We start from the raw sequence: 115343 nt of genomic DNA, 5'->3' as shown, positions 1-115343 counted from the left end.
CCGAAGCACAGTTTGAAAATACCCTGAAACTGGTAGAAGATATAGGCTTTGATATGTTGAATACAGCAGCATATTCGCCGCGTCCGGGGACACCAGCCGCTTTGTGGGACAATCAACTGAGTGAAGAAATTAAAAGCGATCGCCTGCAACGACTCAATCATCTGGGAAACTTGAAAGTAGCAGAGCGATCGCAACGTTACTTTGGACGCATTGAAGAAGTTTTAGTAGAAGACCAAAATCCTAAAGATTCAACCCAGGTAATGGGACGCACTGGCGGTAATCGTTTGACCTTTTTTAGCGGTAACATCAAAGAACTCAAAGGGCAGTTGGTGAAGGTAAAAATTACCGAAGTCCGACCTTTTAGTTTGACGGGTGAACCAGTTGAAGTGAGGCAAACTGTTTTGCAGTAAGAACCATTTAAAGATTACACCCCTGACTTATGATGAAGTTACCGCAAACGATTCCAGTTCTTCTTTTTGGGGCTAGCTTGGCTGTAATTTCCCCTCAACATTGTGCTGCTTTCACTGTTCAACAAATAGCTATTCTTGCTCAAGCATCAAGCGATTTGCCAATGGTCAAATCGGCTGGGGGGGACTGTCCCCCGATATGGATGTGCCTTGGTCGAAAGCCGTAAGAATTGTTGACCCTTTTGAAGGGGAGTTTCTTGGGGTTTTCGACCGCAATTCTTTAGGTGGCTATTTGTACCGTGAAGGTTCAAAGCAAGTTATTAGTTTGTGGACTCCTTCGAGCATTCGAGTACTCGTAACAGTAAATTCGGGTCAAGCAATGTCTTCTTTTTACACCGCCGATCGTGTGTATCCCAGACCTGACTATCTTAGATTTGTCACGACTAAAAAAGTCGATAAATTTTTGCTTAAGGTTAGAGAAAAAATTTTTCAATTAGACGGTTCAACCGGCACATTTGCTGTCAATAAAGAATTAGCTGCTGCTTTGAAAAATGCTCCAGATGAGAACTTAGATATCAGACTAGTTTTGGAAGGAGGTCAAACTGTTGATAGCGAAATTGGTAAAGGGACGGTAAAAGCTTGGCGAATTATTTATTAAGCGATCGCATTTTTCAGCCAAGTATTTTCTATCTTTAATAAAGGAAAAATCTCTCCGTTATCATCAAAAGTTGCTCGATCAAATTTATTTACAGATTTAATAAGAACGAACATTGTTAGAAGTAAGCCTAATTAATTCTTCAACATTGTTGGAGATTGTATTGCAAATAGTATTTAAAGGCAAGTCATTAGGATCGAACCCAAAAGGTTCTTCGATTTCTGAGCCAATTTGTTCAATACTTAATAATGTAAAACTTACAAAAGCCATTACTATACCAGTCCACCAATTTAAAAAGCTTACAATTTCCAAAGGCAATATAAGACAAAAAATTAATAACAGTTGTCTGAGTTTAATAGTATATATCAAAGGCAGCGGCGTTTTTAAAATGCGTTCGCAACCACCTAAAATATCGACTAAATCATCTACACAATTATGTAGAGTCGTTAATTGATAGACATTTAGACAATTCCGGTCATGCTGGTACTGCAAGTAATCTCCTATCCAATAAGCAATTTGTAGTGGAGGATGATCGCTATGTTGGAGGTGTAAATATTGTTTTTCAGACATTAATGATGCCAACTGAGTATCTAAAGGCACCGATCTTAGATGTAACTTCATTGCAACTGCAAAAGCAGCTACTAACCGAAGCATTGCTTCTTTTTCTAATTTATCCTGTGGTGTCTTCTCTTTAACTATTATCGCAATTCCCCGAGTTAAGTTACGCGATGTATTAACTAAAGCTCCCCATAGTTGACGACCTTCCCAAAATCTATCATGGGCTGTATTCGTCCGAAAGACTAATAGTAATGTAAAGCCAATATTAAAGCTTAAAACAGCATTGGTAAGAATATTACTGGAATCTGAAAATGCTATTGGTAATCCTAAATGAGCTAAAAATGAGATGAAAGTACCATATATAGTACAAAAAATTACCCAAGGAAGAATGATAGAGATAATTGACCTTTCAAGCCGAATAGTTACTTGAAGCCAGTTCAGTTTTTCGCCTTTGTAAAGATGATACTTTTCTTTTAAAGAGTTTTTAGAATTATTTTGAAAATAGTTAGGTTGTTTCATGTTGTTAAGGTTTCAGAATTACATCAATTAGCAAACTAACTTTTTTAGCTCAATATATCTTGTTTAAGCAAGATGTAGGTTTCCATATAGTCACCGTAATGGAACTATAATAAACATAAATTATAGTTGTAACATTGAAATTTATTTCTGTGAACCATCTTTAGATAGGGAAATTCAATATTGTCTTCCAATTCTTCACCACAAACCTGATTTTCTGCTTATATTGATTAAACGTTGTAATATTTCACTGATTTATGAGATAATTAGACAAAATTTCCAGTTATTTACAGTAAATATTTACTTTTTATCATCAGCAGACCGATGCCTACAACAGACTACGCCTAAAAATTTGGGTTAATAACAGTGTAGTGAATGCGTAACTATCAAGCTACAAAAGGAGATAAATCCAATGAAATTTGATATTAAGCCAGGGAGTTACCCAATTTTAGATGTCCGTTTTGAGAAAAAGCAGTATTGGGAGAAGGGTTATGCAAATACTTTTTAAAAGGACAGAACTATGTCATTACTATATGATTTAGTCGAAACTTATTTGAATAAAGATTTAGCAACAGTATTTACACAAGTTGGCATTGAAAGTATCAAAATTACCGAAATCAATCGGCAAATTCTCAAAAAAGTATCCTTGCTCAATAGTTACTAGAGTCTGCTGAAGGTAAAAGCGATCTTGCTATCAATAAGGCTAATAATATTAAAACTATTAAGGCGCGATCGCATGAGCTAGGCTAGGCAATCTTAACAGTGCCGACAGAAATAGAGAACTATTTGACGCAATCGAGTTATTTCAATCAATTATTTCTGGTAACAGTATTGTTAATGGCGATCGATGAGTTTAATCTTTAAACTCTCCTCAACCAGATAGTGAGTTAAAAAATTTATAGTTTCTGTCCTGCATAAATCGATCGCACTTCGCCATTACGTCGGACGACTGCTTCGCCATTACTGACATCTACTAGTGTCCAACCGCTTGAGCCGATACTTTCACCCATATTGATGCGGCGAGTCACGCCATCAATTTTAAACAAAGCGGCAGATTTGTTGCCCAACTCTAGCAATCCCTCTAAGGTATTACTCGGAGCAACTGCGATCGCAGTTGCCGGATATACTTGTTCTTGAGTAATAGTTGGTTCTGACTCTGGTGCGAGTGCAGCACGCAATGGAACTACTGGTAATGCAGGCAGAGGTTTGGGTGTTTGGCGCACGGTAATGGGTGCAGTTTTGGCTGCCACCGGCTTGAGTTCGGCTCGTACAGCCGCAGCTAACATATTGACAGTTACAGGCTTGGCAGCTTGTCGCACTGTATTCAGGGCAGTTTTCACAACATTAGGTTGAGATACCCGTAACGCACTGGCAACTTGTGGTAAAAGTGTGGGAGTCCCCGGAATGGCTGGAAGGGCATAGCGCATTGGTGACGGCGCTTGATAAACGGGGACATAGATACGCTCAACAACGCTTCCAGAACGATTGGGGGCTGGTGGTGTATTATTAGCTAGAAGTGGAAGTGCTGGTAGATTACCAGTTGCTTGCTCGCGACCAAGGGCTATTTGGTTAGTATTTGCCTGACTGGAAAATCCTGGACTGAAAGATTTTTGATTGCTTTTTGCTCCTTGCTTATCTATAACAGCCAGCGATTGGAGCATATAGTCAACTAACTCTGCCTCAATTTCTGTTTTTACGGGCAACCGTGACTGCGATTGCGGCAATAGAAGCGCCGACTCAGGCAATTTATTATTTAAAAGATATACGACTCCAGACTGCACCAAGTAAATCGTGCTAGCGATCGCCACGCCTAAAGTTGTTCCGATAATCAGCAGCTTGCCCAAAACCGAACTAGTTTTTTGACGCTTTCTACTAACTGGTTTAACAGTAGAGGTGTCAAATACAACGGTACTCAATTGCTTGTGCCGATCTTGAGCAACTGACTGTACTCCTTGATTCCAAGTAATCTGTGGTATCATAACTGTTTGCAGAGGCACATATTCTGGAGGCGATTGGCGTTGAGCTTGGGCGGAAACTCCAGCAACAAAGTGGCTCGATCTGTTCTGACTACTGTGCCTAACAGTTTGAGAAGGCAGATTACCACTAGCATCCAGAATGTAGTCGATATCGGCAAAGAGTTCATCCATTAGGCCATCAGCATAGTTTTCTATCGACCAAGGCTCGTTGGTGATTAAGTCTTCTGATGGTTCTGGTACTATGAGACGGGTGCTGGCTTCTTGTAACATAGACGTTCTGGGTTGTTGCTTGGACGAGGAAACGCCACCCCTACTGACTTGAAAGTGCTGAGTGCTGAGTGCTGAGTGCTGAGTAAAAATACCAGTTCCCAGTTTCCAGTCCCCAGTTCCTCTTTCATACTTGGTGGTGATACTTGTTTCATTGAGACTGCCTGGAAATTAGGATTATCAGAGGAGGCAAGTAGAGGGCAGTTATTACTGAAGTAAATAAGTATGAATAAAAACTTCAGCTTTGGGTAATTACCCGGTCTAAAAATCAGAATTGTATTAAGACGTGTTGAGCGAGATACAAAGCTTGGAGCCGCTTTGCCTCCGATCTTGCGCCTATCCTATGCAGTTGTGCTTGGGTTACTCCTGCCTGGTTGTTGAGCGTAGTCGAAACACTGCCTCCTGAATAATGAAACATCCAATCCCCCATCTGATTCAGATAAGTTGATTGAGTGTTGGTATTAAACTCAACTTTCATCTGGGGATTGTTGATGATGCCACTACTAATCTTGATGTCATCTATCATACCAATCTCTCTCCCTACTACTATACTCAGTCTTTATCAAGCTTGTGTTAAGCTAACGCTGGAAACTCTGACTGGCTCTTGGTTCTACGCAATTCTAGATATAATAATAAGGCGTTAATATCCGCTGGGTTTACACCACCTATACGTGCAGCTTGACCAAGGGTAAGTGGTTTTATGTGAGTCAGCTTTTCCCGTGCCTCTTTAGAAAGAGTATCAATTGTTGTGTAGTCTAAATCTCTAGGTAACTGGCGGTGAGCTTGGCGGGCAATTTGGTCAATTTGATTTTGTTGCCTAGCGAGATAACCAGAATATTTGATGTCAATTTCTGCGCCTTCTTTCTCGGCCCGGTTGAGGTTAGGGTTTCCCAGTCCGAACCTGTCGAGGTCAACGTAATGTAATCCTGGACGCCGCAACAAGTCATTGAGGGTAATCGAACCTTTAATTGCTTGTTGCGTATCAGATGCGATCGCTATTCCAATTTCATCATGTTCTTTAACTCGTATGGCTTGCAATCTTTGTTTTTCTGTGGTGATATTACCCTGTTTTTGAGTAAATATATCCCAGCGGCGATCGTCAATTAAACCAATCTCCCTTCCCAAGGGTGTCAGACGTTGGTCGGCATTGTCAGAACGCAATAGCAATCGGTACTCTGACCGACTTGTAAGCATCCGGTAAGGTTCCCGTAGGTCTTTTGTACACAGGTCATCAACTAGCGTCCCAATGTAACTTTGCTCGCGGGCAAAGACAACCATTTCTTGAGAGCGAACAAATCGAGCGGCATTAATTCCTGCCACCAGCCCTTGAGCAGCAGCTTCTTCATAACCTGTGGTGCCGTTAATCTGCCCAGCACAAAACAGTCCGGCAATCTTTTTAGTCATCAGTGTGGGGTAACACTGAGTTGCTGGTAAATAGTCATATTCCACTGCATAGGCGGGACGCAGCATCACACATTTTTCCAAACCAGGGAGAGTCCGCAACATTTGCAGTTGCAAATTTTCTGGCAACCCTGTAGAAAACCCTTGAATATAAAGTTCGGGTATATCCCTTCCTTCTGGTTCAATAAAGATTTGGTGGCTTTCTTTGTCGGCAAAGCGGACAATCTTATCTTCGATACTGGGACAATAGCGCGGCCCTTTGGCTTCCACCCAACCGCCATAAACTGGCGACAGGTGCAAATTTTCTTGAATCAGGCGATGGGTTTCGGGGGTTGTGCGGGTGATGTAGCAAGGCATTTGTTCTCGTTCTACCCACACATTCGGGTCAAAGCTAAACCAGCGCACATCTTCATCTCCAGGCTGGATGAGCATTTTACTGTAATCTACCGATCGCTTATCTACCCGCGCTGGAGTTCCAGTTTTAAGTCTGCCGGTTTCAAATCCCAGGCGATTTAGGGTTTGTGTCAATCCTTCAGCCGCAAATTCCCCAGCGCGTCCGGCTGGCATTGATTTGTTTCCAACCCAAATTTTGCCTCCCAGGAAGGTGCCGGTTGTCAAGATGACTGCTTTACATTGGAACCCGACACCAAAATATGTTTCAACCCCAATGACTTCATCATTAGCGCCCAGCACCAAATCTGTTGCCATACTTTCGCGGATTGTCAAGTTTTCTTGATTCTCAACAACATTTTTCATCACTGCTGCATATTCGCGCTTGTCCGTCTGGGCGCGTAATGCCCAAACAGCAGGCCCCCGTGAAGAGTTGAGGATACGTTTTTGCAAGTAGGTGCGGTCTGCTAGTTTACCAATTTCTCCGCCGAGTGCATCTACCTCATGAGTCAACTGAGATTTAGCTGGACCACCTACTGCTGGGTTACAAGGTTGCCAAGCGATTTTATCCAAGTTGAGCGTCAATAGCAGGGTACGACAACCGAGGCGTGCAGAGGCAAGAGCTGCTTCGCAACCGGAGTGACCTGCACCGACGACTATGACATCAAAAGCGTCTTGGAATTCAACGGAATTGTGCATGGTCATACTTACAGGATCGGCAAGCTTAGAGTTCTTTTCAATTTTAACTGTTCCAGTGGTTTCATGGATGTAACTTTCTAATAAAAAAGTTATCAAACTTACTAGTACTCACTTAAAGGCAGGATTTCATTTTTTAACTTTAGAGAAAGTAAAAAATATCATTTTTTAAAATTTGTGACAACATTCCGGTTTGGCGATCGCAGTTATTGTTCAAAGCGTTAACCCAGCACCAATTAATTTATCACTGGTATATATTAGATATTTTCTCGAATTTGGATTATCCGATAGTTCAATGCCGATAAACTATCTGTGATTTTAAGTTATCAATAATCAATGCCGCCTAAAAAATATCAATTATATTCTTGAATCACTAAGTAATTATTGAGAATGAAACTTACCCTCAAAAATCAAAGAAATATTAATAGGTTTATTAGAAAGACAAGTTTCATCAGTATCGTTATATTGATGATTTTTGTATTAGTAGCTAGCAATGAGATTACCCACCACAAAGTTGCTATAACTGCTCAACCATTACAAGAATGCTTGATTAATAATTCATTACCTTGTATAGATACCTATAAAAATACAAGATCGGAACCATTTATTCCCGATCCCAAATTAGATGCTAAACAGCGTTTTTTATCTGCGATCGCTAGAAAATTAGCCACAATTCCCCAGCCCGGTACTTATGAATATACTTTGCTGCGAAGCTATGGTGCAGTATTCGTAAATCCCGATGTTGGGATTAAACTACCGCCAAAAGATATTTTTGCTAATGAACAAGAAACCCAAGAGTTTCAAGCTACTTTAACAATGGGTCATGTTGATGGCACTAACGACTGTTATTTACAAAAATCGGCGGCTGATGCTTTAAATAAAGCGCGAGTCCAACAACAAATTCCGCTAAAATCTGGTTATGGCTCTGGTGATTGCACTCGCACTTTCAACACGAATTTAAGATTTTGGCACAAGTATGCTAACGATCGAGTTTTAGCAAAAGTTCAACAAGGTAAAGAAACAAAAATTCTCGGTTTAGTTGCACCTCCCGGAACTTCACAACATCTCTGGGGATTAGCCATTGATTTACGCGTAGGTAGTAAAGAACAGAGAAAAGCTCTTAATCAAAATGGTTGGTTTCAAACTGTAGAAAATGATACTCCCCATTGGACTTATGTGGGTTTATCTGAAGATAATTTACCTTTGTTTGGGTTTAAAAAACAAGCTATTAGAGGCATTACTTATTGGATTACGCCGCTTTGATTGTTCAATAGCATGAAAACTTGGGAATACTAAACTTAAATGTGTATTGTCACGGATTTAGCTATGCCAAATGAAGCTGCTAACCAGGAGCAAGACTTGCTAATTGATTTATTAAGAGCGACTTATCAAAATCAGGAACTATATCCAATTCTGCAACATAACTTAAGTAAACTCAACGATAATTTAGCTTTAAAGCTGCGAAAATGGGTAAGCGATCGCTTTGCTAAAGAACCTGCCATTGCTATTAATTTAGCTAGAGTTATTATCAAACTGAGTACCATTATTCAAGAGTTTGAACAAGGGAACATTGCTAGTAATTTAGAAATTGCTATCGCAGGTTATGAAACCGTTTTACAAGTGTGTACCCGTGAAGCTTTTCCCAAAGAATGGGATATCGTTCAGCAAGCTTTAATAACAGCTTATCAACAACGCCAGTATATTCTCTCCAGAACCATTGGTGAACTGCGAGAGCAGACTGTCCAAACTCAAAGTCAGATTAATACATTAACTGAGCAGTTACAAGAAGAATTACAACAAGCAAAATTACAAGTTAATGACTTAACAACAACAATTACGGAGTTAAAACAGGAAACGAATAGTTCAGAGTCAGCGCCAGAAATAACGTCTTTAATCGCTGAGTTAAAAGAGTTAAAGCAGCGTCAGATTCGTGTAGAGCAGTTTACTTCCAAGGTTCATGCTTCACCTAATATTGGGCAGTTCAATACAGCTATTTTTTATGATATTGAAAATCTCACAATGGGTAGAAGCAACCCTAACCTAAATTTTTCTCTGAAACAAATTCAAACAAACCTAGAAAATACTAACCTAGTTAATAAAATTGCTATCCAATGTGCTTATGCTGACTGGAGTGATTCTCGATTAAGGCTACTCAAGAATGAAATTCAAGAACTTGGCATCGAAGCAATTCAAATTTTTGATTACAGCCATAAACGGAATGCAGCAGATATGCAACTAGCCATTGATGTTATGGAATTAGCCCAGAGTCGTCCTACGTTGCAAGTTTTCGTTATTGTATCAGGCGATGGTGCATTTGCCGCTTTAGCTAAAAAGCTCCATGAGTATGGAAAAACTGTAATTGGATGTGCTTACGAAGGACAAATTAATCGTATTCTCAAGTCTGTTTGCGATTGCTTTATACCTATACCTGCTCCCCAGGTAAAAATAGAGGATATTTCAACTAATGAAGTAACTAGCGAAAGTTTATTAAATGATAATATTTTAATAGCAACTAATAAAGTTTTGCAAGATTTAAAGCAGAATATCGAGCAATTAAATCAGCTTCAAGAAGGTGGTATTGATCTGAATCAGATTTACCACATATTGAAAGATAATATTCCCAATTTTGACCAAAAAAGAAAACAGCATGGTTACAAATTGGCAAAATTTTTAAAAAAAGTCATTGAAGGAACAGATATTTGTCTATCGAGTGATAATAATAAATTAATTTTGAGAGAAACGTTAACTTTAGGCTCTAATGGCTCATCAAATAGAACTTTAAATGGTGGTACCCCTTATTTAAGGACTAGAGTGCTTACTACAAACTCCGTCACCTAATTCTGAATTTTGACGACTGACGTATGTATTCTGTTTTGATAAATTTCAAAATAAAAATCCAGTTAATCTTTACAAAAAGTACAGGTAATTTGGCAAATAAAACTTTTTTATCTTTAGCTCCGTTCTTCAACTCTTCTAAAAGTACTTTTTACAAAAGTTGAAGAAAGAGTATGCTATTGACGACTGTTATTCATTAACAATCGTAAAGCCTTCATAATCAACGACTCCACTTACAGCATTTGGTAAATTAACGTTACCAAGTAAGGTGGCAGTTGCAAAGCCAGCGCCATTAGTATTTGTGGCACTACCTATACCTAGACCCGATCCAATACTGCACGCTTTGTGGATTTTTAACTCGGAATTGGATTTAGGGAAAAGGTTACTGGGTTTAGGTTAAAGGTTTTTCCTTTCCGCTTCCCCTTTTCCCCAAAACCCGACAAGTATTGAGACCCGATCTGTAGCAGCAAAGATCAATATCACAAAAAAGCAAGCCGATGAAGTCATTCATCGGGTGCAATCAACAAGGCTGGTATGCAAGACCAAGACAGTACGGACTTAATCGTGTGGCTTTGAGTGCCGAACAAGTGATTGCGTTGTTGGGAGTTAGAGCGACAGTAGCGGCTTAGTTGCTAAAGGTAGAAAGGGCGATTACTTCCCAAGACAAAAGCAATCGCCTCCAAAATCTAATCGCTTAAGAAGTACCAATCATGACACAAAGTACAGCAAGTAACCTCTTACTTCAAGTAGATGAGTGTCAAGAGAAAATTTTCCTACTTGCTACAGATGTGAATGCAGAGGTGTAAGAAATCCCTAGTACTGCAAGTGAGAAAGGCGTAGGCGTAGCCCGCCTTCGGCATCGCAGTCCAAGAGAAAAGCAATCGCCGCTCAACCGAAATTTAGACAATCGAAATCATCATGTCAAAAAAGCGGGGGCATTATTGATATCATGTCCGGGTAATCACTTATGATTACCGGATCTGTGCAAAAATCCCAAAAGTCTCTTTCCCCCAGCAAGAACTGCCCTCTAAATAATAAGTCTTCAACCGGACATGATATGACTGCGGGTTATGCCGCGATCGCTAACAGAAGAAATTCTGTCCAGCTTGGAATTGTTATGTTTTGAAGCTTAAAGCTATAGAATTTTTACGTTTTTTTCTATTCTCCATGACCTCAATTAAGACTTAAATGATAGCGATCGCACCTCAATTAAAATAAAACTATGAAAATCCCTGAATTATTACTTGATTCCATGCTCCCCTGCACCAACGAACTGACACGACTCAAAGCAGTGTATCAATTTCAGGGTTTGGATGCTCTACCCAATCGGGCATTAGATGACTTAACAGCACTGGCAGCCGATCTGTGCGAAACTCCAATGGCACTGGTGAGTTTTATCGGAGCCGATCGCCAGTTGGTTAAATCTAAAATAGGAATCACATTAACAGAAAGTCGCCGAGACCTCGCGTTTTGTAACTACACCATTCGCCAGTCAGATATATTTGTGATTCCAGATACCCTGGCCGATCCCCGCTTTGCCACCAATCCCTTCGTTATAAATGCTCCTAATATCCGGTTTTATGCCGGAGTCCCCCTGGTAATCACTGGCGGTTGTGTCTTGGGTACACTCTGCGTCATGGACATTGAACCGCGCGATCTGAATCAGAAACAACGGAAAGGATTGCAGACACTCAGCCACCAAGTAATAGCGCAATTGGAGCTAAAGCGCAACACCACGAAACTGCGTCAAACGATCCCGGAAATCAAACAACTAAAACAGCAATTGATTACCCAGGAATTGGTTGGTCAACAAGATTCAATTCTGTTTAACCTGGCAAATCAAATTCGTAATTCTCTGGATCTGGACACGATTTTACAAACGGCAGTGAATGAGATTCATGCTCTGTTGCAAGTCGATCGCTGTGACTTTGTGTGGTGTCTGCCTAACAAAGATCGGTTCAAGTTTATGGTGACTCACGAAGCGACGAACCCAGAGATTCAGATGGCGTTGGGTGAACTTTCCTTAGGGCCAGGCTCCGTTCTGGCAGAAACTATCTTAAATCTAAATATGCTAAGGATTGAGGATGTTTCTACTACCTCAGAAGCACTCACTCCAGAGGATCGCGCCCTGCTGCATCAACTGGCAGTAACCTCGGTGCTGTTGCTGCCACTGAGAACCCATTCTGGTCAATTGGGTGCTATTGTTTGCCATCACTGTCGCGGTTCGCGCCAATGGACTGATAGTGAAGTCCGGTTACTCAAAGCTGTTACCGATCAAGTAGCGATCGCTCTCGATCAAGCAGAACTGCTTGCCCAAACACGAGCAACCGCCTTGGCAGCTCAAACTCAAGCCACCTATCTGGGGAACGCCCTGAGCCAGTTACAGCAAACCCAAATGCAACTGGTACAGCAAGAGAAGATGTCGAGCCTGGGACAATTGGTGGCCGGAGTTGCCCACGAAATCAACAACCCGGTCAACTTTATTAACGGTAATATTGCTTATGCAAGCGACTATGTTCGGAATTTGCTGGAACTATTGCATCTTTATCAGGCAACCTATCCCAATGGAACTGATGCTATTCAGGAAAAGATAGAGTTCATCGATCTTGATTTCTTGATGCAAGATTTGCCTAATCTATTGTCGTCGATGCAAATGGGTGGAGAACGAATTCGGCAAATTGTCCTATCTCTGCGCAACTTCTCGCGCTTGGATGAAGCCGAGATGAAACCTGTGGATATCCATGAAGGGATTGACAACACGTTGTTAATTTTGAAGAGTCGGTTGAAATTAACTAGTGCCAAGTTTGAGATTCAGGTGATTAAAGCATACGACAATTTACCGCCTGTTGATTGTTATGCGGGGCAATTGAATCAAGTATTTATGAATCTTTTGGGTAACGCGATCGATGCCTTAGATGAAACGCCTAATCCGATCGTTACCATTCAAACAGAACTCATTAGTAGAGAATCGGGTAGTTCCGATCTATCCCAATTCTCCCACGCAGATAGTGTAGTGATTCGGATTCGAGATAACGGTTCTGGGATGACAGAAACAACCCTGCAAAAACTGTTCAATCCATTCTTCACGACCAAACCCATCGGCAAGGGAACCGGGCTGGGACTGTCTATCAGCTATCAAATTGTGGTTGAAAAACATGGCGGCATTTTAAAATGCTCCTCAGAACTGGGGAAAGGCAGCGAGTTCTTGATTCAAATTCCGGTTGAGCCTCTGGTTAAAAGTACTTGAAGTGTGTATAAAATTATCAAAATATCAATTGTTCAAGTCTGACTTTGGGAATGCTAGGGTCAGGAGGCAGGAGGTCGAACGCAAGAGCGTGTCGTAGACAAGGCAGTTCTTGCTTGAGGAACCCACCCCTACTCATAGTGGGATCGATCTTGGACGCTTTATACAACGCGTCAGCACGTCTGGGTATAATTCTTTGTTTAAACTGGGCTTTAAACCCTGCAACTTTAGTTTTAATTGATACTCCTAACTCCTGCCTCCAGCAAGACTGCCTTTTTGTAAACGCCAACGATGATTGACTCATCGACTTGTAAACTATGTCAAATGGTACGACAAGCTCACCGATTGTTCTCGCGCTTGATGATAGCCCTGTGATTCATCAAATGATTAAACGAGCGTTAGAACCGGGCTATCAAGTAATAACAGTCGCTAACGCGGTTGATGCTCTGTCGATCATTTATCATCAACGGATTTCAGTCTTGCTATTGGATGTGCAGATGCCGGATGTAAACGGGTTGGAATTTTGCCGCACGGTGCGGAGTCTGCCCCAGTTTCAGCATTTGCCCGTGATTATGGTGACTTCTCAAGATTCCCCCTTCGACCGGGTGAAGGGTCATCTGGCGGGTGCAACAGAATATTTGATCAAACCTTTTGATGCTGAACAATTGCGAGAAGCTGTACGACAATTTATTGACTCCTGATGTGCTTGTTCGACTATCGTTACAAACGCACAGAATATGCAGTGCGAGGGATTGCGGAATACTGGATTATTGACCCGGAAAAGCAACAAATAACGCTGTGCTTATGGGTGAATGGGCAATATGAAGACACGATTTATACGGGTAACACCCCCTTAGCATCGACGATCGTTCCTGGTTTTAAGTTGAGTGCTGCTCAAATTCTGGCATTTGGACAAAATTAGCCCCTTGGATAAGATGCGTTGCACGTTATAGCTACACCTAACCCAATACGGTTCGGATAAGCATTTTGAACTCAAAATAGGGTTTGGGGAAAAGGGAAATGGGTTTGCGGTTAAAGGTTTTTTATTCCCCTTTCCCCTTTAACCGAACCGTATTGACACCTAACCCCGCCGATATAGCGGTCGCCAGGTAGGTTAGGACATAAACTGAATATAGAACCAAGACACCAAGAGACTTTCAACCCTGTCCTCTGTCACCTGTTCCCTGTCCCCTGCTATAACTGGAAATTCGATTCAATAGCATGGGAGCAATTTCGCCGATCGCCAAAATATGTTGGGCGGCTCCCAGAGCGATCGCTTCTTTGGGCATCCCGAAGACAACGCAGGTTTGTTCATCCTGGGCAATGGTAGTACCTCCGGCTTGAGCGATCGCTTGTAATCCATCTGCACCATCCCGCCCCATACCAGTAAGCAAAATACCAACCGCCGATCGCGGGTAGCAGATGGCAACGGCTTGAAACAAAGCTGTCACCGAGGGACGATGCCCGGAAACAGGAGGGGTGCTGACGGTGGTTAATCGCCCTTGAGTATCGAGTTGCAGGTGTTGTCGTTCGGGAGCGAAGTAGACAGTACCCGGTTTGGGAAATTCTCCCGGTTGGGCGATCGTCACGCGCAGGAAACATTCTGCTGCTAGCCAATCTACCAGTCCTTGCAGAAATCCTTCGCTGATATGTTGGACGCACAGAATGGGTACGGGAAAGTTGGCAGGCAGTTGTTTGAGAATCGCGTACAATGCCTGGGGACCGCCTGTGGAAGCTCCGATCGCCACGACTTTGGGCAGGGACGGCAAATTACGAATGGGGAACTGCAAGTTACTGACAGGTTTTAGGCTGAATGGTTCTGGCTTTTTGGGACTAACAAGATGCATTCTGCGTTCTACCGTCGCACGGGAAGTGTGGCGGGTAAAGACTGTAACCCCTGCCAGAACTTTGATCCGGTTAATTAATTCGTGCTTGACTTGTTCGTAGTCTGAAAGTGAGTCAATGTTGGGTTTGGGAAAAACATCCAAAGCACCCGCTTGCAGCAGTTTAAAAACATTGCGGGAATCTTCTTGAGTGTTGACAGAGGTGCTGATTACCAGAATGGGACGGGGATAGTCTGCCATAATCCGGCGGGTGAGTTCCAGTCCATCCATTTTGGGCATGTGTAAATCGGTGCAGATTACCTGGGGCTGTGCGGCTGGAATTCGCTCCAATGCTTCCACGCCATTGCGAGCAGTTCCCACCACATCCACTTCCAGGGAACTCGCCAGAATCCGCTTGAGGATGGTTAAGGCGACGAGCGAATCCTCCACCAGAAAGACGCGAATCGGGGCAGAGTTTTTCATGAATTGACAGTAAGTTGAGATTTTATAGCAGGAGGCAGGAGGCAGTGTTTCGACTACGCTCAACAACCAGGCAGAAGGCAAGAGGTAAAACTATTACTATTCCTAGCATTCACGTTTTCAAAATGTCCTAACCTATGTGACTACAGCTATACGAGAAAATTCTTCTTCATTCATCCAAAAACCTCTACACTAAGCGTTTGAGGGCTGACAGCAAGGCTTCTTGATTAAAGCTGCCTTTGATAATGTAAGCATTGGCTCCGGCTTCCGCACCCCGACGTTTATCTTCATCGCTGGCAAGGGAAGTCACCAGGATAATTGGAAGTTCGCTATATTCTTGATATTGGCGGATTTTGGCAGTTAACCCCAAACCATCGAGATTTGGCATTTGCACATCGCTAACAACGGCATCAACGGTGTGCGATCGCAGCTTGTTCAATCCATCCAAACCATCCACAGCAGTAATTACTTGATAACCTGCGGTTTCTAAAATTCGTTTTTCTTGCGTGCGTGTGGCAATAGAATCTTCGACTAATAAGACGGTTGGTTTTGTGGGTGCAACTTGACGAGTTTGGGTAGAAGAAATGGACTGCGATCGCGATCGGGCTGACTTCACCAAATCCTGGGGATTCAGCACCATACACACATCTCCAGTGCCTAAAATTGTTGCTCCCGAAACATTGCGGACTCGTTTAAGTAACTGACTTTGGGGTTTAATCACTACATCTTGCTCATCTACTAAGGCATCTACCACTACACCCAGTTGTGCTTGCCCAACCTGAAGAATAATACAGGAAAGTGCTGTTTCTTGAGTTAACCCAGATGGCATCGGGGGCAGTTCTAATAAATCGGCCAACTGCACAATCGAAATGGGTTGGCTATCCCGAATTATTGTGTCCCGTCCCTCCAAGGGAAAAATCTCTTCTGATTTGATTAAGCAAGCGGTTTGCACAAACTCGACTGGGATGGCGTATGGCATTTGGTTCACTTGCACAATCAAGACATGGGCAGTTGCCAAGGTGATACCGAGATTGACGCGCAGCGTACATCCCTGTCCAGGAAACGATTCTACCTGAATCGTACCTTTCAATTTCTCGACATTGGTTTGCACCACATCCAGCCCCACACCCCGCCCTGATACTTCTGTCACCAGGGGGGCTGTTGAAAACCCCGGTGCGAAGATCAACGCCTGGATCTGGCTGGGAGTCATTGCTGCCGATTCTTCCTCCCCACAAATGCCCCGTTTCACCGCTATTTGTTTGATTTTATCCAAGTCAAGCCCCCGGCCATCATCACTGATTTCCAGCACAATGTTAGTGGGAGTCTGGTAAGCCCTGAGCCGAATCGTTGCCGTTATTGGTTTTCCTAGCCGTTCCCGTTCTTGTGGTGGCTCAATCCCATGATCGATCGCATTCCGCAGGATGTGCATTAGCGGATCTTTCATTTCTTCCAACAGGCGTTTGTCGGCAAGGGTGTCTTTGCCTTCTGCGATCAACTCCACCAATTTTCCCTGCTGCTGCGCCAGATCGCGCACCATCCGAGGGAAGAGGTTGAAAATCGTTGCAAAGGGCAGCAATCGCAGGGTACGAATACCTTCTTCTAAATCGCCACTTAGTTGTTCCAGTCGGGTTGTGTCTTCTGAAAGGGAACTCTGCAAGGTTTTCACCAAATGACCCCAATTGCTCTAATCGTTTTTCCGAGTGATGATGAAAAGTTTCTAGACGTTGCAGGGCGACATCACCTTGTTGCTCTCGGCTGAAGGCAAACCGATTAGTGAATAAATCTCGATTCCATTCTTCCCACAAATTGGCGATCGCCTCAATTTCTCCCAGCCGATGAGCTATCCGAATTTTAGTGACAGTTAACTCCCCTGCTTGCGTCATCAACGTATCCAGGTGGCGAGTGCCAACGCGAATGGTTTCGATGCGGTAGCTATTGGTGGGGGATTTTGGATTTTCGACTTCGGCTTCGTTCTGTCGAACGATTTTGGATACTTCGACTTCGCTCAGTACAAGTTTTGGATTTTGGATTGCTCCGTTTTCCTTTAGCTCTCGATCCTTATCGAAAGTATTGTTTTGTACTGTATTTATGAATTCAATACTGTTGACTTCTGGTTCCTGACTTGGATTATTTTCCCTTTTCCCTGGTTGCGCTCCCATCAATTCGGCCAGAACAGAAAAGGTATCAACCTTGGCAGGTTCTCCGGTGACGGCTTCATGAACGAGTTTGCGGATAGCAGCGATCGCATGAGCGAGGCGTTCATAAGGTGAATCTGTTGTACCCTTGCCCAATGAGGATGCAGGATTTTCTTGTTGCTTGAGTTGAGTCAAAACATGCTCAATTTGATGTGCCAGAGTGCCTATATCTTTGATTCCCAGCATATTGGCATCGCCTTTGAGAGAATGCGCCTCTCGCATCAAGGCTTCCAGGACAGCCAGATCGTCGGGATGGTTTTCCAAATCCAGCAATCCATCATCCAGGTTTTGCAGGTGTTCTTCGCTGGCTACTTTAAAAACGTCTCTCAGTTCTTCATCATCGATCGTCATAGTTTTAAGTAATTAGAGGTTGAGCCAATACGGTTCTGACTTTTCCCGTTATCTTTTCGTGGAGGTTTTGAGGCAGGAGGCAGAGGGCAGGAGGCAGGAGGAAATAACAAAGTGTTTTTAATATGTAAAAACTTTTGATAAATCATCAATTTAGCCTCCTGCCCCCTGCCTTTCAACTCCTGCCTCCTCCTACATTCAGTTTCTTCATATAGCATTAGGCTCTCTTAGAGAACTAGATACGCAGCTAATTATAGGTAAAGAGGTAAAATTAGCTACTCCTGAGTTATTTGACCCAGTTTTAGAAGAAGTAGATAGGATGCAAGGAATTTTAGTCTCTACTATTCAAAAGTTAAAGTCTTAATTTCCCCTCCTGCCTCCTGCCTCCTGCCTCCTGCCTCCTGCCTCCTGCCTCTCTCTGTGCAAGGGTTTTCGGACTTAACGAGAAAAGTCAACTAAATGGTTGCCTTGAGTGCTTGCGCTGACTCGTTTAGTTGTTGAGTACCAGAGCGGATCTGGCTAATGCCACTGGCAGTTTCACGCGCAGCAATATTTAGGTCATTCATGGCAGAGACAATTTGCTGAATGGCGATCGCTTGCTGGTTGATATTGAGTGAAATCTGTTGACTGTTGATGACAATGTTATTCACTGCACCTTCTACACCAGCAAAAGATTCTGACGTTTCCTGGGCAATTCGCGTCCCTTCTTCTACAGTTTTAGTGCCTTCATGGGTGACAACGACAGTGATGCTGATGGCAGATTGAATATCGCCTACCAAGGTGCTAATCTTTTCGGTTGATTTTTTGCTCTGGTCTGCTAATTTGCGAATTTCAGCAGCGACAACGGCAAAGCCTTTCCCATGCTCCCCTGCCCGGACTGCTTCTACAGCCGCATTTAACGCCAGCATATTAGTCTGACTTGCCAACTCGCCTACCAAACCAGAGATACTGCCAATCTGCTTGGTTTGTTCATTTAAACGTGCGATCTGGTCGGCGATCGCTGCGACTTTCTGCTGTAGGGTTTCCATGCCCTTGAGAGTACGTTTTACAGCTTCAGCACCGTTACCTGCAAGGGTCAATGCCTGCCGTGCGCCTGCTACCGCCGATTCTGCCTGTTCGGCTGACTGCTGCGATGAGGCTCCCAATTCATCAATGGTGATAGTGGTTTGATTGACAGAAGTTGCCTGCCGAGTCGCAGTCCGTTCTTGTTGCTCAACCGCAGCGGCGATTTCATTGGTGGAGGCAGCCATTGTTTGAACAATTTGAGCAATTTTGCCTGTCAACGGTTTAGCAATTTTGTTGCTCAGAAAAAATCCTAGTAAGATTGCCCCCACAGGCCCAGCAATAATACCAGTAATCACCCAACCTGTGGTCAAACGGGTATCGTCACTGGCGGCTTTATTTGCATCTTCAGCAGTATCCTGATTAATTTTGATCAGTTGCAACAATAAGTTAGTTGCAGCTGCAAAGGAAACATCATTTTTGACAATCGCATTTTGTCTGAGTTTTGTCAGTCGATCGGCAGCAGCGATCGCCACCTTCATTTCTGGAGAATTTTCTTGCTTCTGGCTGGTCAATTCCAACTGTCTGGCAGTGGGATTTACAACACCTAACTGGGCAAAATCCTGGTAAGCCTGAAGATAGGTAGCATGATCCTGCTTCCACACTTGCCACTGTTGCTTAAACGTCTGATAGAGTTTGTCCTCGTCGGGGCCGCGGGGCGTGGTTTCATATTCCTCAAGTCCTGCGTCAATCTGCTTCCAGGCTGCCTGCATTCGATTTAACTCAGACTGTTTGGCTGCTGCGGGTAATTCGGGGTTGAGAATCGCTCGTTCTGCCGACTGGATCTGGGTCTGCCCTTCATTAACTCTCCACAATCCGTCGATGCTGGGGAGGCTGTTATTACTGAGGGTGTCGATATGGCTGCTTAATTGATGAGTACCCCGCCAGCCGAAAAACCCAACGACCAAAACAACACCGCCCATCAGCAAAAACGATCCCATCAATCGTCCATGCAGAGACATATTTTTTAACATAGCTGTAACTCCAATACATTTTTAGACAACGGCTTTTAGTTCTTGGGCGGCATCATTCAGTCGTTGGGTACCAGCTTTAATTTGACTAATACCAGAGGCAGTTTCCCTAGCAGTAATATTAAGCGAGTTCATAGTTTCTACCACTTGTTGCACTGCGATCGCCTGTTGATTGGAAGTAAGGGAAATTTGTTGACCATTTAGCGCGATCGTTTTGATGGCATCCACAATTTTTTCTACGGTTTTTGTGCCTTCATCTGTCACCATAACGGTGGAATTGGTCGATTTTTGAATGTCTAAAACCAGTACATTAATTTTTTCAGCCGATCGCTTACTTTGGTCTGCCAGTTTGCGAATTTCGGCAGCAACAACCGCAAAGCCTTTGCCATGTTCCCCGGCTCGCACGGCTTCTACTGCCGCGTTGAGCGCCAGCATATTAGTTTGACTTGCTAAGTCACTAACCAGGGTGGAGATCGTGCCGATTTGATTGGTTTGTTCGCTTAGATGGAGAATTTGGGTGGCAATATCGCCTACTTTCTCGCGTAGACTCGATTGGCTCAACTGACCCTCTTGAGTGCGACCGTCTACCAGCAACAACACCTGCCGCGCCCCTGCGGCTGAGGCTTCTGCTTGTTCGGCAGACTGGCGCGAGGAAGCCGCCAATTCATCCATTGTCGTCGTGGTTTGGTTGACAGAAGTGGCTTGTTGGATAGTAGCGCGTTCTTGCTGCTCGATCGTCGTGGCAATTTCGGTTGTAGAAGTTGCGATCGCGCTGGCAGAGGCGTTCATCTGGCGGGAAGTGCGGCTAATGACCCAGATGCCAATCAAAACAGATACCACCAGAGAGAGTCCACTAGCTAACATCACCGTCAACTTAAGGGCATTGAGCGCTTCTTGTTGCTCTTTAGCGGCAATTGCAAAAGTCTGATCTTCTCGCTGCTGCATTTCTTCAATCATGTCTACGACATCCTGCCCTTGATTGCGGAAATTTCCTTGACTCCAGCTTTCCACGGCTTCTTTGACTTTGCCCCGATCCACCTTTTCAATCAGGTTATTGTCAAAAGCAATCTGTTTATTCAGCAGTTCCTCTAGTTTGCTTAAAGACTGTCGTTCCTCTTGCGATCGGGCAAGTGTTATCAGTTTTGCTAGAAATTCCTTAGAATCCTTTTGAGTCTTTTGGTAGCTCTCAAGCGATTGCTGATTTTTTTCTAACAAATAGCTTCGATTTGCCTTAGAACTACTTTGCACGCTAACAGAAAGATCGTCGAGTATTGAGTTAATGTCATAAGAAGACAATAAATTTTCTGACCGTTGGTTCACCGTGTTGATATTGACGATCGTCATTCCGGCAGAAATTAACAATGCCAGCACGGGAACTGCATATCCGCCAATAATCCAGTATCTTAGTCTCCAGTTTCGTTTGCTTTCCATCTTGCGATCTCCTGTAAGTAAATAAGTTCGAGAATTTCCAGATATTGATAAGGGGAAAGGGGAAAGGGGAAAGGGGGCAGGGGGCAGGGAGCAGGGAGCAGGGAGCAGGGGGCAGGGAGCAGGGAGCAGGGAGCAGGGGGAAGGGAAAAGAAAAGCTTTTAACCCAAACCCAGTAACTTTTCCCAAAGCCCAATTTCAAGTTAAAAATACTTAACTAAACAGTATTGCGGTATACACACGAATCTCTTAATCTGCACCTTTGTTACATCGAGCAGCACCTTTGTTGCATTGACCAGCACCTTTGTTACATCGACCTGCATCTTTGTTGCATCGACCTGCACCTTTGTTGCATTGACCTGCATCTTTGTTACATCGACCTGCACCTTTGTTGCATTGACCAGCACCTTTGTTGCATTGACCAGCACCTTTGTTACATCGACCTGCACCTTTGTTACATCGACCTGCCCCCTGCCCCCTTCCCTCCCCTGATTACACAACACTCTGTAGCTTATAAGCTGCATCATTGAGTTGGTGAGTGCTAAGGCGAGTTTGACTGATGCCGATGGCTGTCTCTCTAGCAGAGCTATTGAGTGCATTCATTGCTTGTAAAATTTGCTGAACCGCAATGGATTGCTGGCTAGCGTTTAGCGAGATTTGCTGAATATTCAACACCATCCGGTTGACGGCATCGGTGACATTGATAAAGACCTCCACCGTCTGCTTAGTTATTGCCGCGCCCTGTTGAGCGGTTTTTGTACTTTCATCTGTCATCACAACGGTTGAGTTGATGGCGGATTGAATGTCATTCACCAGCACATTAATTTTTTCAGCCGATCGCTTACTCCGATCTGCCAGTTTGCGAATTTCGGCGGCGACGATTGCAAAGCCCTTGCCCTGTTCCCCCGCCCGGACTGCTTCTACTGCCGCATTTAGCGCTAGCATATTGGTTTGATTTGCTAGGTCGCTCACCAACCCGGAAATATTGCCAATTTGCTTAGTTTGTTCGTTCAGGCGTAGCATTTGGTCTGCTACTGCACTAACTCTGTGGCTCAAAGCTGCCATTCCTTCCAAAGTCCGGTTCAGTGATTGATTGCCTTGATCTGCCAAATTTAAGACTTGTTGAGCGCTGGTTGAGGCAGTAGATGCTTGCTGGGCAGACTGTTGAGCAGAGGCGCTGAGTTCGTCCATTGTAGTGGTAGTTTCGCTGACCGAGGCTGCCTGTTGGTTAGCAGTGCGTTCTTGTTGCTCGATTGTGGCGGCAATTTCAGCTGTTGAGGTGGCGATCGCACTGGCTGATTCATTTATCTGTCGAGCAGTGCGGCTAATTATCCAGATGCCAGTCAAAACCGACAACAGCAAGGAAAGTCCAGTTGCGGACAGAATTGTCAGCTTGAGCGTATCGAGCGCTGCTTGTTGTTCCTTGGCAGCCAAAATTACATTCTGGTCTTCTCGGCGCTGAACTTCATCGATCGCACTTGTCAGGCGATCGACCATACTGCGGGCATTTTCGTGACTCCAGGTTTCAACAGCTTCCTGAAGCTTACCTTGATTCACTTTGCCAATCAAATCATCCTCAACAACCATTAAGTTATTCAGCAGTCCCTCTAGCCTGGTTAATGACTGTTGCTCTTGCTCTGTTCTGGCAAGCGACATGAGCTTGGACAAAAGCTCGTTGAAGCTTCTTTGAGATTTTTGATATTCGTCAAAGGATGTCTGATTTTTTTCTAGCAAATAGCCCCGAACTGACTTAGAACCGCTCTGCACATTCGTGGCAAGGGCATTAATCGCTGAATTAACTTTATAGGAAGAAACTAAATCTTGCGATCGCTGACTCACCAGATTGATATTAATAAATATCAGTCCCGCAGAAATTACCAACGCCAGAATGGGAACTCCATAGCTGCCCATAATCCAGTATCTCAGTTTCCAATTTCGCTTACTTTGCATCTTGTTATTTCTTGTGAATGAATGAGTTCAAGGATTTGCCAATATTTCTATCATTTGTAATCTTTGCGATCGGATTTTTGAATCAAGGGAAGATTGCACAACATTCCGTAGTTTATCGGCTGCGTTATCTCTCTTGAGTTTGCTGTGAATCTCAAATCTGCGAAACCTAACCCTAGTGCTTGTGAGGGCTGGGGAAGGGGAAAGGGGCAGGGAGCAGGGGGCAGGGGGCAGGGGGAAAGGGGCAATGCAACAAAGGTGCAGGTCGATGTAACAAAGGTGCAGATTAAGAGATTTGTGTGTATACCGCAATACTGTTTAGTTAAGTATTTTTAACTTGAAATTGGGCTTTGGGAAAAGTTACTGGGTTTGGGTTAAAAGCTTTTCTTTTCCCTGCCCCCTGCTCCCTGCTCCCTGCCCCCTGCCCCCTGCCCCCTGCTCCCTGCCCCCTGCCCCCTGCTCCCCTGCTCCCCTGCTCCCCTGCTCCCCTGCCCCTTTCCCCCGCTTGCGTCACGAAAGCGTTAGACTTCTTCATTAACAACCAACACCTCTGAAGTAAGCAATTTAGACAAATTGATAATGCTCATCATCCGATCGCGATAAGGTGCGACACCTTGGAGATAGTCGTCTTTGGCAGAATTCAAGGCAATTGGAGGCGCGGTCATTTGGGAGGGATGAATATACGTCACATCAAAAATGTCATCGACGGCAATGCCCGCCACTCGTCGATCCAGACGCACGACAACGGCTTGCTGATGCAATCGCACCCCATTCATGGGCAGATCGACTACATTATTGATGTTAATTAAGGTGACAATTTCGCCCCGCAAGTTGATGTTGCCAACAATGTGCGGCGGACAGCAGGGAATTGGGGTAATCTTGTGAATCTCGGTAAACTCATGCACCGTTTCTAAGCCAAACCCAAAGTACTCACCCGCCAACCCCACAACTGCTAGAGGCAAAAGCGATGCCGAATCCTCGTCATCAATCGAACACCGCAGAGTTTCAGTTCGCTCTTGCAAAATCTGTCGCTCCTGGGAATCGAAATGAGCGTATAAGCCTTGATTTAGGGCTGAATCAGAGGGGTGTTTTAGTGCGTCATTGACTGAGCCGTTGTTAAAATCAGACTCTATAAAAGCGTGTTGCATCAACAGTTCGGGATTGAGCAATGTAACGATGCCGTCCTCAAGGTTGGCAATACCAGTCACCAATCTATCCGGCAAACTCTCTTTCGATCGATCGCAAACATCGGCAGCGATCCGATCGAGTGCGATCGCTTGCACGCTATCCACTTGATTGACGATGATTCCGAGTCGTTGAGTTTGCCACTCCACGACAATCATGCTGTCAGTCAATTGAAAAGGGGGACGTGCTTGTTCTACAAGGCGATATAAATCCATCACGGGGAGAAACTTTCCTCGCAGATTAATCACGCCTAAAATTGTGCTGGAAGTTTTGGCGATCGCAGTCACTTCTGGCAGAAAGAAGAGTTCTTGCACGGCTGTAGCCGAAATGCCATAGCGTGAATGATTGAGTTTAAACATTAAATAAGATTCATGGCTCATAACTAGTTGAATTTAAGTGCTTAAGAACGTGTGCTTTTAGTTGAGCAGTGGTTTGCTGATTATGGGAATCGACCGCTTCTTGAGGTAGATTTTGCAAAATTTCTAGAAGCGATCGCCAGGTTTTTTGAGCCTGTTTTTCATTTCCCTCTCGTTCGTATATAGAACCCAATTCCAGGTGAGCAGTAACAGAATTAGGAGCGAGATAAATAATACGTTTTAAGAATAATTTGGCACTGTCGCGATCTCCCTGCTCTTCGGCGATTTGAGCCAACAAATGATAAGGTTCGATCGCCAATGGGCTGATCTGGAGTGCCTGCTGACACGCCTGATTCGCCTGGGAGTAATCGCCAAAATTCGCGTAAGCTTCTGCCATCAAACAATATGCTTGAAAGTGTTGGGGGGCAACAGCAATCAGTTGTTGGGCTATTTGAATGACATCGGCATAAGCTTCTTGAATTAGCGATTCCTGGGCTGCATCTAAAAGAGTTTGAGTGTTGGCGCTCGCGTCCAAGTCCGTCTCCAAGCTGGGGAGAGAGGGGTAAAAAATTTCGGTTTCCCTGCTTTCAATGGCAGCAGGTGTTATGGTATTCAAGACTTTGCTCTGCTCCTTGAGTAAGCTATGCCTTTGATAAACCGCAGATTGTGGAAAATTTTTGATTTGAAACGGTTCAGTTTTTTGCCCGTGTAATTCCGTGTGTCCTGTGAGCAGAAACCCTCCCGGTGCCAGAGAGCAGTAAAACTTGTCTATAACTTGGGCGATCGCCCTGAAGTCAAAATAAATAAACACATTGCGGCAAACAATCAAATCGAAATCGTGAATGCTAGACGCGTAAGCAAGAAAGTTATCCTGCATCAGGTTTCCAGGTTGAAATGTAACCATTGCTTGAATAGCAGGATCGATTTTCCAACCTTTTTTGTGGGATTGAAAGTAGCGATTTTTGATTTCTTCAGTGGTTGTCCGAAAAGACCAATCGCTGTAAATTCCTTGTTGAGCCAGGGCGATCGCGGGTTGATTAATATCTGTGCCTAAAATCAGAATGTCCCATGTCTGATTGTCAGGGATTAGTTCCTTCACCAGAATGGCAAGTGAGTAAGCTTCTTCACCAGTCGAACACCCGGCACTCCAAAGGCGTAATGTCGGCCGATAAAATTCTCCATTAGCAGCGTTGTACTGAGTTAAACTAAGCTTTCGTTTGCGCTCGATTAACTCTGGGAGCAGCTGATTTTTGAGCAGCGACATCTGCCCCTCATCCCGAAAAAAATAAGTTTCAGTGACAGTGAGTAAAGAGATTAGTTCTTGCCACTCTGTCGCACCAGGAACTAATTGATTTCTTGCCACCAAGAACTGATAATAATCATTGAGCGAGCATAATCCCAGCGCCCGGATGCGAGTTAAAAGATTTTTCTTTAATCTATCTTGATAGTGTGGCTTGATATGAATGCCGAATATATCAGCAATCAGATCGACCATCTGTGACAAACTAAAGTCATCACTGTGTTGAGAATTGGATTCAAGTAAAATGGGGCGATCGCCGAGCGTTTGATTCATCACTACATGATTTTCGAGCCGATACGCTTAGGTTTCCCATTTCAATCTCTTTATTCGGATTTGTATGATATTTGGTAGCGAAGCTTAACGAAGTTATCGCTACTTGAAGAAATAGGCAATACGATTATTCCTTTGGGCAACGGTGGTGATGAAAGTGCTTCTCGCTGGATGAAGGCGGCTGGTATTGCCATCGATGAAGAACACGATCGCAAGGTGGCGAATGCCATCAGTTAGTAGTGGAACGGGTTGAATACGGGGTTAATGCGGTTAAAGAATTACTCTGTACCCTGACGATTGATGAGCGGTGAAGCGTGATACTGGAGTTTGAGGATGTTGACACGGACAAATTTGCTCAATTGGTGACAGATGCCCCACAGTGGACTGAGTGGATGGCGTGATTTTTTAGGCACAGATCGCGATCGCTAAAAGGTCAGTTCCTCGCAAGCAAAAAATTTACTTTTTAAAAGCAGGGCTATTTAAGCAATAAATGCTTATTAAACCTCATCTATGTTGAAACCTAGAGTTTTTTAAAAAATATATTTTTGTAGGTTGGGTGGAGTGAAACGCAACCCAACATTACCACTAAATTTTATGTTGGGTTACGCTATCGCTGCACCCAACCTACAAAACTACGGTTTTCAAGGTAGACGAGGTTTATTTGTACTGAAAGTGTTATTGATGGCTAAAATTTCAGTATGCTCTAACAAGAATCGCCGATCGTGCTGAAAATTTTAGTCACGGGTGCTACTGGCAATGTCGGTCAAGAAGTTCTGAGTTTACTGCAATCCCACGATTGTAATATCTGTGCTGGAGTTAGAAATCCAAACAAGGCTAAACACCTCTTAGGTAACAATATTCAGTGCGTCCCCTTCAACTTTACCAATCCTGACACCTTCGAGCGTGCTTTTTTTGAAGTCAATAAACTTTTTTTAGTGCGTCCTCCTGCCCTTGCTAACATTCCTAAACAAATGACCAAGGACAAATGACAAAGGACAACCCTCTCCTGAAGGAGACGCTGCGCGAACACTAGTTAACTTTATTTGCGCCGACTTACTTAATTCAAAATTATTTATGATGATGAACATTGGAATAATCGAGCCAAAAAATAGCGGGTTTTTAGAAGTGATGCCAGAGGGAGAAGGCAGCGACTACTGGCAGATTGCAGCTGTACACATCAATGGCCAAGTCTTCTGCCCTAGCCCTCGCCTTTATCGCAATGAGCAGGTGGCATTAGCGCAAGCTGCACAAATTTATGATTGGCTAGCTGACCACGAGCCACAAATTAGTGCTGGGGGTTGCTACTGCTCCGAGTTGAAGTTAGCGCTGTGGCATCAACCGAAAGTTTCTTAGTTGCCCAATTCATCCAACTTTGGCTAGAAAAGAATTTTAGAAGCGCTAAGGTATAGCAGGGGACAGGGAACAGGGAACAGGGAATAGGGAATAGGGAATAAATGTGTACTGAGTTTTTTTCACGCAATCAAATACGAGTCCTATATGTTATTGCCAGTATTTTTCTCAAATTCTTAAGCTAGAGTTAAAAAACTTTAATATTTGTAATATTTAAAATCAAAAATTATTTTGCTCTGGTTGTTGAATCACTCCGGCGAGAGAACAACAGAGATTGTAGAAGAGGTTAGATGTAATTTGACAACAACCTTTTAAACCTAAGTTTATGCAGCAAAATTCTTTGATATCAGTCGAGGAAAAAGAAAAAATATTTCATACGGAACTAGTCAAATACGGTGTGGAATACGAACAAGCTCGAAAAGCAGCACAAATCTTAGCTTACAGTCAACCAGATGAGCTCTTATCACAACAAGACAGACAAATAGTTACACAAGCATGTCACAAGTGGTCAACAGAGCGTAAACGCTACAAACGCATCATTTCTGTTGTAGATTCTTGAAGGCATTAAGCAGATACTGTATAGAAATTTAAATTAATCACGCTCTATCAATGAAGTAGTAAAAACCCTGTACCAAAAGATTGCTCGGTTAGACGTTTTGATCGATAGACTTATTGGCATTGTGGGGAATTGGGTTTGGGGAAAAAGGGAAAGCGGCTCATAAAAACCCTTTTCCCAATAAAGATGAGTCCCTTTCCCCCAAGAGTGCAAAAGTTACTTTTGCAAGAGGTCTAATAATGCTGGCGTCTATCCAGACAATCATGTAAATATTCTTACCATTGACTGTGAGTTACTTGATTCCACAATCAATGCCAACGCCTTTGACTGCGATCGAGGATCGCAAAGACGCGATGAATCGCTGTCAAGACGAAAGACTGATTATTGTAGAGACGGTGATTTTTTATCGCGTCTCTTACCTTAACCATTCTGCACAGCGGTAGTAGTATGTCAAAATAAGAGTACCCGATACATCAAGGTGAGCGATCGCTCCCAAAGCTAGATTAAAGGATTGACCTGAGCAATGGCAGACCCAACCAATCACAATCAAGCGGGAGAAGTAGCTCCCAGCACTGTTGACAAGCAAGCTCCCAGTGTAGCTGAAGAACACGCTCCTAGTACAGACTCATCCGAAGCCACAGATATTCCTACTGCCAACGCGCCAGATCCTGAAGCCGCAAACCCCGAAGATAATCCCAACGCTGCCAAACCAGCTGCTGCATCACCCAAGCGAGAAAAACCCGCCGCCGCTAAAGCCGCAAAAGCAGAAAAACCCGCCGACGACGCAACAGAAGAAAAACCCGCCGCTAAAGCCCCTAAAAAGGAAAAAGCCCCAGCTGTTGAAAATAAGCCATTTGTAGAGTTCATTGAGCAAGACTACTTGCCAGCTTTACAAAAAGCGATCGCTCAAAAAGGTGTCAAAGATTTACAGGTGTCTTTTGCCAAGCAGAAGATGCCAATCACTGGCTTTGAATCTGCTGAAGAATGCTGGCAAATTATTGGCAGTTGGTCAGAAATTGGTAAGCGTCAGTTTAACCTGTATTTCCCCGATGAAGATATTCAAGGCAAAAAGGGATTTTCCTGTAATGAAGGCAAAAAACCTAGCACTCTTGAGTCATTCTTAATCGATGAGCGCAAAATTACCCTCGATTTGTTGGTATATGGCTTAGTTCAGCGCTTGGACGGTCAAAAGTGGTTAGGTAGAAATTAGTCATTGGTCATTGGTCATTGGTCATTGGTTTTTAACAAAGGACAAAGGACAAATGACAAATGACAAATAATAATTAAAGTTCGTGGAAATGGTAGGTAACGGCTCCAGTATTGGGGTCGTTATCAATTTTTACATAACCCGATTTGTACATCTCTTTGAGAGTAGCTTCCACTTCAGCAAAGCTGGCTCCTGTAAACTTTACGCCTTGAGTAACAGTTAAAATACCACCCTTGCTTTCCGCCGCTTCAATCAGTTTCACCATCAGTTGGTTGCCTGTTGGTCGGTGGACTTGAGAAGCAACTACTGCTTGATTCAACGGCACACCAAAGGGAGATACACCCGCTTTTAATCTCAAGTTATGTTCGTATTCGTCTACCATGTTGGGGATAAAGAATAAATCCACGAACTGCCCTATACCAAACACGCCACCAGTCAACAGCCATAACAAACCAGTTCCGATCTTGCCATTGTAGAAACGCTGCAATCCTCCTACCCCGATAAATCCGACTGCACACAAGATATAAGAGACAAGAAGTCGGTCTTTCTGCTGCTGATTGTTTTCAAGATTCATCTTGTTTTCAACCTTTTGGATTTACTCTTGTTGTTTAAGATGGTTTTTTTGACTGTTTTTTATACTAAGTGCTAATAGCTAGACTTACATTTTGCACCAGTTGCTTTCTAACAATTTTCGTAATAGACACTGCTGTTCTGATTTAAAGTTGTCGCCATTGTCTAATCTAGAATGATTGAGAAAGGTGCAAAAAATAACTAAAATACTTAGATTTTTCTAGTAATTATGCTACTCATGGATTGTTAATTTTAAGCTGCCCAACGTATTAATAGAACCCCATGAATTTATTGTAGTAACAACCACAGAAAATTACTGAGATAGTAGTGCTTTGAGAATCAAGAGGTAAGTGCTACTCCACTTAAACGAGATAATGCTGCTTGCTGAACTATATTTATTTGACTACCAATCCGCGATTTTTGATTCCGCAAATATGGAATGATTGTTGCAACTCTTAATGTTTTGCTTAGAAATTTCTCACCCGCACCTTGGTAGACTGAACTTTATACAATTGGATTATTGTGGGCTGTTACGGTTTGCCAGAAAATTTCTGGTGAGGCAGTCCGGTCTTTTCCCAAAGGGAGAGGCTAGCGCCAACGGAGTTTCCACGCCAGTTGCTTCTCCCAAGGGGAGACGCTACGCGTAGCTTGCTTCCCCGGAGGGGTACAAGTCGGCACAACCGCCCAACGCACTGGCTCCCCATGAGAAACTGCCGTTACCGTGGCGGTAGAGACGTAGGAACGTCACCCGAAAGGTCTACTTAAGATAATAAAGACGAAAGAGAAATCAAGACATGGTAGATTCCCTCAAAAAACCAGGCTTTGAAGAAATCCGGCCAGGGATTAAAGTCCCGGCAAAAGAAACCCTGTTAACACCTCGGTTTTATACTACCGATTTTGATGAAATGGCCCGGATGGATATCTCCGTCAATGAAGACGAGTTACAAGCCATTCTCGAAGAGTTCCGAACTGACTACAACCGCCACCACTTTGTTCGGGATGCCGAGTTTGAACAATCCTGGGATCATATTGACGGGGAAACTCGCAAGTTGTTCGTTGAATTTCTAGAACGTTCTTGTACGGCAGAGTTTTCTGGCTTTTTGCTGTATAAAGAACTTGGTCGTCGCTTGAAAGGCAAAAACCCCGTCTTAGCTGAGTGTTTTAACCTGATGTCACGGGATGAAGCGCGTCACGCTGGCTTTTTGAACAAAGCTTTGTCGGACTTTAATCTGTCCCTAGATTTAGGATTTTTGACTAAGAGTCGCAGTTATACCTTCTTTAAACCGAAATTTATCTTCTACGCTACTTATCTTTCTGAGAAGATCGGTTATTGGCGCTACATCACCATTTATCGCCATTTAGAAGCACATCCTGAAGACCGGGTTTATCCAATCTTCCGGTTCTTTGAAAACTGGTGTCAAGATGAAAACCGTCACGGCGATTTCTTTGATGCAGTGATGAAATCTCAGCCGCAAATGTTGAATGATTGGAAAGCACGGCTGTGGAGTCGGTTCTTCCTGTTGTCGGTGTTTGCGACAATGTATCTCAATGACATCCAACGCAAGGACTTTTATGCCACCCTTGGATTAGATGCACGAGAATACGATATCCATGTAATTAAGAAGACCAACGAAAACGCAGGGTCGGGTATTCCCACTGATGCTGGATGTAGAGAATCCAGAGTTTTATGAGCGGTTGGATGTTTGTATAAGCAATAATGAGAAGTTGGGTGCGATCGCTAACTCCAACACTCCCAAATTCTTGCAATTCTTCCAAAAACTGCCGCTTTACATCTCCAACGGCTGGCAGTTATTGCGGCTGTACCTGATGAAACCGATTGATACTGTTTCTGCTCAAGGGGCAGTTCGTTAACTCATAACAGATTTGCGAAAGCTTTGGTGGTTCTGCTATTGCAGAGCCACTTTTTTTTGTCCTTTTTCAAGCCAATGATTACCAATATGTCAACCAATTAGTAGTGCGATCGCTAATTTGTTAGCAGGCAAAAATCGGAGATAGTTGCTTAGGTGTAGTTTTGTAGTAGATATCTTGAGTTAAGCTGATCTCTCCATTCTAATTAAGTCTGGAGTCAATGTTTGATGCTTGGCTGCTTCTACCTCGTAACATCTGAGAATCAGTGATGTCAGCTTATCTAAATCACTGATAGAGGAAATAATTACTTTTGATGCGGCATCTCCCAAAGAAGCTGTTACTTCCTGCACTTCAAAGTTTGAAGCTAGCGACTTTACTTCATCTACACTTAGTCGAGTAACAAAACTTTTTTTCTGCGAAGATAGATACAGCCGCAGAAACCACCAAGTACTTTTGCCAACAAGATTGATACCAAAGTATGAAACAGTATCTTTGTATTGGAGTTGATAATTGTAACTCGTTGAGGTTTGCGTAATTGCTTTAATTTTTTCAAAAGCTTCGATTTCTTCAGCAGTTGTTACTACTTTTGATTCTTGAGGATCTGGTTGTATATCCCCTGCTTCAATATCTATGTCTATTGGAGGTTCAACAGGCTGATCTATTACTGGAGTAAGTGAGCGAGTCATTAACTCTACTAAACTTCCCTGAATCGACTTTTTAACAATTGGTTTGAATTTATCAATAATTTTACCAGTAATTCGACCTTTAATTTCATAACTAGGAGCAACTGTACCAAGTTCAGTCACTAAAAAGCGAACAAATTCTTCAGAAGGAGAACGTAAAAGATTTCCTAGAAGTTGAGTCATGCCTTTTACATAAACCATTTCCTCAGCATGGTTGGTAATAGCTGTAACCTCAAAATTATCACGGTGAAAGAATTTGAGGTTATCAATATCTTTAGTATCACATTCCAGGATGTTAAAAGTAAAAAATGGCTCCTTGTCCATGACATTTGTTTCACGCAAGTCTGTAAAAAAACGGTATTCAATACCGTTGGTGACGATAGCTACTTTTGTTGTCGAAAGTGCATTAAAATATCTGCTCAATTGTCCATCATGTGCCTCAGCTTTTTGACCACGGGCTTTTGCTTCTACGAGCATAACTTTAGTACCGTTAATAGCTAAGGCGTAATCTACCTTTTCAAACTGCCCTGCTTTTTTGATAGCAAAATCTGCCACGTATTCCGGTATTACTTCACTAGGATCGTAGACATCGTAGCCAAGAACACTCAAAAAAGGAACAATCAGTGCCATCTTGGTAGATTCTTCACCAATAACTTGGTCAGCCCGCTTACGGACTTGTTCAGATAGCTTGGTAATATCTTCAGTAAATGCCATATTGCTTGCTCCTGGTAGATTAGTAAGTATTGATACGTCTTTTTTGTAAAATAAGAGTGATTGTAAAGTGACGTAGTACGTTTGAATTGAAAGTGTTAGTGCGATCGCCTTTTTTATCACTCCTATAAAAGTATTCCCAAATAAGTACCAGCCTGTAACACTCATGACTTGTTCACAGGTGCAATGGCATCAGTAATGAATAAGAATAAATCAGAATGATTTTTTATGAAGCTTCAGCCTATAGCGATTCTCAAAAAAATGCTCAAGCTATAAAGCCCACGGATGAATTCGTGGGCTTTTTAATACAAGTTAACTTGCCCTTGCTGCTTTGTTTCCATTGTGGTTGCCATTTTTGCTGCCGTTACCGTTCGCACTGGCAATAAATGACGGTTGCTCTAAATTAGAAACAGGTGATTCGCCTCGCAGTCCCTTGCGACGCTGGTTTTTTGGAACACCTCCCGCCATACCATACTCCACACTACTTTTACCATACTGAGTGGCAACTCCTAAGAGCATATGCTCTGCCATATCTGCCAGCTCGCGCTCTGTTTGGAGCATTTCATGGTACAACTTATCCAGGTTGGAAAGAGCAGTGTTATATAGATGAATGGCACTAAGAAAAGCGGAAACGCTTATCAATTAAGCAGTTTGCAATTGTTTGCGTAATTCATGCCGGGGTTTGGTCATTAAGGGGTAGGCTTTGGGGCGACGTTTACGGACTCGTGGTTGATTTCTAGCTGGGCGGTCAGGAACAGCCTTGTGAGCAATAACTTTGAGTAAAGTGCGATAAATTTGGTGCCGTTTTTGAGAAGTTGCTGCTATAAGAGAGGGAATAAAGTTAATTAAATGGTGGCGAGTACCTTGCAGTGATAGGCGATTTGGAGAGGTAGTATAAGTAGTTCCAGCCGACCACATTAAGCTACGAAGTAGATTGTAAGCCAGCAAATAAACGTAAATTTCTTTGCGGATCATCGAAGGTGTTTTACATCGCAGAATATCCATACCCAAGGTAGTTTTGAGATGTCTTAAATTTAGTTCAACATCCCAGCGTTGTCCGTAAAGCCCAACAATTGCCAGAGTAGAATAAGAAGATCCATCTAAAAGAGTGGTAATTAAGCTAACTTGTTGAGTCCGAAAACCAGGAATAACAATATAATAGTAAATCTCTCGCACAGTTATGGAAGGAGGTAAAGCATTAAATTCATCTTTATCCAATCCTTTTGGGCAAGTTTTCGGCTTATACCAAGTAACTAATTTGTTGCAATCTCCAACAATTTTACCTTTTCGCATAGTTGTTGTGCGAGATTGATGTTTACGAAACACGGCATCACAATTAAACTTTTTGATACTAAACATATCGGCGTAAGCACAAAAAGCTCTATCCCCTACAAGCACATCATTAGGTTTGAGAAAACTGTACAGAATTCTTGCTAATTTAATATCATGAGTGTTCAGAACATCTATGCACAAGGCAACGGCAGCTCCCGTTAATAAACTGAATATCACACCAATTTTGGCAATTGGGAATCCACATTCCGGCTTTTGACTACTGGGTTGTGGGTATTCTTTTTGGTTTTCTACAGTGTCAGGCATAGAGACCGTCGAGCCGTCTATCACCAAAATATTTCGACCACACCATAGATGTTCTTGGGTTACTTTCTCTTCCAGTTTTTGTGCTGAATAATTGAAAACTTTTTCTAACAATTTTTCTGGTAATCTTGCCCGTGCTTGGCAGTAAGCACTCGTATCTGTTGAGGGAACTTCTACTTCTGACTCAGCCAAATGTGCAATTATTTTACTCACAGCATTATTACAAGTTTTGTCTGTATCTAATACTTGAGATAAAAATGCCCATAAAGTTACGAATGGGTCAAACAACCGTTTTTTGTATTTAATTTTTAGCTCCGAGATTGCAAGTCTTATCACAGACTCTGGCAATAGTTCTTTAAACGGTAGTCCCAAACTTTGGCTAAATTTATCCTTGAGGATTTGTACTCGTAGTGTCACAGTAGTATTTATGATGTTTGCTTGCTCGTCTCAAGGAAAGTATTTCATGAACGAGTAAGCTTTTCCTACCTAAAATTTTTTTGGACAACCCGTACATTTTTGCACTGTCTGGAGTCAACCATAGCGTAGTTTACCGCCGCAGGCATCCCAACAAGGCGGGCGGTTACGCCGGGAGCAAACTTCATTAGCGATCGCAACACTTCATCAAGAACAATCGCCTGCCCCGTCGCCACACTGCTTAATAGCTTTGAAATCTGTAGCGCCTATCCTGTATAGCTTAGAGCTTTTCTTAGTGCCATTCGTTATATAGATTTTCTCTAGTTCGCATTGTCTCAATTAGGGTTGAGAAGGACGGTAGGGTAAGTCCATTGCCTAGATTTAAATTCGGATCGATTGAGTTGATGCTTGCAGCACGACGCACTGCTTTTTCTAACACCTGAGAGGTTCTTTTTCTCCGAGCCATGATATGAACCTTGTAATACAGTACGGTTAATATTCTTTACTTTAAAAAACTTCCGTATCGATCGGCTTGAGAAAACTCCAGCAATTCTCTAATGCTTTTTGTTACATAGCAATGTCGTAATTAATGCGCGATATACCGAAATGAGAAAGCAATCAAGCTTTTGAGAAAGCAATATGTCTTTTTGCTTGCTAAATCTACCGAAATGAGAAAGCAATCAAGCATTTTGAGAAAGCAATATGCCTTTTTGTTTGCTGAATCTACTGAAATGAATGCGCGATATACCGAAATGAGAAAGCAATTAAGCATTTTGAGAAAGCAATATGTCTTTTTGCTTGCTAAATCTACCGAAATGAGAAAGCAATATGCCTTTTTGCTTATTAAAATCGACTCAATCGGGTATCAACACTTTTCGGATAAACCCAACAATCTCTCTTTTGGTCTGGGGGATAGGTTTCTCTTGCTTCCTAAACTGAAACCGTACATGAAACTTTCGCTTCACACAGTTACTCATATTTTGCTGCTTTGAAATGGAAATCTTTGCTCTTTCTTCTCTGCAAGACGCGCAATAGGCCAATACGGTTCGGATAAGCATTTTGAACTCAGAATAGGGTTTGGGCAAAAGGGAAATGGGTTTGCGGTTAAAGGTTTTTTATTCCCTTTCCCCTTTAACCGAACCGTATTGCGCATTGGGCAGACCAAAATATTGCTGAGTCAATGAATTTTACTTTTTACTCAGCAATATTTTAGTGAGAAAGGTTTTCGTGAGTTTCTACGGATATAACAGAAGCCGACATTAGGATACACTGGCATTTGAATACACCGGAAGTTCATCAGCGACTTAGTTTGTCGCTTCTGGTCACTTCCTTCCTAGTATCCTATTGCTTTTGGCTGTATGAAACTTACTCCAATCTACGGTAAGTCTCCCTGAAGAAGGTTTTTAGCATCTAAAACGACTACCACTGTTTTGAGGCTATAGCCTTAGAATATTTACAAGCTTTACTTACGAATTAGCTCTTTCTAGATAAAAGTACCATTTTTACTGTGTAAGCTGACATTCTACCTGTTTCATCCAGATTTGTGTAGCTTATTAACAAATCAACGGATTCATTAATATTAAGCCTGCTTTACTATTTAGTTTCTTAGCCCGACTTATTAGACAGCTAGAGTGTTCATTTCACTTTGTTCAATAGCTTTTAGCCCTTATCGCTCCCATGCTGACCCATCACCGCAAGCCCGTGTGCTTATCACTTATTTCCACTGACCTACCGATCTGGTCTGTTGTCGAAACTGCCGCGACATTGTATCAAAAAGATACCGATCGATTTCATTTACTGATGACCGCACCGCCTTTAATTAGCTGCGAAGTAGAGAGTGTCATCAGTCCAGAAGACACACTTCCTCAAAGCAAGAGCAAAGCTTACGCCCCTAACAGTCCCAGAATATTGTGGCTGGAGATTTCACCTTACCGAGTCATCATGACTATGCAAGGTAACGCTCAAGTGAGTTATCGTCACTTTTGGGAACAGGGTGTTTATGGCATTAGTCGCTATTGGTTGCCAACTGAGTCATTGCAACCTAACGATCCGATTCGTTTACGAAATTTTACTCGTAGCCTAACTCTCAACGGACATCCTTTACCAGAGAATTTGCGGCTGGAATATGAATTGTGGGCAGAAAAAGTCCAATTAGGATGCTACATACTGAATTTGGAAATTAAACATTAATAATCGTGGGCAGTAGGGAGACAAGGGAGATGAGGGAGACAAGGGAGATGAGGGAGACAAGGGAGACAAGGAGATAAACAAAACTCCTAACTCCTAACTCCTAACTCAGCACGGGCTAAACGCCCCGCTATCCATGTACAGCACTCAGCACTCCCAATGCCCAATGCCCAATGCCCAATGCCCCATGCCCAATCCCTCTTAACCAAAATAACTGGGTTGGTTTCCTGGTTTCCATTTAATATTGCAACCAACACTCGGCTTTTGCTCGCTCGTAACAGGTTTACCCGCTAGCACTGCTTCAATGGCTGCGCGTAAATCTGCACCTGTTACAGGTTTACCGTTACTGGGACGACTATCATCTAATTGTCCCCGATAAACAAGTTGGCGTTGGTCATCAAATACAAAAAAATCTGGCGTGCAAGCTGCTGTGTAAGCCTTCGCCGTTTCTTGGCTCTCGTCGTAGCATAAAGTAAAATTAAACCCTTGTTCTGTTGCAAATGCTTGTAACGACTCTGGCGCATCATCTGGGTAATTTTTTGCATCGTTAGCACTAATAGCAACGATCGCTAAATCACTTGTAAAATAATCTCTTCCTAACTGCACTAATTCTTGTTGGACGTGTTTTACAAACGGGCAATGCCGACAAATAAACATTACCAATAGTGCTTTTTTATCTGCAAAGGTAGAAAGTGAAGTTGCCTTTCCAGATACTACTTCCGGTAGATTAAAATCTGGCGCTTTAGTGCCTAGCGGCAACATAGTTGAAGTAACTAAAGCCATAGTTCACCCAATATTTTTACGCTGATAACTAACGGTTTTTGTTATCAGTATATTTTCACTCTAGCACTAAGTTTTCCATAAAATAAGAGACGGTAAATTTACCGTCTCTTACATTTGTTGAGAGTTATGTTAAATAAATTAGTTTTTACAGATTTGCCAAAACACCAACAATACCGTGTCCTGTGAATACTTCTAATGCTATCAGAGAGACAAAACCAATCATTGCTAAACGACCGTTGAGCATTTCTGCATAAGGAGTGAAACCAGTGCGATCGCCTTGTTCATCTATATATACTTTTGGCTCGATCGCAAAGTTGTTCAGTTTTCCTTGGTCATCAATAATAGCAGTGCTTGTACGCATGGGTTTTTACCTGTCTTCTGTTTATGTAAATAACTGTAACAAATTTATTAAAATTTGTAAAGTATCTTCATCTAATCGAGTAGAAGTCCAAGCCAGAGAAGAGATATGATGATGAATCGAGTTCAAAGCCATGTCTAAGTACTCTGTCTAAGCAATCCCAGTCACCAACAGCTAATGCATCGATTTCGAGTAGAGGTTATTGCCAAAACACCAAACCCGCAGCAGGTGATTTATGCCGCGATGCACCAGGATTATACTGATGGGTTTGTGTTTGATGAGCGCGACTCCTGGCCTTCTGAGTCACAAAGCGGCGAAGTTATTGTTAAGCGGCTTTTAGCGGGTGAGAGGGGACACTATGGGCCTTTAGAGCATCCCCAAATTGTTTTCAACTGTGGCTACTTTCCCCACAGTGTGATGCAGCAGGCGCGGACTCATCGCGTTTCTGTATCATTTGATGTACAATCTTTTAGGTACACAGGCAACCAATTTATTGACGTAGTAGAAGGTAAGAAAGACATAGAAGATGTTTTTTATCTACGTCCTGTTGGTTATTACACTGATAGACAAGGCAAAAAGTATCACTATTCACCAGAGCAACGAGCAGCAGATTTGGAGTGGTGTTTAGAAGCAGCTAAACGATATAAAGCTGATTTTGAGGGTGGAATGTCTGAAGAACACGCCAGAGGTAAAGTACCTTTTGACTATCGCCAGCATTTTGTAGTTAGTTTCAATTTAAGGTCTTTCTTGCATTTTTGTGACCTGAGAAATAAGAAAGATGCTCAATTGGAAATTCAAAAGTTGTGTGAACTGATGTGGCCTCATTTTGAAGATTGGGCACCTGCGATCGCACAATGGTATGAAAAGCAGCGTCTAGGTAAAGCCAGGTTAGCACCTTAGATCATGGCTAAAAGTTGACACAATTTACGGTAGGATAAGGCGAAGCGATTATCCTCAGATTTACTGGGTTTGATTTAGGGCGATCGCATCTATTTTTTTGATGAACAAAGCTGTCGATATTAGTACTAAAAAATTAATCAGCCTTGCACCAAATAATTGGGCAAAATGGGTGACAGGAATTCCCGACATTGTTACAGGCGAAATCTTAAATACAGAATTCCAATGGATTAGCCGACAAAGCGATGTTGTAATTCCGGCTGAAAGTCCCCAATACGGAAAATTTCTTATCCTCAATGAGTTACAATTACGCTACACATTAGAAATGCCGCGTCGGATGCGTGCTTATGCGGCTCTTGCGGAAGAGAAATATAAACTACAAACCTACCCTGTACTGATTAACATTCTCAAAATCAGCAACAGCGAAATATCTACAAGCTTTGCATCCAATTTTATTGGTTTAAGAGCAATTCAAGATTACCGCGTAATCAATCTCTGGGAAGTTGACGTAAATATTGCTTTTGAGACACCGTTACCTTCACTGCTTCCCTTTGTACCAATTCTCAAAGGCGGAGAAAACGAGTCTACAATTAGGGAAGCATTGCGAATGTTGCGTGCTGACGAGCAATTAAATCAACTTGAGACAGTTCTGGCATTTTTTGCAACCTTTGTATTAGAAAGTACTTTAGTTCAGGAAATCATGAGGTGGGATATGACAGTCTTAAGAGAGTCACCTTGGTATGAAGAAATTTTACGTGAGGGACAAGCACGAGGAGAAGCAGAAGGAGAAGTACGTGGAATAATCTCTAGCATCGAAACAAGTTTAGAGGCGAAATTTGGTAGCGATGGTTTGGAGTTGATGTCACAAATTTCGCAAATTTCTGACTTAGGGCAATTGAAAGAGATTTTACGCAGAATTGTTGTAGCAAATACAATTCAAGAGTTACGGAATGTTTTGTAGGATAAAGCGATCGCTCCAACTGCTGCCTGAGAGCTAGAATATGATGAAAGTTTAGACTATAAAATTTTCGAGTTATTACACTTAAAATTTTAATGAATGTCTGCAAGAGATATTTTTCATAATTTAGTTAGATTAGCATTGCAAAAAGATGGCTGGACAATTACACACGATCCACTGTCTATTGATTTAGCAGATGGACAATTGCAAATTGATCTGGGTGCATAACGGTTAATTGCTGCCCAAAAACAAGACGAAAGAATTGCTGTAGCAATCAAGAGTTTTGTTGCACCTTCTGCGATTTCCGAGTTTCATACAGCTTTAGGACAATATTTAAATTATCGAGTTGCACTAAAACTAAAAGAACCAGAGCGAGTTCTCTATTTAGCAGTTTTGCTAACAACTTATGAAGATTTTTTCTCACGGCAGTTGCCACAACTGAGTATTCATGAATATCAATTGAAACTGCTAGTATTTGACCCGGAAAATGAGGTAATTGTACAATGGATAAACTAGCGGAGTATAGACAAATCATCCAGCAAGTTTTGACAATTTATGCTCAGATTAAACCTGCCTATGGTGAAATCGAACGACAAACTATTTTTGATGTGCAACAGGATCATTATCAAGTTGTGAATACGGGGTGGGAAAATCGTCGTCGAGTTTATGGCTGTTTAATTCATCTAGATATTCGAGATGGTAAGATTTGGATTCAGTATGATGGGACTGAGATTGGCGTGGCTAATGAATTAATAGAGTATGGTATTCCTAAGCAAGATATAGTGCTGGCTTATCAGCCTCCTTATATGCGAAAGCTGACAGAATTTGCAGTGGGATAAAGCAGGCGATCGCACTCTAATTTTGGGGTATGATTTAGAGCGATCGCATAATGGTATGAAAAGCAGCGTTTAGGTAAGGCAAGATTAGCACCTTAAGCAAATTGAGTCATTAAAGTTTTAAACTTTAGAATTTTTTAAGCTACAATCAAGACAAAATTTGATGAAACCGCAAAATTTTATGAATATCAGTGTAGAGCAGAAGTTTTTACTTTCAAAGCCAAGTGAAATTATTGAGCTGTTAGAGAGCTGTAATCAGCTAGGAATTAATAATTATCAGTTTGAGGGCGGTACTGGAGGTAGGAGCATTTATTCTTTTCTCGGTTCTGTTTCTGACTCTTTAAACGGATATTTTTACAACCTAAATCTTTTTTTCTCACTTCCTGGTTTACCTCCCAAAACTTTGATTAAGAAAAGCTTTACTCTTTCTGAAATAAATTATGTATCAAACGAACTTCTCACTATTGATATCAACTATTTAGTTGATGAGTACGTCCGAGTTGCAAACCAACTCGGACTTGCCAAAATAGATTTAAGTTCTATTTTTGTGTAAAGTTTTTTTAGATATTATTCAGTCTAAACACGAGCCAACGTTACAATCTCTAGTTGATCTTGATATTTCCCTTGACGAGCTTCGTAACTGATAGCACAAGGTTCACCTTCTAAAAATAGCAATTGCACCACGCCTTCATTAGCGTAGATACGACAGTCTGCACTGGAAGAGTTAGAAAATTCTAAAGTTAAATGACCTCGCCATGCAGCCTCAGCAGGCGTTAGGTTTGCTATTATGCCACAACGTGCATAGGTAGATTTTCCAATACAAATTACAGTAATATTTTTAGGAACCTCCAGTTTTTCTAGAGCAACCCCAAGTCCATAACTATGAGCAGGTAGAATAAAGTAACTGCCATTGGCATCTGTATGCAGTGCTGTTGGCTCCAGATTCTGAGGATTAAAGTTTTTAGGATCAACTACAGTTCCGGGAATGTGGCGAAAAATGCGGAACTCAGCCGAAGAAAGGCGTATATCGTAGCCATAAGAAGATAAACCGTAGCTGATTACAGGTTTAACCGCTACTGATTCATCTTTTTGCACTTTTCGGATTAAACTTGGCTCAAAGGGGGAAATTAAACCCTGTTGAGCCATTTCAGTAATCCAGATATCGTTTTTAATCACAACTTCACAGCTAATTCAAACGGAATTACTAGGATATCCTGAATTGAGTATTTTGTTTAAGGTCGATAACTCCGGCGGATTTCTGTAATTTGATCTGCTACATCCAAGAGAGATTTTGGCATCTCTGGCCCTGTGAGAATGATATCGACGTGGGGAGGGCGTTTTGCCAAAAACGCTAAAACTTCCGTTTCAGGAATTAAACCAAAGTTAATCGCTAAACTTAACTCATCTAACACTACGAGAGAATACTTACTCTGACACACAACTTGTTGTGTATACTGCCACAGCTTTTGTAAGGCTTGATTTTCTGTATCGTCTAAATGTGGTGTATCGATACAACGAGGCAAATCACAGCGAATCCAATCTAAATTTTGTCCTAATTGTATAGGTCGATCTTGTCCTTGGCGGATACCTCCTTTAAGAAACTGTACTATTAATACTGGCGTTCCTTGTCCAGCTATTCTCAGTGATTGAGCCATCACACTTGTGAAAAAGTTACGATGTGAGCTAGTGAAAACTTGCACTAGACCTTCAACTGGATATGGTAGAGTTAGGGTTGAATTGATACTTTGAGTTTCTAGCTGGGCAACCATAAAGTTAAGTTCAAAAAAATACAATAAGTAAAGGGTTATTACTGGCGGTAAAACTGACAAATTTGCCTGTATAATCAATCTGTTTTTCACAGGTGTGGTGAATTTGGCAAATTGCATTCTTAGTCAACACTAGGTTTGTATTGAAGTCAAGAGTTCTGCTTGATTTACAGCAGATTTCAGGTAAATGAAGTACATAGACAAAACCCGAAAGCCTGTAGAGACTTTGCATATAACGTCTCTAGATGTAGTTTGTAAAACCGCTAACTGCTGTAAGTTTTCGTCTTTTCTCTGTAATGAGTTGTAAAAATGAAAACATAAAATCTCTAGTTCCAATTATTTAAAAAAGCTAGGCACAACGCCTAAAAATCGCTAAATGTTAAATTTGTCGGTTGTTTGGGCAAAACAGACTTAGCTAGTAGTGAATTTGACAGGATGAGGAGTAAATCGTTGTGAGATTGGTGATTCTGGGAGGTTCAGGATCGGGAAAAAGCACTCAAGCACAAAGGCTTTGCAGATACTTTGATATTCCTCTGATTTCCACAGGTGAGATTTTACGAGAAGCAATATCTGGCAATCAGCCCCTGCCGGAATTTCGATGGTTGGAAGCCGATCCCCGGACTTCTCTTTCGGTTTACGCTAGCTTGAGTGAACTTGGCTACCACGCACGGCCCTACATGCAAAAAGGGGAGTTAGTTCCAGACGAAACGATCGTTGAATTGATCCGAATTCGCCTCAGACAACCAGATATTAACTGCGATTGGGTGTTAGAAGGCTATCCCCGTACTGCCTTTCAAGCTGAAGAATTAGATTTTTTATTGGATGATTTAGGGCAAAAGCTAGATTGGGCAATTTATCTCCAAGTCCCGGAAGCAGTTATGGTTAGTCGATCCTTGGGGCGATCGCTACCAGATGACCAACCAGAAATCGTCCAGCGCCGTGTAGAATTATTCTACGATCGCACCATTCCCATCCTAGAATATTACGATCGTCGTCGCTGTTTATTGACTATCAACGGCGATCAATCACCAGAGATGGTGCAGCAAAATATTTTGACTCTGCTTTCAGTTCCTTAGAAAAGAAGTAGGGAGCAGGGAGCAGGGAGCCGGGGAGCAGGGGAGCAGGGAGATGAGGGAGGCAAGGGGGACAAGGGAGACAAGGAGATAAATAAAACTCCTAACTCTTAACTCAGCACTCAGCACGGGCTAAACCTTAGCTTTCCGCTAACAGCACTCCTAACGCCCAATGCCGCAAAAAAGATGATTTACAACACTAAGGTAATCTTAAGGCAGTATTGTAAAACTTGAGGCAATTCCAATGGCTTGGCAGCGTCCTGACGGTAGGATTCCCTACGAACTACGTCCGATTAGCTTTCACCCCAGTTTCACCCGCTTTGCCCCCGGTTCTGTTCTCGCAAGATGCGGTGATACTCAGGTACTTTGTACTGTTAGCGTTAATAAGGGAGTTCCGAAGTTTCTCGAAGGAACTGGTAAAGGCTGGTTAACTGCTGAGTACCGAATGCTACCATCTGCTACCCAAAAACGCCAAGAAAGGGAATTATTAAAATTATCTGGACGGGACGCAAGAAATTCAACGTCTAATTGGACGTAGCTTACGCGCCGCAGTGGATTTTGAGGCGCTGGGAGAACGCACGCTGACTGTGGATGCTGATGTGTTGCAAGCAGATGCCGGAACTCGGACAACAGCTATTACAGGCTCGTTTGTGGCGTTGGCTCATGCAATTTCCAAATTGTTGCAAGAAGGCGTGTTGGAGCGATCGCCTTTGTGTGGACAGGTAGCGGCAGTTTCCGTAGGATTACTGGATAAAGAGCCATTTTTGGATTTAAATTATATCGAAGATGTGGCTGCAACAGTAGATTTTAATGTGGTGATGAATCAACATCTGGGAATCATTGAAGTCCAAGGAACAGCCGAAGAAGGCAGCTTTAGCCGCACTCAGTTGGATCAACTGCTAGATGTTGCCCAAAAAGGAATTCAGGAATTGTTAATCGCCCAACGTGAAGCCATCCCTGGCTGGGAAAAGTTGTTTGCGAGCGATTAGTTTTATTAATTTTTAATAAGAATTAATAAATGTATGCTTTGTGGCGTGAATCAACAAAGTATCAAGTAACTGGATGTAAATAAAAATAATCATCACAGTGGTTAGTAGTTGGTACGACTCACTACTGACAACTTACGGTAAAAGGTGATAAGGAGGGTCTATATTTTCCAGTCTACTTAATCCACGATGTTAAATGTTTCAAAAGTTAAAAAGGGGGATTGTAATAAGTTCGGTATTGTATTGCCAGAAGCCAGCAATATGATGATGAAGCCATGAACAAAACTGTTGAAGTTCTACCGGATCAGCCGGCGCTGGTTGCACGAGCGCTAGAATTAATTCTGTCCAAGTTAGAAACTGCCATTGAGCAGCGGGGGCAGTTTACTATCGCCTTATCTGGCGGCAGTACACCTAAACCGTTATACGAAGCGATCGCTACTCAAAAACTGCCTTGGGATAAAATTCATATATTCTGGGGAGATGAGCGTTACGTACCACCAGATAGCCCCGATAGCAATGAACTGATGGCGCGTCGTGCGTGGCTAGATCGCGTTAACATCCCAGCGGCTAACATTCACCCCGTACCAACTTTAGAAGCCAATCCAGAACTGGCTGCTGCCAAATATGAACAACATCTCAAAGAATTTTTCCATTCTTCTGGGGTCGAGTTTCCCCCCTTGGATGTAGTATTACTAGGAATGGGTGATGATGCACATACTGCATCTTTGTTTCCCCATACAGAGGCTTTGAAAATACGCGATCGCCTTGTGACTGTGGGTAATAAAGACGGAAACCCCAGGATAAGTTTCACATACCCCTTCATCAACTCTGCTCGTAGCGTGATTTTTCTGGTTGCTGGTGCTAATAAACGACCAGCTTTAGCGCAAGTTTTTGCACCTGTAGCCGATGACTTCACTTACCCATCCCGTTTAATTCAGCCCCAAGGAGAACTTTGGTGGCTGCTGGATGCGGCAGCAGGTTTGGAACTTCAACATTGAACAATGGGGCATTGGGTATGGGGGATTGGGCAAAAGAGGCTGAGGGGCACAGGGGAAAGACTTACTGCTACTTCTCCCCTGCTCCCTGCTCCCTTGCCCTGAGCGAAGTCGTTCGCGCAGCGTCTCGTAGAGAAGGGCTGCTCCCCTGCTCCCTGCTCCCTTGCCCTGAGCGAAGTCGTTCGCGCAGCGTCTCGTAGAGAAGGGCTGCTCCCCTGCTCCCTGCTCCCTTGCCCTGAGCGAAGTCGTTCGCGCAGCGTCTCGTAGAGAAGGGCTGCTCCCCTGCTCCCTGCCCCTCTGCTCCCCTGCCCTTCTGCTTCCCTTCCCCGTGTAAGAGTGTCCAATTTATTGTTCCATTAGCAGTAATTGCTAGAATCTAAAGCTAGGGCCGCCCTCTGCTTGCCAGTCCTAACTATATTTATGATGATCTTGAACAAAGGCTAAATATCGATGATCGTCTGCCCTAATTGCAATCATCCCAACCCTGACGGCGCTGTCCAGTGTGAAGCTTGTTATACACCATTACCTGCGACTACTAATTGTCCCAGTTGTGGGGCAACTGTGCAGGCAGATGCTGCATTCTGCGGTCAGTGTGGTTATAATCTTCACTCTGCAGGAGTTCCACACGTTCATCCCGCAGTAGCTACAACAGTTACTCCCGATATTCCCGTGGAAGTGCCAGCGTTAGTTCCACCCGATCCACTGTTAGAACTTTTACAACCAGATGCTTTGGGAGTAAGTAAATCTACTAACTCACATCCTCCAGAATCATCTTTACCACCAACAGAGATGGCAGTTCCCCCAGAACCAGCGCCACAGATACCTGTTGCAGAAAGCAGTCCTCCAGAACCTGTGTCAACCGTTGTAGCTCAACCTGTAGTCTCTGGACAAAGTAGTATTCCGACTCCACCACCTGTGGAGCCAGCACCAGCCTCCCAAGCCGAAGTACCCCCGCCAGCAGCACCAACTGCAACTGCTGCCAGAACGCAATTGCAGCAGGTTACAGCGCGGTTACTCCACGTTCAAAGCGATCGCTTAATTGAATTGCCGCAAAATTTCTCTGTGATTCATATCGGCAAGCCTAATGACCGGATTCCTCCAGATATAGATGTTTCAGGGTTTCCCAATTCCGAAATTGTCTCGCGGATTCATGCAGATATTCGTGTCGAGGGAGATGCCCATTATGTAGAGGATGTAGGAAGTTCTAATGGCACTTACATTAACAATTTGCCACTTTTACCAGGGAACCGTCATCGCTTGCGACCAGGCGATCGCATCAGCTTGGGTAAAGGAGACTTAATGACATTCCTGTTTCAACTTGCTTAACTGATTATCACTCAATTGTGACATTGGTCTAAGTATTTTCTGCCCATCCTCCGGCATCCATTTTGGAGGATAAACACTTGAACCGTATCATACAAGCGACGGATGGCTATGTTGTTTTTGATAGCGCCATAGTTTGCAGCCGTCGCTTTGAAGTGCGAATTGTTGCATTCCTCAGCAACCCTAATACCTCAATAATTACATTAGGATAGATGAAAATATACTGTCAAGATTAAATTGAAGGAATAATCTATAATCTAAAATCCAAAATTGAATGCCCCACGAATTAATCGGGGGATAATCTTAATTCCAAAATCTAAAATCTAAAATCTAAAATTGAGTAACTTATGAGGAAATCAAACAAAAATTTTGAACCCTTGCTGACTAAAGAAGCCCCGTTAGTTGTTGAGCGTATGGGGCTAACCTGGCTAGTTGGAGCAGCGATCGCAACTGCTTTGTTGTGGCAAGTACCAGGAGGAGATTATATCTTATACCCATTTACAATTCTGGCAACTTGGTTTCATGAAATGGGTCACGGTTTAATGGCACTGCTATTAGGGGGACAATTTCAGAAGTTGGAGATTTTTAGCAATGGTTCTGGTGTCGCAACTTATGGTATCCGGTCGTCATTGGGGCCAATTGGCCCAGCAATAATCGCCGCAGCCGGGCCAATGGGGCCGCCTCTTGCCGGTGCAGCTTTAATTCTGGCTTCCCGCAGTTTTACAGCTGCTACCCTCTGTTTGAAAATTTTAGGAAGTTTTTTGCTGTTGTCGGCATTAATTTGGGTGCGTTCCTGGTTTGGATTAGTAGCAATTCCTTTACTGGGTTTAATAATCTTAGGTATCGCCCTAAAAGCCCCTCGCTGGGCACAAGGTTTTGTCATTCAATTTCTGGGCGTACAAGCTTGTGTAAGTACGTACCATCAACTTGATTATCTATTTAGTAGTTCTGCTGGCCCCCTTGGTGCTTCTGATACAGCGCAAATGCAGCGATATTTGCTTTTACCTTACTGGTTTTGGGGCGGGTTAATGGCGATCGCATCTCTGGTGATTTTAATCCAAAGTCTCCGCGTTGCTTATCGTTCTGAGTAATGATTAGACCGGAATCAAAGAAGAGTTTTCCTGACGAAGGTCTATTAAGCATTGGGAAAAAGAGATTCGTGCTTTTGATAAGGCAATCCAACAAGCGGGTAAAAGATGGGGACAATAAATATGCAGATTAGCGATCGCCCTCTTGCAATAACCAATTCAACCCTCAGTACCTTGATTGCTGAATTAGGTACAGAATGCCTGAAAGTACAAGCCTTAATTAACCAGTTACAGTTAACTCGTTTAACTGCGAACCAACAATCTGAAATTCTAGCAGAACTCCTAGCTGCTGCGGTTCATCTCTATAATCATAGTGACGAAGATTTTCAGACGCTAATTACTGAAGAAATGGAAAATTTGCCTGATGATGAGGATTAAAGAAGAATTCCGAAGTCAGGAGTCAGAATTAAGAGTTTTTATCAGTATAATAGCCTGGATATTGTTAAAAAATTCGCCGCTAATAACTCTTGCCTTCGCGGTTTGATACTCTAAACATGTCCACCCAACCCATAATTCAAAGCATATACACCGATGGTGCTTGCACCGGTAATCCTGGCCCTGGCGGTTGGGGTGTTGTTGTCTACTTCAGCGACGGCTCAATCCACGAAATGGGCGATGCATCCCCTCATACCACTAATAATAAAATGGAGATGCAAGCTGCGATCGCCGCCCTTCAATTTCTGCAAACATCTCAACAAACCCAACCCATCACCCTTCATACCGATAGCGAATACCTGATTAACTGTGTTACCAAGTGGGTGAAAGGCTGGAAAAACAAAGGCTGGAAAAAGTCAGATGGTAAACCCGTCCAAAACCAAGACCTTTTAGAAACTTTAGATGAACTCAATACCCAACAAGTAAAATGGCAATACGTTCGGGGACATTCTGGTAACATAGGTAACGAACGTTGTGATGCGATCGCTCGCACTTATGCTAGTGGCAAAATCCCTTCACTACAACAATTATCTTTCACAGATTTTCATAAATCTTTACCTACTAAAAATGACCTAAATGTAGCAAAAGTAGCTGATTATGAAAAAAACTCTCGAATAACTAACCAAAGTCCCCAACAAATCAGTACTTTTGCACCAGAAATAACCTTTATGGAACCATCAACTGGGCCAACTGCGGCCGTGACCGATGAAAAACCGCTAGAAATGAGGGTTTCGCAACTCCGCAGCTTGGTCGAAACTCTGCGTATAGCTGACGAAATTTCTGAAAAAGGCTACTTAATCACCAGTTCTGAGTTAGCAGACTTGATGGATGTCCACGCCAGTGCTGTCACCAGTCGTGGAGATCAATGGCGCTGGCGAAATTGGATAGTGTCACGGGTACGCCGTGAAGGAAATCAAATTCTTTGGGAATTGGAACGCGGGGATCGAGTAGGAGGTGAAGAGGAGTAGGGAGCAGGGGAGCAGAGGAGCAGAGGGGCAGGAAAGCAGGGGAGCAGGGAGTGAGGGAGTGAGGGAGTGAGGGAGTTAGGAGACAAGGGGACAAGGGGGACAAGGGGACAAGGGGGAATTATTAAACAAGTCTCTCCCTTATCTCCCCCTCTTCCTTGTCTACCTTGTCTCTTCTCAATGCCCAACGCTCAGTGACCGAGGAGCAGGGAGCAAGGGGCAGGGGGAGAATAACTCTAACTCATTACTCATTACTCATTACTCATTACTCATTACTCATTACTCATTACTCATTACTCATTACTCATTACTCCCAATGCCCAATCTCCAATGCCCAATGCCCAATGCCCAATGCCCAATACCCAATACCCAATCCCCAATGCCCCACTAAATATACTTGCGTCCTCGCCACTCGCGCGGGGTGCGGAATGCAGATAAGAAGATTCGCAGCACAGCTAAGGGATCGGCCAAAGGGGAAAGCCAAAATAACCAGCTACCTTTAGCGTTTGTGCGATCGTAAGAAGGTGCGATCGCTATTAGCATTGCAAAGCGAATCACCAACAAAAATAAATTCAGTCCCAGCAGCAGGAGTGCGGGAGTGGGCGCATATGAGGGTGGAGGAGAAATCAACAAAAAAGTCAGGACAATTAAAAAGGGTAGACCTTGAACAGATGCGAGTAGCCATAAATCTCCCCACAACTGAGAGCGAGAAGTTGCATCTTTAAGATCGAGACTCCGCCCCCATTCTTTCCACGTCTCCATCGCCCCTTCATACATCCTTACCTTTAATACCTTTGCACCATCTAAAAAGCCCACCTTATAACCTTGGATAGCAATGTTGCGTGCCAACGTGACATCATCACAAAAAGAATTACTCGCACTGCTATAACCACCCACAGCAGCTAAAACGGAGCGACGACACAAAAAACACTGCCCATTTGCCATTACCCGTTCTGGTTGCTCTGTATTGATCCCCGCTGGATCAAATCGGTAAAGCAAAGTCATCAACAAAGCCGGTTGTAGCCAACACTCCCCAGGATATTTAAGGATGAATTGGGGTGACAGAGAAACCAAATCGTAGCCCTGTGCTTCGGCCGTCTTTAACAACCCAGCAACTAAACCAGGATGCGGTTGGATATCAGCATCCAGCCCCAAGAACCACTGACTAGCCTCTGAACTATATAGAAAACCATTATGCAACGCCCAAGGACGCCCCACCCAACCAGAGGGTAAGGGATCATCTGTCATCACGCGAAAGCGCGGATCTTTCTGCTGTGAGGCTTTGACTAAATCGGGGGTGCCATCACTCGATTTACTGTCTACAACCATAATTTCCCGAACTTCATAGCTTTGCTGACTTAAACCAGCCAACAGAGGGCTAATGCGAAGCGCCTCGTTCAGTGTGGGAACAACGATGCTAACCCTACCCAAAAGCTCAGGTGTCGATTGTTGGGGTTCTATTGGAGGATGGCGTCTTGGCCCTTTTAACAGGCGCGAAAACAGAATCGCCGTTGCTGGTACTTGGATAAGTAGCAATAAAAGAGAGATGGCGTTTTCTACTATCAAAGCGTTGTCATTAGTCATTAGTCATTGGGCATTGAGAAGAGACAAGGTAGACAAGGAAGAGGGGGAGACAAGAGACTTCTTGCATAAGTCGGGAAAAGGGGAAAGAGGAAGGGGAAAAGGTTCTGCAAAAGTCCCTTTCCACTTTAACCTTTACCCTTTTCCCCCTCTTACAAAAAGCACTTTTGCAAGAGGTCTAAGGAAAAGGGGGAAGACTTGGGAGAGATTTGTTCAATAATTTTCTCTTATCCCCCTTGTCCCCCCTGCTCCCCTGCTCCCCTGCTCCCCTGCTCCCCTGCTCCCCTGCTCCTCTGCTCCCTCTGCCTCCCCACTCCCTAATTTCTAGACTTATTTCAAGGCAACTTCAACCTTTGCTACTGATACTTCTTTGGTTACTGGTTCAACAGTAACTTGAGCCGATGTGGTTGAACTCCTTGACCACAGCACCATAGCCGGAATTACACCTAGCAACAAGCCAAGTAACACAGGGATAAAGAATCCAGCGGCCAAACTGAGTCCAGCGGCGAATGCAAAGTTAGTTAAATAAACGACTAAAGGCAGATTTAGTTGCGATCGCTCTAATTGAATCGAGGTATTTCTCCACAATAATCCTGTCACACTCATAAACAGAGCGCTAGTACCAAACCAACCTATATAGTTCTGGTAAGGTGTTCCAAAGAAAGCTCCTGGTTGTTTCCAATACCAAAAGGGCAGAGAAGTTTGACTCATAGCCGGTTCAAGGGCAAAGTCCCAGCAAGTGAAGAGCAAAGCACCAACGGCGATCGCAGCAATATGGCGACCCCAACTGGGTTTTTGAGCCACTTTCAAACCAGTTCTCGCAATTAAGTAAGACGACAGCCCAACATAAAACCAAGATAAAGGAATTGTGAAAGGAACTAGCCCTCCAATTTTATAACCCAAGCCACTCAAGTAGCTATAATCGCCAAATGGAAACCCTGTACTAGTTCCCAGGAGTTCACTCCCCAAAGAGATAAACATAGCTGGTAGCATAAATGCTAGCCAAGTTCCGAATCCCAGCGTCCGGTAGGCATAAATAGAGACAGCTACTGTCCCTAAGATGATATCAACTACACCGCCGCCAGCCATACTTAACTGTACGGCAGTTTCTCCTACCTGCGATAAGTTGAAAATTATTTCGGCATTAGGTACTACCAGTAGCATCCCTACCAGTCCAAAGGCTTTTGACGCGATATGACCAATGAGGCATACGCGTTCAGCAATAATAAGTTGTTTCATGATAATTCCTTAACAAGATGTGACACGCGGCGACTCGGCTGCTAACAGTTTACAAATCTTTAACTACTTTGTACCGCAATTCTCGACAAACTTGTTTGGCTTTCTGGTAAATAGCATAAAAGTCTATTGATTTAAGTTATAAAATATATATAATGCTAAACTTCCTAGTTTAAGCCATAAATTCAAAATTTCCATAATTTTATCTATAAGAACTTCTGGTTTCCGATCTCACTAATACCCGTATCGCAAACAACTCCTTTGATACTGGGATATGCTTAAGGAAGGACAACGATCGTAAACTAAGCAAATCCTCAAGCAAAATAAAGTCTTGAGTTAGTAAACTTATTTATGCGATAAGACCTTAACCCTGTACTAGAAATATAAACCCATGTCAATTTTGAAAAGAGTTCCTTGGGTGTCCCTAGCACTAGTACTGCTGAGTTACAGTACTTTGGGCTGGGTAATATCAGAAACACGTGCTCCTATATTTGTGTGGGTGGCAACTGTAATTGCTATCTTGCTTTTAATCATAACGTTGACCGCTCCTTGGCCAAAGATGACATATTACTACAGTATTTTTCTGCAATCAAATACCAGGGCTTTTGCTGTTGCCGTCTTAGCAGCTTTCTTATTCTTTATTATGGTTGCCTGGTTTCGGGTATTTCTTGATACTTTACTCATAATTTCAGCGACTATATTAGTCAGGATAGACTTTCAAAGAGCGGGTCTTAGAAAAGGATTAGCTTTTTCGACTGCCTCTATCTTTTCATTGGGAGGTTTAGCTTTGGGTGCGCTAATCTACAAGTTTATATATTCCCATATTCTGTTAACGTGATAAAGTATACCCAAAAAAACAAGCCATGCCTGGATTGGGTTGCACCAATCCTTTACAAGCAGCATTATTTACCTACTATTTCCTGTGTAGCTCAAATTCCCAATTTCTTAAAAAGTCGAGAATTTTGTTCTATACTTACTTGGGTTCAAAATGCAGGCTGTTCAAATAGCAGTAGAGATAGGAAAAAATCCATAATAAAAATGGATACCCAACTCGTAACAACTGCTTTTGTTGCCGATTCTCCTACTTCCTTTGCTCCCCCTCTCGTAGTTAAACCCCAACTACAGCCAATGACAGCAACCAGCACTCCAAAAATAAACCCTTTTAGCAAAATAATAAACAAATCTGACGGTTCTAACAAATTTCTGACTGATTCTAAAAATGTTTCGGGAATAATTTGGTAGAACTTTGATGCGGCAAAAACTCCGCCAATGATGCCTGTAACTAAAGCCAAAATCGTCATCAAAGGCACCATCAAACAACAAGCAATTACTCTAGGAAGTACTAAATAATCAATTGGATCGGTTTTGAGCATATAAAGTGCATCAATTTGTTCGGTGACTCGCATTGCACCTATTTCCGCTGCAAAAGCAGAACCTACTTGTCCCGCCATAATACTAGCGGTCAAAATTGGAGCTAATTCTCTACAAAAAGCTAAGGCAAAAGCACCTCCCACTGCATCAACAGCGCCAAATCGTACTAATTCTCTCGCTGTTTGAATAGTAAAAATCATTCCTGCAAAACCGCTGACAAGGAGAACTGGAGAGATAGAACCTGGCCCAGCGGTAACAAGATGTTGCAAAATCTTGCGATAGTAGGTTTTCCCTTGGAGTAAATGTAACCACACTTGACCAAAGAGCAGTATTGCTGCAAAACAGCGTGTAATCCCAGATTGCTCAAATTTTGTTTTTGGTTGCAATTTTATCGTCCTTACGACTGACTTTTTTTGCACATTTGTTGTGATATCAATTTTCCAAAATTAGACTACAGATACAAATGGTGGGAACCCAGCCAGATGTAATCTGACTTTCTCAATTGAATAGACGCACTAAGCGCGGCTTACCGCAGCATATTACGAATTGGTATTAGGGTATGGTACATGAACAGACGCACTACTACCGCAAGGCGGAATTCAAAATTTAAAACTCAAAACTTGTACTGAGCTTGTCGAAGTATTCAAACAGGTATACAGTATAACTGTTTCATTTATTTGGAATGTGTGGTTGATGTAAGCCGTGTTGTACTAGATGTTGACCCTCAAAGTAAAGGAGGCGTTTGGGCATGGTTCAATTGAGCTTAGTAAACTTTAACGGAAAATAGCACATAAAGCATTATGAGCTTTTTAGCTGCTCTCATGCTTTGTGTGCGATGGAGTTGCAATCTCTGGTTTGTCAAACTAGGAAAAGTAATTGAATCAACTCAAAGGGTTGAAAAATTTAATAATATTTCTAAATAATGTTAAACAATTTTTATGAGCCGGATTAAATACATAATATTTATGTTGCTATTAATACTACCTTTCTCTGTGGTATATCCGGCTTTTGCATCTGTATGCCGTAATTACTCTGTCTACGACGGTCTACGCCACCAGATTTGCATTCTCAGTATCAGCCGAAGTGCCAAAAATTATTGGGAATACAAGGCAATTGTTAGCGTAGATGGCATAAAAAGACCTACAGAGGTTTACAATTGTCGCGAACGAGTCAAGGTTCAACAAACTGGGACTGTTTTGCCCTTTGAGCAAAAAGATGCTGGTGAGATGATATGCAGCTTTTTTAATTCTTCTCGGCGGTAAACACGCGCCAGATAATGAAGACGGTAAAACCTAAATAGATGAATACTGTTAGCCATTCTTGCCAGCTACCAAATACATTGTTCATTAGTAAAAGCCGGAAAATTAATATTTATCAATCCTACACGCTGATGCTACCAGTAGGTTGCTGTATTTTAAATGTTACAAATCACTAATCAACCTCGCCTTACGGAGAAAGAATTGCAGCACAGTTTCTTCACGGGAAATAATATCAACCCTACCCTCCATACCCAATTGAATATGACACTGGTTTTTCCCTTTACCTAAAACCAGAGTTTCCGGTTCAATTGTCACTTCATAAAAAGCACCAGGCGCAGTAGCTTTTGGGCTAGTAGTCCCATTCATTGATGTATTTGTGCCATTCTTTTGAGGAGTCATTGCATCTGGAGAAATCGTCTGCACTTGACCATTCAGAGTACCATAATCTGGGTAGGGACAAGCGCTGACCCGCATTTGGACTTTTTGACCAATTTTTAACTTACTTTGATCTTCAGATCCTACTGCTGCTTTCAAAATTTGAGGCGCATCAGTGGGGACAATTTGCAATACTTCCTCGCCAGCACGCACAGTTTGACCTGGGTTTCGCAGATTGAGTTGGGAAATGATACCATCAGCGGTAGCTGCGATCGCAGTTTGAGCTAAATCTATTTCGGCTTGTTTGAGTTCGCTAGTATCATGCTCTAACTGCTTTTCAATTTCAATTCGTTGGTTAACTAGGGTTTGGCGTTCTTTTTCTAATGTTGCTTTATTGCTTTCCCCTCCGGCTTTTTCTTGAGCGATTCGCTCAGTAGCAACAGTTACAGCTGCATTACTTGGATTTACGGCAACTTGGGCGCGTTGTCTTCTGGCAATGGCAGCAGATACCGCTTGTTGTAACCGTTCAATTGTCTGTTTTTGTGCTTCCACTGCTGCTGCTTGGGCCTTTACCGCTTGCTCTTGCTGTCTGGCAGATAATTGTGCTTCTTCAAATTGATCCTGAGATAGCGCCCCTTGGTTAGCTACAGTCTCATATCGTTTCTGTTTTGACTGAGCTGCACCTAATGCAGCTTCAGTCGCATGGAGATTTGCTTGTGTTGTTTTTAACTGTGCTTCCCCAGCTAGTAATTCTTTCTCAGCAATTTTGACGTTAGCATCAGCTTCTTGAAGTTCGGAAACAGTGGTGAGATTTTTATCTTGATATTCCCGACGGCGACCGCTCAATTCGGCTTGAGCGCCAGTAATAATCCGGTTAAGGCGGTCAGTTTCGGCTCGAATCTGGCTGTTGAGGGAACTAATCTGGGCATTAATTTGCACTAGTTGTAGCTTAGATTGTTGAATACTAGTTTGCAATTGGCTTTTTTTGGTTTGTAGGCGGGAGTCATCAATAGTTGCGATCGCATCTCCTTTTTTGATTAGTTGATTTTCTTTGACATAAATGTGCATTATCTGACCTTCAGTTGCAGCTTGCACAATTCGCAATTCACCCGCCGGACGCACAACCCCCTGTGCTTGGACTGTAACCTTATACTTACAAATTGCAGCAAGTGGTACAGCTAATCCGAGAACGCAGAGAATAAACATACCGCCCCATGTTGTCCAACGGGTAATTGGTGGGAGAAATTCGTTTGTTTGAATTGGGGGGAGAAAATTTGTGTTGCTAACCATGACGTTTTACAAATTACGAATTATCTTAATTAATGGTGGCAGTTTTACCGTTATGATGAGCCGGGGAAGATATCAGCGCCAACCCATTATGGTAAGTAAAAATATCATCTAAGAAATCTAAATGTTCGCCAGGTAAAGAGCGCAATTCTTCTGGTGTACCTTGGATTTTTAAGCGTCCTTGTTCTAAAAATACAATTAAATCTGCTCTCTGTATCACCTTGGGACGGTGACTAATTAAAATAGTCGTTTGATTTTGACGATGGGATAAAAGTCTATCTAATACTTGTCTTTCGCTTACTGGGTCGAGTGCGCCTGTGGATTCATCTAAAATTAAGACTGGTGGCTGAGTAACTATGGCTCTGGCTATGGCTAATCTTTGGCGTTGTCCACCAGAAAGATTTGCCCCAAATTCTCCTAAAACAGTTTGATATTTATCAGGGAGTTTGCTAATAAATTCATCTGCACCTGCAATTTGACAAGCTTTGACAATTTCTTCAAAACTAATATGCGGATAGCTAAACTGGAAGTTATCAATAATCGAACGACTCCAAAAGTGGGGTTCTTGAGGAACTAATACCACTTGTTGACGCAAACATTCTAAAGATAAATCTTGCTGATTATAAAAACCATAACGAATATTGCCAGACTCGACTTTATATAAGCCTGTAAGTAATTTTGCCAGGGTACTTTTACCACAGCCAGATTTGCCAATTAAAGCAATAACTTTACCGCCAGGAATAGTTAAGGAAAAATCTTGGAGGAGGTCAACTCTACCTGCGTGATGAAAGTTAAGTTCACTGCAAGTTATATCTGCATTGCCAGGAATTTGTGCCCAAGGCTTTTTAAAATCATTCTCGGATTCTGGGGTAGCGTCAATCACTTCTGTCATCCGTTGCAGGACTATCTGGGCTGTGATAAACTCATCTACTAAGCCGATCGCAGCACCTAAGAAGCCAAGAAAGTTGCCACTCATGCCGTTATATGCCATTAATTGACCGATTGTTAAGGTGTGATTAATGACTAAATAACTACCCATCCAAAGGATGCCAATACTAATGAAGGTGGAAAGAATGCCAGTAACCGTACTGCTATACAGTCCCAATTTCATCGTACTCCAGCCCAAATTGGCAAGGCGACCATAATTTCCTTGGTATTCTGACCAAGCTTGGGGAGTGGCTTGGGTAGTTTTTAATACTTGGATGCCGCGAAATGTTTCTACTAAAAAGCCTTGGTTTTCTGTACCAGAAACAATTAAATTTCGGGTTTTCTGCCGCATCGCGGGTAAGAAAAGCAGGTTAACACCCGTGACAACCATAAATGCAACTATAGAAGCTAGAGTTAGTTCCCAACTGTAAAAGAGCATCAAACCCAAGGAAATTACCGCAATAAAGAATTGACTGGGTAATCCGAGGACAATTTGGGAAACTAAATTATTGATGGCTTTGACATCGGCAATACGGCTGACAACTTCCCCACTGCGTCGTCCTTCAAAGTAGGATAGAGGTAAATGTAAGAGTTTGCGTCCGTATTCTAGAATTAATCCTAATTGCAATCTTTGACCGAAGTGACCGATTAAGTGAGATTGAACTAAACTAATGGCGCTTCTAATTAAGTTCATGCCGATAACGCCAATGGCCACAGTCGTTAGTAGTTGGGTATCACCTCGTACTAAGACATCATCGGTGAGCAGTTGCATCATAAAAGGAGATGCCAAAGAAAGCAATCCAATGGCGATGTTAATGGCGATCGCTTGAGCGAGAATAGAACGATAAGGCCAAACTCGTTGCAGATATCTTCCCAAACCGCCAATTTTATCTGATTCTTGTTGATAAAAACGACTGTCGTCTGGAGTCAGCAACAGCATTACGCCATTATTCCAACCCGCCATTAACTCTTTACGGGTAAGATGACGAATACCAACACCAGGGTCGGCAATGACGTATTTTTTGGCTTTTTGCCCGTATAATACGACCCAGTGGTAGCCTTTCCAGTGGATAATTGCTGGTAAGGGAGCTCGATCTAATTGGTCGATTAGTTGGGGACTAGCTTTAACTTGGCGGGCGTTGAATCCTAGTACTTCTGCACCCCGCTTCAATCCTAGCAAGGATGTTCCTCTAGAACCTGTGCCTACGGCTTCTCGGACGCGGTTGAGGGTAAATGTGCGTCCGTAGTGTTTGGCAATTGTGGCAAGACTCGCTGCGCCACAGTCTTCTTCACTGTGTTGAAGGACTATTTGGTATTTCATTGTCAAAACAAATGGTAATGGAAAAAGAGAAGTCGGGGAGAAAACCCCGACTAAAGATGATATTTAGTTTGTCTCACCTAAATATCTAAGTACTAAGCTATTTCTGGAAAGTTCTACCAATTTGAAAAATGATTGCGATATATGGATTGTCCAAAAGTTTAGGGACTTCCAAATAAAAAATATTCAATTATATCATGTCCGCCTAATTAGTTATGATTCCCGCATCTGTGCAAAAACCAGGAAAACCTCTTTCTCCCTGCCCCCTGCTCCCTGCCCCCTGCGGTCTTAATGATAAGTCTTTAACCGGACATGATATTATTTATTGTGGGGTGGGCGTCTCGCCCGCCTTTGTTTATTGGGCGCTCATATTGCCCACACCACAATATTGGATAATTTATTTCTTGGAGTTCCCTTATTCACTAACTCTTTTACAATCCAAAATCTAATAATCCAAAATGGTACTACTCAGGTCGGTTTGTAACCTTTTCAACTGACTGAGTAAGATACTCTGTACCTAGAACCGCCCCCACTTATAGTAGTTCTTTGTATGCCGTTTGTTGGACCGGAGACGGAAAAACCGCCTAGAGCGTCGTCAGAGTCCGGCCAATCACTATCGAAAAAGCTGATTTCTGCATTTTCAAAGAAGGTAAATTCCCAACCGAGATTTTTACCATCTCCTGCACTCATACCACCTACATTGAGTTTACTGGTTATCTCGTCAACAGTGACGTTAGCATAAACGTCATCTTGGCTAAAAGTATCTGCACCATCTTTCAGACAAACTATACTACTTACATAGAGGTTATATCCTCCTTCAATGACAGACGCTTCTTCTGGTGTTAGGTTAGTGAAAAGTTGTTCTTGAGCAACAACAGCAGCGTTAGTAGAAATGATTTTTGACATGGTTTTTATCCTTGATTGTAATTTACTAAATACACTTAAGAATTGCAGATTAGCCTACCTTGTTAATTAGATCGTATAGAGATAATTAAGTAGCTTTTAAAAAGTTGCATATTTGTGGGATGAAATTGCGGCTGTAATCATCGAAATTTTGTTCTGTTTTTGACAAACTTATTCAATGATTCCGCTAGTCTCCAAAGAAAGCATCTTTTTAAATGAACTTCTCTGCATATCACTCTCTACGATTACTTTTAGTCTTTATGCACTGCGATCGAAAATTGGCTAAATAGGGTTGAGGATTACGTCATTGCAAGATTGGAACCACTTAGAGCCGCCAAAACCCCCAGTAACATAGTTTCTGCTAAATTCTGGGACACTTCCGTTCCAGCCTGGTGGAACACTCAAATTAAGAATTCCTCCAGAGCGGATTCCACCTCTAGGGGGACATCAGCCCATTGCCCGATAACCGTATCGCCAATTCTTGTTCCTTTGTATACATTAGTCCAGGTTCTTCCGTCATCAGCGCTCATTCCCAGCCACCAAATTTCATTGCCAATTTGCCTAACGTAATAAGTGCCTCCGTCATCCGAATGCCAAATTCCATTGAAGTCTGGAGAGGCAATACATAGAGCTTGCGCTGGCTGGTTTAGCACTAACGGCATGGTTACAACTGAAATCGGAATCACTGACAGAGCTACAAGTGTTGATAATCCAAAACCGAGTTTTTTAACTTTCTCTTTTTTTGGCGAAGGTATTTTTGTTCCATCACTGTTGGTATCTATATTGTTAGAGATTACATCGCCATTGGCATCGTAAGTATAAGTTGTAGTTGAGGTCATAAATTTGTGTTCCTTGATAAATAACTAACCTCAGAAATTCAAATCAGTATGTGTTTGACGAAATTATCCAATGATTTAGCAATTAACCAAAAAAAAGCATTTTTTTGTGGTATTTATTAGCTCAATCTCTTTGCATATTACTCTTTACGAATACTTTGAGTTTTTATGCACTTGCAGCAGAACTATTTTGAAAAATCTGGCAAATCCTTATGCATGGAAAAATCGGGGCACTTGCCCCGACGTTATATTGTATTCAGCTTTTTAGCCCAGATTTTTGAGTTGTGCGTCCGCCCACGTTAAAACGGCGGTCTAATAACCCAAATCCATTAAAATGGACTGTAATCTTCAGTCCTCTGAGTGAGGACTTTTGCTATCAGACAGGGATTTTAATCCCTGGCGGACGTTCGGTTTGATGTTAAGTTGACACCAATGGCAACATGAGCGCCCAGTTCGCAGGACGGGCGAGACGCCCATCCTACAAGAAATATTGGGATATTTTATTATTTGTCAGTCCCTTAACTCTAACCTCGAAAATTCAAATCAGTAAATCTACTTGAGAATTGCAGATTAGTCTACCCGATAGAGTTCGATATCATATGGATTGCCAGGAGTACTTAGGTTGTCTTGAAATTCATACACTCCTCCATCGGCCAAATTGTATTTTTTGTATTGCTCGTAGCCACTTCGACCGTCAGAGTCAAATTCAATGATTCCTCCACTGTAAGCAGTCCATATACGATCGGAGCCAGGTGATGGATCGCCTGTTGTTGTACCATCGACGGTGTAGGGAATATTGTATCCCGTTTTGTTTTTAACTTCAAAAACTTCGTAACCGCCACTAATTGTTTCAGCAGCTTGTTCGTCAAGTTCTTCAATTAAACCAAAAGATTCTAGGCAGCTTTGATTAGTTAACATGGTTTTTCTCTCTTTGTTAATTAGATGATGCAGAGATAATTAGGTAACTTTTAAGAAGTTGCATATTTGGGGAATAAATTTGCGGCTGTAACTATCGAAATTTTGTTCTGTCTTTAACGAACTTATTCAATGATTCCGCTAGTCCCCAAAGAAAGCATCTTTTTAAATGAATTTCTCTGCATATCACTCTCTACGATGACTTTTAGTTTTTATGCACTTGGATGAAAAATTTTTTGAAAAATCTGTAAAATCCTTACGCAGCAAGGAATTAGCTTTTGTACCTATGGCTGTATAATTGTAATCAGCTATGTTTCAAACAACGGCAAGTATTCCATGCAACCCCGACAGGGCATTATTGAAATCTTTTCTACGTTTGTGCAATTCGATCTAGATCAATTTAGTGGTTGGGCAACAGATGCCAAACTGCGACGTAGTATGAAATTTTGCCTGGAGGAGTCGTCAACTGAGAAATCAGATACCTTTTGGGCGCTTTACTGGTATAGAGTTTGGCAGACTGAATCTAGTGCTGTGGCACTTGCACATATTTCTGCTTATTTACAAGAGGTGTGCTATTGGGGACTGCTAGAAAATTCGCCCTCAACTTTCCCACGCAATCGTCTGTAGCCGATTGTTTTCAGATGGCGATCGCTCATATTAACAAAATCCTCAAAACTTTCAACCCTCAATACAGTTCGCATTTAAAAGCTTACGCACAATTAACTTTTGAATCGATTATCAAAGATGCAGTGCGCTTACAACGGGAAGCAGACATTTGCTCAGACTGGGCATTATTGCACAAACTCAGCCGCAAACGACTAGTGCAGTCATTAGAAAATGCCGGATTTAACGCTGAAAGCATCGAGAGTTATGTTTTAGCCTGGGAATGCTTTAAGGAACTCTACACAGGTGACAATACAAAAATTCGTCAGTTGGCCAAACCAGATGCTCAGACTTGGGAGGCTATTAGTCATCTTTATAATGCAGAACGTTTGGGCCGATTGAGTTCGCCCTCTGCCGCCGTCAATCAACAAACCATAGAAACCTGGGTATTATCTGCTGCTAAAGCTGCCCGTAATTTACTCTATCCTAAATTTGTTTCCGCAGACGCTCCCCTCAAAGAAGATGAGGGTAATTTATTAGATATACTGCCTGTAGATTTGCAAACATCTTTACTAACGGAAATTATTGAGCAGGAAGAAGCTGTGAATATGCGATCGCAGCAAGCTCAGTTAAACCAAGTTTTGCACAAAGCGATCGCTGCACTCGATGCTGAGTCCCAAAAAGTACTACAAGCTTACTACGTTCAACAACTGACTCAACAAGAAATTGCTGCCCAGCTAGAAATGAAGCAATATACTGTTTCTCGTCGCCTGAGCAGCATTAAAAAGTCATTGCTCCTGACTCTCACACAATGGAGTCAAAACACCTTGCATATTTCCCCTAAATCCGACGTAGTAGATGCCATAAACACAAGTTTAGAGGAATGGCTGAAAGTCCAATATAGCCATACCCAGATTCAGTAGACATCTTGCAAAAGTAACTTTTGCCAAGATGTTGGGGTGGATGTTAAAGGTTACTGAGTAAGGAAAAATTCTATACCTTTACCCTTTACCCTTTACCCTTTACCCTTGTCCCCACAATGCCTGCCAAGATGTTGGGGTGGATGTTAAAGGTTACTGAGTAAGGGAAAATTCTATACCTTTACCCTTTACCCTTTACCCTTTTCCCTTTACCCCACAATGCCTCCCCTCTCCCTAACATGGTCTTTATATGAAGCCATTCTAAAATAATTTATGTTGAACCCACCTGCCCCATTCACCATTGACTCACAGCATTTATACTTGGAAATTACCCAATCTCCAGAAGTGCAAGAACAACCATACTCAACAGCTGGTGCTTGTCAACGTGGGTGGATAAATCAAAAATGCTTGCAAGCATTTTTGCCTTGGTTCAAAGAGGAAATTGCTCCCGGCGCCAAGGTTTATCCTAACAGTGCGACATTGCCGAGTTTTTGGGAAGTAGTCAATGGCACAGCTATTACTTTCGATCGCGATCGCCTGGTATTAATTCCCACTTTGGCAATAGATGACGATGAGTTACGCGTACCCCAAGAATGGGTAGATATACCAGAGTGGGTTGCTGATTATTACATAGCAGTACAAGTTAATCCTGATGATGGTTGGATAAAAATTTGTGGTTATACAACCCATCAAATTCTGAAAAAAAAAGGGGTTTATGATGCTGGCGATCGCACTTACAGCTTGGAAAGTGAAGATTTAATTCCAGATATTAATGTGCTGTGGGTTACACGCCAACTCGATCGCTCAGAAGCCTTACGTGCTGAGATTGCACCAATAGAATCTATTGGCAAAACCCAGGCGGAAAACCTTTTAGAAAGATTGGGCGATCGCAATGTCAAATTCCCACGTTTAGCAGTTCCATTTTCACTCTGGGGTGCGCTCTTGGCACATAGCGGTTGGCGAAAAAAGTTGTATGAACTGCGTCAGGGTTTACTCATACAGCGATCGATTCCGCAATGGTTACAGACAGGAGTAGCCAATTTAGCTCAACAGTGGGGATGGGAAAAAAGAGAATTCGTTGTGGTACCTGCCGGAATGCGGAGTGCAGAACCAGTTCTCGGCTTGTCTCGGCAAATAAAAGTTGCAGAGCAAACATACGAGTTACGCATTTTCCCTAAAAGCGCTTCTGAGGATTATGTTTGGCGTTTTGAATTGCGAAGTACAACTGTTGATAGTCAAATTCCGGCTGGATTTAAACTCCGATTACTAACGGAAGATTTACAAGCTTTTGAAAATAATCAAGATACGGCAACAACTGCTGTAGATATGTTGTATTTGGAAGTAATTTTGGAACTAGGAGAAGGATTGGTTTGGGAAATAGAACCCACTCCTGAAGATTATGACCGAGAGATTTTGCGGTTTTAAGTTTTACCTTCAAAAATATTCATGTTTAGCTTGTATTATTTGCTCTTACACTGAATTTAACTACACACAGTAGGCAATTCATTTAGCAACCAAGATATATAGCAGGGTGTAAGGGCACGATAGTGCCCATAGGTGTCAATTTAACCTGAAACCTTTGTCAAGACGTGATATTGAGTTCATTCGCTTATGGTTACTCACAGCGTCACCCCACCTCGGTTTTGTCTAAAGCCAAAACTGCCCCTCCTCGATGCCTTGGGGCTACGGTGTACACACAAGTCGAATTACCCCCCTCAATCCCCCCCCTTCGACAAGCTCAGGGCATCGCTTGTAAAGGGGGGAAGCCGGAAATCCAGTTCCCTCCCCTTTACAAGGGGAGGGCTAGGGTGGGGTAAAGCGTATCTGCAACAAGCGTTTAAGCTTAAGTTGACACCAATGGTCAATGCCTTGCCCCTACGGGTGTACTCAACATCTAGGGAGAACTAGCTGTGGACAAGTTAATCATCTTAAAGTTAGGGGAGGGAAACTTTGAACAAGGGTTTACCGTAACTCTACAGATTGGCGATGAAAATGTCCGCCCGACTGTGGAAATCACAGGTGAGCTTCCCCCCAACCCGGAAATTCTTCGCGATTATCATCGTTGGCAATCTATTTATCGTAATTTAAGGCTGCCATCTCGTCCGATTGGTTTAGCTAAAGAACTTAACCAAGCCCCCAGCCTCGAATACTGTCAGCAGGTGAGTGAGGAATTTAAAGTCAGTTTTAATGCTTGGCTTGCTTCCGATTCCTTTCGTTCCATCCGCGAGAAATTGTTAGAAAAACTCATGCTTGCGGATAATATTCGGATGCTTTTACAAACCAAAGACCTGCGATTACAGAAATTTCCCTGGCATCTTTGGGATTTGCTAGAACGCTATCCCCAAGCGGAAATCGCCCTGAGCGCTCCTGCCTACGAACAAGTCAACCTTAACCGCATAGCAACTACATCCGACAAAGTAAAAATCTTAGCGATTTTGGGTAACAGTCAAGGTATTGATACCAAAGCAGACCAAGCGCTGCTTAATTTGTTACCCAATACAGATATCACTTTTTTAGTTGAACCACAATGTCTTGACTTGACCGACCAGCTATGGGAGCAGAATTGGCAGATTCTATTTTTCGCCGGACATAGTTTCACTCAGGAAACGAATCAAACCGGAAAAATCTACATCAATCAAACTGAAAGTCTCACAATTAGCCAGTTAAAGTATGCCTTAAAAAAGGCAGTAGAGCGAGGTCTAAAACTAGCGATTTTCAATTCCTGTGATGGCTTAGGATTGGCATGGGAGTTTGCAGATTTACATATTCCCCAAATTATCGTGATGCGAGAGCCTGTACCCGATCGCGTAGCGCAACAGTTTTTAAAGTATTTTTTAGAAGCCTTTGCGCGGGGAGGCTCGTTGTATTTAGCCGTCAGGGAAGCACGAGAAAGGTTACAGGGACTAGAAAACCAATTTCCCTGTGCGACATGGTTACCTGTCATCTTTCAAAATCCGGCTGAGACGCCGTTGAATTGGCGGGAATTGTTTAGAAATCCACCCAATCTTCCGGTATCTTTGTCTCAAACCACGCCTGTTAGAAGAACCACAAATCGGCTTGGCTTCTCATTAATATTACTAACGAGCATGGTAGTCACTGGAATATTAATCGGGGTAAGGTATTTGGGCGTGCTGCAAACATTAGAGTTAAGTGCATTTGACCAACTGATACGCTTGCGCCCTGCTGAAAAACCAGACTCACGCCTACTGATTGTCACTGTAACTGAAGAAGATGTCCAGGCGCAAAAACCAGAAAAACCTCAAGGTTCGTTGTCAGATAAATCACTTGCCAAACTGTTAGAAAAATTAGAGGCATATCAACCCCAAGTTATTGGTTTGGATATATACCGAGATTATCCAGTGAATAAGGATTATCCAGCATTGGCAACAAGGATGCGAAAAAGCGATCGCTTTGTCGGGGTGTGTCAACTCAGCGATTATCAAGCCGGAAAACCAGGTGTAAAACCACCCCCAGAAGTTTCTTCACATAATCTCGGTTTTAGCGATATTGCCATCGATTCAGATAATGTTGTGCGTCGCCAGCTGTTAGCGTTAACTCCTGCACCCTCATCTCCTTGTACTGCGCCCTATGCCTTGAATGTTCAACTGGCGCTGCGTTACCTGTATACAAAAGGAATTCGGTTGCAATTTACCCCTGATGGCGCATGGCAATTAGGGAAGGTGACATTTAAACCAATAGAAACTCATACCGGAGGTTATCAAGGAGTTGATGCTTTTGGACACCAAATTTTCTTAAATTATCGTTCTTCTCCTTCACCAGAAGCGATCGCACCAAGTATGACCTTACAACAAGTGTTAAGGGGTAAGCTAAATGCCAATGCAGTCAAAGGCAAAATAGTCATTATTGGCACAACAGCAGAAACTTTTGGTGATTACTGGTTAACTCCCTACATCACTCCTCAAGGAAAATTACACGCAATACCAGGAGTATTTTTACAAGCCCAGATGGTCAGTCAACTGCTCAGGGCTGCTTTGGACGGACAACCTCTGTTGTGGACTTGGCCGCTTTGGGGTGAGGTAATTTGGGTTTGGGGTTGGTCTTTTTTAGGCGGTTTATTTACTGCTTATCTGCACCGATTCATTTACTTAAGCTTGGCAGGAGGAATAGCCATTATTAGTTTATACGTTAGCTGTTTTATATTTTTAATTGTATATAGTTGTTGGGTTCCGCTAATTCCTGCTATGTTGGCTTTAGTAGTAAATAGTTTAATATCTACAACTTACTTAAACATGAAATTTAAAAATTAATAATAACGCCAATTGTAAGAGGATGTTTGGAAAGCTATATTTGTTACCCAAAGTATCTAATACCCCCCCTAACCCCCCCCCTTGGAAAGGGGGGGAAAATAATCTCTTAAAGCCTCCCTTTATAAGGGGGGTTGGGGGGGTAATGTCAGAATTTAATATGTTATACAACCCTTTTCAAACATTCTCTAAGCATGAAAATCGCCGTTCAGCAAGCAAGTGTTAGGAGGTTTTATGAAAAGCTATTGGCAAATGCAATTAATCGCGGCAGTGGGAATGACTTTGTGGGGAATTATCGGCTATTCTCCAATGATTTGGATGACACCAGTTGCGGCGGTCACTCCTCAGAAATTTTCGCCTCCTCCGCCTCCTCCAGACAGGGGTGCAGCAGGCGATCGCGGCGGGGCTGCAAGTCGCGGTTGTGGTGTTGGAAATCAGTCTGTAGTTGCACTTGTACCTATATACAAACAGACATTAAATCAAGGGCAAACAGAAGCTATTTCTGTTACTAAAGTTTGGGGTTTGACGAATGAGGAATATCCAACTTTTTGGTTTTTTGTCCCCTATCAAAAATCTCTAATTGATTCTATTGAGTTTGTTGTCAAAGATGAGTCAGGTAAATCAAGTCAAACTCTTTACCGAACAATGGTAACAATACCAGAAGTACCAGGAATTGTTAGCATTCCCTTAAATGCAAATACTTCCCCATTGCAAGTAGACAAGATGTATCACTGGTTTTTTAAGATAAAAATCATTTGCAATCCCCAACAACCTCCAGAACGAGAGTATGTGGAAGGATGGGTGCAACGAGTCAATCCAAATCCTCAATTAGTAGATAGCTTGAAGCAAGCAACTCCTCAGCAACGGGTAAACCTTTATGCCGAAAATGGTATTTGGTACGATGCTTTGACTACTTTGGCTGAATTACGTCTTAGCAAACCTGAAGATCCAACTCTAGCGGTGGAGTGGATGAATTTGCTTAAATCCATAGATTTAGAGAATTTCGCTAAACAACCTCTAGTAAAATGTTGCCAAGCTAATGCAAAGTAGCAGACCAAGGTCTAGCCAATATTTCTGTTCAAGTGAAAGTCCCACACTGAGCAAATATCCCGCCCAGAACTTTAGTTCTGGGCTGATAGCTAAAGTCCTCTAAAAGAGGACTAAACAAGAAATTTAGTTTAGTCCTCGTACTCATTTGCTATTTCGGCGTACTCATTTGCTATTTCGGAGTACCCATTTGCCATTTCGGAGTACCCATTTGCTATTTCGGAGTACCCATTTGCTATTTCGGAGTACGCATTTGCTATTTCGGAGTACTCATTTGCTATTTCGGAGTACTCATTTGCTATTTCGGAGTACGCATTTGCTATTTCGGCGAACGCATTTGCTATTTCGGAGTACGCATTTGCTATTTCGGAGTACTCATTTGTTATTTCGGCGAACGCATTTGCTATTTCGGCGTATTTTAGCCAATAGGCAATACTTTTCGGATAAGCCTAACAATCTCTCTTTTGGTCTGGGAAAAGGTTAAAGGGCAAAGGGGAAAAGGTAAATTCAAACCCTTTCCCTTTCCCCTTTCCCCCAAAACCCGAAAAGTATTGAGCCAATAGGCGCTACTTCTTCATATTCCGCTTCATTTGCTCTAACTCATCCTGAGTTTCCCAGCTACGGAACTTTTCTTCTAAGTCATCAAAACTACTAGAAAAATTGCTAGTTTGATTTGACCAGCCAATGGTTTCCGAACGCTGCTGGGTTTGCGCTTTAGCACGGGCTGTTTGTGCTTCGGTGGCTTTAGCTTGCACTTCCTGTCGCCGTTGCTGAATTTTTTTCAGTAATTCCTGAGATTGGTTAATGCGTTCTTTCAGCCCTTGCATGTGTCCCCAGCGCTGATTTCCTTCGCGCAACAGGGCTGCTTCTCGCTCAAGAGCCGCAGCCGCCAAATCCTCTCTATTGGCGTTTTTGGCTTTTTGAATACGGATATGCCAACGCTGAATTTCTTGCGCGGTGGAGAGAATTTCTTCTTGCGATCGCTTCTCTTGTAATTTTAAATCTGCGATTAGCCTTAATGTGTCTTCTTCTTGCTCACGCAGCTGTTCTAGCAGCGCCTCTAACTCCAAATGTGGATTATTACGCAAGAATTCTTCTAAACGGTTTTCTAAAAACCGACTCAAATCATCAAATAAGCCCACTGCTAGAACTCCAGAGATCGGGTGCGTGACTATTTTATTGTAGTAGTCAGGTGGACTTCTGGGTGTTAGTTAGATTTGAAAGTTGGGAAGAATGTATTTGGTGAAACTACGCAAATAACCCTGACTTACAACATAAGGCTTTAATCAGTATGAGTTCTGACTTTCAACCACCACCTAAGAGCTTGTCCATACTAGCTACTGTAGGAGGAGTCGTTACCGCTGCGATCGCGATCGCACTTTTAAATGGTTGGTCTAAGCAACTTTCCAATACTTCTATAAAAAAAGCTGAAATATCAACATCCCCAATTGCTTTACAACCAGAGAAACCCCAACCCCCTGTCTTTGGTGTCAAAGATGCTGAAACAGTTGCCAGCCTTGATGCTCAATCCGTAGTTTTGCCAGGTCAACCCATTCCTAAGAATCAATTAACAGTAGCCATAATTCCATACGTTGCTCCTGGAGTTGGAAAACTGACCCCAGAAGAAATGACAACGGCACGTATTGCTTGGTCATACTTCCAACGCAACTGGAACGATGAAACCGGCTTGATCAATTCTGTTGATGGCTTTGCCTCCATAAGTATGTGGGATCAGACAGCAGCGATCGCCGCTTTAGTCAGTGCTAGAGAACTCAACATCGTGCCTGCGGCTGAATTTGAAGCCAAAATGAGCAAAATGTTGAATACACTGGCGTCAATGCCTTTATATAAAGGAGAACTACCCAACAAAGTTTACAATGCGAAAACTCTCGTACCTGTTAATTATGGTCAACTAGATAAACAGGAAGAAATTGGCTGGTCAGCCATCGATTTAGGAAGAATGGCAATCTGGCTGAAGATTGTCGAGGCAAAGTATCCAGAAATGCGACTAGAAACAGCAGCAGTTTGGAAACACTGGCAAGTCAAGCGTCTGACCGCAAACGGTCAAATGTTTGGTACTGCTGTCATCAAAGGCAAAGAACAATACAATCAAGAAGGTCGCTTGGGCTATGAGAATTATGCTGCTTATGGTTTGAAGCTTTGGGGTTTGAATGTTAATAAAGCTTTAGATTATCAGTCCAATACTGCCTTTGTCGATCTTTATGGACAAGGAATTCCTTACGACAAACGGGACTATAAAAACTCTGGAGCCAATAATTACGTTCTTAGCGAACCCTATATCTTAGATGGTATTGAAACTGGGTTTCAAGCTTTGCCTAAAGCTTATGCCGATCGGATTTTAGCTGCCCAAGCCGCGCGTTATGAAGCGACAAAACAATTAACCGCCGTCACCGAAGACAACTTAGATCGCGCGCCATACTTTGTTTACAGCAGCTTATTTGTCAACGGACAACCTTGGGCAACCATCGCGGATACCAGAGAACAGCACAACAATTTGCGATTCCTCAGTGCCAAAGCTGCGATCGGCTGGCATGTGCTTTATAACACTGCTTATACTAGTCAGTTATTTGATTTCGTTCAAGGCAATCTGAAGTCTCAAGAAGGCTGGTACAACGGCTTTTATGAGTCTATGCGTCAGCCGAATAAAACTCTCACCGCTAACAATAATGGTGTAATTATGGAAAGCTTACTGTATAAGCAAGTTGGGCAGCCACTTACTGTTTGGGCAGGAGTCAGGAGCCATAAATCAACGGAGAAAACTATAAAAAGACCGTAATACCATTTTGGATTTTAGATTTTAGACTTCGGCTCCTTTCGACTTCGCGGTAGTTGAATCTCGACTTCGCTCGATTACCGCGCAGTCGAAACTCAAGGCAAGTCGCTCAGTCGTCAGTGACCCTCCTGCTCTCTGCCCCCCTGCCTACACCAAGATCGGATATTTTTTTAACGTGAGTTCGACGAGTGCGATTTTGACCTCTCCCCCAGCCCCTCTCCTACTAGGAGAGGGGAGCAAAAACCCTCCTTACTCGTTACTCCTCCCTCTCCTTTTAGGCGAGAGAGGCTGTCCGGGAGAGGTCTGTCGAACTCACGTTTTTTTAGTTGGAAGTCCCTTATAAATCGCATAAAAAAACCCCTAGCATTTCTACTAGGGGTGAGAAATAATACCATTTCACTTGATGTTTGTCTGAGATGACCCTGTTTATGCCTCTGCTCTACGCAAGAGGCTGGACTGTTTCTCAAATATTACAGTAAAAAGCGATCGGGTATAAAATTAGCCAACATTTGCCAAGAGCAATTCTCGTTTTTCTGATTTTCGTACTCTCACTTGAGAGTCATCATCAACATCAATCAGGGCTGTGTCTCCATCTGTAATTTCACCAGACAGCATTGCTTCGGCGAGAGAATCTTCTAAGAGGCGCATAATTGCCCGACGTAATGGCCTAGCACCGTAGCTGGGGTTATAACCTTCTTGTACCACAAGCTCTTTGAAGCGATCGCTAACTTCTAGGATAATTCCCTTTTCTGTCAAGCGGCTAGCAACATCGCGAAGCATAATTTCGGCGATTTGCTTAACTTCATCTTTGGAAAGCTGGGTGAAGACGATAATCTCATCAAGACGGTTAAGGAACTCAGGACGGAAGTAAGCTTTCAATTCTTCATTTACCAAGGTGCGAATCCGGTTATAACTAGCGTCGGCTTGAGTGTCGAAGTCAAAGCCTAAGCCACTACCGCCTTTTTCAATCACCTTAGAACCGATGTTAGAAGTCAAAATGATCAGCGTATTCTTGAAGTCCACTTTCCGACCTTTGGCATCGGTAAGATGACCGTCATCCAAGAGTTGCAGCAGCATATTGAATACATCGGGGTGTGCTTTTTCGATTTCGTCGAATAGCAGCACTGTGTAGGGTTTGCGTCGCACGGCTTCTGTAAGTTGTCCGCCTTCGTCGTATCCGACATAACCAGGAGGCGAACCAATCAGCTTGGCGACGGTGTGACTTTCCATGTATTCGGACATATCTAGCCGAATCATTGAGTCTTCCGCACCGAAGAAGTAGGCAGCTAGTGCCTTCGCCAACTCTGTTTTACCAACGCCAGTGGGGCCGGAGAAGATAAAGCTCGCAATCGGACGATTGGGATTTTTCAAACCAACGCGGGCGCGACGGATACCGCGAGCTACAGCCGTGACTGCTTGCTCTTGTCCGATAAGTCGCTGATGCAGAGTGTCTTCTAGATGTAAAAGCAACTCTGACTCAGATTCAGTCAGCTTGTTGACTGGTACGCCTGTCCAAGAAGCAACGATTTGGGCGATGTCTTCTTCGTCAACTACAGTCGAGTTGACAGGTTGCTCGTTTTGTGTAAAGGTTGCTTGCAGTTGTTCTGCGAGTTTTAACTCTTGGTCGCGCAGTTGTGTCGCTTTGTCAAAATCTTGGACTCTGACTGCTGCTTCTTTTTCTTTGGTGATACCTGCGAGTTCGCGCTTAAGTTCTTTATTGGGAGAACTTTGGGAGTTCCGCAAACGAACGCGAGAACCAGCTTCATCAATCAAGTCTATTGCCTTATCTGGCAAGAAGCGATCGCTAATATAGCGGTCTGATAATTCTGCGGCGGCTACAAGTGCTGAATCCAAAATTGTGACTTTGTGGTGCTGTTCGTAAGCACCGCGCAAGCCGTAGAGAATTTGTACGGTTTCCTCTACCGATGGTTCTCCAACCTGAATCGGTTGGAAACGACGCTCTAGGGCGGCATCGCGCTCAATATGCTTCCGATACTCATCGAGGGTAGTTGCGCCGATGCACTGGAGTTCACCTCGTGCTAAGGCAGGTTTGAGGATGTTGGCTGCATCCAAGCCACCTTCTGTACCACCAGCGCCAACCAAGGTGTGAATTTCGTCAATCACTAAGATGATATTGCCGACAGTGCGGACTTCTTCCACAACTTTTTTGATGCGTTCTTCAAAATCGCCACGGAAGCGAGTTCCAGCTACCAATGACCCCATATCGAGGCTGATAACTTGCTTGTCTTGCAAACTTTCGGGAACATCTTGGTTGATAATCCGGTGAGCTAGACCTTCGGCGATCGCAGTTTTACCAACTCCTGGTTCTCCAATCAACACCGGGTTATTCTTAGTCCGGCGACCGAGAATTTGGATCGCCCGCTCAATTTCTTTCTGGCGACCAACTACAGGGTCGAGTTTGCCTTCTTGGGCTAATTTGGTCAAATTTCTGCCAAACTCTTCCATTGTTAGCGGTTGGGTGCGCTTTTGACTACCACTACCAGCAAAAGCTGGTGCATTATCACCCAAACGGCGAACTATCGCACTGCGGACACTTTTAAAGTCAACCCCTAGATTTTGCAGTACTTTGGCGGCAACACCTTCACCCGCCTCGGTTAATCCTAAGAGTAAGTGTTCAGTGTTAATGTAATTCTGTCCCAAACTATGAGCTTCTTTAAACGATTGCTCGAAGAGGCTTTTTACTTTAGGAGTAAAAGGAATTTCTGGTGGTACAAAGCCAGAACCCCTACCAATAATTTTTTCTACCTCGCGACGTGCATCTTTGAGGGTAACGCCTAATTCGGCCAGCACTTTAGCAGCAACCCCAGTTCCTTCTCCCATTAAACCCAGGAGAATTTGTTCAGTTCCTACAAAATTGTGTCCCAGGCGACGTGCTTCCTCCTGAGCTAGCATAATTACTCTAATGGCTTCGGAAGTGAAGTGTTCAAACATAATGGGTTCTTGCTTCCTCGCTGCTTGGACTTTGGGTGAGATAAAATTCACCCTCATCTAAAGTTTTTTGTATTTTCTTAAGGACTAATGTAACTTTATTTAAAGTTAAGTGGCAGTGGTGAGAGCCGTAAGACATCAGGTGTACTTGCCGTCTAATGTAACTTGGGAGTAATGAGTTAAGAGTTAGGAGTGATGATTAATTAAGGAGTTATCAATTTTACAATTCCCTTTTGCGTGCAGAAGATTATTTTCTTTTGGCTTTTCTGCTCCTCTGCTCTCGGCTAAACTTAAAAACCAAGACTCATCACTCTTGACTTATAACTCTTAACTCCTAACTCCTAACTTGTAACTCAGGACTGACAATGACTGAAGCAACAGCCGGTAAAGACCAACAACATCCACTTTATAACCGCGATCGCCCCCTTATTGATATTTTACTCGCTCAACAGGCAACAGACTATAACTTAGCAGAATTGGCTAGGCTGCGAATGCGCTATCAAGGGTTTCCAGGGGCGAGAGACATTCAAAAAGACCTAGATAAAGTCTTGCAACAGTGGGGTTTGACCGAAGCCGAGCTTTTTGAGAAAACTCGTCAAATTCATGATTTGGGTGGAATTTACAAAAGCCGTGGCAAGAAAGAGGAACAGGATTGGAATTAGTTATGGGGCAGTGGGCGTTAGGAGTGCTGAGTAATGAGTAATGAGTAATGAGTAATGAGTAATGAGTAATGAGTAATGAGTAATGAGTTAGAGTTATTCTCCCCCTGCCCCCTGCTCCCTGCTCCCTGCTCCCTGCTCCCTGCTCCCTGCTCCCTGCTCCTTGTCCCCTTGTCTCCCTTGCCTCCCCTGCTCCCCTGCTCCCCTGCCTTCAAAGCGATGGAATATTTTTGTAATTGGAAGTCTCTAAGAATTTGTCCTGGCAAAAGTATTACATTTCTGAGGATCGCCCGTTTGGATACCTTGTTTAAACCAACGAACCCTTTGGGCGGAACTACCATGTGTAAAAGATTCTGGCACAGCATAACCTTTAGCTTGTTTTTGCAAGCGGTCATCCCCAATACTGCTAGCTGCATTCAATGCTTCTTCAATATCACCTGTTTCCAGAATTTGCCGCGAGCGTTGAGCATGATTTGCCCAAACGCCTGCAAAACAGTCTGCTTGTAATTCTAATCGCACAGAAAGCTGATTTGCTTGTGTCTGACTCGCTTGGTTCTGCAATCCTCTAACTTGCTGCGAAATCCCCAGTAAATTTTGGACATGATGCCCAATTTCATGAGCAATCACGTATGCTTGAGCAAAATCTCCAGGTGCTTGATATTTAGTCTTTAAATCGCGGTAAAAACTCAAGTCAATATACACTTTTCGATCGCGCGGACAATAAAACGGCCCAACTGCTGAACGTGCAAATCCACAAGCAGACTCTACCGCTCCTGAGTAAAGAACTAACTTTGGTTCTACATAAGTTTTTCCGTCTTGCCGAAACAACTCACTCCATGTATCTTCTGTATCAGCCAGTACAACAGATACAAAATCCGCCATTCGATCTTGAGTTTGAGATCCTGTTGTTTGAGGTGACTCAGCTACCGGGCTATCACTTGGTGGGGAATCTTCTTGCCAAAGGGCACTAGGATCGCCACCCAATAGTAAAACCAGTAGCGATATGAGTGCTACTCCTACGCCCCCACCCACGACAGGAGCGGAAATCTTCATCCCACGCCGATCTTCAACATTTGTACTCCGACGACCTATTTGCCAACGCATAATTACTGCTTACCAAACTCATAAAAAAATACAGCTTGAATTAGGTAGGATGAAATCTACACAAGCCTTTTAGCTATACAAACAAATATTACTTTTTGTATATATCGATCTCTTCTGCCTACGGACAAACTCTAAATAAAGGACACTCAGCCTTTAGGAAGGTTTTGTTAAATAGGTTGCCCATCAAATCATACAAAATTCCCGGACTCCTTATAGAGAACACCACAGTCAGGATGGAAGCGAAATTTCAAAGACGTAAGTTGCATTCCACGACCAAGCTGTGAGAATTTAAAATATCAACACAAGGGAATCTAGTTATGTCTGCGTTGGACATACATATGTAGTTGAGGCTATCCTGTGTCACTCAATACAGTTCGGTTAAAGGTGAAAGGGTAAAGGGGAAAGGTTTTGAATACATCTTTTCCCCAATACCTTCAAACCCATTCCCCAGACCACACTCGATTGTGAAAAATGCTTATCCGAACCGTATGCCGTGTCACTCACTAATAATAATTCCGCATCAGTTAGAGGTTTTCCATCTTGGTGTATTCATTTTTTGACTTGCACCGTTGAGGGTGTTATTGCCTACCTCATAAGCGAGGAATATATTTTATTACTAAGGATAGTTTTGAGTTGAACCAACTCGTATTTAAGATAACAAGTACTGAAGAATCAACTTTGTCAGTGATTAATCTTTCCCCTGCGACCAAGGAGTAATTATGGTTTTAAGTCAATATCAACGTGCTGTAGGCGTATTTACTCATCGGATAGATGCAGAGCGGGCAATACATGAGTTGAGAGCTTCTGGCTTGGCAATGGAGAAAGTATCTATACTTGTACAAAATTCAGATCGCAATCATGAGATTGCCGCTAATGAAGTTAAAGAGGACACTGGTGATAAAGCTGACGAAGGTGCAACAGTAGGAGGGCTTTCAGGGGGCGCTGTTGGTGGGTTAACTGGTTTATTAGTGGGGTCTTGGGACTTTAGCAATCCCTGGAATTGGCCCAATAATGCTGGCTGGGGCGGCAGCAACTGCTTTGGTTACAACCCTTGTTGGGGCAAGTATTGGTGCTGCCACTGGGACTTTTGCTGGTGCATTAGTTGGTTGGGGAATGTCGTCAGAGCAAGCTAGAGCATATAACGAGCGAGTAGAGGAGGGACACTATTTAATAATCGTGGATTGTACATCTTTTGAAATTGCTAAAGTACAAGAAATACTACAGCGTTGGGGTATTGAAGAGTTTGGTATTTACGAGCATCTCAACAGTGAATATGAAACTACAAATTCTCTGACCACAACGACTTCTACTACTGCAATTCCTAATAAAAGTGGGATGATGTCTAAGTATAGTGTTAGTTGCTTTAATAGCATAGATAATGCTGAAGCAGCAATTAAGGATATGTGTATCGCAGGTTTTTCAGTAAACCAGATTTCCTTAATTTGCAAAGACTTTTCTCAATTGGTTGTGCCAACAGGCATTAATTTAAGTGAACGCTTTGACGCTATGAGGTTAGGAATAGCAGATGAGTGGGCACGCTTTTATAATCAGCAAATAGAGCAAGGCAATTACATACTTATCGTTAGTGGCACAGAGCGCGAGCAAGATATAGCTAGGTCTATTCTGGGCAATTATGGGGTTCAAGAGTCTCAAATTTATGACCCAATGTTAATTCGCTCTTAAAAACGGCTGCTGTCATTAATGGGAGCAAACTTATTTGAGTTGTGGAAGATACAGCAGAATTCAGAATTCAGGAGTAAAACACAATACATTCCAGAATGAGCAAAAAAACCCAGATGTAGAGACGCGATTTATCGCGTCTTCAAAGACCAATCATCTACACCAATAACCCTTAACCCAAGCGTATTAGAGTAAAATACGCTTTATATCTGGGTAACAGACTTAGCTTGTGTAGCTCACTAACTTTAAATCTGCTGTATCAATAAGCAATAGGTTTTGCAAGCTGAAAACTCTACTATGAAAATAATCGACACCTTTCAACGTTATAGCAAGTGGTGTCGATTGGCTTCAATACATTCACCTGATAGTAAAATATTTTACTTAAAATTCTCAACATTTCTGCTATGCTCAGGGTCAGCAGTGAGCGTAGCCGAAGGGTCAAGCTGTATTGCCTCTTTCTGTGTCTCCAGTTGCTCCCGTTGCTTGCCGTACTCCCGCAGCTGCTTCAAAAGGTTTTCTTGGGATGAGTTCGGCATAGACGGACTAGGAGTTGGTTGAACGTCGGTGTCGGTACTTGCAAAATTAGCCGCTGAGGGATTATTTTTGTAGATTGGTAGCGACTTGTCATTAATCGCCTGTTGGGTTGGTGCTGGGGTAGGAATTAGATTCTTTGGTTTGCTGACAGCAGCTTTTACCGAATCTAGAGTAGTGGCAACTTGCACTTGTTGCTGCATCTGTTGTGTAGAAGATACTAAACCACTTAAACCATTCACCAATTGCCGCAGATTTTTACGGAAATTAGGATCGCCTGTCAATTCATCTAAATCAGATGTAATTTTTTGGGTATTTTCAAAGGTTACTCGTGCTGAATCTAAAGTTTGTTGCAGCAACACCGCATTTTTTGGATCGTTTAAGCTTTTAGAAGCATCACGTAAATTAGCTGAAGCTTGGGCTGCATTTGCTGAAAGCGCTTCTAAATTGTTGAGTAATTGTCCTTGAGTCAATCGATTGATTGATGGTGATAAGCTACTGACTGTAACACGCAATTGGTTGCTGGTTTCGGTGATATTGTTTAACGCACCAACCAGAGTCGAACGATTTGTTGTCACCAAATTATCCAGGTTGTTCAGCAATCGATTTGCTTGAGTTGCAGTTGCACCAAATTTATTTACTGTTTGATTTGCAGATGCATTAAGTTGGTTTGTTGCCCGTTGTACTGAATTAGCCGTAGCGGAAAAGGTAGCAAGTTGTACTTGTAAGCTTTTGGTTAAACCTTGTAAATCCTGACTTAACTCAGTAAAACTGGATGCTGCGCCTGTGGTAGTTTCTAGAACCCTATTGATATTTCTATAAAATTTTGGATTATTGTATGCAGCAGCTAGGTCAGTGGAACTGCGAATTAAGGCATCAACACTGATGCCAACCTGACCTTGTAAGCGAGAGCCATTACAGACTATCAGAGTACTATCACAACTTTTATCTAGAGGTTTAGCAAGTGCAACCCCAGGAGGTAAGGTTGTTCTTGGTGTGATGTCAATAATACTTTCGCTAATTAATCCGCTTTGATTAGCTTCCACCACTACATTACGGGGGATAATTAAGTCAGTTTGGGCAATTTCAATCACTACATCGATGGCATTTGCCCCTGGTCGAACCTGAGAAATAGTTCCTACCTTAACGCCACGGTAGCGAACTGCTGCTCCCTTTTGCATTCCGCCAGCGTTGGCAAATTCTACAATAATTTTGTATGAACGGCCAGCAGCAGTGAATCTATTTAACCACAGAAAGAGTAATCCAAATACCCCTAGTCCTAGCAGGAGTAATAACCCCACAGAACCTTCTCTAAATGTTCGCCCAGACGCGAAGCGACTTGTCATAAGACCTCGCATTTTTTTGCCTCCACCAACAACCAATAACCAATTAGGAGTTAGGAGTTAGGAATTAGGAATTAGTAGTTAAATTTAACTCCTCACTTTTCACTCCTCACTTTTAAGTTTCTAGCCGGCGACTTTAATCGGGCCTTGAACACTTCCACTGATAAATTGTCTGATCAAGGGATGTTCGGTGTTGTATATTTCACTAACTGTACCTTGCCACTGCACTTTACCTTCATAGAGAAATATAAGTCTATCAGATGTACGGCGGATAGTGCTGTCTTGGTGGGTAACAACAGCATAAGTACTACAAACTCCATGTAAGCATTGCAAGTGGCGGATTAAATCTTCGATGACTGTCGAGGCAATGGGATCGAGTCCGGCAGTTGGTTCGTCGTATAGTAGAACTTCTGGCCCTTCATTGGGATTATCAGGGTTAGACATAATCGCACGGGCAAAACTTACCCGTTTGCGCATTCCCCCGGAAAGTTCGGCTGGGTAGAGGGTCGCCTATTTCTGGCAAACCTACCATCTCCAATTTTTCGTTTACCAAATTTCGGATGCGCGATCGCGGCAGCTTTGAATTTTGATAAAGTAAAAATCCCACATTTTCCTCCACTGTCAGCGAATCAAATAGGGCCGCCTGCTGAAACACCATACCAATGCCAACCTGCTGGCCACCATCCTCAATCAAACCCTCTCGCCGCACTCCTTGCACATAAATTTCTCCTTCATCAGGACTAAGTAACCCCGCTATTACTCGTAAGATAGTTGATTTCCCAGTCCCTGATGGCCCAATAATACCCAGTGCTTCTCCCCGATAAATAGTCAAGTCTACATTATCTAGAACTTTATGGCTACCAAAGGACTTAGAAACACCTTTCAGTTCAATCAATGGTTCAGTCATTAGTTATTTAGTTACTTGTACTGAGCTTGTCCTAAGCGTAGTCGAAGGGCGCAGCCGAAGTATTGGTCATCGATCGTTGGTCATTAGTCAGTAGAAAATAAACAAATGACTACTGAGAACTAACAAAGGACAAATATGCCCAATAATGATTTCATGGTGATTGGTAGGACATTGTATACTGTATTATAAGTAAATAATTAGCATTCTGATTAGCAAACTTTATTTTTCTAGCATAATATTTAGTTATTGGCGATGTTTATCGTCTCAAAATATCCTCAACCCCAAGCTGACGAAGACACCGTAGTAATTAAACATCTCAGTGATGTGAAAATAAAATTTCAGTTTTCTGTAGACATCAGCAAAGTCATTTATATATTATTAATATCCTACTTAACTTTATAACGATTCAGGTTGATACAAAATAGAAAAATCAAATTTAAGTTTTGAAAACAAAAAGGTTCAGACTCGCTATTTTTTATATCAGTCACAAACCTTGTTTTTCATTAATTATAAACTATGGTTATAAAAAATAGCTTCCTGCTATCCAAAGTTATTGTACTTATAGGACTAGTATTTGATTTTTGAAATTACTCGTAGAGGCAGGGAACAGGCAATAGGCAATAGGCAATAGTGAAGAAGAGGATTATAAGTGTACGGATTTTTTTCAGAAATCAAACCGGATTACTATATACCGTTTCTTTGTAAAGCTGCATATATTTACCCCCCGGCTACGCCGTCTCCCCGATGCCTTAGAGGGACTACAGGGGGATTTTATTATGTGCATCTTCATGCAGAATTGGTATTAGCATAATTCTTAAATAACTGGAAAGATTAATAGCATTACTCCCCAAGGGATTTGGCAAATTCAAAAAATATTTACTAAAATTGTAACAATTACTGTTAAAAATCAAAATAGAAATTATGAGTAGCCAATTAGAACAGTTTGCAAGTGATAATTCTTCTGGTATTTGTCCTGAAGCTCTGGAATATATGATTAGGGCAAATCAAGGTAGTGTTCCAGCTTATGGAAATGATGAATGGACTCAAAAAGCAACAGATTATTTTCGGGAACTCTTTGAAATTGATTGTGAAGTATTTTTTACCTTTAACGGTACAGCCGCAAATTCTTTATCTTTAGCTGCTCTTTGCCAGTCATATCATAGCGTCATTTGCCATGAAACATCTCATATAGAAACAGATGAATGTGGCGCACCGGAATTTGCATCTAATGGCTCTAAATTATTACTTGCTCATGGTAAAAATGGTAAATTAACATCAGAGTCTGTAGAGTCAATTGTCACCAGACGTACTGACATTCATTATCCCAAACCTAAAGTTATTAGCATTACGCAATCAACTGAATTAGGAACTTTATATTCTATTGAAGAACTTTTAAGTATTAAAAAAGTTGCAAACAAATATAACTTAAAACTTCACATGGATGGCGCTCGTTTTGCCAATGCAGTTGCCGCTATGAATAAAAGTCCTGCTGAAATTACTTGGAAAACTGGGGTGGATGTATTGTGTTTTTGTGGTACCAAGAATGGAATGGCATTAGGTGAAGCCATTCTTTTCTTCAATAAAGCGCTAGCAGAAGATTTTGATTATCGATGCAAGCAAGCAGGCCAGCTAGCTTCAAAAATGCGATTTATTTCGGCTCCTTGGTTGGGTTTATTAGAAACTGGTGCTTGGCTAAAAAATGCTAGACATGCCAATCAATGTGCTGAATACTTAGAAAATCAACTATTAAATATAGAAGGTGTTGACTTGATGTTTCCTAGAGAAGCCAACGCCGTATTTGTAAAATTACCTGAAGAAGTCATTCACAGCTTAAAAGCCAAGAACTGGCAGTTTTATACATTTATTGGTGTGGGAGGAGTACGTTTTATGTGTTCTTGGAACACTACTCAATCAAGAATTGATGAGTTGATTGGTGATATTAAAAACGCAACAAGAAATGGGGGAAAGGGGAAGGGTTAAAGGGGAAAGGGATAGAATTAATTTCCCTTTAGTCTTTAACCTTTCCTCAATATGTTGCAAAATTTACTTTTGCAACATGTCTTATAAGTAATCAAGGGGGGATGATATTACTTCTTGACAAAAATTAAATATGGAAAATCTCAAACAATAAAATAAATACAGTAATCCGAAAATTCAATACTATTTCAGTTAAGGGTTATTGGTGTTAATTATTGGTTTTTCAAGACGCGAGGAATCGCGTCTCTAGATTAGGGTTTTGTTGCTCATTATGAATCGTATTTTTCTAAAATTGCTTCAGTTATTAGAACTGATAATGTCAACGCTTACTTGGTATGTAATTTCAACTGCAATTTTGATTGTTGCCACAAACCTAAATGCTTATTTTTAGCATTAGCTTCTGCAATTAAAAATTGGGTTTTGGTTTCATAGCAATTTTGTAAAGATTCTTGGTCAACGACGGCATTACCTGACTCTACCAAAAGGAGATTTACTGACTGATTATCTACAAACACTTCACCGGCTGGACGACCATTTTTTAGTTGTTCTGTACTTCTAATTACGACAGGAGTTTGAAGTGGTAATAGCTGTTTTAACTTTTGTGTTGCTGCTAAACCATAGCGCTTGTCAGTTGCCTCTGGTGCGTTAATACACGCTAACTTGACTATAGTTGTTTGTCCTGCATTATCTTTAACTAAAATTGTGTTCCCGTCTGTAATACCAACTACTGTACCTAGCACTAAGATTAGTTGAAGTAATTCCATCATTTTATATGTAATATTTTATGCACAAATAGAATTTTATTTCGGTGCTTAGGTTAGTAGTGTGATTTAACTCACAAGTTGCAAATAAAAATGATATAAAGATTCTACTAAAGACATCTGCTATTGCTATACAACAAAATTATGAAATATTACTTAACTAAATTTAAATTTATACAATAATTAAATAAGTAAAAATAAACTGTATGATTGTAAGCAAAGTTAAATAATTCTAGAATAATTATGCTTGGTTGATTTCAGTCTTTTACGTTTTCGATGATATTATTGTACTTTAATTTCAGTTTGATAACCAAATTCTCTGAGCAATTCCTAGAAGCTTTCTTCACTTTTATAAAAATCAACTCCACAGATTTACAAATTATCCTTGTATTGAAGAGTTTTAACTTCTAAATCCTAACTTTGTTTGTATGCCAGAACAACAGCAGTGGACTATAACAGCAACTGAACAACCACCAGAGTGGTTTATCCAAGCAGTGAAACAGTATACACCTGCATCAAGTGGACTGTATGCAGCGCAGTTGTTGTGGCAACGGGGTATTAGAGATCGTCAACAATTAACAGCTTTTATCAACTATAAAGTTTATCAACCAGCAAGTCCCTTTGAGTTTGGGCAAGAAATGTATCTGGCGATCGCATGCTTGCAACAAGCATATAATACTAAAGAAAAAATCGCCATTTGGGGAGACTTCGATGCCGATGGGATTACCGCTACATCGGTACTTTGGGATGGATTAGGACAGTTTTTTGCTCAAAATACTCAGTTAGTTTACTACATTCCCAATCGTCTGAAAGAATCCCACGGACTTAATAATCAAGGAATTGATAACTTAGCAAAACAAGGTTGCAAATTAATTGTTACTTGCGATACAGGTAGCACAAATGTTGAAGAAATTATCTATGCTAAACAGTTAGGTATAGATGTAATAGTTACAGACCATCACACCTTACCAGCCGAACGCCCATCTGTTGCAGCAATTATTAATCCCCGCTATTTTCCAAAAGAACATCAGTTATTTAATCTTTCTGGGGTGGCGGTAGCTTATAAGTTGGTAGAAGCGCTATATCAAAGCTTGCCTAATGTTGCCAAATATCCCTTAGAAGATTTATTAGATTTAGTTGCAGTTGGATTAATTGCCGATTTAGTGCAGTTAAGTGGAGATTGCCGTTACTTGGCACAGATGGGAATTCAACGACTGCAAGAAGATTTTAAACAGCCAGCAGCAGCGCGGCGGCGTCCAGGGGTGGGGCGATTATTAGAATTGTGTCAGAAAAGTGGCGATCGCCCCACAGATATTTCTTTTGGTTTGGGGCCAAGAATTAACGCCGTTAGTCGCATCCAAGGCGATGCCAGTTTTTGCGTGGAATTATTAACTAGTCGGGATGTCAAACGTTGTAACGAACTCGCCGAAGTTACAGAACTCGCCAACGCCCGCCGCAAATCTTTACAAAAAGATGTGCAAACACAAGTGGCGCAAAAACTTACTCAATTAGATTTATCAACCACCAGCGTCATTGTCTTAGAAGATGCCCAATGGCCTGCGGGTGTATTGGGTTTAGTTGCGGGACAGATAGCACAAGAAACAGGACGCCCGACAATTTTGTTGAGTACGGAAGGAGCAGGGGAAGCAGGGGAGCAGGGGAGCAGGGGAGCAGGGAGCAGGGAGCAGGGAGCAGGGGGAGCAGGGGAAGCAGGGGGAGAAATTACTTCTTTATCTTCTAACTCAGAACTCAGCACTCAGAACTCAGCACTCGTATTAGCTCGTGGTTCTGCTCGTTCGGTTAATTCTGTCGATTTATACCAACTGGTGAAAGAGCAAGCACATTTGTTACATCGCTTTGGGGGACATCCCTTTGCCGCTGGTTTGAGTTTGTTAGTGGAGAACATTCCTTTATTTACAGCGGCGATTAATCAGCAGTTGCGCCAATCTTTAGGTAGTACAACTTTAACGCCAACTGTACAAGCAGACTTGACGGTAACGGTAGCCGACTTGGGGAAAGAGTTATTTTTGGAACTGAAACTGTTAGAACCTTGTGGAATGGGTAATCCTGTTCCGAAATTGCTAATTCAAAACTGCTGGTTTGAAAATTCTTGGCATCGCAATCAGCAGGATTGGCAAGGGAAAAAGGTACAGTACATTAAAGCTGAGTTTGATATTCGGGATGATTCTAGCAGAAGTGCTTTTCCTGGCTTATGGTGGGGACACTACAAAGATGAATTGCCTATAGGAAGGTGTGATTGCATAGCAGAATTAGACTACAACACCTTCAAAAAACGTTATGAAATCAGATTGATTGCCGTGCGTTCTTCTGCTAACTCAGCACTCAACACTCAGCACTTACCACTCATCTTAGACTTACGGAATCAGGAACACTCAGCAACTCAACATGGGCTAAACGCCCCGCTACCGCTAACAGGGCTAATTATTGAAGATTGTCCCACGAATTGGGATGATTTACGTATGTGGTTGCGGCGATGTTTGGCGATCAGCCGCTCTACGTCTGGGCTTGAGAATCAGCAACAATTAGCGATCGCTTGGTCTAAACCTAACCATCAACCACCCAATCAAATTTGGCTGACTCTTGTCGGAATTGCTAAATATCTCAGTCGCACAAACCAAGTAGTTACCCGCAGACAACTTTTAGAGAAAATTGGCATCAGCGATCAAACCTTACTTGTCGGCATCAAAGCTTTAAAATATTTAGGGTTCACAGTTCAACGACAAGACCGTTCTTTACAAATTAGTTGGAATCCAAACGATAGTGCCGAAAACCTAGCTGACGAAGCAGTTGCACGATTTTTAGCTGCTGTCCGAGAAGAACAATTTCAGCAACAGTATTTTGCGGAAGTTCCTTTATCTACGATTGTGGCGATCGCTAGTTACGACAACAAATAAGTCCTATCGGATTCGATCCCGGAAGTTATATCAAGTCCGGCTAATTACTTTTACAGCGATTTTCAGGTAAATGAACCACAAATAGACCTCTCTCTAAACCTCTCTCCTCATAGGAGAGAGGTTTTGATTTTCTCCCCTTCCCTACAAGGGAAGGGGCTGGGGGTTAGGGTCTCATAATTGTGGTCTAAATAATGAAAACTGCTGTAATCACCGAATCTATGCAGAAAGCCCAAAAGCTCCTCTCCTCTGCACCGTTACTGTCTTAATAATAAGTCTTTACCGAACATGATATTACAGAAGTGTCCCAGAAGGCTGTTGCACCCTCTTGTTAAGAGTTTTTCCTTCTACAAAACCATCTCGACCAGTAATCAATCTAGAGCGACGATTACGAGTGATATAATTCCATCCCCACTGAATTGCTACTACTACTTTAGTGTCAAACTCGATTAAGAAGTAGATGTGAATTACTAGCCAAAACAGCCAAGCAATGAAACCTTTGAGTTTGACTAAGCCTAAATCTACAACAGCTAGATTTTGCCCAATCATCGCCAAAGTACCTACGTCATTGTAACGAAATTGTGGCAAAGTCTCACCTTGCAGCCTGCGTTTAATGAGTTTAGCTACATACTCTCCTTGTTGTTTAGCTACAGGTGCAACACCAGGTAAGGGTTTACCATTTTGATGGGAAAAGTTGCCTAAATCTCCCACTACAAAAATGTTGTTATAACCCTTGATAGACAAGTCCGGTTCTACAATCACACGTCCGTCGCGATCGCACTCTACACCTGTACTTTTTGCTAGGGCTTTCCCCATAGGCGAACCTTGAACACCTGCTGCCCACAAGATAGTTTTTGAGGTAATTTCTGTCAATTCATCGCCTTGTCTGAAAGTAACGATGTTACCTTGAATATTTGTCACTCTGGTGTTGGTATAGACAGCCACACCCAACTTTTGCAAAGATTCTGCTGCTACTTTCGATAATTCTGGTGAAATGTGTGGGAGGATGCGATCGCCACCTTGCAATAGTAAAATTCTCGCTTCTGAGGTGTTGATGCTGCGGAAATCTTCTGTGAGAGTTTGGTATGCTAATTCTGCGATCGCGCCGGATAATTCTACACCGGTAGGCCCACCGCCGACAATCACAAAAGTCAACAAAGCACGGCGTTTTTCTGGATCGGTTTGTTTTTCTGCTGCTTCAAATGCCGAAAATATCTGGCGGCGCATTTCTATGGCATCTTCAACAGTTTTCAAGCCAGGAGCAAATTCTTTCCAGTTATCTTTACCAAAATAGGAATGGTTAACACCTGTGGCGACAATCAATGTGTCATAAGGTACTACTTCATCACCCAAAATAACTTGTTGTGCTTTTGGATCGATATCATTTACCTCTCCCAACAACACTTTTGTATTCTTGCTTTTGCTGAATACAGATCGTAATGGTGCAGAAATATCAGCAGGTGATAGCGTACCTGTGGCAACTTGATATAAAAGCGGCTGAAATAGATGAAAGTTACGTTTATCAATAAGAGTAACATCTACATTTGCTTTCTTCAAAGCTTTTGCTGTATACAGTCCACCAAAGCCGCCACCAACGATCACAACCCGATGTGGTGCATTCTTTTCAAGTGAGACTTCCATAATCAATATTTCCTTGTGTTAAGAAGTTGTAACTATTCTTAACAAAGATGTAACAGCATTATGAGAGTGGTTGCTGTCTATTTAGAACAATTGAAGAAATGATGAAAGTAGTCAAAGTTAGTTTTTCGAGGAAGGTAGTGTTTCGACTACGCGGCAGTTGAGCGTAGTCGAAACTCAACAACCGGGCAGAGGAAGGCTTGCCGTGAGCGTAGTCGAACGGGGGCAGGAGAAAACTGCGTAAGGGTACGATGACTCGCTAGCCGCCAGTCGTAGAGAATTCATTTTGAATTCTGACTCCTGACTCCTGACTCCTGAATTCTGTTCGATGGATCGAGCCGCTCAAAATGTGCTTTGAATAATTCCGCCATCTACTTGCAGCATGACTCCGTTCACAAATGAGGCTGCTGGTGAACTCAGAAATACCGCAACATTGGCAAACTCTTCAGGTGTCCCCATACGACCCAAAGGGACTGTCTCATTGATTCTAGCAATTTCTGCTTCTTTCGTTTCACCACTTTTAGTGATGCGGGCATCGATTAATTCTTCTACCCGTTCTGTATATGTCCAGCCTGGAAGAATACTGTTGACGCGAATTTTATCGCTACCCAGTTCTTGGCTGAGAGTTTTCGTTAAACCAATCACTGCTAATCGAATGGAATTAGATAAAACCAGATTTTGGACTGGTTGTTTAGTTGAGGTTGAGGTGATGGTCAGAATTGCTGGTGCGCTAGATTGGCGTAAGTGAGGTAAAGCATACTTTACCAGACGTACCGCACTCAGCAAAGTCAAGTCGAGCGAAGTTTCCCAAGTTGCCAAATCAATATCGTCAAAAGTGCCAGCAGGTGGGCCTCCGGCGTTGGTAACGAGGATATCCAACCCGCCGAATTTTTCCACTGTGGCATTAATTACTCGTTCAATATCTTCTTGAATGGTAACGTCCACACGCAGAGATAGCACTTCTGTACCTGTTTCGCTTGCAATCTGGGCAGCAGTTTTGTCAATTAACTCACTGCGGGCGCAGATGGCAACTTTTGCACCCTCACGGGCAAATTGCCTCGCTGTAGCTTTGCCCAAACCTTTACTAGCAGCTGTCACTAAGGCGACTTTGCCACGGAGTTGCAAATCCATAATCTTGATTATTCTTGTTTACAACAATTGAAAGCCAAGGTTATTGAGAGCTTCACGCAAGCGATCGCGTCCTCTCAATGATTCTACAGTGGCGATGCGTTGGGCTGAGTGTTCTGACCAATCGCCAGGAACATTCATCTTTTGTTCAGTATAGAATTCTTTGATGATGTCGTTGTAGTGAGCGATCGCTTCTTCTTGTTCTGTCAATTTATAAGTTTCACGATGCAGCACAGCTGACTGGGGCAACCTTGGCTTAATCGCCGCTTCTACTTCCGGATTTGGATAGCCTACACATAGCCCAAATACAGCATACACAGAGTCGGGCAAATTCAATATCTGTGCTACCTCTTGCGGGTGGTTCCTGATTCCACCGATATAGACTGTTCCTAAACCAAGTGACTCAGCTGCAACTGCGGCATTTTGCGCTGCCAACGTTGCATCAATTGTTGCCATTACAAACATTTCCAAATATTCCAGCGCATCATGAGATATGCCGCGACTGTCAGCAACGTGACTTAAACGCGCCAAATCTGCTAACCAAACCAAGAATAAAGGAACCTGCTTAATATGTGCTTGGTTTCCCGCTAGCTTGGATAACTCCTCTTTGCGCTGTCGATCTTCGACTGCTACCACACTCCAAGTTTGCAAATTCGAGGAAGTAGATGCAGATTGGGCGGCTGCAATTAGCAATTCCAGAGTTCCCGGTGGTAAAGGATCGGCTAGATAAGACCGAATTGAACGGTGAGATAGTAGTGCTGTTAGCGAATCATTCCATGCAATTTCCGGGTTGAAGGGAATTTCACCGTAGCGCGATCGCAGTAGTTCTGTAGGATTAGTCATAATCAATTCCAAGATTTACATTTTCAAATTTGCTACTAATATCAATTTCATCTGTAGGTGCATACATTTCTATGCCCCTACAGCCGATTCATTGTACTAGTTTAAGTTTTTGGTGAGAAAGCAGCATATTCTTCTTTTGTCAACATTGCATCCTTCACATTTATCTGTTTGGGAATTAACTTCAATTTATAATATGTATCTGCAACACCTTGTTGTAGATTTATCAAATTATCGTCAATTGGTACAATCCCAAAAGTCCGTCTGTTAGTTGCTTTTTTCATCGTTTCTAAATCAATTCCTAACACAGGTGCGAGAGTTTTTGCTACCTCTTCTCGATTCTGTTTAGACCATTCTTCGAGATTTTTAATTTCCTCCACTATTGCCTTGACAGTTTGGGTATTTTCAGTGACAAATTTGCGAGTCATCAAATAATATCCTCCCTGTTTATTAATTCCTGTGCCATCAATCAGAACTCTGGCTTTAGTTGCCTCTTGAGCCGCAGCATAGAAAGGGTCCCAAATTACCCAAGCATCCACACTCCCTTTCACAAATGCAGCACGAGCATCAGCCGGAGCCAAATATTTAGGTTCAATGTCTGTATATTTCAATCCTGCTTTTTCTAAAGCTTGGACTAACAATAAATGGGCACTAGAACCTTTTTGAAAGGCAACTCTTTTGCCCTTCAAGTCAGTAACTTTTTGAATTTGCGAATTTTGAGGAACAAGAATTGCAGAACTAGCCGGAGTAGCCGCAGTACCAATAACGTAAGTTAGCGATGTTCCCGCTGCTTGGGCAAAAATTGGCGGTGATTCTCCCACAGGGCCAATGTCAATACTACCTACATTCATCGCTTCTAGTAGTTGTGGCCCCGCTTGAAATTCAGTCCACTTTACAGTTATTCCTTCTGGTGCCAAACGCTTTTCTAAAACACCCTTAGTTCTAAGCAAAATGGTCGATTTTTGATAGCCAAATCTGACTACTGTTGCTTTACTAGAAGCAGAATTACTAACTGATGTGGCACTGGGATTAGGGGCATTAACAGTCGGTGTCGATGAACAAGCAGCAAATAGCAAGCTCAGACAAAGACCTGTAACAAAAGCGCCTACTACTGGTAAAGGAGAAGAAAAGAATAATTTATGTTGGTTGTTAAATGGGATATTCCTGATTTTTATCAACGATATCCACTTGGGAATTAAGCGGCGAAAGATTTGGTTAATCATCAAAATGATTTCTCTGAGCTATAGTAATACTATAAACTTATAGGTTTACCGGAGTATATAAATAAATTTAAGTTTAGTTGACATCACAATAGCGGGAAGTGCTTTAACTGGATACTTCCCCGCTTATTATCCTAATGCCAAAAAACACAGCACTAATTTAGTAAATCGGGTTCTTCGCGTACAATCCGATCGTAAAGCGGCTGGAAACTAAACCACCCACTTACATGCGACCCCTACTTGAGTTTGTGTTAAACGGGCTGTTTCGTGTTTGATAGTAGTGGGTCTACCCGCAGCTTCAGCCAACAGTTGGCCTTGGCACGATCGCTCTAAGCTAATGTACCAAAAGGCAGCTTCATCGACTGTATGTCCCACAGTTAAAATGCTATGGTTACGTAAAATTATGGCTTTCTTTGGCCCCAAGGCTTGCGCCAATCGCTGACCTTCAGAAGTTTCTAAAACAACACCTGTAAAATCGTCAAACAGGGCATGGTCTTCGTAAAAAGCACAAGAATCTTGAGTCAAGGGGTCAAGGAGACGCCCCAAACTAGACCAGGCTTTACCATAAAGTGAATGAGCGTGAGCCGCGGCGATGACATCAGGTCGAGCTTCATGAATCTGAGAATGGATGGCGAAAGCAGCTTGGTTTACCTCAGCATCGCCTTTAACCACTTCACCTTCTTTGTTAACTAAAATCAGGTCAGAAACTCGGATATGACCAAAGTATGCTCCGAATGGATTGACCCAAAAATGGTCTGTAAACTCAGGATCGCGAGCCGTAATATGGCCTGCGATTCCCTCACTGAAACCAAACTTACCAAACAGGCGAAAGGCGGCGGCGAGACGTTGCTTGCGGTGGAGGCGTTCGTCTTCAACTCGCTCGAAAACTGGGGGTTTTGGTCTAATATAATTGGCCATGTTCTTTTTCCTCCTCTTCTTTACAGGGAGCGTTGGAATATCCAGAGCGAAAGGATTTGACGCTGTGAGATTCTGGGATGAACTGGTGACGCAAGACGCAACCAGTATCATTACCTAAAATATGGATGGATACAGATGCGCTCTGGGATGTGGTTTTAACGGCGTGGATATCACCATCTGGTGGTAAGAGGCGGTAGATATCACCTGGTTGAAGGCTACGCACTTCAGTTACTTGTAATTGTGCGTGCCCTTTTACATCACTGTTATCTACACGGCGATAGACTGTTTCTTCTTGATCGCCCTTGTATAAACCAATCAATCCCCAGGCTAAATGATCGTGGACAGGAGTTGTTGAACCTGGGGGAATTACCAAACTGAATACCGACAGCGAACGATCTTTAGCGCGATAAAGCAACCATTGACCAATACCGCCACCCATCCGGCTTTCGAGATTAACTTGGGCAAACTTTTGGGGTAGCCATTGCTGTTGGGCAAGGAGTTCTTGAAAATAGGGTTCTAATCTAGCGAGAGTTTGTGTGCGATCGTTAACAGCGCTAGCGCTAATTTCTTGCACTGTTGCTACAAAGGATCGTAGTTCCTGGCTCTCAATAAACCATTGGTCTTCTGGTAACGGTTCTAAAATAGTGTGGTTCGTCATCTATATTCCTCTGTTTAGGAGGCGGTAAAGATTAACTAATTACTAAGTTGTAAATCGTAATTAAGAATTCAATTACGATTTATTTTAATACCAGGATGAATCTTAAAGCCAAGTTGCTCAAGTTTTAGATGAGAAAGGGACTCCTTCAGAATGATAGTAAAAGGATATCGCTGAAATACAGTAGCTTTACCTTGTGACAATAGCAGCCTAGCATGGCTGATGCGTACTGGATATAACGGTTGTTTGTTGGCATCGAGAATCAATACTTTAGTCATACAATTTTGAATTTTAGATTTGCGATCGCCAGATTGGGAATTGAGAACTGGACACAAGAGGCAGAGGTGGGGAGGTGTATAGGGGAAAACTTACTGCAACTTCTCCTCGGTTAAAGAGCGTAGCCGTTGGCGCGATCGCTGAGCGTAGTCGAAGTGCAGCCTCTTGTAGAGAAGTGCTGCTCTCCGGCTCCTTTTATAAAAGGAGAAGATAAGAATGAGAGTCTAGAAGTCAACTCCAGCACTCTCGCCTTTACCTCTCATTTAGGAATTTCCAAGAAATAAATCATCCAATTTTGTGGGGTGTCCCACAATCATTTGTAGTTGGATATTTTTATTAGGAAGCCTCTTAGCAGCTATATTAATTTTTTAAGTACTATAAGTCGGTCGGATAACCGTTGAATTAACTACAAGCAGAAATTATCACATACAAATTTAAAAAGCAATAGGCTAGCTGTTAGGGGAGACAAAGCAAAGCTTTGGTGGGATGCAATGATTGTGGGAATCAGAACTAATTACCTGGACTTGATATAAAACGGGTAACAGACTTAGCTTCTGTACCTCACTTTCCTTAAAATATGCTGTAAGATAATGCGTCAGAAGGGCAGAATTGATTGTAAATGCAACGTTTTTTCTAACTGCGGATGCTCGAAGCGAAGTTCTCTGGCGTGCAGATGTAACCGACTAGTAACTGCACTACATCCATAAAGGCGATCGCCTAAAATAGTTATTCCAAGTCCTTGCGCATCAGCTGCATGAACTCTCAACTGATGAGTGCGTCCTGTTAGTGGCGTAAATTCTACGCGGGTGTAGTCTCCTTCTTTCGCCATTATTTGGAAGTGTGTCAAGCTGGGTTTACCATACTGCCAATCAACTTTTTGATATGGCCGATTTTCAGGATCTCCCCACAATGGCAGTTCAATTTTACCTTGCTCAATTGTCAAAACACCGGAAAGTATGGCTTCATAAACCTTGTGAACCTGGCGTTGCTGAAACTGCTGGCTGAGTTGCCGATGGGTTTGGCGATCGCGTGCCAACAACAAAATCCCGGAAGTTTCTCGATCTAAGCGATGCACAGATATAAGCGCCATCCCATCAGGTAACAAATGACGTAAGCGACTCAAAACACTATCTTGGCGATCGCGATAACGACCAGGTACTGAAAGTAATCCAGCAGGTTTGTTGACAGCAATCAGCCATTCATCTTCATAAATAATGGGTAAAGTGACCTCTGTGTACGCACATCTTGGCAATGTGGGTTTACCCCCCTTAATCCCCCCTTGTAAAGGGGGGAAATATCCGGTTCCTAGTTCTCCCTCTTGTAAAGGGGGGAAATATTCGGTTCTCAGTTCTTCCTCTTGTAAAGGAGGGAAATATCCGGTTCTCAGTTCTTCCTCTTGTAAAGGGGGGAAATATTCGGTTCTCAGTTCTCCCCCTTGCCAAGGGGGAGTTAGAGGGGGTGAGAAGGACTTGTATATACACCGTAGCCTATCAGAGGGGCTTCTTACTCCCTTTTCCCTAGCAGGGAGGGGAGGTTTCAAGCCTGAGAGCAAAAACCCCATCAATGGCTGACATCGCTCGGCACACGCTCCGTAAAATTCTCCCGGAATTTTATTCTGATTTGCAGAAGACTCACCCCACCAAAATTCTGCCATTGCTAAGGGTTTGAGATTATGTGTTGCCGCATAATGAAGCAGCTTTGGGGCACAACAGTCTCCTGTGCCAGTAGGAGAACCTCCTGGCATCAATTCTTGCAATGATTGCGATCGCCCGGAAAAATTAGTCAGGCTGTAGCTAGCGTGCATTTGAGCTTGCAATTGACAAGAAAGTGCTTTGCGCTGTTGTTTCAGTTCGCTAATTCGCGCATCCGTTGCTGCAATTAATTGCTGGAGGGGCTGTAATACAGCATTTTGTTGGCGTTTAAGTTGTCGTCGCTCAATTCCCTGTTGACGACTCTCTTCATCGAGTTGTTCAAGGGCAATAGTAAGCGCTTCGGCAGTGAGTGTATTGCAGATTTGCTGACGTTTTTCTTGTCGTTGATGTTTGCAATAGCGATGGCGATCGCTCATTGCTTGTAACTGCTGCTCAAAGTCATTAAACAGGATTTCATATTGCTGGCGTTCGGTTAGTTGCTTCAAGGTAATAATTTCTTGCTTAATCGCGTCCAACTGTGCCAAAGTACGGCTTTCCTCGAAAGCAACTTCATCTCGTCCCGGAATTGGCGGCACCCAGCCCTCAACGACACTGCAACTATTCAAAAGACCAGAAAAAGCTTTTAGTACCCGTTGTTCGCCATTAGACAGTTCAACTAATAGGATTCCATACATCTTGCCTTCACGGGAATAACAGTCATTCTTGGCAAGATGTTGCATTAGTCCGTGGGCGATCGCTTCGGACATTGAAGTGCGGGGTAATTTTTTTAGGCAATCGCCAGTTTGCGGACAACACCCTTCGTACCAATAGCTACAAGATGAGTCAGCGATCGCAAAATCGCAGTCGATGAAATCTGAAAGTGGGTGCAGAACTACCATACAAAGTATGATTGCAAATTTAGCCGATCCTCCTAATATATATAGCGTTTATGGCATTGTGGGGAAAAGGGAAAAGGGTAAAGGTATGGAATTTTTCCCCTTTACCTTTTAAGGGACTTCCAGTAAATAAATTATCCCATTTCATTCCTATCAATACGACTTTCTCTCCCTCTGCAAGAAGTGCCTTCTAAGCGACGGAATATTTTTTTAATTGGAAGTCCCTAACCTTTCCCCAACATCTTGGCATTTGTTACTTTTGTAAGAAGTCTATTGTGTTGAGTGCTTTTGGCAATTTGGCATCCAAAGTTTTTCTGTTGTAGTTTTAATTTATATATCAACAGGGTTACAGGGACATTGAGAAAATTCTACAAGGGATTAATTCCCATCTCAAAATCCCACCCAATGGCCAGTTGTTGACGTTCACGCTCTCCCAACCACCTTAAGGTGGATGCAGCACAAGCGTCACCGCTTCATCACCACAACTGGCTAGAAATCAAACAGAAAATATACAGTACGAATGCACTGACACAGATTTAAGTCGGGGGTGACAGTGTTTAAGTCTGTAGTTGTCTTAGTTTATAAAGGAGAAACACTACTTTACTTATTAATTTTTGTCAACAAATATCTCACACTGCAAAATTTAAATTAACTTGTTGTATTGTTTGTAACAATATATTAAAATTACACAAAAGTTTGACCGCGCAGAGGGTGCGTCCTGCGATCGCGAAGGTGTCATCAGCATCTTCTTTTGATACAACTTATGAAAATTTTGTTGGTAGAGGATGACGTATTACTGAGTACAGCACTCTTCGAGTTGTTGAGTGCAAATCATTATACTATCGACATTGCAAGCAATGGACAAGTTGGATTAGAACTAGCATTATCGACTGAATATGAGTTGATTTTGCTAGACTGGCTAATTCCAAAACTGGATGGGATTACCTTGTGTCGGCAACTGCGAAAGCAAGGCTACCGTAAATCTATTCTGTTGTTAACCGGGAAAAATTCTAATGCAGATATTGTGGCGGGGTTAGATGCCGGAGCAGATGATTACGTCATCAAACCCTTCGACCCAGAAGCATTACTAGCCAGAATTCGCTCTTTATTACGACGCAATGGGGCGATCTCATCATCTATTTTAACCTGGGGAAATCTCTCTTTAGATCCAAGTGCCGGCAGAGTAACTTGTAATGAGCAGGAAATTCTCCTCACAGCCACAGAATACAAACTGCTGGAGTTGTTTTTGCAAAACCCAGACCGGATCTTTAGTCGTGCAGTGATTCTAGATCGGCTTTGGGGATTTGGGGATGCACCGACTGAAAATGCAGTTACGACTCATATTAAAGACTTGCGCAAGAAACTGAAAACAGCAGGTATAGCAGAAGAATTTCTCGAAACGGTATATGGCATGGGCTATCGGATCAAGCCTGCACCTAATCGCCCCATGTCTGTTGGAGAAAAGAATCAATATGGAAAGAAAAAACCCAGCCCCAAAGATATGACTTCTGTAAATCGGGTGCTGGAGCGATTTCGTAATTCCTTTGTTGGACAGGTTGCAGTGCTAGAGCAAGCAAAAACCGCACTCTTGGCAGGAAATTTAAATGAAGATTTACAGCAGAATGCATTGCGTGAAGCTCATAAGCTAGCAGGTTCAATGGGGTCGTTCGGTTATCCAGAGGGTTCTCGCCTTGCACGGAAAATAGAGCATTTGCTGCTTGAAGATTCCTTGCTATCTCCAGAGCAAATCTCTAATTTCTCGCAACTGGTAACAGCATTACAGCAAGAGTTAACCAAGCCTGCTGTCACTTCCACTGCTCCAAGCGTCCCGATGAAGCAAACTCATCGGCTGTTAGTAATCGATAATGATACTATGCTGACAAAGCAGTTGCAAGCACAAGCCGATTCATGGGGAATCAGGATGAAGGTTGCACCAAACTTAGCAACCGCCCGATCGCTTTTTTCCTTAAAAACTCCTGATGCTGTTTTACTGGATTTGAGTTTTACAACAGCAGAGGAAGACGGATTAATATTATTGAGCGAGATAGTAGAGCGATCGCCAAATATCCCAGTTATTGTTTTTACCGGACGAGATAGCCTAGCAGAACGACTGAAAGTATCGCGTTTAGGAGCTAGACAATTTTTGCATAAACCGGCGACAACCGAGGAGATTTTTCAAGCGATCGCTCGTGTCTTACCTCAACCTCAAACTTCCGAAGCCAAAGTTTTGATTGTAGACGACGATCCTGTAATGCTGGCTGGATTATCAGCGTTGTTAACTCCTTGGGGACTGGAAGTAATCACCCTCTCCCAATCACAACAATTTTGGAAGGTGCTGATTGCAACATCTCCTGATTTGGTGGTGCTAGATTTAGAAATGCCGATAGTCAACGGATTAGAGTTGTGTAAAGTCGTGCGTCAGGATGCCCAGTGGGGAGATTTACCGATTTTAGTAGTTACAGCCCATACGGAAGCAGAATTTCTTCAGCAAGCTTTTGCTGCCGGAGCCGATGATTTTATCAGCAAGCCAGTACTAGGGCCAGAACTTGTGACACGGGTATTGAGCCGCATTCAAAGAACTCGTTGGCGCTCTCAGGCAGGGAGAAGTAAAGCGTGATCGGAAATTATCAGCAATTATTAGCTTACGGTGTGGCTATTGGTTCAGCTGCGATCGCCCTGCTGCTGTCACTCTGGCTAGAACTGCTGCTTTCTCGAACCATTGGTGCTTTTTTCTATATAGCTATTATTGTAAGTACTTGGTATGGTGGCTTTCGACCAGGGATCGTTACAGTTGTCCTTTCCACACTGGCAATTGATTATTACTTAATTCCCCCTCAATATCAACTGAGGATTAATCAACCAGGAGATATATTACGGCTAGGTCTTTTCCTCCTAGTTGCCTTGATAATTAACCTGGTGACAGGCAATCTTCAGTACAGCAGACGGAAGATTCAACAACTCAACCAACAATTGTCTCAAGAAAATGCCGAGCAACTGCGGATAGCTCTTGACGAGCGCAAACAAGCACAAGAAACGCTGCAACAGCAATTTGAGCAACAGCGCTTAGTGATGGAGATCAGCCAGCGTATCCGGCGATCGCTCAATTTACAAGATATCTTGCAAACTACTGTTGATGAAGTGCGGCAATTTCTGGAGTGCGATCGCGTCACTATCTTCCAATTTTATCCAGGTTGGGGAGGAACGATTGTGATTGAGTCTGTTGCACCGGACTGCATGGCTCTTTTACCACTCCAGATTTATGACCCTTGCATTGGTGAAGAGAACGTCGAACCCTTTAAACAAGGCTTAGTCACTGCGAAAACTGATATTTATACTGCTGGAATTAGTCCCTGTCACGTTGAATTTTTGGAAAGTCTCCAAGTGAGGGCAAATCTGGTCGTTCCTGTTTCCGTAGGAGATGAATTGTGGGGATTATTAGCAGCTCATCAATGTAGAGCTCCTCGTGAGTGGCAATCTTCAGAAATTACTCTGTTGCGGCAGCTAGGAGCGCAAGTAAGCATTGCTATCCAGCAAGCAGCTTTGTTCAAACAGTTACAGGCAGAACTAACAGAGCGCAAACAGGCAGAAATTGACCTACAACAACTGAATACCGAACTTGAGCAACGGGTGCAAGAACGCACTGCCCAACTGACAGAGACGAACGATCGCCTGCGAAAAACAGTTATAGAGCAGCAACAAACCCAACTCACACTTTTAGAACAGGCGCAAATGCTGGAGCTTCAGGCTGTAATCACCCGAAATATGGGGGAAGGCATTTGCTTAGTAAAAATTGATAATGCAATCATTGTCTATGCTAATCCGAAATTCGAGCAGATGTTTGGCTATGACTCTGGTGAACTCAACGGTCAACACGTTTCGATTGCGAACTGTGTCACCAAATCAGTAACTACTAAAAATGTAAATCAAGCCACTTTGTCTGCCGTTTTACAAAATACTGAAGCCACCTACGAAGTCCAGAATTTTAAAAAAGATGGTACGCCATTTTGGTGTAGTGTGACGGCTTCGGTATTCAGACATCCCGACTACGGCGACGTTCTGGTTGCGGTTCACCAAGATATCACTGAACGCAAACGCATCGAAGATGCTTTACGCCACAGCGAAGAAAAATTTCGTCAGTTGGCAGAAAACATCCAAGCAGTATTTTGGATGACCGATATTCAAAATCAGCAAGTTCTATATGTGAGCAATGCATACCAAACCATCTGGCAAAAAAATTGTGAGGACTTGTATCGCGACTATTCAGATTGGTTAGATGCAATTCACCCAGAAGATCGCCAGCGCGTCGAAATTGAACTCATTGAACAGATGAAAGCAGGGCAATACGATAAAAAATATCGCATTATCCGCCCTGATGGTTCAATCCGTTGGATTCGCGATCGCGCATTTCCGATCAAAAATGAATTCGGCGAGGTAGTTCGGATTGCTGGGATTGCCGAAGATATCACTGAACTAGAGCAGATTAATTCGATTAAGAGTGAGTTTATTGGCATCGTTAGTCACGAACTCCGCACCCCCTTAACTGCAATTCGCGCCGCATTGGGTTTACTACAAACTGGTATCTACGACAAAAAACCAGATAAATTCAAGCGGATGATTGAGATTGCAGCCATCGACAGCGATCGCTTAGTGCGTCTTGTCAACGATATTCTCGATTTGGAACGCTTAGAATCGGATCGAGCTGTCCTAGAAAAAACCACCTGCAATGCGGCTGATTTAATTCAACAAGCAGTAGCAGGAGTGCAAGCGATCGCCAATCAGCAAAATATTACTTTTGAGATCCACCCTACCAATGCTCAAGTTTGGGCGGCGGCTGATGCCATTGTGCAAACACTCACCAATTTGTTAGGTAATGCGATTAAATTCTCGCCTGCCGATTCTACTATTACTCTCAGTGTTCAACAGCAAACAGACCGCGTACTATTCCAGATAACGGATCGAGGCCGAGGTATTCCAGCAGATAAGTTAGAAGCAATTTTTGGAAGATTTCAGCAAGTAGATGCCTCTGATTCTCGCACCAAAGGCGGCACAGGCTTGGGATTGGCAATCTGTCGTAGTATTATTGATCGGCACGGTGGGCAAATCTGGGCTGAAAGTACTCTTGGTGTTGGCAGCACGTTTTTCTTCACTCTGCCATTGCCGGGAAATTAGGCAGGGGGCAGGGGGCAGGGGGCAGGGGGCAGGGGGGCAGGGGGCAGGGGAGAATAATAAATAACCAATGACAAATGACAAATGACAAATAACCAATGACCAATGACAAATGACAAATGACAAATGACAAAAAAATTGTTAATTGTAGATGATGAAGAACGAATCCGCGAATTAGTGCAAGCTTGTTTAGAAGACTTGGGAGGATGGGACACCCTGACAGCTGCATCTGGGTCAGAAGGATTAAAAATTGCCCAGATGGAACCTATTGATGCCATTCTACTTGATGTCTCTATGCCTGACATGGATGGCTTTGCAGTCTACGAAAAACTTCAGGCAAATTCAGGAACCGAAGCTATACCAGTGATTTTGTTAACAGCGAAAGTCCAAGGGAGCGATCGCGCCCGTTTCGCCCAGATGGGAATTGCTGGAATCATCACCAAACCTTTTGAACCCACCTCTATTTGCAACGAAGTTAGTGAGATTCTGGGGTGGAACGATTAATAATTAAGTTTGGTAACGAAATCTATATCTTTATTAGTTTTTTATTTTTGTAATCTATTTTTTTGGTTACAGATAAAAGGTTTTTATCTGTAATCAAAAAAGGTATATGAAATCAAATGAACATGCTAAAGGAGGTAAATATAATCGGCAAAACGATATTGCTCATTGATGATGAACTGCATGTCCGTGAGATAGTAAAATTTTGCCTCCAAGATTTAGCTGGTTGGAATGTGGTGACAGCAGATTCTCCATTAGAAGGATTGCAGAATGCAGTACACCATACTCCTGATGCGATTGTATTAGATATCTCAATTCACGATCTGGCTAGTTTTGAGTTTATGAATAAACTAAGAAATCATCCAGAAACTCAAGCTATTCCTGTACTGTTGCTCAGTGCGAAAGCGCGATGGTTGGATTCGCAAATTTTGCGACAGTATCAAGTTGCAGGTGTAATTCTCAAACCCTTTAATCCAGTTACCCTCCCGTCTCAAGTTGCTCAATTGCTGGGTTGGGATTTTACCTGACTAAAAGATTAAACAAGAATGAGTAAAATATCCAATCTATAACAGGATTTGCAATTACTTGGAGTACAAAAAATTCCTAGAGCTTAAATTTAACTTAACGTTTTAGGTAATTTGGAATAGAATTAAATACTAAAGATAATTTTTACATCTATCTAAGTGCATATACATAGATTATTCCTATGCTGTTCAATCGTCTATCGGGTTCTGAAATTGATTTAAAGCAAATCCTCGATCGAATTAGGATGCTGGCCGATCAAATTCATCAGTCACTTGAAATGAGTGAAATTCTCAAGATTATTGTCAGCGAAGTTAGAACAACATTAGAAAGCGATCGCGCCATTATCTATCGTTTTTTGCCGGATGGAGATGGAGTCATCGTAGAAGAGTCTGTAAGTAATGGATGGAAACCGATTCTAGGGCAACTAATTTACGATCGTTGCTTCAATGCGATATGGGTAGAGCGATATCGAGATGGAAGCGTTAGTGTCATTGAAGACATTCATACTACAAACTTTGACCCTTGTTACAAAAAACTATTAACAGACTTGCAAATTCGAGCTAATTTAGTAGTACCAATTTTAGTAAACAATCAAGAACTTGATGGAGTTTCTAGTACATATCCTCATTTATGGGGCTTAGTAATTGCTCACCAGTGCAGTGGCTCGCGTCAATGGAGTTCTTTAGAAATTGAGTATTTCCAACTGATAGCCGCAGAACTAGGAATCGCTCTTGGGGAAGCAGAACGCCATCGGCAAAAGGCTACATCCTGCCAAAAACTAACGCTGCAACTGAATCAAAACCTGAAAAATTTGACAGTTCAGCCAAGGTTGAAATCAATCAAAAGAACTCTGGATCGGAATTTTAGAGGTTCCATTATCACAAGAACAGCATTGCCAAAGAATATATCAGTTGCAGACTTGATTGCATTTGATCGATTACAAACTCCAGTTTGGATTTATGATATTCAAAACTTGCAGATGTGGTGGGCGAATCAATCCGCTCTGCATATTTGGAATGCTCAAAGTCGAGAAGAATTGCTCAGTCGCAACTTCAGTGATGTTTCCCAGTCTACTCACACTCGAATGCAAAGCTATTTGCAAGAATTTCAGCAAGGGAAAACCATCACTGAAAACTGGACATTTTACCCAGAAGGAAAACCTGTTTCTCTGCGCTGTATCTTTTCTGGAATTCAAATTGAAGAAGGGCGCATGGCGATGCTGGTTGAAGGATCGACAGAAATTATCAATCAGATCGATCGAGAAACACTCAGAGCGATTGAAGCCCTACGTCACACCAGAGTCATGATCTCGCTTTACACGATGGATGGTGTACCTTTGATGCAAAATCCGGCAGCCCTGCGCTGTTATCGGGATACCCTATACCCTAACTCGTCAGCTGAAAATATTTTCCTGAGTCACTTTGTTGACAAGAGTGTTGGACAACAAGCTATGAAAGCGATTAATTTCGGTGAGGCGTTCAGCATAGAGGCTCAGGTGTTTACTACTGAGGGAATTCAATGGCATGGGATCGATATACGATGCACCCGCGATCCAGTAACAGGTAACTCCATCATCCTCGTCAACGAAAACAATATTACCAAGCAACAAGCTGCACTACAAGAACACCAGCGTACAGAATCAGAATTGCGCTGGCGGGAAGCTTTGCTGCGTTCTATGACTGAAACATCTTTGCTAGGATTTTTTGTTGTTGACAATCGTACTGATGAAATCCTCTATTTCAATCACCATTTCTGTAAAATTTGGGGCATCGAACATCTAGAAGACAAAATGCGTTTGGGTGCTTTAAAAAATAATGACATCATTCCTGATTGTATATCTTCAATTGTCGATGCATCGGCATTTGTCGAATCTTATAAACCGTTGCAGTCTGAAGAAAATCGTTGCACGATTGAGGATGAAATTTTATTTGTCGATGGGCGAACGATTCGCCGCTTTTCCAGTCAAATTCGGGATACTCAGGATCGATATTTTGGGCGGTTATACATTTTTGAAGACATCACCCCTCGTAAACAAATCGAAGCCGCACTCAAAATCAGTGAAGAAAGATGGCAGTATGCTTTGGAAGGAAATGGCGACGGAGTTTGGGATTTGAATGCTGAAACTAACGAAGTCTTTTTTTCCCGACGATGGAAAGAAATGTTAGGGTTTGCAGAGCATGAAATTGGAAATACCCTCAGTGAATGGGAACAGCGGGTTCACTCCGATGATAAAGCGAGGGTTTACGAGGAGGTTAGCAAGCATTTATCCAGTGAAACCCAACAATATGTCAGTGAATATCGGATTAAGTGCAAGGATGGAACCTACAAGTGGATTTTAGATCGGGGTCAAGTTTCGAGTCGCGCCAAGAATGGTTTTCCCCTACGGATGCTAGGAACTCATACTGATATTACTGAACGCAAGCGTATGGAAGAAGCGCTGCGAGAAAGCGAACAACGCTATCGTTCCGTAATTACAGCGATGGCAGAAGGTATTGTCCTACAGCAATCCGATGGACGCATTACCACCTGTAATGACAGTGCCGAAAGAATTTTAGGGTTAACAGCCGATCAAATGATGGGGCGAACTTCCATCGCTTTGCAGTGGCGAGCGATTCATGAAGATGGTACTTCTTTTCCAAGCGAAACTCACCCTGCCATTGTCACCTTACGCACTGGAAAGCCTCAATTTAATGTGATTATGGGAGTTCATAAACCTGATGGCAGCTTGACTTGGATTTCAATCAATTCTCAACCACTGTTTGAATCCGATGAATCAAAACCATCGGCGGTGGTGACATCATTTACAGATATCACAGACCGCAAACAGGCACAAATTGCCCTGCAACAGCAAACAGAACGGGAACGCATGGTTTATGCGATCGCTCAACATATCCGTAGGTCTTTGGACTTGAATGAAATTTTAAACACAACTGTTGCTGAAGTTAGACATTTTCTGCAAACCGATCGCGTCATCATCTATCGCTTTAACCGTGATTGGAGTGGTGTGATTGTCACGGAGTCTATAGCAGCAGGTTGGCAATCGATTTTGAATATGGAAATTACAGATAGCTATTTTGTCAAAATACAGGGACAGTCTTATCAAGAAACTACACTCAGAGTTACTCCAGACATCTACACCGCCGGATTTACCCCTTGTCATGTAGAGTTATTGGAGAAGTTGCAAGTCAGAGCCAAGCTAGTTGTACCAATTTTACAAGGCGATCGCCTTTGGGGTCTTTTGGTTGCTCATCATTGCAGCGCCCCGCGTCAGTGGCAACCTTGGGCAAGCGAACTGCTTCAGCAATTGGCAACACAGGTAGCGATCGCTATTCAGCAATCAGAACTTTATCAACAATTGCAGCGTGCCAACCAGCAGCTTGAAAATATGGTAATGGTGGATGAATTAACTCAAATCGCCAATCGCCGATGTTTTGATATTAAGCTTAATTCTGTCTGGCAGTATCTTTTACGAGAACAAGGTTTTGTCTCACTACTTTTATGCGACATTGATTATTTTAAACAATATAACGATACTTATGGTCATGCGACCGGGGATGATTGTTTGCGCTTTATTGCCCAAGCTTTCAAACAAAGTGTTAAACGTTCTAGAGATTTAGCTGCTCGTTATGGTGGAGAAGAATTTGTTGTCATCTTGCCTAATACTCCTAGTAATGGGGCTTTTCACGTTGCCCAAGAAATTCATAAAGCTATCCAACAGCTAAATATTCCCCACGCGGCATCGCCTGTGAAGCATCACGTCACCTTGAGTATCGGAATTGCCACAGTGATTCCGACACCCAATATGGCTCCTTTGGATTTGATTGAGGCAGCAGATCGAGCCCTTTATCAAGCCAAAGCAAACGGGCGTAATCGTTCTTGTATAAATAGACTGTCTTAGAGAGTGATGCTGCGCTTCTTGCGATCCTACGCTAATCAAGTAATTGTTAATATTTTCTAAAGTTTTTAAACTCCTGTCATTTCTTTATTAGTTCTTTATTTTCTGTTTATAAATTAAAGCTGTTGGTAGTTAAGCCAAGAGCAAACTACTTATTTTTGTTTAACTTTTTTAATAAAACAACAATACTATGACAAACTGCCCTTGCTGTTCTAACCAAATGCTTCGTCACATTCGTTTACAAGAAACCTACTGGTTCTGCCGTCACTGTTGGCAAGAGATGCCTAACCTGAGTTTAGATAAAAGTACTTTAAATTTGACTAGAAAAAACACATTATTAGCCAAAGAACCAATTTCAGTCAACCACAAACTTTTGAAAATGAACGTCATAACAGAGCTTTGTGCCTGAGGTAATCAGGAAGCAAACACCAAAGCAGCTACACTTACGCTTTAAGAGGATGTTTGAAAAGTTTAATTCCAATACTTTTCAAACATCCTCTTAAATAGCTAGAGGTATCGTCTGAATACTATACCTCTTGCAAAAATATATTTTTGCAAGAGAGGGAAAAGGGAAAAGGGAAAAGGTTAAAGGGAAAGGATTTTGAATCTCTTTACCCTTTTCTGCTGCCCCTTTACCCCGACAAATGCCAAGAAGTCTGCTGACTAATAAGTTAAAAGATAATATCCCTATATTTACAGTCTATTGTAGGTTGGGTTGAACGAAGTAAAACCCAAAAAATACACGAAAATGTTGGGTTTCGTTCCTCAACCCAACCTACGCAAATTTATTTTTCTGGCTTAACCCAAGCGTATTGCGATAAAGCCGCTTTAATGACTCTCTTGTATCGCTTGTTCATTTGCTTTCATCACTAACCCAGATTGGATTCTAACCACTCTAAATCACGCGAATATTAAATGACCCTTAAACCGTGTAATCAAGTACTCTTACATCTTAGTTAAGTCTGATATCTTCTTGAGAACAGCTTTATTGTTGTCAGGTAGATTGATGAGTCGAATTAATGGATTTGTCGGGCGACGTAATTTCTTGAAATTCGCCAGTGTTGTAGGTATTGCAGCTACTACTTTCGGTGATAGTTTTTGGAATATAGAGCAAACTGCTGTTGCTGATATTCACCCAGTTAACCCTAATTCAATCAGTCCAAATGAAGCCATCAAACGATTGCTTGATGGTAATCAAAGATTTATCCATCAAAAACGTCAATATCCCGATCAATCACTAGAACACCTACGATTAGTTGCGAAAGCTCAGTATCCCTTTGCCGCCATATTGGGCTGTGCAGATTCTAGAGTACCGGCAGAAATTGTTTTCGATCGAGGACTTGGAGATTTATTTGTCGTGCGAGTTGCTGGTAATGTTGTCAGTGACACAGTTATAGGTAGTCTGGAATATTCTACAGCAGTATTGGGTTCGCAGTTGATTATGGTTTTGGGTCATAGAAGATGTGGTGCAGTCGCAGAAGCAATCAAAAACGAACCACTTCCAGGCAGAATTGGTTTGATTATTGAGGGTATCAAACCATCTGTAGAAAGGGTAAAGCTCAGAACTGGCGATCGTATGCAAGATGCAGTTATAGCTAACATTCAGTATCAAACTGAAAAATTGCAAGAAAGCTCAACTATTTTGGCTAAATTGCTTCGTGAAGGTAAACTAAAAATTGTTGGTGCTTGTTACGATATTGATACTGGTAGAGTCAACATTATTACTTGAATATCTCACACATTTTCAGTGTAGGATTTTTACACTATATTATTGTATTGCAATTCATTTAAATCCCTATTAGGGATTGAAAGAAATCTAGTTTCTTTTGAGAAATTGCCATTTCCTATTGCAATTCATCAAAATCCTTATATATAAAGACTGTTTTGCTCCTACCTCTTACCTATCTCTCAGCAGATAGCTTGCTTGTTAAGCTTATCCGTGGTTTGATAAAGTACGGCATATACATCAATTTATCGTAGTTGATAACTACTCAATTACCTGAATTAACTTGTCAGCCATAAAATAAATATAAAACTTTCCATGCCTATCCAAACTATTGGTATTTTAAGTCCGGGTGATATGGGACAAGCGATCGCAGCTGTTCTTAATCAACATGGATTGAAAACTATTGCAGCCCTAGACGATCGCAGTGAACGAACTCGGCAATTAGCAGCCGCAGCCAACATCCAAGATGTAGGTTCCCTCACACAACTGGTAATTGAATCTGATGTGGTGCTGTCAGTTCTAGTCCCCGCAGCGGCTACCCAAGCGGCGAAGCAAGTAGCTGAGGCGATCGCCAGTGTTGGTAAACCCATTCTCTACGTTGATTGTAATGCGATCGCACCCCAAAAAGTCATAAATATCGGCCACCTCATTGAATCAGCTGGGGGAACATTTGTAGATGCATCAATTATTGGCCCACCACCGCGAGTTCCCAATCGCACCCGCATTTACACTTCTGGAAAACAGGCAAATCAACTGCAACAACTGCGGGAGCACGGCTTGGATGTACGGGTAATTGGTGATGAAATTGGTCAGGCTTCCGGGTTGAAAATGTCTTACGCAGCACTGACAAAGGGACTTACAGCAATTGGCACAGAATTACTAATTGCAGCCCATCGTTTAGGTTTAGATAAGGAACTATGGGATGAAGTATCTAATAGTCAACAAGAACTTGCTAGTATTTTGACGCGTTCCATTCCAACGATGACACCGAAAGCGCATCGTTGGATAGGAGAGATGGAAGAGATTGCAGAAACCTTTAAAGAGTTAGGTTTAACTGAGCGCATTTTTTACGGAGCAGCTGACGTTTACCGTTTGGTGAAAGAAACCTCCTTGGGTAAGGAAACACCAGAAGAGTCTAATCGCGATCGCCCTTTGGATGAAATCATTACAATCCTTTCTAATGAAGCAAGTGCTACTGAATCGTAAAAACTGAGAATCTATGACTCAAGAGCAATGGACTGCGGTCGATCGTTACTTTACCGATTTGCTTGTACCGTCAGACCCAGCGCTGGATAAAGCCCTCCAAACTAGTGCCGCCGCCGGACTACCGCCGCATAACGTTTCGCCAACCCAAGGCAAACTATTGCTACTGTTGGCGCAAATCCAAGGAGCGCGAAGCATCTTAGAGATTGGCACACTGGGCGGCTACAGTACGATCTGGCTGGCGCGGGCGTTACCCAGTAATGGCCGCCTAATCACACTAGAAGCTGACCCAAAGCACGCCGAAATTGCCCGCGCCAATATCGAGCGCGCTGGTCTGTCTAACGTTGTTGACCTCCGCCTCGGACAAGCGCTCTCTACACTGCCACAGATTGCCGCTGAAGGTCACAGCCCATTTGACTTAATCTTTATCGACGCTGATAAGCCAAGTAATCCCGATTACTTCGCGTGGGCGCTCAAGCTTTCCCGGCGCGGCAGCCTGATTATCGCTGATAATGTTGTGCGTAACGGAGCAGTGATTGATTCTAATAGCAACGATCCTAACGTTCAGGGGGTGCGCTGCTTCAACGAACTGCTTGCTTCTGAGCCACGTGTCAACGCCACGGCAATCCAGACTGTGGGTAGCAAAGGATATGACGGCTTTGCGATCGCGATCGTCACGGCTGACCAATAGTTAATATACTTCTTGCAAAAGTCGGGGAAAAGGGGAAGGGGGAAGGGGTAAAGGGTAAAGGGTAAAAAAACTCAAAATCCTTTCCCTTTAACCTTTTCCCTAAGAGTGCAAAAATATATTTTTGCGAGAGGTCTAATATACTTGCCTTGAAAATAGTGTTGGCGATGTTTGAGTCGATCTACACTAACGCAAACTCATAAAAATTTAGAAAAAACTGAAAGCTTGTAAAAAATAAACCCAGCAGGGACTATATAACAAGTCCCCCTGCCAGGAAGGTATAGTATATTCTGGCCATGTTTGATTAGATTAGCGCTTATTTATAAAAAATAATTGCGTATCCCTAAATACAATAACTAAATACTTCGTAAAACACAGTTAAGAAAAGTTACTAAATAGGTTAATTTCTAATTAAAATCCAATACGCTTGTTGGTTGGGTTAAGAGTTCTTCACTCTAGCTGAGTCGGTAAAGCCTTAACAAACTCTCTAGACGTAAACTGAAATATAAACAGTAAGACTTTAAATATTTAGTGAAATTAAATATGCGTTATCCAGAACCTTAGTAGAGACGTAGTACTACGTCTCTACATTTTTTCTACCAAATGTCTCTTGAGTAAAGTAAATGGCAGGGGTAAGCTTTTTTAGAATGGGATGAGATGACTTTTATGTTCGTCGATTAACTAGGGTAGCGCTAGCTTGGTCAACAGGCATTAGCACAACTTCATTAATATTGACATGGGGCGATCGCGTCACACAGAAAAATATCACATCAGCCACATCATCTGCTGTTAGGGGTGTAACTCCTTGGTAGACTTTGTTAGCACGTTCAGTATTTCCGTGAAAGCGTACCTCGCTAAATTCCGTTTCTACCATACCAGGATCGACAGAAGTTACACGGACTCGCGTACCCAACAGGTCTTGTTTTAAACCTTCAGAAATGGCTCTCACAGCAGCTTTGGTAGCACAGTAGACATTGCCACCGGGATAGGTTTGATGTCCGGCGATGGAACCTAAATTTACCACATGACCGCGATCGCGACTTACCATTCCCGGAACTACATAGCGGGAGACATAAAGTAAACCCTTAACGTTAGTATCAATCATGTCTTCCCAGTCTTGAAAGCTGCCTTCGTGTAACTTGTCTAAACCACGACTCAAGCCAGCATTATTAATGAGAATGTCGATGTCAGACCAGGCAGAGGGTAGAGTTGCAATGGCAGATTCAACAGCATGGCGATCGCGCACATCTAGCTGTAATAAATGAATTTCAGTACTAAAATCTTTACTAAGAGTATCTGCTAGCTGCTGCAAACGTTCTAACCGTCGTGCTGCTAAAATCAGTTTTGCACCTGCATCAGCAAAGATTTTTGCACAAGCAGTACCAATACCACTACTTGCACCAGTGATCAAAATGATTTGATTTTGTAGGGAAGTCATTAGGATAGTTAGGAGTGAGGAGTTAACAAGGATAGTTAGGAGTGAGGAGTTAACAGTTATGAATTATGAATTAGCACAAGTTTCATCGTTCATAATTTATCATCAATCGGTCTATAACTCCTACCTCCTACCTCCTGTACAGACGCGATTAATCGCGTCTCTACTTCTTCACCACTTGCAGGCGCTGAGTTATCATTGTCATCCCATTACCTCGCAGGATGACAGCAGAAATCCATTGGCTACCTGGGGTAGATGGTGCTTGTCCTACTTTAAACAATCCGCCAGATGTCAGTAATTCCAAATCGACGGGTGTAGGATTAAGAAATTTATCTGGTTGGATAGATTCTTCTAAGGCCGTTCCTAGTAAAAAATCATCACCAAGTGGCTGTTGAACGATCGCATCAAAATTATACTTCTGACCGACTTGGACTTGCTGGGGTAATTTAATATCAATTTGGGGCGGATTACTACCAGAAGTAAGCAGGGTGCGTTCTGACAAAATGTCTTGGCGGACTATTTTTCCGCCTTCAATGCGCTGACGCGATTTAATCGTGGCATTGAGAGCTAACTTATTACCGTTACCAGAGGGTAAGCCAGTTATCTTTGTTTCTGTTTCAGCAATAATCCCATTGGCTTCAGGTTTTGAAGAGAGCAGTTTCGTGCTGTATTGCAATTTTGGATATCGTTGCCAAAGTGAAGTCAAAGACTTTTCCAAGGTTTGGAGGTTTAATCCATCGCCATGAGTGAAATTGGGGCTGTAGAATTGCAACACTCCTCTGACATCGCCTCGGCTGGCAGCGCTATCAACTTGTGTCAACAGGTTTGTCAAAGCAGCTGGTGCATTTTGGGCTGTTGTGGCTTGGGATAATTGCTGTGGTGTCGTTGCCTGAGTACGTTGCCAACCAGTTGTTAAACCAATAGTCAGCAGAAACGAAACTAGCCAAATATTTGCTGGAAATTTGAGTTGTCGTCTCACTAAGGCGGTAATAATGTTAGTCATGGGTAAGAGTTTACTGATTTGATTAGAGAAAGTAAGCAAATTGTTTTATCTTAGTTAAGCTAGACGCTAAACGGTAGAGGTTTGATGGCAAACGCACCGATACGATTATTAATAGCTGCCAGTGGGACTGGTGGACATTTGTTTCCAGCGATCGCCCTGGCGCAAAAACTTCCAGACTATCAAATAGAATGGCTGGGAGTACCAGATCGGCTGGAAACTCAACTTGTCCCGAAACAGTATCCCTTGAATACTATTGCAGTTGAAGGGTTTCAGCAAGGGTTTGGAGTTTCCTCAATTCGCATTTTGGGTAAACTTGCCCTTTCGATTCTAGAAGTCAGACGAATTCTCAAACAGGGAAATTTTCAAGGGGTGTTTACCACAGGGGGTTACATTGCCGGGCCAGCCGTCATTGCGGCGCGTTCCCTTGGTTTACCTGTGATTTTCCACGAATCTAACGCCTTACCCGGTAAAGTAACTCGCTTTTTTGGCCCTTGGTGTAGTGCGGTAGCCTTGGGATTTGAAGTAGCTGCTAAGTATTTGCCTCGTGCCAAAAATGTCTATGTTGGTACTCCAGTAAGATCGCAATTTCTTGATGGAGCAATTAATGCGCCACTGGATTTAGCTATTCCTGAAGGTGTGCCTTTAATTGTTGTTTTTGGCGGTAGCCAGGGTGCAGTTGCAATCAATAACTTGGTGCGCGAATCTGCAAAAGCTTGGTTTGATGCTGGTGTTTATGTAGTACATTTAACTGGCGATCGCGATCCGGAAGCAGATAGTCTCAAACATCCACAGTACATAGCCTTGCCTTTTTACAACAATATGGCAGCGTTATTGCAACGAGCTACTTTAGCCATTAGTCGTTCTGGTGCAGGTAGCTTAACAGAATTAGCAGTGTGTGGAACGCCAGCGATTTTGATTCCTTACCCCTTTGCCGCAGAAGACCATCAATCTTACAATGCAGACGTATTTACTTCATCGGGTGCAGCGTTAACGTTGAAGCAATCTGAGTTGACGACTGAAGTATTGCAAAATAATGTGTTGAATTTATTGCAGTCACCGCAAGAATTAGCAAATATGAGGGAAAAAGCAAAGGCGATCGCAGTTCCTGATAGTGCCGAAAAATTGGCGCAGTTAGTCCGTGAGGTAGTGGAGAGATAACACAGCTATTCCCAATGAGCTGATCTGAACTTTAATAAAAATTCTCAAGGTTTCCGATGTTAAAGCTTTATCATCATCCAATTTCACCAAATTCTCGCCGTATTTGGATTACTCTAATCGAAAAAGGAATAGACTTTGAATTAGTAGAAGTCAACATTTTAGATAGCGAACATTTAAAGCCAGAGTTTTTAACTCTTAATCCTTTCCACCATATTCCTGTTTTAGTGGATGATAGTTTTGAGATAGTGGAATCTTTGGCAATATTAGATTACTTAGAGGCAAAATATCCCACACCTACTATGTTGCCTATCGATGCAAAGGATCTAGCAATTGTGCGAATGGTGCAATTAGCAACGGTAAATGAATTAATGCCACCCACAATCATATTGTCCCCCGTAATATTAGGCTTACCTGGAGGAGAGCCAGACAAAATTGAGCAGTCGAAACAGAAAATCTCAATAGTACTGAATTTTTTCGAGAATTTACTCGACAATCGCCCTTTCTTTGGCAGTGATAGTATAACTCTTGCTGAATCTGTAGCTGGCTCTATAGTACCCTGGTTGATGAAGGGCGGTGTTTCTTTGAGTGAGTATCCTAAGCTTTGTGCTTGGTGCGATCGTTTAACAGCACGTCCGGCTTGGCAAAAAACTCAAACTCCAGAAATTTTAGAAGCCATAAAATCTCGTATGGCAGCTAGGATGATTCAAACTCTTTAGTTATAAAAGCTCTACAAAAACATAAAAGTTATATGAGTGCAAGCCTCGTGTTTTAGTAGATTTAGCATTAATAAATAAGTATAATTATTATTAATTAGTAGCAATTTATTTTCCAATTTATGAATATCCAGTTGAGTCCAAAATTTTGTTTGATGATTGGTTGTGCTGGTTCTTTATTTTTAAGTTTAGCAAATAACCATCTATATCCTCAGTCAAAAACTAAAGACCTAGTACCACAAAATCGTGTTTTTACTCAACAAGAAAATTTTGTTCAAATTAAACCACATATTTCTTTTACTTCAAATAAAGTTACCGATCCAATTACCTCAAGGTTTCAAAAGACTTTTGCAACTCAACATATATCTGATAGAATTCTAGACAAGCAAAACGCTTTTTCATCTCCGCACAATTTATTAGCAGCATCTACACCCTATCCAGTTGTTGATGAGTTCAAAAAATATAAATTTAATATTAATGGTAGTCAGATTGCTACTCCAGGAAAACTACCAAATAGTAAGGTTAAATTCAATCAAGGAGATTTATTAACCGTTCTCGTTAATACTAGAAAATATTTTCAAGATTATGCTTCAGAAGACCCAGATATTATGCGTCCAGGAGTCCTTACTACTCAAGGAGTTACTGTACCAGATGTTCTCAAAACCTTAGATTTCATGATTGCTGTTTTGAAGGAGGATATTGCTAATAATCGGGCTACTCGTTTACAAGACTCTCAATTTATTAATACTAATTTTCGAGTCATTAAATGGTCTGCATACAACCCCAAAAGTAAACAGCAAAAACAATTACGAATCACCAAATATGCTGTATTTACTCACCCTGGTTCCCGCAAGAAAACCTCTACTTTTAATATACCAATTTATAGCTTAAAAGATAATTCTAATAACGATAAGTTCTACACTCGATACACAAAGCAAGATGTTTTATCTGGTATTTATGAACCAGGTGGTAGAGAATTTGGAAAAGTGAATACTCTTGCTTATCTAACCAGAAATGGCTTAGAAGAAGCAATTATGGAAGGAACAATCCTGATTAATTTTACAGATGGTTATAAGGCATTTTTTAATGTAGATAGAAACAATGGAATGGCTTATATCCGTGGATTAAAGGCAACAGCACAAAAGCGTTATTGGTATTTTAGAGAAGTTGATGCTATTAAAGGTTATGGATACAAAATAGATGCCAAAATTTCTATCAAACCGGGAGTTACTTTTGCTGGAGATGTTTTGAATGTCGGTTTAGGTAAGGTGATTGTGATTGAGCATACTCAAGGTGGTCGCAAACATCTGCAAATGGGAGTCATCGCCGATACAGGCGGAGCATTTTTACCCAATCTTTATCAGCTCGATTTTTTGGCAGGTATTTTTAAGAATAAAACAGAATTTGGGCAGAATATCAGCCAATTACCGGACTATGCCACAGCATATTTTTTAGTCAAAAAGTAATGCATTGACCTGATGTCAAAAATCTATGCACGGGTTAACAATTCTAAGTTGTGACCATCGGAGTCATAGAAATAAAAGCCACGACCTTCCTTTCTGTGGTTAATTTGTCCTTTATTGTGATGCATGGGGTCGCTACTGTATTCAATACCTGCTTCTTTGACGCGTGCAAAAATTGCATCAAATTCTTCATCACTGACATGGAACGCATAATGATGCGGCTCAAACGCTTCAGTGTCGGCGAAGTCGAGTGTCAGCGCATCATTTATATGCACAGCAGCAAAGTGACCAA

The 115343-nt window shown here is 42.4% G+C and carries 103 protein-coding genes and 7 pseudogenes (2 of these 110 running past the window's edge); 60 read left to right on the top strand and 50 right to left on the bottom strand.

Annotation, left to right across the window (positions count from 1 at the left end):
- The 3 genes in view from miaB to NSTCB13_RS10310 are tightly spaced (at most 29 nt apart) and all read left to right on the top strand, a layout consistent with a single transcriptional unit that may run on beyond the window.
- A protein-coding gene (gene miaB, locus NSTCB13_RS10320; protein WP_448272253.1) for a tRNA (N6-isopentenyl adenosine(37)-C2)-methylthiotransferase MiaB crosses the window boundary here: on the top strand, window positions 1-410 show its 3' end. The gene continues 955 nt to the left of window position 1, outside the view; 410 of the gene's 1365 nt are visible here — the last part of the coding sequence; its start codon lies beyond the left edge, outside the window; it ends in the stop codon at window positions 408-410.
- A gap of 29 nt (window positions 411-439) precedes the next feature.
- Window positions 440-634 carry a hypothetical protein gene (locus NSTCB13_RS10315; RefSeq protein WP_448272251.1) on the top strand — a complete coding sequence of 65 codons (195 nt, stop codon included), beginning with the start codon at window positions 440-442 and terminating at the stop codon, window positions 632-634.
- Window positions 613-1065 carry a hypothetical protein gene (locus NSTCB13_RS10310; RefSeq protein WP_448272250.1) on the top strand — a complete coding sequence of 151 codons (453 nt, stop codon included), beginning with the start codon at window positions 613-615 and terminating at the stop codon, window positions 1063-1065. Before NSTCB13_RS10315 ends, NSTCB13_RS10310 begins: the two co-directional genes overlap by 22 nt.
- A 96-nt stretch (window positions 1066-1161) precedes the next feature.
- Here NSTCB13_RS10310 and NSTCB13_RS10305 read toward each other — a convergent pair whose 3' ends face one another.
- Window positions 1162-2139, bottom strand: a complete 978-nt coding sequence (locus NSTCB13_RS10305; protein ID WP_448269661.1) for a bestrophin family protein — start codon at window positions 2137-2139, stop codon at window positions 1162-1164.
- Between the two features lie 517 nt (window positions 2140-2656).
- Between NSTCB13_RS10305 and NSTCB13_RS10300 the strand changes: the two genes are divergently transcribed.
- Window positions 2657-2800: a hypothetical protein gene (locus NSTCB13_RS10300; protein WP_448272249.1), complete on the top strand. Its 144-nt coding sequence runs from the start codon at window positions 2657-2659 to the stop codon at window positions 2798-2800.
- 232 nt (window positions 2801-3032) lie between these two features.
- Here NSTCB13_RS10300 and NSTCB13_RS10295 read toward each other — a convergent pair whose 3' ends face one another.
- The 4 genes from NSTCB13_RS10295 to mnmG all read right to left on the bottom strand — a co-directional run bounded on the left by NSTCB13_RS10295 (window position 3033) and on the right by mnmG (window position 6875).
- Window positions 3033-4382 carry a hypothetical protein gene (locus NSTCB13_RS10295; protein WP_448272248.1) on the bottom strand — a complete coding sequence of 450 codons (1350 nt, stop codon included), beginning with the start codon at window positions 4380-4382 and terminating at the stop codon, window positions 3033-3035.
- The gene (locus NSTCB13_RS10290) at window positions 4352-4534 is read right to left on the bottom strand and encodes a hypothetical protein (protein WP_445629470.1); all 183 of its coding nucleotides are present in this window, start codon (window positions 4532-4534) and stop codon (window positions 4352-4354) included. Before NSTCB13_RS10290 ends, NSTCB13_RS10295 begins: the two co-directional genes overlap by 31 nt.
- Window positions 4535-4647: 113 nt before the next feature.
- Window positions 4648-4905, bottom strand: coding sequence for a hypothetical protein (locus NSTCB13_RS10285; protein ID WP_448272246.1), 258 nt, complete (start codon window positions 4903-4905; stop codon window positions 4648-4650).
- A gap of 47 nt (window positions 4906-4952) precedes the next feature.
- Window positions 4953-6875, bottom strand: coding sequence for a tRNA uridine-5-carboxymethylaminomethyl(34) synthesis enzyme MnmG (gene mnmG / locus NSTCB13_RS10280; RefSeq protein ID WP_448273171.1), 1923 nt, complete (start codon window positions 6873-6875; stop codon window positions 4953-4955).
- Between the two features lie 381 nt (window positions 6876-7256).
- Between mnmG and NSTCB13_RS10275 the strand changes: the two genes are divergently transcribed.
- From NSTCB13_RS10275 to NSTCB13_RS10240, 8 genes are all read left to right on the top strand, one after another.
- Window positions 7257-8129, top strand: a complete 873-nt coding sequence (locus tag NSTCB13_RS10275) for a D-alanyl-D-alanine carboxypeptidase family protein (protein WP_448272244.1) — start codon at window positions 7257-7259, stop codon at window positions 8127-8129.
- 63 nt (window positions 8130-8192) lie between these two features.
- Window positions 8193-9704, top strand: a complete 1512-nt coding sequence (locus tag NSTCB13_RS10270; protein WP_448272242.1) for an NYN domain-containing protein — start codon at window positions 8193-8195, stop codon at window positions 9702-9704.
- 265 nt (window positions 9705-9969) lie between these two features.
- The gene (locus NSTCB13_RS10265) at window positions 9970-10101 is read left to right on the top strand and encodes a hypothetical protein (RefSeq protein ID WP_448269652.1); all 132 of its coding nucleotides are present in this window, start codon (window positions 9970-9972) and stop codon (window positions 10099-10101) included.
- A 97-nt stretch (window positions 10102-10198) separates the two neighbouring features.
- Window positions 10199-10330, top strand: a complete 132-nt coding sequence (locus tag NSTCB13_RS10260) for a hypothetical protein (protein ID WP_445629466.1) — start codon at window positions 10199-10201, stop codon at window positions 10328-10330.
- Between the two features lie 338 nt (window positions 10331-10668).
- Window positions 10669-10827, top strand: coding sequence for a hypothetical protein (locus tag NSTCB13_RS10255; RefSeq protein WP_445629465.1), 159 nt, complete (start codon window positions 10669-10671; stop codon window positions 10825-10827).
- A gap of 96 nt (window positions 10828-10923) precedes the next feature.
- Complete coding sequence (locus tag NSTCB13_RS10250; RefSeq protein ID WP_448272241.1) at window positions 10924-12948, top strand: GAF domain-containing sensor histidine kinase; 2025 nt, start codon at window positions 10924-10926, stop codon at window positions 12946-12948.
- 314 nt (window positions 12949-13262) lie between these two features.
- Window positions 13263-13646 carry a response regulator gene (locus tag NSTCB13_RS10245; protein ID WP_448272239.1) on the top strand — a complete coding sequence of 128 codons (384 nt, stop codon included), beginning with the start codon at window positions 13263-13265 and terminating at the stop codon, window positions 13644-13646.
- Window positions 13646-13867, top strand: a complete 222-nt coding sequence (locus NSTCB13_RS10240) for a Uma2 family endonuclease (protein WP_448272237.1) — start codon at window positions 13646-13648, stop codon at window positions 13865-13867. The genes NSTCB13_RS10245 and NSTCB13_RS10240 overlap by 1 nt, the downstream gene beginning before the upstream one ends.
- A 235-nt stretch (window positions 13868-14102) precedes the next feature.
- On the opposite strand, the gene cheB is transcribed toward NSTCB13_RS10240, so the two are convergent.
- The 3 genes from cheB to NSTCB13_RS10225 all read right to left on the bottom strand — a co-directional run bounded on the left by cheB (window position 14103) and on the right by NSTCB13_RS10225 (window position 17794).
- A complete protein-coding gene (gene cheB / locus NSTCB13_RS10235; RefSeq protein ID WP_448272235.1) occupies window positions 14103-15251 on the bottom strand; it encodes a chemotaxis-specific protein-glutamate methyltransferase CheB in 1149 nt (382 codons plus the stop codon).
- A 184-nt stretch (window positions 15252-15435) separates the two neighbouring features.
- Complete coding sequence (locus NSTCB13_RS10230) at window positions 15436-16677, bottom strand: hybrid sensor histidine kinase/response regulator (protein WP_448273169.1); 1242 nt, start codon at window positions 16675-16677, stop codon at window positions 15436-15438.
- Window positions 16640-17794: an Hpt domain-containing protein gene (locus NSTCB13_RS10225; protein WP_448272233.1), complete on the bottom strand. Its 1155-nt coding sequence runs from the start codon at window positions 17792-17794 to the stop codon at window positions 16640-16642. Before NSTCB13_RS10225 ends, NSTCB13_RS10230 begins: the two co-directional genes overlap by 38 nt.
- A 190-nt stretch (window positions 17795-17984) precedes the next feature.
- Between NSTCB13_RS10225 and NSTCB13_RS10220 the strand changes: the two are divergent.
- A pseudogene (locus NSTCB13_RS10220) lies at window positions 17985-18155 on the top strand (four helix bundle protein); the annotation flags it as partial.
- 91 nt (window positions 18156-18246) lie between these two features.
- On the opposite strand, the gene NSTCB13_RS10215 reads toward NSTCB13_RS10220, so the two are convergent.
- The 7 genes from NSTCB13_RS10215 to NSTCB13_RS10185 form a co-directional block, all read right to left on the bottom strand.
- Entirely contained in the window at window positions 18247-19827 is a 1581-nt protein-coding gene (locus tag NSTCB13_RS10215; protein WP_448272231.1) for a methyl-accepting chemotaxis protein, read from the bottom strand.
- Between the two features lie 21 nt (window positions 19828-19848).
- Window positions 19849-21255, bottom strand: coding sequence for a HAMP domain-containing methyl-accepting chemotaxis protein (locus tag NSTCB13_RS10210; RefSeq protein WP_448269637.1), 1407 nt, complete (start codon window positions 21253-21255; stop codon window positions 19849-19851).
- 200 nt (window positions 21256-21455) lie between these two features.
- The gene (locus NSTCB13_RS10205) at window positions 21456-21779 is read right to left on the bottom strand and encodes a hypothetical protein (RefSeq protein ID WP_448272229.1); all 324 of its coding nucleotides are present in this window, start codon (window positions 21777-21779) and stop codon (window positions 21456-21458) included.
- A complete protein-coding gene (locus tag NSTCB13_RS10200; protein ID WP_445629455.1) occupies window positions 21745-23202 on the bottom strand; it encodes a methyl-accepting chemotaxis protein in 1458 nt (485 codons plus the stop codon). Before NSTCB13_RS10200 ends, NSTCB13_RS10205 begins: the two co-directional genes overlap by 35 nt.
- A gap of 518 nt (window positions 23203-23720) precedes the next feature.
- Window positions 23721-24764 carry a chemotaxis protein CheW gene (locus NSTCB13_RS10195; RefSeq protein ID WP_448272226.1) on the bottom strand — a complete coding sequence of 348 codons (1044 nt, stop codon included), beginning with the start codon at window positions 24762-24764 and terminating at the stop codon, window positions 23721-23723.
- Window positions 24754-26313 (bottom strand): CheR family methyltransferase, encoded by a 1560-nt coding sequence (locus tag NSTCB13_RS10190; protein WP_448272224.1) that lies wholly within the window; start codon window positions 26311-26313, stop codon window positions 24754-24756. Before NSTCB13_RS10190 ends, NSTCB13_RS10195 begins: the two co-directional genes overlap by 11 nt.
- A 275-nt stretch (window positions 26314-26588) precedes the next feature.
- Entirely contained in the window at window positions 26589-26723 is a 135-nt protein-coding gene (locus NSTCB13_RS10185) for a hypothetical protein (RefSeq protein ID WP_448272223.1), read from the bottom strand.
- Window positions 26724-27032: 309 nt separating this feature from the next.
- On the opposite strand from NSTCB13_RS10185, the gene NSTCB13_RS10180 reads away from it, so the two are divergent.
- The 5 genes from NSTCB13_RS10180 (at window position 27033) to NSTCB13_RS10160 (ending at window position 29426) form a co-directional block, all read left to right on the top strand.
- Window positions 27033-27299: an NAD(P)H-binding protein gene (locus NSTCB13_RS10180; protein WP_448269626.1), complete on the top strand. Its 267-nt coding sequence runs from the start codon at window positions 27033-27035 to the stop codon at window positions 27297-27299.
- Between the two features lie 91 nt (window positions 27300-27390).
- The gene (locus tag NSTCB13_RS10175) at window positions 27391-27663 is read left to right on the top strand and encodes a hypothetical protein (protein ID WP_445632258.1); all 273 of its coding nucleotides are present in this window, start codon (window positions 27391-27393) and stop codon (window positions 27661-27663) included.
- Between the two features lie 337 nt (window positions 27664-28000).
- Complete coding sequence (locus NSTCB13_RS10170; RefSeq protein WP_448272221.1) at window positions 28001-28219, top strand: hypothetical protein; 219 nt, start codon at window positions 28001-28003, stop codon at window positions 28217-28219.
- Window positions 28220-28503: 284 nt separating this feature from the next.
- Window positions 28504-28659 (top strand): hypothetical protein, encoded by a 156-nt coding sequence (locus NSTCB13_RS10165; protein WP_448269624.1) that lies wholly within the window; start codon window positions 28504-28506, stop codon window positions 28657-28659.
- An 80-nt stretch (window positions 28660-28739) separates the two neighbouring features.
- Window positions 28740-29426 (top strand): DUF2996 domain-containing protein, encoded by a 687-nt coding sequence (locus NSTCB13_RS10160; RefSeq protein ID WP_448272219.1) that lies wholly within the window; start codon window positions 28740-28742, stop codon window positions 29424-29426.
- 73 nt (window positions 29427-29499) lie between these two features.
- Here NSTCB13_RS10160 and NSTCB13_RS10155 read toward each other — a convergent pair whose 3' ends face one another.
- Window positions 29500-29997, bottom strand: a complete 498-nt coding sequence (locus NSTCB13_RS10155; RefSeq protein WP_448272217.1) for a TM2 domain-containing protein — start codon at window positions 29995-29997, stop codon at window positions 29500-29502.
- A 790-nt stretch (window positions 29998-30787) separates the two neighbouring features.
- Between NSTCB13_RS10155 and acsF the strand changes: the two are divergent.
- Window positions 30788-31865, top strand: a pseudogene (gene acsF / locus NSTCB13_RS10150) (magnesium-protoporphyrin IX monomethyl ester (oxidative) cyclase).
- Between the two features lie 179 nt (window positions 31866-32044).
- Here acsF and NSTCB13_RS10145 read toward each other — a convergent pair.
- The 5 genes and pseudogenes from NSTCB13_RS10145 to NSTCB13_RS10125 form a co-directional block, all read right to left on the bottom strand.
- Entirely contained in the window at window positions 32045-33259 is a 1215-nt protein-coding gene (locus NSTCB13_RS10145) for a type I restriction endonuclease (protein WP_448272215.1), read from the bottom strand.
- 309 nt (window positions 33260-33568) lie between these two features.
- A pseudogene (locus NSTCB13_RS10140) lies at window positions 33569-33859 on the bottom strand (hypothetical protein); the annotation flags it as partial.
- A gap of 39 nt (window positions 33860-33898) precedes the next feature.
- Window positions 33899-35266 (bottom strand): IS4 family transposase, encoded by a 1368-nt coding sequence (locus NSTCB13_RS10135; RefSeq protein ID WP_448272213.1) that lies wholly within the window; start codon window positions 35264-35266, stop codon window positions 33899-33901.
- 65 nt (window positions 35267-35331) lie between these two features.
- Window positions 35332-35499: a hypothetical protein gene (locus tag NSTCB13_RS10130; protein ID WP_292705164.1), complete on the bottom strand. Its 168-nt coding sequence runs from the start codon at window positions 35497-35499 to the stop codon at window positions 35332-35334.
- Between the two features lie 56 nt (window positions 35500-35555).
- Window positions 35556-35729, bottom strand: a complete 174-nt coding sequence (locus NSTCB13_RS10125) for a hypothetical protein (RefSeq protein ID WP_448273244.1) — start codon at window positions 35727-35729, stop codon at window positions 35556-35558.
- A 181-nt stretch (window positions 35730-35910) separates the two neighbouring features.
- Between NSTCB13_RS10125 and NSTCB13_RS10120 the strand changes: the two genes are divergently transcribed.
- Both NSTCB13_RS10120 and NSTCB13_RS10115 read left to right on the top strand, forming a co-directional pair.
- Complete coding sequence (locus NSTCB13_RS10120; protein WP_448272212.1) at window positions 35911-36255, top strand: hypothetical protein; 345 nt, start codon at window positions 35911-35913, stop codon at window positions 36253-36255.
- A 685-nt stretch (window positions 36256-36940) separates the two neighbouring features.
- Window positions 36941-37453, top strand: a complete 513-nt coding sequence (locus tag NSTCB13_RS10115) for a hypothetical protein (RefSeq protein WP_094348271.1) — start codon at window positions 36941-36943, stop codon at window positions 37451-37453.
- A 198-nt stretch (window positions 37454-37651) separates the two neighbouring features.
- Here the strand turns inward: NSTCB13_RS10115 and NSTCB13_RS10110 are convergent, their stop codons facing one another.
- Together NSTCB13_RS10110 and NSTCB13_RS10105 are read right to left on the bottom strand one after the other, a co-directional pair.
- Window positions 37652-38233 carry a thioredoxin family protein gene (locus tag NSTCB13_RS10110; protein ID WP_448272211.1) on the bottom strand — a complete coding sequence of 194 codons (582 nt, stop codon included), beginning with the start codon at window positions 38231-38233 and terminating at the stop codon, window positions 37652-37654.
- A gap of 145 nt (window positions 38234-38378) precedes the next feature.
- Window positions 38379-38594 carry a chlorophyll a/b-binding protein gene (locus tag NSTCB13_RS10105; protein WP_114083012.1) on the bottom strand — a complete coding sequence of 72 codons (216 nt, stop codon included), beginning with the start codon at window positions 38592-38594 and terminating at the stop codon, window positions 38379-38381.
- Between the two features lie 174 nt (window positions 38595-38768).
- On the opposite strand from NSTCB13_RS10105, the gene thyX reads away from it, so the two are divergent.
- The 5 genes and pseudogenes from thyX (at window position 38769) to NSTCB13_RS10080 (ending at window position 41835) form a co-directional block, all read left to right on the top strand.
- Window positions 38769-39491, top strand: a complete 723-nt coding sequence (thyX, locus tag NSTCB13_RS10100) for an FAD-dependent thymidylate synthase (protein WP_448272210.1) — start codon at window positions 38769-38771, stop codon at window positions 39489-39491.
- Window positions 39492-39591: 100 nt separating this feature from the next.
- A complete protein-coding gene (locus tag NSTCB13_RS10095; RefSeq protein WP_448272208.1) occupies window positions 39592-40449 on the top strand; it encodes an Rpn family recombination-promoting nuclease/putative transposase in 858 nt (285 codons plus the stop codon).
- A gap of 96 nt (window positions 40450-40545) precedes the next feature.
- A pseudogene (locus NSTCB13_RS10090) lies at window positions 40546-40962 on the top strand (XisH family protein).
- A complete protein-coding gene (locus tag NSTCB13_RS10085; protein ID WP_448272206.1) occupies window positions 40950-41285 on the top strand; it encodes an element excision factor XisI family protein in 336 nt (111 codons plus the stop codon). The pseudogene NSTCB13_RS10090 and the gene NSTCB13_RS10085 overlap by 13 nt, the downstream one beginning before the upstream one ends.
- A 160-nt stretch (window positions 41286-41445) precedes the next feature.
- Entirely contained in the window at window positions 41446-41835 is a 390-nt protein-coding gene (locus tag NSTCB13_RS10080; protein WP_448272204.1) for a hypothetical protein, read from the top strand.
- 23 nt (window positions 41836-41858) lie between these two features.
- On the opposite strand, the gene dcd is transcribed toward NSTCB13_RS10080, so the two are convergent.
- Window positions 41859-42428 (bottom strand): dCTP deaminase, encoded by a 570-nt coding sequence (gene dcd / locus NSTCB13_RS10075; RefSeq protein ID WP_448273166.1) that lies wholly within the window; start codon window positions 42426-42428, stop codon window positions 41859-41861.
- An 86-nt stretch (window positions 42429-42514) separates the two neighbouring features.
- Window positions 42515-43051 carry a P-loop NTPase family protein gene (locus NSTCB13_RS10070; RefSeq protein WP_445629440.1) on the bottom strand — a complete coding sequence of 179 codons (537 nt, stop codon included), beginning with the start codon at window positions 43049-43051 and terminating at the stop codon, window positions 42515-42517.
- 449 nt (window positions 43052-43500) lie between these two features.
- Between NSTCB13_RS10070 and NSTCB13_RS10065 the strand changes: the two genes are divergently transcribed.
- The 8 genes and pseudogenes from NSTCB13_RS10065 (at window position 43501) to rnhA (ending at window position 49916) form a co-directional block, all read left to right on the top strand.
- Window positions 43501-44124, top strand: coding sequence for an adenylate kinase family protein (locus NSTCB13_RS10065; protein ID WP_289798524.1), 624 nt, complete (start codon window positions 43501-43503; stop codon window positions 44122-44124).
- A 241-nt stretch (window positions 44125-44365) separates the two neighbouring features.
- A pseudogene (rph, locus tag NSTCB13_RS10060) lies at window positions 44366-45110 on the top strand (ribonuclease PH).
- Window positions 45111-45382: 272 nt separating this feature from the next.
- On the top strand, window positions 45383-46105 hold the full coding sequence (gene pgl / locus NSTCB13_RS10055) for a 6-phosphogluconolactonase (protein ID WP_448272201.1): 723 nt from the start codon (window positions 45383-45385) through the stop codon (window positions 46103-46105).
- Window positions 46106-46552: 447 nt separating this feature from the next.
- A complete protein-coding gene (locus NSTCB13_RS10050) occupies window positions 46553-47428 on the top strand; it encodes an FHA domain-containing protein (protein WP_448272199.1) in 876 nt (291 codons plus the stop codon).
- 77 nt (window positions 47429-47505) lie between these two features.
- Window positions 47506-47637 carry a hypothetical protein gene (locus tag NSTCB13_RS10045; protein WP_448272198.1) on the top strand — a complete coding sequence of 44 codons (132 nt, stop codon included), beginning with the start codon at window positions 47506-47508 and terminating at the stop codon, window positions 47635-47637.
- 135 nt (window positions 47638-47772) lie between these two features.
- Window positions 47773-48516: a M50 family metallopeptidase gene (locus NSTCB13_RS10040; RefSeq protein ID WP_445629434.1), complete on the top strand. Its 744-nt coding sequence runs from the start codon at window positions 47773-47775 to the stop codon at window positions 48514-48516.
- Window positions 48517-48621: 105 nt separating this feature from the next.
- Window positions 48622-48891: a hypothetical protein gene (locus tag NSTCB13_RS10035; protein ID WP_448269600.1), complete on the top strand. Its 270-nt coding sequence runs from the start codon at window positions 48622-48624 to the stop codon at window positions 48889-48891.
- Window positions 48892-49007: 116 nt separating this feature from the next.
- A complete protein-coding gene (gene rnhA, locus NSTCB13_RS10030) occupies window positions 49008-49916 on the top strand; it encodes a ribonuclease HI (protein ID WP_448272197.1) in 909 nt (302 codons plus the stop codon).
- A gap of 384 nt (window positions 49917-50300) precedes the next feature.
- On the opposite strand, the gene cruG is transcribed toward rnhA, so the two are convergent.
- Window positions 50301-51497: a 2'-O-glycosyltransferase CruG gene (gene cruG, locus NSTCB13_RS10025; protein ID WP_448272195.1), complete on the bottom strand. Its 1197-nt coding sequence runs from the start codon at window positions 51495-51497 to the stop codon at window positions 50301-50303.
- Window positions 51498-51824: 327 nt separating this feature from the next.
- Complete coding sequence (cruF, locus tag NSTCB13_RS10020; protein ID WP_445629430.1) at window positions 51825-52733, bottom strand: gamma-carotene 1'-hydroxylase CruF; 909 nt, start codon at window positions 52731-52733, stop codon at window positions 51825-51827.
- A gap of 388 nt (window positions 52734-53121) precedes the next feature.
- Here cruF and NSTCB13_RS10015 point away from each other — a divergent pair, with 388 nt between their 5' ends.
- On the top strand, window positions 53122-53568 hold the full coding sequence (locus NSTCB13_RS10015; protein WP_445629429.1) for a hypothetical protein: 447 nt from the start codon (window positions 53122-53124) through the stop codon (window positions 53566-53568).
- A gap of 145 nt (window positions 53569-53713) precedes the next feature.
- On the opposite strand, the gene NSTCB13_RS10010 is transcribed toward NSTCB13_RS10015, so the two are convergent.
- Entirely contained in the window at window positions 53714-54487 is a 774-nt protein-coding gene (locus NSTCB13_RS10010) for an MlaE family ABC transporter permease (RefSeq protein WP_445629428.1), read from the bottom strand.
- Window positions 54488-55066: 579 nt separating this feature from the next.
- On the opposite strand from NSTCB13_RS10010, the gene NSTCB13_RS10005 reads away from it, so the two are divergent.
- Entirely contained in the window at window positions 55067-55363 is a 297-nt protein-coding gene (locus NSTCB13_RS10005; RefSeq protein ID WP_448269595.1) for a hypothetical protein, read from the top strand.
- Between the two features lie 159 nt (window positions 55364-55522).
- On the opposite strand, the gene NSTCB13_RS10000 is transcribed toward NSTCB13_RS10005, so the two are convergent.
- The 5 genes from NSTCB13_RS10000 to NSTCB13_RS09980 all read right to left on the bottom strand — a co-directional run bounded on the left by NSTCB13_RS10000 (window position 55523) and on the right by NSTCB13_RS09980 (window position 61924).
- Window positions 55523-57025 carry an HlyD family efflux transporter periplasmic adaptor subunit gene (locus NSTCB13_RS10000; RefSeq protein WP_448272194.1) on the bottom strand — a complete coding sequence of 501 codons (1503 nt, stop codon included), beginning with the start codon at window positions 57023-57025 and terminating at the stop codon, window positions 55523-55525.
- A gap of 25 nt (window positions 57026-57050) precedes the next feature.
- Entirely contained in the window at window positions 57051-59270 is a 2220-nt protein-coding gene (locus NSTCB13_RS09995; protein ID WP_448272193.1) for a peptidase domain-containing ABC transporter, read from the bottom strand.
- Window positions 59271-59756: 486 nt separating this feature from the next.
- Window positions 59757-60173, bottom strand: coding sequence for a hypothetical protein (locus NSTCB13_RS09990; RefSeq protein ID WP_448269589.1), 417 nt, complete (start codon window positions 60171-60173; stop codon window positions 59757-59759).
- Window positions 60174-60571: 398 nt separating this feature from the next.
- The gene (locus tag NSTCB13_RS09985; protein WP_448272192.1) at window positions 60572-61009 is read right to left on the bottom strand and encodes a hypothetical protein; all 438 of its coding nucleotides are present in this window, start codon (window positions 61007-61009) and stop codon (window positions 60572-60574) included.
- A gap of 567 nt (window positions 61010-61576) precedes the next feature.
- The gene (locus NSTCB13_RS09980; RefSeq protein WP_445629422.1) at window positions 61577-61924 is read right to left on the bottom strand and encodes a hypothetical protein; all 348 of its coding nucleotides are present in this window, start codon (window positions 61922-61924) and stop codon (window positions 61577-61579) included.
- A 333-nt stretch (window positions 61925-62257) separates the two neighbouring features.
- Between NSTCB13_RS09980 and NSTCB13_RS09975 the strand changes: the two genes are divergently transcribed.
- The 5 genes from NSTCB13_RS09975 to NSTCB13_RS09955 all read left to right on the top strand — a co-directional run bounded on the left by NSTCB13_RS09975 (window position 62258) and on the right by NSTCB13_RS09955 (window position 68759).
- Entirely contained in the window at window positions 62258-62548 is a 291-nt protein-coding gene (locus NSTCB13_RS09975; RefSeq protein WP_448272191.1) for a hypothetical protein, read from the top strand.
- Window positions 62497-63447, top strand: a complete 951-nt coding sequence (locus NSTCB13_RS09970) for a sigma-70 family RNA polymerase sigma factor (RefSeq protein WP_448272189.1) — start codon at window positions 62497-62499, stop codon at window positions 63445-63447. The genes NSTCB13_RS09975 and NSTCB13_RS09970 overlap by 52 nt, the downstream gene beginning before the upstream one ends.
- Before the next feature lie 270 nt (window positions 63448-63717).
- The gene (locus NSTCB13_RS09965; RefSeq protein ID WP_448272187.1) at window positions 63718-64869 is read left to right on the top strand and encodes a DUF1822 family protein; all 1152 of its coding nucleotides are present in this window, start codon (window positions 63718-63720) and stop codon (window positions 64867-64869) included.
- A 485-nt stretch (window positions 64870-65354) separates the two neighbouring features.
- Window positions 65355-67712 carry a CHASE2 domain-containing protein gene (locus NSTCB13_RS09960; RefSeq protein WP_448272185.1) on the top strand — a complete coding sequence of 786 codons (2358 nt, stop codon included), beginning with the start codon at window positions 65355-65357 and terminating at the stop codon, window positions 67710-67712.
- 231 nt (window positions 67713-67943) lie between these two features.
- The gene (locus tag NSTCB13_RS09955; protein ID WP_448272183.1) at window positions 67944-68759 is read left to right on the top strand and encodes a DUF928 domain-containing protein; all 816 of its coding nucleotides are present in this window, start codon (window positions 67944-67946) and stop codon (window positions 68757-68759) included.
- A 563-nt stretch (window positions 68760-69322) separates the two neighbouring features.
- On the opposite strand, the gene NSTCB13_RS09950 is transcribed toward NSTCB13_RS09955, so the two are convergent.
- Window positions 69323-69898 carry a TIGR04376 family protein gene (locus tag NSTCB13_RS09950; protein ID WP_448272181.1) on the bottom strand — a complete coding sequence of 192 codons (576 nt, stop codon included), beginning with the start codon at window positions 69896-69898 and terminating at the stop codon, window positions 69323-69325.
- A gap of 149 nt (window positions 69899-70047) precedes the next feature.
- Between NSTCB13_RS09950 and NSTCB13_RS09945 the strand changes: the two genes are divergently transcribed.
- Window positions 70048-71553, top strand: coding sequence for a DUF3131 domain-containing protein (locus NSTCB13_RS09945; protein ID WP_448272179.1), 1506 nt, complete (start codon window positions 70048-70050; stop codon window positions 71551-71553).
- A 495-nt stretch (window positions 71554-72048) separates the two neighbouring features.
- On the opposite strand, the gene NSTCB13_RS09940 is transcribed toward NSTCB13_RS09945, so the two are convergent.
- Complete coding sequence (locus NSTCB13_RS09940) at window positions 72049-74502, bottom strand: ATP-dependent Clp protease ATP-binding subunit (protein WP_448272177.1); 2454 nt, start codon at window positions 74500-74502, stop codon at window positions 72049-72051.
- A 362-nt stretch (window positions 74503-74864) separates the two neighbouring features.
- Between NSTCB13_RS09940 and NSTCB13_RS09935 the strand changes: the two genes are divergently transcribed.
- Window positions 74865-75161, top strand: a complete 297-nt coding sequence (locus NSTCB13_RS09935; protein WP_445629415.1) for a DUF3288 family protein — start codon at window positions 74865-74867, stop codon at window positions 75159-75161.
- 243 nt (window positions 75162-75404) lie between these two features.
- Here NSTCB13_RS09935 and ypfJ read toward each other — a convergent pair whose 3' ends face one another.
- Window positions 75405-76262, bottom strand: coding sequence for a KPN_02809 family neutral zinc metallopeptidase (gene ypfJ, locus NSTCB13_RS09930; protein WP_448272176.1), 858 nt, complete (start codon window positions 76260-76262; stop codon window positions 75405-75407).
- A 719-nt stretch (window positions 76263-76981) separates the two neighbouring features.
- Here ypfJ and NSTCB13_RS09925 point away from each other — a divergent pair.
- On the top strand, window positions 76982-77395 hold the full coding sequence (locus tag NSTCB13_RS09925; protein ID WP_448272174.1) for a hypothetical protein: 414 nt from the start codon (window positions 76982-76984) through the stop codon (window positions 77393-77395).
- Window positions 77301-77945, top strand: coding sequence for a hypothetical protein (locus NSTCB13_RS09920; protein WP_448272172.1), 645 nt, complete (start codon window positions 77301-77303; stop codon window positions 77943-77945). The genes NSTCB13_RS09925 and NSTCB13_RS09920 overlap by 95 nt, the downstream gene beginning before the upstream one ends.
- 374 nt (window positions 77946-78319) lie before the next feature.
- Here the strand turns inward: NSTCB13_RS09920 and NSTCB13_RS09915 are convergent, their stop codons facing one another.
- Window positions 78320-79831: an MlaD family protein gene (locus NSTCB13_RS09915; protein WP_448272170.1), complete on the bottom strand. Its 1512-nt coding sequence runs from the start codon at window positions 79829-79831 to the stop codon at window positions 78320-78322.
- A 108-nt stretch (window positions 79832-79939) separates the two neighbouring features.
- Window positions 79940-80723, bottom strand: a pseudogene (locus tag NSTCB13_RS09910) (ABC transporter ATP-binding protein).
- 252 nt (window positions 80724-80975) lie between these two features.
- Here NSTCB13_RS09910 and NSTCB13_RS09905 point away from each other — a divergent pair.
- Both NSTCB13_RS09905 and NSTCB13_RS09900 read left to right on the top strand, forming a co-directional pair.
- Window positions 80976-81125, top strand: coding sequence for a hypothetical protein (locus NSTCB13_RS09905; RefSeq protein WP_448272168.1), 150 nt, complete (start codon window positions 80976-80978; stop codon window positions 81123-81125).
- 519 nt (window positions 81126-81644) lie between these two features.
- The gene (locus NSTCB13_RS09900) at window positions 81645-82703 is read left to right on the top strand and encodes a threonine aldolase family protein (RefSeq protein ID WP_448272167.1); all 1059 of its coding nucleotides are present in this window, start codon (window positions 81645-81647) and stop codon (window positions 82701-82703) included.
- Between the two features lie 323 nt (window positions 82704-83026).
- Here the strand turns inward: NSTCB13_RS09900 and NSTCB13_RS09895 are convergent, their stop codons facing one another.
- Window positions 83027-83467, bottom strand: a complete 441-nt coding sequence (locus NSTCB13_RS09895; RefSeq protein WP_448269562.1) for a thermonuclease family protein — start codon at window positions 83465-83467, stop codon at window positions 83027-83029.
- Between the two features lie 422 nt (window positions 83468-83889).
- Here NSTCB13_RS09895 and NSTCB13_RS09890 point away from each other — a divergent pair, with 422 nt between their 5' ends.
- Window positions 83890-86376, top strand: coding sequence for a single-stranded-DNA-specific exonuclease RecJ (locus NSTCB13_RS09890; protein WP_448272165.1), 2487 nt, complete (start codon window positions 83890-83892; stop codon window positions 86374-86376).
- 291 nt (window positions 86377-86667) lie between these two features.
- On the opposite strand, the gene NSTCB13_RS09885 is transcribed toward NSTCB13_RS09890, so the two are convergent.
- The 8 genes and pseudogenes from NSTCB13_RS09885 to NSTCB13_RS09850 form a co-directional block, all read right to left on the bottom strand.
- Complete coding sequence (locus NSTCB13_RS09885; protein ID WP_448272163.1) at window positions 86668-88014, bottom strand: NAD(P)/FAD-dependent oxidoreductase; 1347 nt, start codon at window positions 88012-88014, stop codon at window positions 86668-86670.
- Between the two features lie 339 nt (window positions 88015-88353).
- Window positions 88354-89142 carry an SDR family oxidoreductase gene (locus NSTCB13_RS09880; RefSeq protein WP_448272161.1) on the bottom strand — a complete coding sequence of 263 codons (789 nt, stop codon included), beginning with the start codon at window positions 89140-89142 and terminating at the stop codon, window positions 88354-88356.
- Window positions 89143-89160: 18 nt separating this feature from the next.
- Window positions 89161-89982: an NADPH-dependent oxidoreductase gene (locus NSTCB13_RS09875; protein WP_448272159.1), complete on the bottom strand. Its 822-nt coding sequence runs from the start codon at window positions 89980-89982 to the stop codon at window positions 89161-89163.
- A 101-nt stretch (window positions 89983-90083) separates the two neighbouring features.
- Complete coding sequence (locus NSTCB13_RS09870) at window positions 90084-91202, bottom strand: sulfonate ABC transporter substrate-binding protein (protein WP_448272157.1); 1119 nt, start codon at window positions 91200-91202, stop codon at window positions 90084-90086.
- Window positions 91203-91354: 152 nt separating this feature from the next.
- Window positions 91355-92117, bottom strand: a pseudogene (locus NSTCB13_RS09865) (class II aldolase/adducin family protein).
- Window positions 92101-92775 (bottom strand): hypothetical protein, encoded by a 675-nt coding sequence (locus tag NSTCB13_RS09860; protein WP_448272155.1) that lies wholly within the window; start codon window positions 92773-92775, stop codon window positions 92101-92103. Before NSTCB13_RS09860 ends, NSTCB13_RS09865 begins: the two are co-directional and overlap by 17 nt.
- A gap of 68 nt (window positions 92776-92843) precedes the next feature.
- Entirely contained in the window at window positions 92844-93050 is a 207-nt protein-coding gene (locus tag NSTCB13_RS09855) for an RRXRR domain-containing protein (protein WP_445629402.1), read from the bottom strand.
- A 593-nt stretch (window positions 93051-93643) separates the two neighbouring features.
- A complete protein-coding gene (locus NSTCB13_RS09850; RefSeq protein WP_448272154.1) occupies window positions 93644-95578 on the bottom strand; it encodes a pseudouridine synthase in 1935 nt (644 codons plus the stop codon).
- Window positions 95579-96338: 760 nt separating this feature from the next.
- Here NSTCB13_RS09850 and NSTCB13_RS09845 point away from each other — a divergent pair.
- The 9 genes from NSTCB13_RS09845 (at window position 96339) to NSTCB13_RS09805 (ending at window position 109282) form a co-directional block, all read left to right on the top strand.
- The gene (locus NSTCB13_RS09845; RefSeq protein WP_445629398.1) at window positions 96339-98192 is read left to right on the top strand and encodes a response regulator; all 1854 of its coding nucleotides are present in this window, start codon (window positions 96339-96341) and stop codon (window positions 98190-98192) included.
- Window positions 98189-100744 (top strand): ATP-binding protein, encoded by a 2556-nt coding sequence (locus tag NSTCB13_RS09840; protein ID WP_448272153.1) that lies wholly within the window; start codon window positions 98189-98191, stop codon window positions 100742-100744. Before NSTCB13_RS09845 ends, NSTCB13_RS09840 begins: the two co-directional genes overlap by 4 nt.
- Before the next feature lie 123 nt (window positions 100745-100867).
- Complete coding sequence (locus NSTCB13_RS09835) at window positions 100868-101245, top strand: response regulator (RefSeq protein WP_448269542.1); 378 nt, start codon at window positions 100868-100870, stop codon at window positions 101243-101245.
- 116 nt (window positions 101246-101361) lie between these two features.
- Window positions 101362-101769 carry a response regulator gene (locus NSTCB13_RS09830; RefSeq protein WP_445629396.1) on the top strand — a complete coding sequence of 136 codons (408 nt, stop codon included), beginning with the start codon at window positions 101362-101364 and terminating at the stop codon, window positions 101767-101769.
- A gap of 179 nt (window positions 101770-101948) precedes the next feature.
- Complete coding sequence (locus tag NSTCB13_RS09825; RefSeq protein ID WP_448272152.1) at window positions 101949-105665, top strand: diguanylate cyclase domain-containing protein; 3717 nt, start codon at window positions 101949-101951, stop codon at window positions 105663-105665.
- Window positions 105666-105852: 187 nt separating this feature from the next.
- Window positions 105853-106071: a hypothetical protein gene (locus tag NSTCB13_RS09820; protein ID WP_448272151.1), complete on the top strand. Its 219-nt coding sequence runs from the start codon at window positions 105853-105855 to the stop codon at window positions 106069-106071.
- Window positions 106072-106668: 597 nt separating this feature from the next.
- Window positions 106669-107391, top strand: a complete 723-nt coding sequence (locus tag NSTCB13_RS09815) for a carbonic anhydrase (protein ID WP_448272150.1) — start codon at window positions 106669-106671, stop codon at window positions 107389-107391.
- Window positions 107392-107703: 312 nt separating this feature from the next.
- A complete protein-coding gene (locus tag NSTCB13_RS09810; protein ID WP_448272149.1) occupies window positions 107704-108594 on the top strand; it encodes a DUF1932 domain-containing protein in 891 nt (296 codons plus the stop codon).
- Between the two features lie 13 nt (window positions 108595-108607).
- Window positions 108608-109282 carry an O-methyltransferase gene (locus tag NSTCB13_RS09805; RefSeq protein WP_448272148.1) on the top strand — a complete coding sequence of 225 codons (675 nt, stop codon included), beginning with the start codon at window positions 108608-108610 and terminating at the stop codon, window positions 109280-109282.
- A 661-nt stretch (window positions 109283-109943) separates the two neighbouring features.
- Here NSTCB13_RS09805 and NSTCB13_RS09800 read toward each other — a convergent pair.
- Both NSTCB13_RS09800 and NSTCB13_RS09795 read right to left on the bottom strand, forming a co-directional pair.
- On the bottom strand, window positions 109944-110717 hold the full coding sequence (locus tag NSTCB13_RS09800) for an SDR family oxidoreductase (RefSeq protein ID WP_448272147.1): 774 nt from the start codon (window positions 110715-110717) through the stop codon (window positions 109944-109946).
- A gap of 160 nt (window positions 110718-110877) precedes the next feature.
- Complete coding sequence (locus tag NSTCB13_RS09795) at window positions 110878-111717, bottom strand: nuclear transport factor 2 family protein (protein WP_448272146.1); 840 nt, start codon at window positions 111715-111717, stop codon at window positions 110878-110880.
- 84 nt (window positions 111718-111801) lie between these two features.
- On the opposite strand from NSTCB13_RS09795, the gene murG reads away from it, so the two are divergent.
- The 3 genes from murG to NSTCB13_RS09780 all read left to right on the top strand — a co-directional run bounded on the left by murG (window position 111802) and on the right by NSTCB13_RS09780 (window position 115054).
- On the top strand, window positions 111802-112875 hold the full coding sequence (gene murG, locus NSTCB13_RS09790; protein WP_448272144.1) for an undecaprenyldiphospho-muramoylpentapeptide beta-N-acetylglucosaminyltransferase: 1074 nt from the start codon (window positions 111802-111804) through the stop codon (window positions 112873-112875).
- Between the two features lie 56 nt (window positions 112876-112931).
- On the top strand, window positions 112932-113591 hold the full coding sequence (locus tag NSTCB13_RS09785) for a glutathione S-transferase family protein (RefSeq protein ID WP_445629388.1): 660 nt from the start codon (window positions 112932-112934) through the stop codon (window positions 113589-113591).
- A 119-nt stretch (window positions 113592-113710) separates the two neighbouring features.
- Window positions 113711-115054, top strand: a complete 1344-nt coding sequence (locus NSTCB13_RS09780; protein WP_448272142.1) for a hypothetical protein — start codon at window positions 113711-113713, stop codon at window positions 115052-115054.
- Between the two features lie 23 nt (window positions 115055-115077).
- Here the strand turns inward: NSTCB13_RS09780 and NSTCB13_RS09775 are convergent, their stop codons facing one another.
- Window positions 115078-115343 carry the 3' portion of a VOC family protein gene (locus tag NSTCB13_RS09775; protein WP_445629386.1) on the bottom strand. 100 nt of this gene lie beyond the right edge of the window, so 266 of the gene's 366 nt are visible here — the last part of the coding sequence; its start codon lies off the right edge, out of view; its stop codon occupies window positions 115078-115080.

The sequence above is a fragment of the Nostoc sp. DSM 114160 genome (genome assembly GCF_053470305.1).
Note: the sequence above shows the minus strand (reverse complement) of the source record. Positions and strands in the feature narration are given on the sequence as shown.

Excerpts from the sequence above, each read along its gene's own strand:
- NSTCB13_RS10315 (WP_448272251.1), top strand. The coding sequence starts at position 440 with ATGATGAAGTTACCGCAAACGATTCCAGTTCTTCTTTTTGGGGCTAGC.
- NSTCB13_RS10305 (WP_448269661.1), bottom strand. The coding sequence starts at position 2,139 with ATGAAACAACCTAACTATTTTCAAAATAATTCTAAAAACTCTTTAAAA.
- NSTCB13_RS10300 (WP_448272249.1), top strand. The coding sequence starts at position 2,657 with ATGTCATTACTATATGATTTAGTCGAAACTTATTTGAATAAAGATTTA.
- NSTCB13_RS10295 (WP_448272248.1), bottom strand. The coding sequence starts at position 4,382 with ATGTTACAAGAAGCCAGCACCCGTCTCATAGTACCAGAACCATCAGAA.
- NSTCB13_RS10290 (WP_445629470.1), bottom strand. The coding sequence starts at position 4,534 with ATGAAACAAGTATCACCACCAAGTATGAAAGAGGAACTGGGGACTGGA.
- NSTCB13_RS10285 (WP_448272246.1), bottom strand. The coding sequence starts at position 4,905 with ATGATAGATGACATCAAGATTAGTAGTGGCATCATCAACAATCCCCAG.
- mnmG (WP_448273171.1), bottom strand. The coding sequence starts at position 6,875 with ATGACCATGCACAATTCCGTTGAATTCCAAGACGCTTTTGATGTCATA.
- NSTCB13_RS10275 (WP_448272244.1), top strand. The coding sequence starts at position 7,257 with ATGAAACTTACCCTCAAAAATCAAAGAAATATTAATAGGTTTATTAGA.
- NSTCB13_RS10270 (WP_448272242.1), top strand. The coding sequence starts at position 8,193 with ATGCCAAATGAAGCTGCTAACCAGGAGCAAGACTTGCTAATTGATTTA.
- NSTCB13_RS10260 (WP_445629466.1), top strand. The coding sequence starts at position 10,199 with ATGAAGTCATTCATCGGGTGCAATCAACAAGGCTGGTATGCAAGACCA.
- NSTCB13_RS10255 (WP_445629465.1), top strand. The coding sequence starts at position 10,669 with ATGATTACCGGATCTGTGCAAAAATCCCAAAAGTCTCTTTCCCCCAGC.
- NSTCB13_RS10250 (WP_448272241.1), top strand. The coding sequence starts at position 10,924 with ATGAAAATCCCTGAATTATTACTTGATTCCATGCTCCCCTGCACCAAC.
- NSTCB13_RS10245 (WP_448272239.1), top strand. The coding sequence starts at position 13,263 with ATGTCAAATGGTACGACAAGCTCACCGATTGTTCTCGCGCTTGATGAT.
- NSTCB13_RS10240 (WP_448272237.1), top strand. The coding sequence starts at position 13,646 with ATGTGCTTGTTCGACTATCGTTACAAACGCACAGAATATGCAGTGCGA.
- cheB (WP_448272235.1), bottom strand. The coding sequence starts at position 15,251 with ATGAAAAACTCTGCCCCGATTCGCGTCTTTCTGGTGGAGGATTCGCTC.
- NSTCB13_RS10230 (WP_448273169.1), bottom strand. The coding sequence starts at position 16,677 with ATGCACATCCTGCGGAATGCGATCGATCATGGGATTGAGCCACCACAA.
- NSTCB13_RS10225 (WP_448272233.1), bottom strand. The coding sequence starts at position 17,794 with ATGACGATCGATGATGAAGAACTGAGAGACGTTTTTAAAGTAGCCAGC.
- NSTCB13_RS10215 (WP_448272231.1), bottom strand. The coding sequence starts at position 19,827 with ATGTTAAAAAATATGTCTCTGCATGGACGATTGATGGGATCGTTTTTG.
- NSTCB13_RS10210 (WP_448269637.1), bottom strand. The coding sequence starts at position 21,255 with ATGGAAAGCAAACGAAACTGGAGACTAAGATACTGGATTATTGGCGGA.
- NSTCB13_RS10205 (WP_448272229.1), bottom strand. The coding sequence starts at position 21,779 with ATGATGCAGCTTATAAGCTACAGAGTGTTGTGTAATCAGGGGAGGGAA.
- NSTCB13_RS10200 (WP_445629455.1), bottom strand. The coding sequence starts at position 23,202 with ATGCAAAGTAAGCGAAATTGGAAACTGAGATACTGGATTATGGGCAGC.
- NSTCB13_RS10195 (WP_448272226.1), bottom strand. The coding sequence starts at position 24,764 with ATGAGCCATGAATCTTATTTAATGTTTAAACTCAATCATTCACGCTAT.
- NSTCB13_RS10190 (WP_448272224.1), bottom strand. The coding sequence starts at position 26,313 with ATGAATCAAACGCTCGGCGATCGCCCCATTTTACTTGAATCCAATTCT.
- NSTCB13_RS10175 (WP_445632258.1), top strand. The coding sequence starts at position 27,391 with ATGAACATTGGAATAATCGAGCCAAAAAATAGCGGGTTTTTAGAAGTG.
- NSTCB13_RS10160 (WP_448272219.1), top strand. The coding sequence starts at position 28,740 with ATGGCAGACCCAACCAATCACAATCAAGCGGGAGAAGTAGCTCCCAGC.
- NSTCB13_RS10155 (WP_448272217.1), bottom strand. The coding sequence starts at position 29,997 with ATGAATCTTGAAAACAATCAGCAGCAGAAAGACCGACTTCTTGTCTCT.
- NSTCB13_RS10145 (WP_448272215.1), bottom strand. The coding sequence starts at position 33,259 with ATGGCATTTACTGAAGATATTACCAAGCTATCTGAACAAGTCCGTAAG.
- NSTCB13_RS10125 (WP_448273244.1), bottom strand. The coding sequence starts at position 35,729 with ATGGCTCGGAGAAAAAGAACCTCTCAGGTGTTAGAAAAAGCAGTGCGT.
- NSTCB13_RS10115 (WP_094348271.1), top strand. The coding sequence starts at position 36,941 with ATGCTGACCCATCACCGCAAGCCCGTGTGCTTATCACTTATTTCCACT.
- NSTCB13_RS10110 (WP_448272211.1), bottom strand. The coding sequence starts at position 38,233 with ATGGCTTTAGTTACTTCAACTATGTTGCCGCTAGGCACTAAAGCGCCA.
- NSTCB13_RS10105 (WP_114083012.1), bottom strand. The coding sequence starts at position 38,594 with ATGCGTACAAGCACTGCTATTATTGATGACCAAGGAAAACTGAACAAC.
- thyX (WP_448272210.1), top strand. The coding sequence starts at position 38,769 with ATGCATCGATTTCGAGTAGAGGTTATTGCCAAAACACCAAACCCGCAG.
- NSTCB13_RS10095 (WP_448272208.1), top strand. The coding sequence starts at position 39,592 with ATGAACAAAGCTGTCGATATTAGTACTAAAAAATTAATCAGCCTTGCA.
- NSTCB13_RS10085 (WP_448272206.1), top strand. The coding sequence starts at position 40,950 with ATGGATAAACTAGCGGAGTATAGACAAATCATCCAGCAAGTTTTGACA.
- NSTCB13_RS10080 (WP_448272204.1), top strand. The coding sequence starts at position 41,446 with ATGAAACCGCAAAATTTTATGAATATCAGTGTAGAGCAGAAGTTTTTA.
- dcd (WP_448273166.1), bottom strand. The coding sequence starts at position 42,428 with ATGGCTCAACAGGGTTTAATTTCCCCCTTTGAGCCAAGTTTAATCCGA.
- NSTCB13_RS10070 (WP_445629440.1), bottom strand. The coding sequence starts at position 43,051 with ATGGTTGCCCAGCTAGAAACTCAAAGTATCAATTCAACCCTAACTCTA.
- pgl (WP_448272201.1), top strand. The coding sequence starts at position 45,383 with ATGAACAAAACTGTTGAAGTTCTACCGGATCAGCCGGCGCTGGTTGCA.
- NSTCB13_RS10050 (WP_448272199.1), top strand. The coding sequence starts at position 46,553 with ATGATCGTCTGCCCTAATTGCAATCATCCCAACCCTGACGGCGCTGTC.
- NSTCB13_RS10040 (WP_445629434.1), top strand. The coding sequence starts at position 47,773 with ATGAGGAAATCAAACAAAAATTTTGAACCCTTGCTGACTAAAGAAGCC.
- NSTCB13_RS10035 (WP_448269600.1), top strand. The coding sequence starts at position 48,622 with ATGGGGACAATAAATATGCAGATTAGCGATCGCCCTCTTGCAATAACC.
- rnhA (WP_448272197.1), top strand. The coding sequence starts at position 49,008 with ATGTCCACCCAACCCATAATTCAAAGCATATACACCGATGGTGCTTGC.
- cruG (WP_448272195.1), bottom strand. The coding sequence starts at position 51,497 with ATGACTAATGACAACGCTTTGATAGTAGAAAACGCCATCTCTCTTTTA.
- cruF (WP_445629430.1), bottom strand. The coding sequence starts at position 52,733 with ATGAAACAACTTATTATTGCTGAACGCGTATGCCTCATTGGTCATATC.
- NSTCB13_RS10015 (WP_445629429.1), top strand. The coding sequence starts at position 53,122 with ATGTCAATTTTGAAAAGAGTTCCTTGGGTGTCCCTAGCACTAGTACTG.
- NSTCB13_RS10005 (WP_448269595.1), top strand. The coding sequence starts at position 55,067 with ATGTTGCTATTAATACTACCTTTCTCTGTGGTATATCCGGCTTTTGCA.
- NSTCB13_RS10000 (WP_448272194.1), bottom strand. The coding sequence starts at position 57,025 with ATGGTTAGCAACACAAATTTTCTCCCCCCAATTCAAACAAACGAATTT.
- NSTCB13_RS09995 (WP_448272193.1), bottom strand. The coding sequence starts at position 59,270 with ATGAAATACCAAATAGTCCTTCAACACAGTGAAGAAGACTGTGGCGCA.
- NSTCB13_RS09990 (WP_448269589.1), bottom strand. The coding sequence starts at position 60,173 with ATGTCAAAAATCATTTCTACTAACGCTGCTGTTGTTGCTCAAGAACAA.
- NSTCB13_RS09985 (WP_448272192.1), bottom strand. The coding sequence starts at position 61,009 with ATGACCTCAACTACAACTTATACTTACGATGCCAATGGCGATGTAATC.
- NSTCB13_RS09980 (WP_445629422.1), bottom strand. The coding sequence starts at position 61,924 with ATGTTAACTAATCAAAGCTGCCTAGAATCTTTTGGTTTAATTGAAGAA.
- NSTCB13_RS09975 (WP_448272191.1), top strand. The coding sequence starts at position 62,258 with ATGCAACCCCGACAGGGCATTATTGAAATCTTTTCTACGTTTGTGCAA.
- NSTCB13_RS09965 (WP_448272187.1), top strand. The coding sequence starts at position 63,718 with ATGTTGAACCCACCTGCCCCATTCACCATTGACTCACAGCATTTATAC.
- NSTCB13_RS09955 (WP_448272183.1), top strand. The coding sequence starts at position 67,944 with ATGAAAAGCTATTGGCAAATGCAATTAATCGCGGCAGTGGGAATGACT.
- NSTCB13_RS09945 (WP_448272179.1), top strand. The coding sequence starts at position 70,048 with ATGAGTTCTGACTTTCAACCACCACCTAAGAGCTTGTCCATACTAGCT.
- NSTCB13_RS09940 (WP_448272177.1), bottom strand. The coding sequence starts at position 74,502 with ATGTTTGAACACTTCACTTCCGAAGCCATTAGAGTAATTATGCTAGCT.
- NSTCB13_RS09935 (WP_445629415.1), top strand. The coding sequence starts at position 74,865 with ATGACTGAAGCAACAGCCGGTAAAGACCAACAACATCCACTTTATAAC.
- ypfJ (WP_448272176.1), bottom strand. The coding sequence starts at position 76,262 with ATGCGTTGGCAAATAGGTCGTCGGAGTACAAATGTTGAAGATCGGCGT.
- NSTCB13_RS09925 (WP_448272174.1), top strand. The coding sequence starts at position 76,982 with ATGGTTTTAAGTCAATATCAACGTGCTGTAGGCGTATTTACTCATCGG.
- NSTCB13_RS09915 (WP_448272170.1), bottom strand. The coding sequence starts at position 79,831 with ATGCGAGGTCTTATGACAAGTCGCTTCGCGTCTGGGCGAACATTTAGA.
- NSTCB13_RS09905 (WP_448272168.1), top strand. The coding sequence starts at position 80,976 with ATGTTTATCGTCTCAAAATATCCTCAACCCCAAGCTGACGAAGACACC.
- NSTCB13_RS09900 (WP_448272167.1), top strand. The coding sequence starts at position 81,645 with ATGAGTAGCCAATTAGAACAGTTTGCAAGTGATAATTCTTCTGGTATT.
- NSTCB13_RS09895 (WP_448269562.1), bottom strand. The coding sequence starts at position 83,467 with ATGATGGAATTACTTCAACTAATCTTAGTGCTAGGTACAGTAGTTGGT.
- NSTCB13_RS09890 (WP_448272165.1), top strand. The coding sequence starts at position 83,890 with ATGCCAGAACAACAGCAGTGGACTATAACAGCAACTGAACAACCACCA.
- NSTCB13_RS09885 (WP_448272163.1), bottom strand. The coding sequence starts at position 88,014 with ATGGAAGTCTCACTTGAAAAGAATGCACCACATCGGGTTGTGATCGTT.
- NSTCB13_RS09880 (WP_448272161.1), bottom strand. The coding sequence starts at position 89,142 with ATGGATTTGCAACTCCGTGGCAAAGTCGCCTTAGTGACAGCTGCTAGT.
- NSTCB13_RS09875 (WP_448272159.1), bottom strand. The coding sequence starts at position 89,982 with ATGACTAATCCTACAGAACTACTGCGATCGCGCTACGGTGAAATTCCC.
- NSTCB13_RS09870 (WP_448272157.1), bottom strand. The coding sequence starts at position 91,202 with ATGATTAACCAAATCTTTCGCCGCTTAATTCCCAAGTGGATATCGTTG.
- NSTCB13_RS09860 (WP_448272155.1), bottom strand. The coding sequence starts at position 92,775 with ATGACGAACCACACTATTTTAGAACCGTTACCAGAAGACCAATGGTTT.
- NSTCB13_RS09855 (WP_445629402.1), bottom strand. The coding sequence starts at position 93,050 with ATGACTAAAGTATTGATTCTCGATGCCAACAAACAACCGTTATATCCA.
- NSTCB13_RS09850 (WP_448272154.1), bottom strand. The coding sequence starts at position 95,578 with ATGGTAGTTCTGCACCCACTTTCAGATTTCATCGACTGCGATTTTGCG.
- NSTCB13_RS09845 (WP_445629398.1), top strand. The coding sequence starts at position 96,339 with ATGAAAATTTTGTTGGTAGAGGATGACGTATTACTGAGTACAGCACTC.
- NSTCB13_RS09835 (WP_448269542.1), top strand. The coding sequence starts at position 100,868 with ATGACAAAAAAATTGTTAATTGTAGATGATGAAGAACGAATCCGCGAA.
- NSTCB13_RS09830 (WP_445629396.1), top strand. The coding sequence starts at position 101,362 with ATGAACATGCTAAAGGAGGTAAATATAATCGGCAAAACGATATTGCTC.
- NSTCB13_RS09825 (WP_448272152.1), top strand. The coding sequence starts at position 101,949 with ATGCTGTTCAATCGTCTATCGGGTTCTGAAATTGATTTAAAGCAAATC.
- NSTCB13_RS09820 (WP_448272151.1), top strand. The coding sequence starts at position 105,853 with ATGACAAACTGCCCTTGCTGTTCTAACCAAATGCTTCGTCACATTCGT.
- NSTCB13_RS09815 (WP_448272150.1), top strand. The coding sequence starts at position 106,669 with ATGAGTCGAATTAATGGATTTGTCGGGCGACGTAATTTCTTGAAATTC.
- NSTCB13_RS09810 (WP_448272149.1), top strand. The coding sequence starts at position 107,704 with ATGCCTATCCAAACTATTGGTATTTTAAGTCCGGGTGATATGGGACAA.
- NSTCB13_RS09805 (WP_448272148.1), top strand. The coding sequence starts at position 108,608 with ATGACTCAAGAGCAATGGACTGCGGTCGATCGTTACTTTACCGATTTG.
- NSTCB13_RS09800 (WP_448272147.1), bottom strand. The coding sequence starts at position 110,717 with ATGACTTCCCTACAAAATCAAATCATTTTGATCACTGGTGCAAGTAGT.
- NSTCB13_RS09795 (WP_448272146.1), bottom strand. The coding sequence starts at position 111,717 with ATGACTAACATTATTACCGCCTTAGTGAGACGACAACTCAAATTTCCA.
- murG (WP_448272144.1), top strand. The coding sequence starts at position 111,802 with ATGGCAAACGCACCGATACGATTATTAATAGCTGCCAGTGGGACTGGT.
- NSTCB13_RS09785 (WP_445629388.1), top strand. The coding sequence starts at position 112,932 with ATGTTAAAGCTTTATCATCATCCAATTTCACCAAATTCTCGCCGTATT.
- NSTCB13_RS09780 (WP_448272142.1), top strand. The coding sequence starts at position 113,711 with ATGAATATCCAGTTGAGTCCAAAATTTTGTTTGATGATTGGTTGTGCT.